The sequence below is a fragment of the Rothia sp. 27098_8_29 genome (genome assembly GCF_041432785.1).
Taxonomy (GTDB): domain Bacteria; phylum Actinomycetota; class Actinomycetes; order Actinomycetales; family Micrococcaceae; genus Rothia; species Rothia mucilaginosa.
This window is the reverse complement of record NZ_JAPWAI010000002.1, coordinates 1-115,343: the sequence shown is the minus strand read 5'-3', so window position 1 is coordinate 115,343 and position 115,343 is coordinate 1. Positions and strand designations below refer to the sequence as shown.

The following is a 115,343-nucleotide window of genomic DNA, read 5'->3' as shown; positions in this document are numbered from 1 at the left end:
AATCGCCAGCAGGAACAGCACACCGGTCACAATGTTCGCAAAGCCGGTGCGTGCACCCGCACCAATACCGGTAGCGGACTCCACGAAAATCTGGTTCGCCGAACCGGACGCGCCACCACCAACAACGGAACCGAAAGCGTCCACGAGCAGGACCTTGTCAATGTCCTCAACCTTGCCGTCCTTCATGGTGCCAGCCTCGGCGGCAAGACCCACCGAAACGCCCATCGCGTCGAAGAACACGGACAGCAGAATGGTGAACACCAGCAGCGAAGCAGCCAGCGGACCGATGTGGGTGAATGCGCCGAACAGGTCAGCGGAACCGATGAGGGAGAAGTTCGGGGTGGTGAACTTCATGTCCGCCAGGGAAGGCACGTTCAGGGACCAGCCGGTTGCCGCCTCCTTCACGGAACCGGAGGGGACAACCGCCTCCAGAATCAGGGACAGTGCGGTGGAGGCGAGCACGCCCCACAGGATCGCGCCCTTCACGTTACGGATGAACAGGGCGATGGTGAAGAACAGGCCAAAGAGGAAGACGAGGGTGGGCCAACCGAGCAGGTGACCGCCCGCGCCAAGGCTCACCGGAACGGTGGTGCCAGCTGCGTCAGGCATGCGGCGGATAATGCCGGAGTCGACCAGACCGATAAAGGAAATGAAGAAGCCGATACCGACCACAATCGCGGTCTTGAGCGACTCAGGGACCGCCTCAAACACCGCGGTACGGAAGCCGGTGAGCACCAGAACGGTCATGATCAGACCGGCAAGAACGACCAGACCCATGATGTCTGCCCAGGTCAGGTTCGGGGTGGTGGCAATGGTGGAGGCGAGCAGCGCATTCACGCCCAGGCCAGCCGCCATGGCGAAGGGCTGCTTGGCGATAACACCCATGAGGATGGTCATCACGCCGGCAACCAGCGCGGTCACAGCCGCGACGGGTGCGATACCGAGGGTGCGTTCGGATGCGTCAGCACCGGTACCGATGACGAGGGGGTTCAGCACCACGATGTAGCTCATGGCGAAGAATGCGGCGAGGCCGCCGCGGAATTCTGCGGCGATGGAGGAGCCGCGTTCGGAAATCTTGAAGTAGCGGTCGAGTGCGCTGGTGGGCGCTGCCGCCTTCTGGGGTTCAGACATGTGAGGATCCGTTGATGTTGTTCGGTGTGTACTGTTGCGTCGCCGGTTTCGCGGGTAAAGCTCGCGGGTAAATCCCGGGTTGGGCGCCACGATGGTTCAACCATTGTAGGCGCCGCCTCCTAACTTGTGCCGTTGAAACGCGTTGTGTGCGGCGGTTCAGTCGGTGATGTGGTGTTTCCCCGGCCCCTGCAACCAGAATTGGGTAGTTGGGGTAGAGGGAAGAATAGCGCAGGGCGGGGTACCGGCACCCCAAAGGTGCCGATACCCCGCCCTAATGGCGCCCGCACCTCCACATGTGGAGGGTGAGGCACCCGATGTATTTAGTGCATCCAGCCGGTAATCAGGCCGTTAGCGAAGAAGATGAGGAACACTGCGGAAACCACGTACATGAGCCAGTGAACTTCCTTGCCGCGACCCTGCACCAGGCGGATGAAGACGTAGGACAGGAAGCCTGCGCCGATACCGTCCGCGATGGAGTATGCCAGCGGCATGAAGATGATGGTCATGAACGCGGGGATACCCAGACCCCAGTCGTTCCAGTCGATGTTCACTGCCTGGCGGATCATCAGGAAGCCAACGAACACCATTGCGGGTGCAACAGCTTCGAAGGGCACGATGGTGACCAGCGGGGACAGGAAGATCGCGACGAGGAACAGTGCGCCGGTGACGACGTTCGCGAAGCCGGTGCGTGCGCCCGCGCCGATACCGGTTGCGGACTCCACGAAGATCTGGCTTGCGGAGGAGGAGGTGCCACCGCCGGCTACGGAGCCGAGGGCGTCCACGAGCAGGACCTTGTCGACGTTCTCGATCTGGCCGTCCTTGATGGTGCCTGCTTCGGTTGCGAGACCGACGGAGGTGCCCATTGCGTCGAAGAACGCGGAGATGAGGATGGTGAAGATCAGCAGAACAGCTGCCATGCCGCCGAGGGTGCCGAAGGCACCGAACAGGTCAGCGGAGCCGAACAGGGAGAAGTTGGGCAGCTTGCTGGTGTTGGAGTCCCAGACGGGGACGTTCAGGGACCAGCCGGTGGGGGACTTAACCGAGCTGCCGGAGGGCACGACCTTCTCCAGGATGATGGAGAGGGCGGTGGAGGCGAGCACGCCGTAGAGGATTGCACCCTTCACGTTGCGGATGAACAGCGCAATGGTGAGGAACAGGCCGAAGAGGAAGACGAGGGTGGGCCAGCCGAGCAGGTGACCGCTGACGCCGAAGGAGACGGGCACGGTGGTGCCTGCTGCGTCGGGCATGCGGCGGATGATACCTGCGTTGACGAGGCCGATGAAGGCGATGAAGAAGCCGATACCGACGACGATTGCGACCTTAAGCGATTCGGGGACCGCGTTGAACACTGCGGTGCGGAAGCCGGTCAGCACGAGGATGGTCATCAGCACACCAGCCCATACGACGAGGCCCATGATGGCGGGCCAGGTCAGTCCGGGGGTGGAGGCGATGGTGGTTGCCAGCAGTGCGTTCACGCCGAGGCCTGCCGCCATGGCGAAGGGCTGCTTGGCGACGACGCCCATGAGGATGGTCATGACGCCTGCGACCAGTGCGGTCATTGCTGCGACCTGCGGTACGCCGAGGGCGTTGCCGGATGCGTCCTTGCCGAGGCCGATGATGAGGGGGTTCAGCACGACGATGTAGCTCATCGCGAAGAAGGTGGCGAGGCCGCCGCGGAATTCTGCGGCGATGGTGGAGCCTCGCTCAGTGATCTTGAAGTAACGGTCCAGTGCGCCCTTGGCTTCTGCCTTGGGGCTCTGGGGAGCCGCGGTGTTCTCAGAAGACATTCGTGAAAATCCGTAGATACTCATAGTCGGGGCGTGACTCGGGGTTCCGAGCCCGCATAAAAAAGTGCCACTTCCCGGTGTGTTGGGGAGGTGACACTGTTGTACCGAAATATTCTACGGTTAAAGTTTCTCTAAGCGTTAATCCAGGAAATTCCCAGCTTTCGTTCAGAGATCTTTTGTGGGAGGCGTAATAGCGGTAACTATCTCTCGCCTCTGCGCGAACAACGATAGTTTGTTAGGTTAGTAGACCCTAAGTTTCTGCTATATTCGAGGTGAAACATGCGTCGCCGGATGTCGGGTTCTGTGTGGTGAGCCTTTTTCGGCATAGATGAGAATTCGGCATAGATGAGAAGGAGTCCACCGTGACTGAAACTCCCCAAGAAAACACCGCTGAGAATTACCCCGCCGCGGAATCCCTGCCGGTACGCCAGCGCGCCATCGTAGCAACCGACCGCCCCGCCCGATACATCAAGCAGCTCGGCTCGCACATGGGCCGCAAGCTCGGCACCGCAGAACTGCCCGACGGCCTGCGCCTCACCTTCAACCGCGACGGTATTTTCCGCGGCTACGGTGACCTGCGCGAAACCGACGGTGCACTCATCATGGAGGTGCGCGCCGAAAGCGACGAGTTGGCTGCTGGTCTGGCGGATGTGTTGGACCGCCACCTGGTTCGCTTCGGTGAACGCGAGGAACTGGTCGTCACCTTTGAGGCGGTACCCGCCTCCTAGTCCCTGCTTTCTAGTCTTCGTTACCCTGCCCCGCCCTCCTGCACCTCGGAGGACGGGGCAGTTTTTATGCCCGCTGCGTGCGGAGGCTCCCGGTGCTGGATGCGCCGCGCTGCCCGGATTAGGCGACCCCTCCTGAATTAGGTGACCCCGCCCGGATTAGGTGACAGAAAATTATCCTATTTAGTGGGCGAAGACATATAAGCCCCCGAACACCCGTCAATCCCCGGTAAAATAGGCAAGAAGTGAACACTAAGCTCACCGCCTGTTCGCGCCGCACCGGGCGCCTGACGGTGAACTTCGAAAGGAAGATTTTCGTGTCTGAAGCAGCACGCCCCCTGCGCGTCGCCGTTATTGGTGCAGGTCCCGCCGGTATTTACACCGCCGACATCCTCACCAAGTCTGAAGAGGTCCGTACCGGCGCCGTCGAGGTCGCCATCGACATCTTCGACCGCTACCCCGCCCCCTTCGGCCTGATCCGCTACGGTGTGGCACCGGATCACCCCCGCATCAAGGGCATCATCACCGCACTGCACAAGGTCCTGGACCGCGGCGACATCCGTTTCTTCGGCAACGTTGAATACGGCAAGGACCTGACCCTCGCCGACCTGCGCGAACACTACGACGCCATCATCTTCGCAACCGGCGCGATTTTTGATGCACCCCTGAACATTAAGGGCATCGACCTGGACGGCTCCTACGGCGCAGCAGACTTCGTCTCCTGGTACGACGGCCACCCCGACTACCCCCGCACCTGGCCGCTCGAAGCTGAGCAGGTTGCAGTGCTCGGTAACGGCAACGTCGCCCTGGACGTCTCCCGCATCCTCTCCAAGCACGCTGACGATCTGCTCGTCACCGAAATCCCCGACAACGTCTACGAGGGCCTGAAGGCTTCCCCCGTGACCGACGTGCACGTCTTCGGTCGCCGCGGCCCCGCACAGATGAAGTTCACCCCGCTCGAGCTGCGCGAACTCGCACACTCCCGCGACGTGGACATCGTCCTGTACGAAGAGGACTTCCAGTTCGACGCTGCTTCCGAAGAAGCAATGGAGAAGAACGCGCAGACCAAGGTCATGATGAAGACCCTGCGCGGCTGGCTGGAAGACCAGAAGACCAACGAGCAGACCGCATCCCGCCGCCTGCACCTGCACTTCCTGCAGTCCCCGCACGAGATTCTCGGCGAAGACGGCAAGGTCGTGGGCCTGCGCATGGAACGCAACAAGCTCGATGGCAACGGCGGCATCATCGGCACCGGCGAGTACGTGGACTACCCCGTACAGGCTGTCTATCGCGCAATCGGCTACTTCGGTTCCGAACTGCCCGAAATCGGTTACGACGACAAGCGCGGCGTCATCACCAACGTTGAGGGTCGCGTCGTGGACGAGAACGGCGAGGTCGTTCCCGGCCTGTACGCATCCGGTTGGATTAAGCGCGGCCCTGTCGGCCTGATCGGCTCCACCAAGTCTGACGCGCTCGAAACCATCACCCACCTGCTCGAGGACCGCGAGAACCTCTACACCGCACCCGAGCCGGAGGCAGAGGCATTCAGCGCCTACCTGGACTCCAAGGGCATCAAGTACACCACCTGGGAAGGCTGGCACCGCCTGGACGACCACGAGAAGGCACTGGGCGCCGCATCCAAGGATGCAGCCGGTGAGCCTCGCGCCCGCGTGAAGGTTGTGGACCGCGACGAGATGGTCAACATCTCCCGCGGCGAGTAATCCTTACCTCTAGCACGTAGAGCATAGAAATCGACCCCGTACCGTGAACCGGTGCGGGGTCGATTTTTGTCTATATATAATCTATATATAAGGAAGCGGGGGAGTAGGGGGCTCTCGGAAAGTGCTCGCCCGGAAGAGCTATCGAAAGAGCGGTTAAAGAAACCCACCCCGCACCATGAGGTCATGCGGGGTGGGTTGGGTAGGTGCCGAAGACACTCGAGGACATACCCTCCGGCTACCCGGACGCGCAACGAGCCCATGCAGTGACTCCACGTGCGGCGCATCCCTTAACGGGGTCTAGAAAGCTAAAGAAACACCAAGATTAGCTCTCTAAACAAGCGCATAGCCGTACGGTGTGTAGACTATGCACACTTTTTGAGGACGTCTTCAATGCCCAAAATGGCCTTGAGTACGGTTTCAGTTTCAGTACCCAGCTTCTTGCGGGCTTCACCAGAAATAACGGCCTTCACGATGTTCTTGAAGGTCTTCCACTGCTTGAAGGCGTTAACGAGTGCCTTAATAAGCTTGTAAATGGCGATGCCCAGCTGAATGACAAACTTTGCAATACTGACAACGCAGGCAATAACACCAACGGGGGAGAGCGCTGCGTGGGCGCGTCCATCAGACTTACGAACAGCGGCCTTAGCGCTTGCAATCTGACGGCCTGCGTCAGTGCCCTGGACGGTGGTCAGGTTGCCCAGTGCGCTCTCAATGCCGCTATTAACGCGGTTGGAGGATCCAGGCTTCGCATACTTCAAACGGGCAGGTACCTGCTCTAGGCGGCGCAGAATCAGCTTGAGCTGCTGGTCGGCAGTCATTGCCTTCTGCGGGTGCGCCATCTGCTGTGCCTGCGCTGCAGGTGCAGCTACACAACCGAGAGCGATGGTTGCGGTGCCTACGCCGAGTGCACGGAATGCCGTGCGGCGATTCATCGTTGCGGACACTGGATCCCCCTTTGGATCTCTATGCGGTTTATCGGTGCTGTAATGTGCGGTGACTTTACGTCTGGGGCTCCGGAAGTGGCCCCGTGCAAGGTCCGGAAGTGACCTCACGCCCTCTATAGTACGGTGCTCAAAGAGGGGGCTTCAAGCTATTTCAGGGGGTATTTTCAGCTGGCTTTCATCTCTCCTTGTCAATCGCTAGAGGTTTATCAAATCTTTATATTTCTGCGTCGTCATAATTGCGTAGATATCTGCACTGAGAGAAAAATAAGCGTCTGACAAGCCGGTTTATTGTATTCCCAAGAGTGAATATTTGCATCTACGTGCATTCTGGCCTGTAGTTGCTTTGCGCGGCACATTTTTGAGGGCTCCGGGGAGGCTGGGGTGAACCCCCTAAAGAGGTGTTGCCGTGCACTCTCTTGCAGATATTTGCACCCAGGGTAGCGTCTTGCCTACATGTCCTATATAAGCGTGTAGAAAGTTGTCGAAAAATTTTTGGAGATATTGTGGAGTTTTTTGGCCGCTGCGATGCGCATAAGAGGGGTGTATAAGAGATGTGAAGGTGGGTTTTTGGAATTCTTGCGGGACTGATGCCGGCATCTTCGGAACAAAATTTCGGAGGAGTTTCGGAGGAGTTTGTAGAAAATCTGTAGAAATGGAGGTGGCGAAAAAGTCTTTCTCTGGGCTCCTGTAGGTACCCAAACGTGTCTAAAAACCTTCCAAAAGCCTCTGATATGGGGTGTTGTGAAGAAATTTTAAAATTTTTTGAAGTTTTTCTGAATCATCATTGACAAGCTTAAACACATATGTGCCAGGCTATAAATGGTCGAAAATGGGGGTCAAAATCGGGCAAAATCGAACAAAACGGTTTGCACGCCTCCGCAAACCTGTCATAGACTAGTGGAGGTTCGAACGACGGGATGAAGAAAACGGAACCTGTTCGATCGACTAGGCCCCCATCGTCTAGCGGCCTAGGACGCCGCCCTTTCACGGCGGTAGCACGGGTTCAAATCCCGTTGGGGGTACTTGCAAATCTCACGATTTGCAAAGCCAAGTTAGATGATATAGAGTTTACTTCTGTTGATTCCAACAAGGCCCCGTAGCGCAGTTGGTTAGCGCGCCGCCCTGTCACGGCGGAGGTCGCGGGTTCAAGTCCCGTCGGGGTCGCTCTGGCCGCGTAAGTTCAGATGATTATTCATCCGAAGACGCGGTCATTGCGTATCTAAAAGTAAATACGCAAGGCTCTGTAGCTCAGTTGGTAGAGCGTACGACTGAAAATCGTAAGGTCACCGGATCGACGCCGGTCGGAGCCACGAAATCCGCCTCCAGGCTTCTACAGTGGGGCGGGTTTTGTTTTTAAAAAACTTTGCGGTTGCAGATACTGCAAAGCCGTCGAAAAGGCGGCATCTTGGGAATAAAACCCTCAGATGCCGCCTTTTTGTATATAGATTGTATACAGAGGCACCTGCCCTATAGCCACTGCAGAAAGCACCAACGCACCCATGACTGCCCAAAATTCAGCCGCCCAAAATTCAACCCACCAACGCCTAGAGGACTCACCTCAAATTCCGTGGGCAAAAAATGCTGCTGTCGATAGTGCGCAGGCGGGCGGAATCCGCTTCGAGAACATCACCAAAAGCTACCCGAGCCGAACCGGTGAACCCACCACAGTGCTGCAGAACCTGAACCTGCATATTCCCGCCGGGCAGATTACCGTGTTCGTCGGACCCTCCGGCTGCGGTAAAACCACTAGTCTACGCATGATTAACCGCATGGTGGAGCCCAATAGCGGCACCATCACCATTGACGGCGTGAACGTGCACGAGAAGAACCCATACGAGCTGCGCCGCGGCATTGGCTACGTGATGCAGCAGGGTGGGCTCATGCCGCACCGCACCGTCGCGCAGAATATTGCCACCGTGCCGCGCCTGCTCGGTGCCTCCCGCAAGGAGGCGCAGGCGCGCGCCCTCGAACTGCTCGACGTGGTCGGTCTGGATTCTTCGTACGCCAAGCGCTACCCCTCCCAGCTTTCGGGCGGTCAGGTGCAGCGCGTTGGTGTGGCGCGTGCTCTCGCCGCTGATGCGCCCGTCCTGCTGATGGACGAGCCGTTCTCCGCGGTGGATCCGGTGGTGCGTACCGACCTGCAGAAAGAGCTGCTGCGCCTACAGGGGCAACTCGCCAAGACGATCGTGTTCGTCACCCACGACATTGACGAGGCGCTTCTGCTCGGCGATACAATCGCCGTCTTCGCGGAGGGTGGCCGCCTCGCACAGTTCGGTACTCCAGAAGAGATTCTCTACAGCCCCGCCGATGATTTTGTGCGTTCCTTCGTGAGCCGCTCCGTTGCCGGTCTGCTGGATGAGCAGACGGTACGCCAAGCGCGCGCACGCCGACTTGCCGCCTCCCGAGAAGCGCAGAATAGTGCGGCAGAAGGCGAGAAAAACGAATGAGTATTCTAGAAAATAGTGTGCTCGCGGCACCACCTCTCGCTGCAAGCGACATGCATTGGGAGTGGGTCGCCACCAACAGCCAGCGCATCCTCGAGCTGACCCTCAGCCACCTCTACCAGGGCGTCGTGCCCGTCGCGATTGGTGTTCTCGTCGCGATGCCGGTCGCCTACTACGCGAGCCGTCGCCGTGACCGCGGTTCCGAACGCCGCATCGGTGCGCGAACCCTCATGCACCTCTCCTCACTGCTGTACACCATCCCCTCGATCGCACTGTTCGTGCTGATGCCGCTCATCCTGGGAACCTCCATTATTTCCCCGCTGAACGTGCTCGTCGCCCTGAGTATCTATTCCTTCTCGCTCATGGTGCGCTCCGGTGTGGATGCCTTCGACTCCGTTCCCGATAGTGTGCACGAATCTGCACGGGCCCTCGGATACACGCCCCGACAGGCGCTGATGGAACTCTACCTGCCCCTCGCGGCGCCCGTCATTATGGCGGGAATCCGCGTAGCAACCGTCGCCAATATTGCGATGGTGTCCGTAGGCGCCCTCATCGGTGTGCCCTCGCTCGGCACGCTCTTCACCGACGGCCTCGCACGCAATATCCCTTCGGAGATCCTGGCTGGCGTAATCCTCAGCCTGCTGCTGGCACTGGTTCTTGATCTGCTCCTTATCCTTCTGACGAGGGCACTTACGCCCTGGCAGGTGGCTACGGTTGCGAACCGCCGCAGCCCCGAAAGGAAGGCATAACCCGTGAACGTCATAGAACGAACCCTCGCCTACCTCATGGACGGCGCCAACTGGCAGGGAAACGGCGGAATCCTCGTGCGCCTGCTCGAACACCTGAGCGTCACCGCCCTCGCCACCGCCTGCGCGGCACTCATCGTCGTGCCTCTTGGTCTCTGGGCTGGGCACCACCGACCCTCCGACGGCACTAACCGCCGCCGCAGCAACCTGCTCATGAGCGCCGTAGCCGCCACCCGCGCGCTACCCGCGCTCGGTCTGCTCACCATCCTGGCGCTCTGGCTGGGCGTCTCAACCCTGCCCGCCCTCATCGTGCTCATTATTATTGCGGCGGCACCTCTGCTCGCCGGAGTTCTTGAAGGCCTCGCCGCCGTACCCGAAGACCTCGTGGACGCAGCCCGCGCCCAAGGCCTGACCGAATGGCAGATTCTGACCGGCCTCGAAATCCCGCTCGCCGCCAACATGATGCTCGGCGGGCTCCGCTCCGCACTCGTGCAGGTCATCGCAACCGCGACCATCGTCGCCTACCTCAGCGGCGGAACCCTCGGCAGGTACCTCTTTGATGGGCTCGCCGTGCGCGATTACCCGCGTATGCTCGTCGCAACCCTGCTCGTGGCGCTTCTCGCCTTCGCCGTGGACGCGCTCATGGGCCTCGTGCAGCGTGCGCTCACCCCCGCGGGGCTCACCATCAACCGGAAGAAGGCATGAACCGATGAATCAGACGCATCAAACCTCCATGCGCCGTACCGTATCTCGTCGCGTTGCACTCACCGCCGCTGGAGCGCTCGGCATGGCGGGTATTCTCAGCGCCTGCGGGCTCAGCGGCGACAAAGTCTTCAGTGGTGAACACGAAGGAATCATCGTCGGCTCAGCCGCCTTCGCCGAATCCCAAATCCTTGCCGAAATCTACGCTGGAGCCCTCGCCCGGGCGGGATTCAACGCCCGCACCCAGCTAAGCATCGGCGCCCGCGAGGCGTATCTGGGGGCGCTTGCCTCCGGTGCGGTGGACGTTATCCCGGACTACTCCGGCAACCTGCTGCTTTACCTCGACCCGAAGGCTACAGCTAACACTGCGCAGGAGATTCTGCAGGCGCTACCCGCCGCCCTCGGCACCCTCACCACGGGTGGCTCCGGGGCTGAAATCCGCGCCCTGAACGCCTCCGAGGCGGAGGATAAGGACTCGCTTGTCGTTACCGCGCAGACCGCCCAGAAGTACGGTCTGCGAAGCCTTGAAGACCTCGCCTCCCGCTGTACGAATCTGAAGCTTGGCGCCGCCCCGGAGTTTGCCGAGCGCGCCTACGGTATCCCGGGTCTGAAAGAGAAGTACGGATGCGTCCCCGCCGAGTTTGTGCCCCTCTCGGATGGCGGCGGCGCGCTGACCGTCAAGGCCCTGCTGGATGACACCGTGCAGGTGGTTGACCTCTACTCGACCACCCCCGCAATTGAGCAGAATCAGCTGGTGGTGCTGGAGGATCCGAAGAACATGATTCTGGCTCAGCAAGTGCTGCCCATTATCAATACGTCGCGAGTTCCCGACTCCGCGGCGGAGGTTCTGAACCGCGTCTCGGCGAAGCTCACTACCGCCGATTTGCGCACTTTGAATGACCGTGTTTCGGGTACCTCTAAGCAGGAGCCCGCGCAGGCGGCGGCTACCTGGCTGAACGAGCACGGCTTCTAAGATTCTGCCTGATATTCCATATAAATTCCTTTACAGAAATGTCTATAAACAAAACCGACCTGGGAATATTCTAGAAATAGAATATTGCCAGGTCGGTTTATATTGCCCATCTCCCACACGTCTCCCACAGGTTAGGGGAGGGGCATGTAGTAGCTTTTAGCCCTCAATCAGCAGCGCCAGAGCCTCGTAGGGGCGCAGGCTCAGCGTCACCGTCTCAGCCGAATCAGATACAGCAGAATCCGCCGCAGCAGAATCGACCGCAGAATTCTTGTAATTACACACCAGCACGCGACCGGAACGAACGAACTCGGCCGGAACCTCAATCTCGGTCGGCTCACCGTAGAAGTTCGTCAGCACCAGCATGCGCTGTGCCGGGCTACCGTTCTCAGCACTAGTCTCAGCGGGCAGCTCACGCAGGTACGCAAACACCCGCTCGTGATCCAACGCGTAGGGCGCGTACGAACCCGCAGAGATGACCGGGTACTGCTTACGCAGGGCAATCAGGTTGCGGTAGTACGGCAGAATCACGCCGTCGCGTTCCTCATCCTCCACCGAAATACCGGCACCGGTCGCCGCATCACGCACCGGGGCGGGAGCCAGCCACGGCGACGTGAAACCAAAACCAGCAGTCGCCGAATCTGCGGTCCACTGCATCGGCACACGCGAATTATCGCGAGCCTTCGACGCCACAATCTCCAGGGCCTGTTGCTCGCTCAGGCTGCGCTCACGCAGCATCGCGTAGGCGTTGTGCGCCTCCACATCCACGTACTGCTCAATCGAGGAGTAGACCGGGTCAATCATGCCGATTTCCTCGCCCTGGTACACGTACGGGGTGCCGCGCAGCAGGTGAATCACAGTCGCCAGCATGGTCGCTGACTCGGCACGGTAACGCTCAACGTCACCAAAACGGTTCAGCGCACGCGGCTGATCGTGGTTATTCCAGAACAGCGCATTCCAGCCGCCGCCGGCCTGCATACCCAGCGCCCAATCGTTCAGAATCTGCTTCAACTCGGCAAAACGGAACGGCACCTTCGACCACTTCTCGCCGTTCTCATAGTCCACCTTCAGGTGGTGGAAGCTGAACACCATATCTAGCTCGTGGTTTGCCGGGTTGGAGTAGCCCACGCAGTTTTCGATGCTGGTCGAGGACATTTCGCCCACGGTCACGGTGTCATCATACTGACCGAAGGAGGCGCGGTTAAGCTGCTGAATGCGAGTGTGCACAATCGGGGTGTCGGTGTATTGTGCCTTGTCCACGGTGCCTTCGGGGGCGTCGAGTAGCTCTTCACCCTTGCCGATGACGTTAATGACGTCAAAACGGAAACCGCGCACACCCTTCTCGTACCAGAAATTCACGACCTTAAACAGTTCGTCGCGCACAGTCGGGTTGTACCAGTTCACGTCCGCCTGGGTGCGGTCGTACAGGTGCATATAGAACAGGGGAGTGCCGTGCTCATCCGTGTACTCGCCAAAGCGGGACCAGCAGGAGCCGCCGAACTTCGACTCCCAGTTGGTCGGTTCGCGCAGCTGACCGTCCTCGGTGTATTTGCCGGGGCGAATGTAGAAGTAATCCCAGTACTCGCGCTCACCGGCGAGCGCACGCTGGAACCACTCGTGCTCGGTCGAAACATGATTGAGCACCATGTCGAACATGACGCCCACACCGTGCTTGGCAAGGGCGGCAATCATCTCTTCGACGTCCTTCATGGTGCCCAGGTCGGGGTTGATGGCGTAGTAGTCGGAGATGTCGTAGCCGTTGTCGTTCTGCGGGGAGGCGAAGAACGGGTTGAACCACACCATGTCCACGCCCAGGGAAGCAATGTAGGGCACCTTCTCGATGACGCCGCGCAGGTCGCCGTAGGCGCCACCCGCCGAGGAGTAGAAGGACTTGGGGTACACCTGGTAGATGACGGAGGACGCGAAATCCTTGCCGCCTGCCGGGGTGGTTGCCGGGCTGGTTGCCGGCGTGAGGGTGAGCGATGCGGTGGGTGCCTGTGTCATGGAAACCTTCTGAAACGTAAGCAGGGTTCAGCGTGTATAAAAGCGTGTATAAATCAGTGCGTTAGAAACGAACTGCGCCGGTGCTACGGATGTTGCTACGTATGCGCAGCGAGGCCCGTACGCGGCAGGCACAGTAGCCCGCCGCCTCCCGGTGCGTTCGCCGACTGAATATCGCCGCCCGCAACCTGGGCTCATTCCAGATTAGGGGGCATAATGGGGTGATGTCCCCCATCTACCCCAAAGGGGGCAATTCTGCCGCAGATCCGGCACAACCCCCGTGGCCTCAACCCTCCCACCGATAGGCGGTTGCAGGCTCGTGCGCGTTTCGATGCATGAAACCAAAGTGACCCTGAGCTGAAGAGCGTTGGACGCCGCGCGTAAAATCAGTACTTGCATCACTACGGAAGGTAAAACAATGCCAGAACTGCGTTCACGTACTTCAACTCACGGCCGTAACATGGCTGGTGCCCGCGCCCTGTGGCGTGCCACCGGCATGGGCGATGACGACTTCGGCAAGCCCATTATTGCTATCGCGAACTCCTTCACCCAGTTCGTGCCCGGCCACGTGCATCTGAAGGACATGGGTGAGCTGGTCGCCGGCGCGATTCGTGAGGCTGGCGGCGTCGCCAAGGAATTTAACACTATCGCTGTTGATGACGGTATTGCGATGGGCCACGACGGTATGCTCTACTCGCTGCCTTCCCGCGATCTGATCGCTGACTCGGTCGAGTACATGGTCAACGCGCACCGTGCCGACGCGCTGGTCTGCATCTCTAACTGTGACAAGATTACCCCCGGTATGCTTCTGGCGGCTATGCGCCTGAACATCCCCACCATCTTTGTCTCTGGCGGCCCTATGGAGTCCGGCGAGGGTATTGAGGGTATTGTTGAGCACCGCCTCGACCTCATTGATGCCATGGTGATGGCTGTTGACGATAGCGTCAGTGACGCTGCGCTCGCTCAGGTTGAGAAGAATGCATGCCCGACCTGCGGTTCGTGTGCGGGTATGTTCACCGCGAACTCCATGAACTGCCTGAATGAGGCGATTGGTCTGGCGCTGCCCGGTAACGGCACCACCCTGGCTACTCAGGTTGCTCGTAAGGAGCTGTTCCTGGATGCTGGTCGCCGCATCGTTGAGCTGGCTAAGCGCTACTACGAGCAGGATGACGAGTCGGTTCTGCCCCGCTCCATTGCGACCAAGGAGGCGTTCGAGAACGCTATGGCGCTGGATGTGGCGATGGGAGGTTCGACTAACACCGTGCTGCACACCCTGGCGATTGCGCACGAGGCGGGTGCTGACTTCACCCTGAAGGATATTGACCGCATTTCGCGTCAGGTTCCCTGCCTGGCGAAGGTTGCCCCGAACTCCACCAAGTACCACATTGAGCACGTGCACCGTGCCGGTGGTATTCCCGCACTGCTGGGTGAGCTGAACCGTGCCGGCCTGCTACACAAGAACGTTCATTCTGTTCACGCTGATTCGCTGGACGAGTGGCTGGACGAGTGGGATATCCGCGGCGGCAAGGCGAGCGAGAAGGCGAAGGATCTGTTCCTCGCAGCTCCCGGCGGCGTGCGCACCACCCACGCGTTCTCCACCGCGAACAAGTACGAGTCCCACGAGACTGACGCTGAGAACGGCTGCATCCGCGCCGTGGAGCACGCGTACACCAAGGACGGCGGCCTGGCGGTCCTGTACGGCAACATCGCTCAGGACGGCGCAATCATCAAGTCCGCTGGTATTGATGAGGAGCTGTTCCACTTCAAGGGTCGCGCCTTCGTGGTCGAGTCTCAGGACGAGGCTGTGTACGAGATCCTGTCGAAGAACGTGAAGGAAGGCGACGTTGTCGTCATCCAGTACGAGGGCCCGAAGGGCGGCCCCGGCATGCAGGAAATGCTGTACCCGACCTCCTACCTGAAGGGTCTGGGCCTGGGCAAGAAGTGTGCACTGATCACTGACGGTCGTTTCTCCGGTGGTACCTCGGGTATTTCGATTGGTCACGTCTCCCCGGAGGCGGCTGCTGGCGGCGCAATCGGCCTGGTGCAGACCGGCGACGAGATTGAGATCGACGTGAACAACCGCATCCTGCGTGTAAACGTTTCGGATGAGGAGCTGGCTGCTCGCCGCGAGGCGAAGGGTGCCGCACCGTGGCGTCCGACCAAGCCGCGTGAGCGTCACGTATCGAACGCCCTGAAGGTGTACGGCATGTTGGCTGCTTCGGCTGATAAGGGTGGCGTGCGCATCCTGCCTGAGGACGCATAAACCCCTCACGTATCGTGTGAGAATTTAATATTCTTGCCCCTAAGGGTCGGTGCTCTGTTCTGCAGTTTTTCTGCGGGGCGGGGTGCCGACCTTTTTAACGTTTTTGAGAGTCCGGTGCGGCGTATTGCCTTGTCAAGGCTATTGCAGTAGGGTGTAGGAGGGTACTTAGGTACCCGATTCACCGACTCAGCACAACCACTCAAACACAACGCAATTCGCAACCCTCACGAGGACGTATTCATGGTTACCCTGCCCGCACGCGCACAGCGTGCCTTTACTTGCCGTACCCTGGCGGCTCTTGCCTGCATCGGTGCGCTCGCTTTGAGCTCTTGCTCTGCCCAGCCGCAGGCTGATGAGTCTGAAACCGCCCCGATGAAGGTGGCGACTTCTTCCGCGCCCGTGGACGCTAAGACCCTGTTCACCGCGGCGGATGGCTCCTGGAAACCGAATACCGTGCAGATTGCTGCCGGCTTGGATTCCCCTGTAACCTACGATTCGGTGGCGACCCCCACGAATGAGCCGAGCACCAACGCCGAGTACGAGGCGGCATACGCCACGGCGAGCGGCTCCGTGAGCACTATCGATCCTGGTACTCGCTGTGGCGTGACGAGTCTGCTGGGTGGTTCCGCCGGTATTTACGTGTATGACGGTTCGGATTGCGCGAAGGCTCAGGAGGCGGTGCGCCTCTTCAACAGCCGCAAGAACCAGGACGGCGCGGCGAGTGTTGAGTGGTACCAGTGCGCTACGAAGGTGCAGGGCCGCGACTACATTACGGGTGCCTGCTTCACTCAGAGCGGTAGCGCCGATAAGCCGCGCCTGGCGCTGATTCCGGCACAGACCCGCATGCTGTCGGGTACGCTGACTTTCGCTGAAGCGTACGGTGGCGGCACGTTCGGTCAGGGTGATTCTGCGAAGACTGTTGAGGCGCTGCGTTTCACCAGCCCGGACTCTAAGGTCGCGTGTTCGGTGACCCCGTCAGGTGTGGACTGCCAGGCGCTGGTGGGCGTGACCCTGGAGGGCTGGGATGCCGCATCCGGTAAGGCGCAGCAGCGCGTGCACATGGTGCAGGGCCAGGCGCCCGAGGTGAGCCTGGTCGGTCAGACCGCCACCCCGGAGCCGGTGAATACTGAGGGCATTGTTGCCCTGTCTACCGGTCAGGTGGTGACTGCGTACGGTTACACCTGCAAGTCGGTGAATACCGGTAAGGTGCATTGCGTGAGCGCGACGAATGGTTTCACACTTGATTCGATGGAGGTTGGCGTAGAACGCCGTTAAACCGAGAGCGCTGCTAAACCGAGAATGAAGGCGAGGCGTGCTACGAGTTGCCGCGCTCGCCTCCATAACTGACATGCGAAGGTGCCCGGCACCCCTCACTTAGGGGGTGCCGGGCACCTCGGTCTTTAACGTCGTTTAGCGGAAGTTGACGATGCGAACGTCCAGCTCGGAGGAGAGCAGCGGCTCCCATGCGGCGACAGCCTTCTGGAAGTGTTCGGTGCCCATGTGCTTTTCGAGCAGTTCCTGGGATTCCCAACGCTCGATGAATGCGAAGTCGGTGTCGGAGACGGCACCGAAGTCGTAGCTGACGTTGCCTTCGTCCTGGCGGCTTGCGGTCACGAGCGGTTCGATGGTCTTGAGGAATTCTTCGACGTGCTCGGGCTTGACGGATACTCCGGCGTAAACACCAATCATGGGGCTCTCCTTATCGGGTGGTGCGGCGGTTGCCGCGTCGTATATGACTCTTTTACCGTACACCTTTCCCCACGCCTCGGTGAGGTATGCGCGGGGGTTTCTCGCGCTGTGTTCTGTGCTGGGTTTTGTGTTGTGCCGGTGCGTGAGAGGAGTTGCGGTTATTCCATTCGCTAACTGTAAAAAAGGTGTTTTATATTTGCGTGCCCCTTTCTTTTCGACCTATAAAAGAATGAGGACGATATACCGTATGAATGGAAGGAGACGCGGTATGGCACACATGGGGGGTGACACTCATGGGATTTTCACCGGCGCACATCAAACGATGCACCCTGACCTGGGAGGCGCCCGACTATAGCGCCTCGTACCCTGCCGGGTACACGGATCAGGGCGTTGCTGTGATTGCGGTGGCTCAGGAGCATCGTACGGCGCAGGGTTTTTGTTATTCGGCCTTGTCGACGGTGGTTTTTATTTCTAAGCAGGACGGCACCCGCACGGTGGTGAATGAGGAGCCGATGCTTTTCACTCACGTTCATTCCCTGATGGAGTGCTGCGATGAGGTGCATCCTTGCCTGCTGGGTCGTGCCGTGCTTTCGGCGTGGGATGTGGTTCCTGAGCAGTACCGTCAGAACCTGGTGACGATTGCTGCTGACCGTAAGAATCTGAAGCATCTTTTCCGTGATTGCGACCAGTTGAAGGGGATCATGGAGTACCGCGCCTTTGAGAAGGTGCTGGACCCGTACGATAACCATTCTTTGGGTGAAGTGCATGTGAAGCTTGCTGGCACGCCCGCGTATGAGCGGATGCAGGCTGAGGTGTGCGCGGCACGTACCGTCGTGGATGAGATGGTGGAGGAGGCGCTGACCCCTCGACCGCTGGATCAGCTGCAGGACTATAGCGTTTTCACGGATTGTTCGTTCCGTTCGACTCACAATAAGAAGTATCAGCGTGGCGGCCGTATGGGTATCGCCGGCGTGAGTGAGGACGGCTTCTATTTTCATGCCCACTATGATGGCGTGAATATTATGACCGGTGAGCTGTCTGCGATGTTGGCGGCTTATACGGTGTTCCATAGCGGTTCGCGCCGCCTGATTATTCATACGGATTCTTTGGGTGCGTTGACGTTTGTGTTGCGTTTGGCGCATAGCCGTTGGGCTTTTGAGGCGTGGGTTTCTGAGGGTATTCAGGATGAGCGCGTGGTGGCTCAGATGCGTGCTTTGACGGAGGCTATCCGCGAGAAGCGTGTGCTGGTGAAGCATGTTCCGGGTCATACGGGCCACGGTTTGCAGGAGAGTAGCGACTCTGTGTCGAAGATGCATCGCCATTTTCCGGGGCAGATTGTGGATAAGCGTCATCAGAGCGAGTTTAATCAGCGTTGCGAGTCGATTATTACTGCTTTGTCGGGTTGTGCGAAGGCTGTTCGTTTGCTTGCGCCGGAGTGGTTGCAGATTAAACCTTCTTCAATCCACACGGGAAACCGTTTATGGCGCTAAACTAGTCCAGGGTAGAAATGAACGCGCGATGCATTCGCCGCATACGAAGGTATGCGATGTCGGAGGTGTCGCGTGTTTCTTTTTGCCCTTTTCTGTGCGTGTGCTTGTGTGCGGTGGGTCTGCAGCGATAGATGCACAGTGGCGGGGATAAAATTGTGTGAAGAATTTTTCGATTCTCCCGATTTTTAGCGGGTGCACACTATTTTTTGGGACCCAATTTATGCAGTTTCTCCCTCCTCCTGATTCTCCTCTATATATTCCGCTGGTGGTGCTGTATGCGCTGACGGCGCTTTCGCTGGTGCTCTTTATCTGCCTCTACCTGTGGGAACGCCGTAGTGTGTTTGTCGGCTGGTTGCTGATTGCGACCGTGGGGTTGCTGGGTACGAGCCTGGGCGTAACGGCGATTGTGGCAGAAAACCAGATTTTGCTGGTGTTGGCGTTCTTCATTGTTATCGTTCCGGCGATCCTTTCGATTTTTACGCCTTTGGGTTTGACCGGTCTTTTCCTTTATAGCGGTGTGCGTCTTATTGTTCGTGAGGGTTTTTCGCTCACTAATTCTTTGGCATTAGCTGCCGGTATTGCCCTTATTGTGGGTCCGTTCTTTGTTCCCGGTCCGGCGGAGAACACTCCGTTGGGCGGCGTGTGGGGCACTATTTATTTCTATTTTTCGCTGGTGCTGACCTATTTCACCATCTACGCGGTGGGCTTTACTGTGTCGGCAGTGTTGAACCTGGTGAATTTCCGTCAGCAGGCTGACTATGTGGTGGTGCTCGGTTCGGGCCTCATTGGTGACCAGGTGACTCCGCTGCTGGCGGGTCGTATCGATCGAGGCATTGAAATTTACCGTAAGAACCCCGGCTCGAAGCTGATTATGTCTGGCGGTCAGGGCGCGGATGAAGAGGTGCCCGAGGGTGTGGCGATGACTCGCTACGCTATATCCCGTGGTATTCCCGAGGCGGACATTATTGTGGAGGACCGCGCGGTGAACACCCGCGAGAATCTGCTCTTCTCTTACGCCCTGATGCCGGAGGTTGCCGAGGGCAAAACCCCGAAAGTTGCTGTGGCAACAACCAGCTACCACCTGTTCCGTGCGTTGCTGCTGGCGCGTTCGCTGGGCCTGAAATGCTGGGGCGCGGGGGCTCGTACGAAGGTGTATTTTGCGGTGAATGCTTTTATCCGTGAGTTTATTGGGTATTTGAGCATGACTCGCCGCCGCCACATCATTACTTTGAGCCTGTGCACGGTCCTCTACATTGCGGTGGCGCTCTTCGTGTGGTGGATGCATTCTGCCGGTTTGGTGGGCCCGGGCGAACCGATGTAGCCCCTGGTCTGCTCTAATACGTATCCGTGCTCTAGCTTGTAGCCCGGTGCATCCTGCGATAGCGCCTCATGCAATAAAATTGCCCACCCGGGGTTATCCGGGTGGGCAGTTTTATTTAGAGGAGCGATGACCACAGTCGGCAGAGGTTCTCCGCCATCTTGATGCGGCGCGGGCGCTCCGCCCACTGGGTGTACAGCAGCTCGGTGCAGACCTGCTCGTATTCGGCGCATACTTCATCCAGCATCGCGACCATGCCGCGGTCAATGACGAACGTTGACACTTCCATGTTCAGTGAGAAGGAACGCGGGTCCATATTGGACGAGCCAATGAACGTAATTTCGTCGTCGACCATCATGAACTTGGAGTGCAACACGGTCGGGCTGGGGTACTGCAGAATACGCACACCCGCCTGCAGCAGCTGCTCGTAGTAGGAACGCTGCGCCATGTTCGGCAGGAACTGGTCGCCCTTCTCGCACACAATCACGGTGGTTTCAATACCGGAGTAGGCGGCGTTCGTGAGTGCCTGCAGTAGGGTCTCTTCGGGCACGAAGTAGGGCGAGCAGATGGTAATACGCCGCTCGGCGTTGTAGATCAGGTAGTTAATGAGGCGCAGGTTGTTTTCGGTTTCAAAACCGGGGCCGGAGGGCACAACCTGGGCGCGCATCCCATCCTTGTAGTAGGGGATATTGGTGTTAATTTCTGCCAGGATCAGCTGGTTCGTTTCGGAGTACCAGTCGGAGACGAAAACGGCGTTGAGCTCTTCAACGATGGGGCCGGTGCAGGAGAAGGTCAGGTCCTTCCACTCCAAGCCCTTCTTAATGTTTTCGGGCATGTCGTAGGAGCGGTGAATAGCGTTCTGCGAACCGGAGAACGCGACGCGTCCGTCCACGACGAGGACCTTGCGGTGGTTACGCAGGTCGGGTCGCTGCCACTTGAGTTTCCACGGTTTGAGCGGCAGCATGAGGCGCCACTGCATACCCGAGTCGTTGAGCATTTTCACGAGTTTCTTATAGGACGGGTATTTGCGGGAGCCGATGTGGTCGAGGAGTACGCGCACCTGTACACCGCGTTCGTGGGCTGCGAAGAGGGCGTCCCAGAGGACTGCGCTCGCCTCGTCGTAGGCGGTGATGTAGAACTCGAAGTGCACGTATTTGGTGGCGCGGTCGACTTCTTCCGCCATGGCGACCATTGCCTCGTGGTTGTCGGTGTGGAGGGTGAATTGGTTGCCGCCGACCAGGGGGAGTGAGCCCAGGGTGTAGTTGAGCTGGCTGGCTGCCTTTGCGGGGTCGGAGAGGTCGTCGGTGCGGGTGAGGAAGGGCTTGTTCTCGCTGACTTCGCGGATCAAGTCGTTCATGGCGTGTTGGCGTGCGCGGCGGTAGGCGGGCAGGCGCGAGGAGCCGAAGACGAGGAATGCGATGAACCCTACGAAGGGGATGAAGAAGATGGCCATGAGCCAGCCCAGGGCAACCACGGGTTTGCGGTTGTAGGGGAGCCAACAGAGGGCTGCGAGTCGGATGAGGATATCGGCGATGCCGAGTGCGAGGCGTAGCCAGTCGGGCAGGAAGTCGAGGTAGGCGGGGGCAAACAAGTTCATCCCTCTATTATGCCGATGTTTTGTGTGGGGCTTGGGGGAGTGGGTTTGCCGCTTCGTATGTGATGTGTCGGTATTGTGTGCGGGTGTTGTGTGCCAGTGGCGGGGCCGGAGTTTAGCCGGCTATGCTGTGAGCCTTAACGCTAAAAATGCACTTGAGCGTTGTGTGCAGTGGTGAAATAATTGCAGTTATGCAGAAAAAGGAACAGAGCCTTCGCGAACGCCGCCGCGAACAAACCTGGACGGCAATCCACGAAGCAGCCCTCAAACGCGTCCGCGACCATGGGATGCGCGGAACCACCGTTGAAGAAATCGCCCAGGAGGCGGGCGTCTCCCCGCGTACCTTCTTCAACTACTTCCCCTCCAAAGAGGACGCCGTTCTGGGTCTGCGTGAACCGGTGGTCAGCGAGGAAATCCTCGAAACAGACCGCGCCCACGAGGATGACAACACCATCATTCGTGTAACCCACCTTCTCTGGGAGGTCATTTTCCAGAGCTTCCACTACGCCAATGGCAAGGACCCCCGAGCTCCCTTTCAGGAGTTCCCCGAGTCCGCGAAACGAATGAAAATGCACTACATGAAGTGCGAACAGGTGCTCACCGATTACCTGAACACTATTGACTGGGTGGCTTTTGACGCGGCCGGTCGCCGCGGCCCCTTCCCGCGCCGAACCCCCGCTGACCCGCTGACCGATCACTTCCGGGAGCGATCACGCGCAAAGGTCCAGCTTGCCTCCGCGGTGCTTCGTCAGCTGGAGTTTGCCCGCGACCTGGAAGACAAAGAGGATATCGCCCGCCATATCCGCCAGACGGTGAAGACCTTCCAGTTCCTGCTTTTTGAGCAGAACCGACCGGCAATCTAGCGGCGGTTCACTGCTACAAATGACAAAAGCCCGCCGGAAACCGAATCGGAGGCCCCGAATCGAGGTAACCGAATCCAGAGCCCGGCGGATACTCACAACAGACATATATAGAACGTAACTAAGGATTAAACGATGAGTACAGAGGAAAAGAATCTACCTCAGCCGCCAGCCGGTGAGGCTAAGCAGGAAAGTAAAAACCGCATCCGCGCCATGTTCCTGGGCCTGGTCATTGTGATGCTCATGTCCTCGCTGAACCAGACGATTCTGGCGCCGTCGCTGCCCACGATCGTTGGTGAGCTTCACGGCGTGGAGCACATGAGCTGGGTGATTACCATTTTCATCCTGCTTTCGACGATTACGATGCCGGTCTACGGCAAGCTTTCTGACCAGTTCGGACGCAAGCCCTTCCTGATTTTTGCGATTGTTGCTTTCATGGCGGGTTCGATTGTTGGTGCGCTCGCTCAGGACATGAACTGGCTGATTTTTGCTCGTGCCCTGCAGGGTCTGGGCGGTGGCGGTCTGATGATTCTTTCTCAGGCTGTGATTGCTGACGTGATCCCTCCCCGCGACCGCGGCCGCTACATGGGTATTATCGGTGGCGTTTTTGCTTTCTCGTCGGTGGCTGGTCCGCTGATTGGTGGCTGGATTACTGAGGGTCCGGGTTGGCGTTGGGCGTTCTGGCTTAATCTGCCGTTGGCTATTCTGTCGATTCTTGCGGTGATTTTCTTGCTACCGCACCGCCCGTTCCGTGACCGTGAGAAGCACAGTATCGACTACCTTGGTTCGCTGATTCTGATGGCGGGTACGAGTGCGCTGGTGCTTGCCACGATTTGGGGTGGCAACCAGTACGAGTGGACCTCGCCCGAGATTATTGGTCTGCTGGTCTTCTCTGTGGTTGCTGCGCTGGTGTTTATCCCGGTGGAGAACCGTGCGGCTGAGCCGGTCATGCCCATGTACCTGTTCAAGAATCGTAACTTCCTGCTGACTCTGGGCGCTTCGCTGGCGCTGGGCGTGGCAATGTTCGGTGCGGTGGAGTACATCCCGACTTATCTGCAGATGGCGCTGGGTGTGAGCGCTACGGTGGCCGGTCTGCTGATGATCCCGATGATGGGCGTCATGCTGGTGGTGTCCATTGTGACGGGCCGCGTGGTGTCGAAGAGCGGTCGCTACAAGCGTTACGTGACGAGCGGTACCGCGATTGTGGCGCTGGGCCTGTTCCTGCTGTCGACCGTGACTATTGAGACTCCGACCTGGCTGTTCTGTGTGTACCTTGCGGTGATGGGTGCCGGTCTGGGTATGTCTATGCAGTTCTTGACTCTGATTGTTCAGAATGCGTTCCCGGTGAGCGTGGTTGGTACCGCGACGGCATCGAATAACTTCTTCCGTCAGGTGGGTGCTACTGTGGGTGCCTCGCTGGTGGGTGGTCTGTTTACCTCGCGTCTGACCTCGCTGATTTCTGAGCGTATGCCGCAGCAGGCGCTGCAGTCTTCGGGTAGCCATGCGTCTTCGTCTCTGACTCCTGAGCTGGTGGCGTCTTTGCCGGAGCCGGTGCACGGCATCATTGTGAATGCGTATAACGATGCGCTGATTCCGCTGTTCCTGTACCTGGTGCCGTTGGGTCTGGTGTCTACGCTGCTTCTGTTCTTCATTCGTGAGGATGCGTTGGCGACGACCCTGGAGACTGAGCCGGCTGTTGATATTGCTCGTGCGGCGACCGGTGCGATGCCGGTGATTACTCCGGAGATGGCTGCTAAGGATGCGCAGGCTTTGAAGAGCATTCACGGCTCTGCTCGTGCTCGTATTGATGAGTCGTTGAGCTCGGAGGCTTCGCCTGATTCGGAGCCTAACGCTAAGAGCTAGGGTCTTAGCACTAGATGCGGAGGCGTTGCCTTCCTATATAAGTGGCGCCCCGGTGCGAGTCGTGTGCTCGTGCCGGGGCGCCGTTTTTGGCTGCGTTGCCTTAAATAGCGCGCTTAAGAGGTGTGCCTTAGTGCTTGGTTTAGGGGTTGGAAGTGTTGGTTTAGTCCCCTAAACGGTGGGTTTACGTGGTGTTTTACCCTGTTAAAGTGCTTATCGAAAAGGTTATTACGTCCCTATGTCGAGAGAATTGTTTCGGATGTAAAATTTTCGTAAAAATTGTTAATCCGCCCCTTTTCCCCGGTATTCCGGGGCATTTTTTTACCCAGCTCCCTTTTAGCTTGCATACAGGCTGTTCTAAGGGGTGAAAGTGCCCAATGTGGGTTTGGTGGAAGTGTTACAGGCTATATAAGATAAAGTAAATATGCTCCTAGTGACAGTCATCACGAAGCAGTGCACTGGGACAGCATGACACACATGCCTTAACACCGACATCTACACAAGGAGGGGAACCGTCCCATGTTTAGGTACATCCTCCAGCGATCGCTGACGTACCTCGTCATGGTCTTTATTACGACCACGATGGGTTACTTTGCCGCGGTTACTGCTCTGAAGCCTGCTCTGCTGGAGCAGGAAAAGGTTCCGAAGCCGAGCCCCGAGCAGGTGAACCGTAACTTCGCGTCCCTGGGTCTCGATCCCGAAATGAACCCCTGGGACCGCTACGTTCAGTGGCTGACCAATGTGGTCACCAAGTTCGATTGGGGCCGTAGCCCCAACGGCGCGTACATTAACCAGGAATTTGGCCAGCGCGTGTGGGTTTCTACCCGCCTGCTGCTGGTGGCTACCATTCTCTCGATTGTGATTGGTATTGCCCTGGGTGTGTACTCGGCAGCTCGCCAGTACAAGTTCTCTGACCGTGTTATCACCGGTTACTCCTACCTGGTCTACATCATCCCCGCTCCCGTTGCTTACTTCGTGGTGCAGCAGGGCGCGACCACTATCAACAACATTGCCGTTGCTAATGGTGGAGAGAAGATTTTCTATGTGACCGGTATTTCGACTCCGGGTCTGACCGGATTCTGGGAAATCACCATCGATATGGCGGCGCACTACATCGTGCCGACTTTCTGTATGACCATCTTCGGTTGGGCTGGTTACCAGATTGCACAGCGTCAGTACCTGCTCGATAACGTGAACGCTGACTTCGTGCGTACCGCTCGTGCTAAGGGTCTGACCCGCAACCAGGCGATTACTCGCCACGCACTGCGTGTCTCCTTCATCCCCGTGGCACAGTCCATCGCGTACCAGATTCCGCTGATTTTTGCGGGTGCATTCTTCGCCGAGACCGTCTTTGCATGGCCCGGTATCGGTAAGTGGTCGATTGACTCCATTTCCTCGCAGGACGTGAACGCTGCGACCGTGACCCTCGCGTACGGTTCTGCACTGTTCGCTGTCGGTGCGATCATCGCTGATATCGCTACCACCATCGTCGACCCCCGAGTGAGGATCTCATGAGCCAGGTAACTGCAACTTCCTCCGTACCGGTGGTACAGGAGAACGGTGACTTCAAGGTCATCAACAAGAGCGTTATTATTCTGCGCCGCTTCCTGCGTAACAAGGCTGCAGTCTTCGGCCTGTCCGTGTTCATCGGCATGGGTCTGTTCGGCCTGTTCGGTAAGTACTTGACCAAGTACAAGCCCAACGACATTGACTACATGGCGCTGGGTGAAGGTCCCTCGGCTGACCACTGGTTCGGTACCACCATCGCGGGTAACGATGTGTTCGCCATGATGGTCGAGGCCGTCTGGACCTCTCTCGAAATTGGTGTGATCGTTGGTTTCGTCACCGTGCTCATCTCCGCAGTCTACGGCTGTGTGATGGCGTACTTCGGTGGCTGGATCGACAAGATTATGCTGTTCATCCTCGAGACCCTGATCATGGTTCCCTCGCTGCTGATTCTGGCTATTCTGATCAACGGTCAGGTCGGTAAGCAGATTCAGAAGAGCGTCCCCACCTGGATTCTGCTCTCCGCTGTGCTGATTACCTTCGGCTGGATGGGTAGCGCCCGTGTTATTCGTGCAATGGCACAGTCCCTCATCAACCGCGACTTCGTGAAGGCTGCGCGCTACATGGGTGTGCACCCCTTCAAGATTGTGATGCGCCACCTGGTTCCGAACATCGGCTCCCTGCTGGTTCTGAACTTCACCAGCGGCATCATGAACGCTGTGCTTTCTGAGGTTGCGTACTCCTTCATCGGCATCGGTATTAAGTACCCCAACTACTCGCTGGGTTCGCTGATTTCGGATGCTTCGCAGCAGATTAACACCCTGCCGCACATGTTCTGGTTCCCGGTTCTGTTCTTCTTCCTGCTGGTTGGTCCGCTGGCCCTCATGAACGACGGTCTGCGTGACGCATTCGACCCGACTTCGATGTCGGTCGGTAAGATCAAGAAGTCCAAGAAGAACGAGAAGGCAGAGGCACCTGCTGCCGCTGCAAAGGAGGCGAAGAACTAATGAGTACCTCTCCCGTTCTGAGCGTTAAGGACCTCAACGTCCGCTTCAATACTGAGAATGGCGTCGTGCACGCTGTTCGCGGTGTGAACTTTGACCTGTACCCCGGTAAGACCCTGGGTATCGTGGGTGAGTCCGGTTCCGGTAAGTCCGTTGCCTCCATGGCGATTATGGGCCTGCACCCGACCACCGCTGACATCACCGGCTCGATTAAGTACAACGGTACCGAGCTGCTGGGTCTGAGCGATAAGGAAATGTGCGCATACCGCGGCAAGGAGATCTCCATGGTCTTCCAGGATCCGCTGTCCTCCCTGACCCCCGTGTACACCATTGGTGATCAGATTGCCGAGGTGCTCAAGGTCCACAACAAGGGCATGAGCAAGCAGGCTATCAAGGACCGCTCCATCGAGCTGATGCGTATGGTGGGTATTCCTTCGCCGGCTGACCGCCTGCGTTCCTTCCCGCACGAGTTCTCCGGTGGTATGCGTCAGCGCATCATGATCGCTATGGCGATTGCGAATGACCCCCGCGTGCTCATCGCCGATGAGCCCACCACCGCACTGGATGTGACCATTCAGGCGCAGGTGCTGGAGGTTATGCAGAAGGCTCAGGAAGAGACCGGCGCAGCGACCATCATGATTACCCACGACCTGGGTGTTGTGGCTGGCATGGCTGACGACATTCTGGTGATGTACGCCGGTAAGCCGGTGGAGATTGCGAAGGCAGAAGACCTGTACAAGCATCCCTCCCACCCGTACACCATCGGTCTGCTGGGTGCGGTCCCGCGTGTGGACCGTTCCGAGAAGGTTTCCCTGGTTCCGATTGAGGGTACCCCTCCGAACCTGATTAACCCGGTGACCGCGTGCTCCTTCCGCCCGCGTTGCCCCATCGCTAAGAGCGGTGGCCAGTGCTGCCAGGACTCCAACGGCGAGCCCGATTTGCAGCTGCTGGAAGGCGTTGGCGAGGGCCACTACTCCTCCTGCACCATCTCTCAGGAGCTGGTCGGTAAGACCGCTGACGAGCTGTACCCGGTTCCGGAACCCCCGGTATCGAAGTACGACGGTATTCCGCGTGAGGAGCGTGCCCCCGTCCTGGAGGTCCGCAACGTCAAGAAGCACTTCCCGCTCATGAAGGGTGCACTGATTAAGCGCCGCGTGGGCACTGTGAAGGCTGTGAACGGCCTGTCCTTCGATATTCGTGAGGGCGAGTGCTTCTCCATTGTGGGTGAGTCCGGTTGTGGTAAGACCACCACCCTGCTGGAAATCATGGAGTTCAATAAGAACACCGACGGTGAGATTCTGATTAACGGAACCTCCACCAAGGACGGCAAGTCCGCAGGTGAGATTCTTGAGCTGCGTAAGAACCAGCAGATGGTGTTCCAGGACCCCACCGGTGCTCTGGATCCGCGCTTTACCGTTTACGAGGTGCTGGCTGAGCCCCTGGAAAACCAGGGCATGAACAAGGCAGACATCAAGAAGCGCGTCATCGAGCTGATGCACATTGTGGGTCTGCAGCCTGACCACGTGAACCGCTTCCCGAACCAGTTCTCTGGTGGTCAGCGTCAGCGTATCGGTATTGCTCGTGCGCTTGCTGTGAACCCCAAGCTCGTGGTTCTGGATGAGCCGGTGTCCGCACTGGACGTGTCCGTCCAGGCTGGTGTGATCAACCTTCTGGAGGAGCTGCGTGCAAACCTGGGTCTGAGCTACCTGATGGTTGCTCACGACCTCGCGGTGATTCGCCACGCATCCGACCGCGTTGCAGTGATGTACCTGGGTCGTATTGTTGAGATCGGTGACGTCGACCAGGTGTTCGACAACCCGATTCACCCGTACACCCGTGCACTGCTCTCGGCGATTCCGGTTCCGGACCCCGAGGTTGAGGCAAAGCGCCACCGCATTATGCTTGAGGGCGACCTGCCCACTCCGGTGAACGCGCCTAAGGGCTGTGGCTTCTCGAGCCGTTGCCCGGTCTTCAAGCTTCTGCCTGAGGACAAGAAGCGTCGTTGCTTGGAGGAGATGCCGGAACTGACCCCCGTTGAGGGCCAGGATCACGGTTATGCTTGCTACTACCCTGAGGCTGAGGCCGCTACGGTGTAGCTCTAGAGTCGGCTGAATAAGTCGCATGTGTGCCGAGGGGCGAATATTCGTTGAATATTCGCCCCTCGGGTTTTTTATGCCCGGTATTGGTGAGGTGCGTACAGCTTGAAGTTGCCACCTGGTGAGACGGCGCGAACCTCAGAATGTGGCGCTAGGCACTGAAATCCTCCAGGAAACAGGTAAAACTGCACTGACTAGGTATAACCTTTCTCACCATTCAAGATATGAATATTTATGGAAGGGCTTTCCTGCTGGCAGTAAGCCATAATTAAGCCATGGGTGCGCCACTAGGGGCGTACCCGAAGGAACACATTCATAGACCGGCACTAATTCATCGCTCACCGCACCCTTTGGGCGGCGCATGAGCAGGGAATCCTTGACGCTTTCCTGCGGGATTATTGAGGGTCAAACGTATAAGAGGACACTCTCATGGAGAAGAATTTCATCCTGAACCGTCGTACCGTTCTCGGTGGCGCTGCAGCACTGGGTACCGCGGGTGTACTGGCTGCGTGCGGCTCGTCCAAGGACTCCAAGGCAACCACCCAGGGAGCAACCGCGGGTACCGATGCCAAGGAACTTTACGACATTGCTGAGACCGCTGTTTCGGACCTGAAGCAGGGCGGTACCCTGCGCCTGTCTGTGACTGCACTGGGTCCGGACTTCAACCTCTTCGGCACCGGTGTTACCTCCTACACCCAGGCTGCTCTGAGCCCCATGTACTACAGCGGTCTCTGGCAGGCTAACCCCATGGGTAAGCGCACCCTGTCTACCGACTTTGCAAAGAGCTTCGAAATCGCTGAGGAAAACGGTCTGCCCGTTGTCTCCATTGAGCTGAACCCCCAGGCTAAGTTCAACGACGGTACCCCCATCGACTACAAGGCGCTGCAGGCTACCTGGAATATCCTCAAGAGCGTCGATGGCGACTACAAGATTGAGACCAGCGGTATCTACAGCAGCGTTGGCTCCGTTGAGCGCGACGGTGATGACTTCAAGGTCAAGGTCACTTTCGCAAAGCCCTACTACCCCCTGAACATCCTCTTCGGTGAAATTCTGCACCCGGCTCTGCTGGATAAGAACCTCTTCAACGAAGGCTTCGTGGACAACCCGCACCCCGAATACGCTGCTGGTCCCTTCACCGTAGCTGAGGGCGGCTGGAACTCCTCCGAGAAGACTCTGACCCTGACCCGCAATGACAAGTGGTGGGGCGAGAAGCCTGTTCTGGAGCGCATTGTCTTCCGTCAGATGGATGCTGCTGCTGAGCGCGCAGCATTCAAGAACGATGAAATCGACGCTGCTCCCGCTACCGCTGCTGCAAGCTACAAGGAGCTGAAGGAAATTGCGAACACCGAGATGCGTCGCGGTGTTCGCCTCTTCTCCGGCGGCATGGTCATGAACCCCGCCCGCATGCAGGACGTTGCTCTGCGCCGCGCTGTGGTCGCTGGCATGAACCGTGAGGCAATTGCCAAGGTTCGTTTCCAGGGTCTGGATTACGAAGAGAAGCAGCCCGGTTCGATGATTCACATGCCCTTCTCCGAGTACTACCAGGATGTCTACCCGACCCCGAACAACGATGCAGCTGCTGCATCGAAGATTCTGGAAGAGGCAGGCTACACCAAGAACGGCGAGTTCTACGAGAAGGACGGCAAGCAGGCTGCCTTCAAGTACTCGGTCTTCGGCGAGGACCCCACCTCCAAGGCTGTTGCTCAGACCGTTGTTCAGCAGCTCAAGGCTGTCGGCATTAATGTTGAGCTCGAATCCCGCGCTGCAAGCGAATTCGGTAAGGCAATGCAGGCTAAGGACTACGACGCAACTGCATCGGGCTACGCTCTGAGCGACCCGGATGCTACCCAGGCTACCCAGCAGTTCTACCTGCGTGAGAAGCCCGAGGACGCTGGCACCGACGAAATCAATGAGATGATCGAGAAGATGAAGCTCATTGCTGACGACAAGGAACGCAACCTGGCATGTAACGAGATTGAGAAGAAGCACCTCTCTGAGATTGCTGTGCTGGTTCCGCTCTTCAATGGTCCCGAGTACAAGTTCGTCAAGAAGGGTCTGCGCAACTACGGCGTTTCCCTCTACCAGGGCAATGGTATTCACTGGGAGAAGGTCGGTTGGGCTAAGTAAGTCCTCTTCCCTTCACCTACTAGGTGAATAGCCTGGAGCTATTGAAAGTGTCCACCCGGATCATCCGGGTGGACACTTTTTGCATATCTGGAGGAAGTGCTTTGGGTGTTTTTGTGTACCGATGCAGGGGAACGGTGGTATATCTATCCGATAAAATCCGAAAAATTCGCGCAAAAACAAGGTATTCATAGTATGAATATTCAAAAAACACGATAAATATTAAGAAATATTGTGAAAATGCTTGGTTTTCACTCTCGGACTGCGCTACAGTGGAGTTATACAAAGTTATGCAGTGCTCTGTATAAATAATCATCACTTCGGGAATACGGGATATACCCGCCCCCACAAGACAGAAGGAAGCCACTCCCATGACCGCCAACACCGCATATACCGCGAGTAGCCACGAAGCGACCAAGAACAGCTTCAGCCGCCGCGCGCTCATTGGCGGCACCGCGGCTCTGGGAGCTGTAGGTCTGCTCAGCGCCTGCGGCAACGGCAGCGCAAGCTCTGAAAAGACTAAGGCCGCCGGCGCCGGTGCCAATATCGAAGACCTCTACAACATCAACGCTCAGGACGTGAACAGCCTGAAGAAGGGCGGCACCCTGCGCCTGCCCGCCGGATCCATCGGTCCGAACTTTAACTTCTACACCCAGAGCGGTAACACCAGCGATAACGTCAACGTTATGAGCACCATCAGCCAGGCCGGCATGTGGAACCTCGACTTTGACGGCACCTACAAGCTGAACACCGACTTCGCTGTCTCCTTCGAGCACAGCAAGAAGGACGATAAGATTCAGGTTGCCGTCAAGCTCAACCCCAAGGCTGTCTTCAACGATGGCACCCCCATCACCTACAAGGCGCTCCAGTCCACCTGGAACATCTTCAAGAGCCTGGATAACGGCTACAACATCGTCACCAGCGGCATCTACGAATTCGTTGAATCCGTAGAAAAGGGCGAAGACGACTACAGCGCAACCGTCACCTTCTCCAAGCCCTTCTACCCGCTGCAGAGCCTCTTCTCTGAGATTCTGCACCCCGCACTGGAAGACGTCGAGCTCTTCAACAACGGCTTCGTGGATGAGCCCCACCCCGAGTACTGGGCTGGCCCCTTCACCCTGGCGGATAAGGGCTGGGACTCCACCGCGAAGACCTTCAGTGTTGTGCCCAATGACAAGTGGTGGGGCACCAAGCCCCTGCTGGACAAGATTGTCTTTACCCAGATGGAGTCCAGCGCTGCACGTGCCGCGTTCAAGAACGATGAAATTGACGCTATCGGTGCGAGCACCTCCTCCACCTATGCCGAGGTGAAGAACATTGCGGGTACCGAACTGCGTAAGGGCACCCGCCTCTACGCCGGTGGCCTGGATATCAATCCCCGCCGCGTCAAGGATGCTGCCCTGCGTAAGGCAATCTTTGCCGGCACCAACCGTGAAGCACTCGCAAAGATTCAGTTCCAGGGTCTGCCCTACGAGGAAGCTATCCCCGGTTCGATGATTCACATGCCCTTCTCGCCCTACTACCAGGATTCTTACCCGACCCCGAATAACAGTGTTTCGGAGGCGCAGAAGATTCTGGAGGCCGCCGGCTACACCAAGAACGGCGACTACTACGAGAAGGACGGCACGAAGGCTGGCTGCGCAGTGGTGGTCTTCGGTGACGATCCGACCAACAAGGGTAAGGCTCAGACCTTCACTCAGCAGATGAAGGATGTCGGTATCGAGATCCGGATTGATCAGCACGCCGATAGCGAGTTCGCCACCATTCTGGGCAACTGGGACTACGATATTTCCTTCAGCGGCTACTCGGTCTCTGCTGACGCGACCGAGAGTACCAAGCAGTTCTACTACTCCGAGAACAACGAAGGTATCGGCAGCAAGGAAATCGATGCCCTCATCGACGCCATGACCCTCATTGAGGATGACAAGGAACGTAACCTCGCCTGCAACGAGATTGAGAAGAAGCACATGGCGGAGTTCGCCTTCCTGGGCACCATTACGAACGGTCCTGACTTTGTGATGGTCAAGAAGACTCTGGCTAACTACGGTCCGCGCCTGTACAAGTCGATGGACTGGGCTGCTGTGGGCTGGATGAACTCCTAAAAGGTGCCTGTCTTGCGAGCGGGTCGAATGCGTATATGCGCGTTCGGCCCGCTTTGCTGTGCCCGTTGGCTATTTCTGGAGGTGGGGGAGGGATGTTGCGCGAAGGGTGGTGGGGTTGTGCCGATGTGGATTTAGACCCGTTGCATTAGGGCTGGGCGTAATAATTGAGAAATATTTATCGTGTTGCGCGCCTGTAGTGATTTATGTGGTGTACACTACTAAAAATATTAAATGTGGCTTAGAACATAGCTTTAGGTCACATTATTTTGCATGGCTTGACCTGCCCGCCCATCACCGCAGATAGCAGGCGCTCCTACAGGCGGAAACCCCGCCTCCAGAGCACGCGAGCCACCCACTCTACACTGCAAACACTGCATCAGCGCAGTCCACACCCACAAGGAGCCCATCATGAGCCCCCACCCCATCCCCTCCCTCTCCGGATTCAACCCGATCATGAGCCGCCGCGTACTGTTCGGCGGCGCAACCGCCGTCGCTGCTGCCGGCGTACTGAGCGCTTGTGGCTCCTCGTCCTCCAAGACCGAGCACAAGGCAAGCGAAACCCCGTTCTATGAAATCAACGAGCAGGATGCCTCGAAGCTCAAGCAGGGCGGTACCCTGAACCTGAGCACTTACTCCCTTGGTCCGGACTTCAACCGTTTCTCCCAGAACGGCTCCAGCACCTCCGTCTCCGAAACCATGGGCGTTATCGCCGGTGCCGGCATCTGGCGTAGCACCTTCAAGGGTGAAGACGAGCTCGACCCCAACTACTGCCTCGGCTTCGAAGCTAAGGAAGTAGACGGCAAGATTACCGCAGAGGTTCGCCTGAACCCCAAGGCAGTCTTCAACGACGGCACCCCCATCGACATCGACGCCCTCAAGGCAACCTGGCAGATCCAGCGTGACCCCGACGGTGAATACAAGATTGCCGCGGCAGGTATCTACGAGTACATCGAAAGCGTTGAAGCTATCGATGGCGACCGCTACCACGCACGCGTTGTTTTCAAGACTGCGCACAACCCCGTCAAGGGTCTGCTCTTTGGTGGAATCCTGCACCCGGCGATGCTCGACGTAAACCTCTTCAACGAAGGCTTCGTGGACAACCCCCACCCCGAGCTCGGTTGCGGCCCCTTCACCCTGGCACCCAACGGCTGGAACTCCTCCGAGAAGACCTTCACTGCTGTGCCCAACGACAAGTGGTGGGGCGAGAAGCCCAAGCTGGACCGCATCGTCGTGCGTGAAATGGCAGACGCCGCAGCACGCGCCGCGTACAAGAACGGCGAACTGGACGTCGTCGAGTCACGTACCCTCAGCGCCTACAACGAGATGAAGGACGTTGCGAACTCTGAAATCCGCCGCGGTCGCCGCCTCTTCGCCGGCGGCATGAACCTGAACGCAGAGCACATCACTGATGTTGCTGTCCGTAAGGCAATCTTCCTGGGTATCGACCGTGGTGCTCTGGCAAAGATTCGCTTCCAGGGTCTGCCCTACGAAGAAGAAGTTCCCGGCTCGATGCTTCTGTTGGGTTCCTCCCAGTACTACCGCGACAACTACCCGGCACGTAACCCGGAGGAAGCACGCAAGGTCCTGGAGAAGGCAGGCTACACCAAGTCCGGCGACTTCTACGCGAAGGACGGCAAGACCATCACCCTGAAGCTGACCACCTTCGGTGATGACGCCACCACCAAGGGCCAGGCACAGACCTTCATCCAGAGCATGAAGGAAATCGGCATTAACTTCGAGCTCGATTCGCGTGCACAGTCTGAATTCTCGAAGGTTGTTGGTAACCGCGAGTACGACGTAAGCATTTCGGGCTTCGGCGTGACCTCCGAGCCGACCAGTGCAGCCGAGTACTTCTACCACTCCAAGAACTGGAACGGCGTCGGCACCCCCGAAATCGACGCTATGGTCGACGAGATAGTCACCATCCTCGACGACGCTAAGCGCGCCGAGAAGTGCAACGAAATTGAGAAGAAGCACATGAGCGAGGTTTGCCTCTTCATCCCGTTCCTCAATGGTCCGGACTTCAAGGCATGCCGCCCGAAGCTCGCTAACTACGGTGCGTTCCTCTTCAAGACCACCGACTGGTCTACCGTCGGCTGGATGGCATAAGCCGCAGTTTTAAGCTCCCTGCCCCCTATACGTTTTCGCAGTGTCGTATAGGGGTGGGGAGTTTTTTCTTGTGGAGGGTTCAGCGCGCTTTAGCTGCCCCGACGCTGTGCTTGTAACTTGTAACAACTCTCAAAGCACCGGGTGTGACGCGCTCGCGCGCCAATGCGACATAATATTTCATTTTTTAGTTTTCGCACGCGGCTTCCGCGTGATGATGCGGGTTCAGGTGCTGAACCCGTGATTTTTAGACGGTGTATAGTTCTTCCAGAGTCTGGACTGTGGTCTGCGTCGCTTCTTTTGGGGGTATACTGTGTTTCAACCACAAACAATGTGGGGGCTCTCACAAAGGTGACGGGCGGGAGCTTCGGCGCTCCCGCAAAATCGGCGCACAACACGGTGCGCTTATCAAATAGCACCTAAGCCCTCCGGCATGAGGAGAATACATGACTCATCTACGTATTAATCGCCGTACCCTGCTGACCGGCACCGTTGCCCTGGGTACCGTCGGCCTGCTCGCTGCATGCGGCGGCGGCTCTGACAAGAAGATCAGCGGTAAGGCTGCATCAAGCACCGAGGAAATCGTCAAGAACCTCGAAATTAACAAGCAGGACCGCTCCTCCCTCAAGCAGGGTGGCGAGTTCCGCGGTAGCGTCTCCGCAGTCGGCCCGAACTTCAACATTCTGACTCAGAGCGGCTACACCACCGAGAACCTCACCGCATTCGGTGGCGCCTGCAACATCCCCTCCGCTATCGGCTTCACCTCCCTAAGCCCTGCCGGCGACTACAGCCTCAACGACGACTACGTCAGCGACTACAAGGCTGAGACTGTTGACGGCGTGCAGACCATCACCTTCAAGCTCAACTCTAAGGCTGTCTTCAACGACGGCACCCCCGTTGACATTGAGGCAATCCGCGCCGCGTGGACCGTCTATCGCAACCCCGATGACGGCTACAACGTCATCGCCGCTCCCTTCTGGCAGCAGGTAGCGTCCATCGACCCCGTGGATGGCGACAAGACCCGCGTCAAGATTGTTATGTCCAAGCCCCTGTATCCTGCCGAAACCCTCGGCCTGCTCGGTCTGCACCCCGCACTGACCGACAAGGAGCTCTTCAACAACGGCTTCGTGAACAAGCCCATGGATCAGTACTGGTCCGGCCCCTTCAAGATTGGCGAGTGGAACTCTTCGGCTAAGACCCTCACCCTCGTGCCCAACGACAAGTGGTGGGGTGAGAAGCCGCTGCTGGACCGCATTATCTGGCGTGAAATGGGCGACGAAGCAGAGCGCGCAGCGTTCAAGAACGGCGAGCTGGACAGCATCGGCTTTGCTGGCCTGGCAACCTACAACGCCGTCAAGGGTCAGCCCGGTGTTCAGATTCGCTCCGGCCAGAGCGTTGGCGTGATTAACCTGCAGTTCAACCCGACCCGCGTGACCGACACCGCCCTGCGCCGTGCAGTCTTCGCCGCGGTTGACCGCTCCCAGCTGGCTAAGGTCAAGTTCGGCCAGATCAACTGGGAAGAGCCTCTGACCGGCTCCCTGATTGCTATGCCCTTCCAGAAGGGCTACCAGGACGCTATGCCCACCAACCCCGGCCCCGAGGCTGCGGCAAAGATCCTGGAAGCAGCAGGCTACTCCAAGAATGGCGACTACTACGCCAAGGACGGTAAGACTGCAGGCTTCTCCATCACCTACTTCGGTTCGGATGCAACCTCCCTGGCTCAGTTCCAGAACCTCGAGCAGCAGCTCAAGGCAGCAGGTATTAAGCTCGAGCAGGACAACCAGCCGCAGTCCCAGTTCAACTCCGTGATGGGCTCTAAGCAGTACGACTGCGCCTTCTCCGGTTGGGGTATTGGTGCTGACCCCGCAGACAGTGTTCAGTACTTCTACACCAGCGAAATCAACGAGGGCGTGGGCGATCCCGAGCTGGATAAGTACATCGCGTCCATTTACGAGAAGGAATCCCACGAGGAGCAGTTGAAGATGGCTGCTGAGGCTGAGAAGCAGCACATGGAGAAGGTCGCTATTTACTTCCCCTACGCTAACGGCCCCAGCTACGCAGCTGTGAAGGAGAAGCTGGCTAACTACGGTCCTTCCCTCTTCGCAACCAGTTACACCGACCCCAAGCGCTGGACCAATGTGGGTTGGCAGAACTAAAGCCACACGTTAATTTTCTGGATTCCTATTCGGTAGTTTCTGAATTTTTGGAGGCGCCGGCATAAGACTCCGGAAGGGTAAAGTCCCGCGGTATTCCGCCTCAGAGGCGGGATGCTGCGGGACTTTTCTGCGTTTTTGATGGGTGGTTATTGTGGTGGGGTAGTTTCGGGGATTGGCTGAAATATTTTCCCTGAAACGGTGAACTAGGTCATAGTGCATGGGAAATGTGTGTATACTATTGCCAATGCAAAATGTGCGTGCTGTCACAAAGGTGTGCGGGTTGTGTTCCCCCGCGTACAAAAATTCAGCATCCCACCTAACTGAGGAAAACTAATGACCACTTTCACCCTCAACCGTCGTACCCTGCTCACCGGCACCGTTGCCCTGGGTACCGTCGGCCTGCTCGCAGCCTGCGGCGGCAACTCCTCCAAGAACGAAACCAGCGCTCTCTCCGCCGGCGACGACCTCTCCAAGGCAGTCTCCTACAACGAGAAGGACCGCTCCGCCCTCAAGGACAGCGGCGAGCTGCGACTGAGCGCAGACGGCATTGGCCCGAACTTCAACATCCTCAACACCAACGGCTACACCGCCGGTAACCTGAACATTCAGGCGGCAATCAACTCCGCCTTCACCGGCGGCTTCTATGCTGACTTCCGCGGCGAGTCGCACATGAACGAGGACTACGTCACCGAATACAAGGCGCAGACCGTTGACGGCGTGCAGACTGTCACCTTCAAGATCAACCCGAAGGCAGCCTTCAACGACGGTACCCCCATCGACGTGAACGCCGTCAAGAGCTACCAGACCATCTACACCGCCGCGGCATCCGGTTCGGACTACCAGATCACCCCCTCGCCCATCTGGGAACAGGTCGCAAGCGTCGAGGCTGTGGACGGCGATACCCGCCACGTGAAGGTCACCATGTCCAAGCCCTGGTACCCCATCGAAGGCAGCTTCACCTCGTTCCTGCACCCGGCATTCGCCGATCCCAAGTTCTTCAACGACGGCCTGAACGACAAGCCCCTCGACCAGTACTGGGCAGGCCCCTTCAAGGTCGGCGAGTGGAACTCCTCCTCCAAGGTGCTCACCGTCGTCCGCAACGAGAAGTGGTGGGGCACCAAGCCCGCTCTTGAGCGCATCACCTGGCGTGAAATGAGCTCCCAGGCAGAGCAGGCAGCTTACAAGAATGGCGAAATCGACTACGTGGACGCCAGCACCCTCAGCTCCTATAACGAGCTCTCCGGCGTGGCAAACACTGACATCCGCAAGGGTAGCGCTCTCAGCGTGGGCAACTACGAAATCAACCCGGAAAAGGTGCCCCTGCCCGTCCGCCGCGCATTCGTTGCAGCCCTCAACCGTGAGCAGCTGCAGAAGCTGCGCTACGAGAAGCTCGGCTGGAAGGAAACCCTGCCCGGCTCCATGTGCATGCTGCCCATGCAGGAAGGCTACCAGGACAACTACCCGACCAAGCTTGGCAAGGATGTCGCCACCAAGATCCTCGAGGACGCAGGCTACACCAAGTCCGGTGACTACTACACCAAGGACGGCGCTAAGGTCTCCTACCCGGTCATCACCTTCGGTAGCGACCCGGTTGTCAGCTCCACCGCCCAGTTCCTGGTGCAGCAGATGAAGGAAATCGGCGTTGAACTGACCATCGAGAACCACGGTGCCTCCGAAATGTCGAGCATCATCTCCTCGAAGAACTTCGCGATTAAGACCGGTGGCTACGGCATCACCACCTCCCCGGTGGATGCAGCGAACTACTTCTACATCTCCGAGACCAACAACGGTCACGGTAAGGATCTGGACTCGCTGGCAGCAACCATGATGTCCACCGAGGACCCGAAGGAACAGCTCAAGATCATGAACGAGCTGGAGAAGCGCCACCTGGACGAGGTCGCCATCTACGTGCCCACCCACAACGGCCCGAACTTCAAGGCGTGCCGTAAGGGCCTGGCGAACTACGGCCCCATGCTCTTCGGTCTGCCCTACTACAACCCGAACGTATGGATCAACGTCGGTTGGGAGAAGTAAAAATCTAAGCGTTGAGCACCGCTCACACACTCCATAAGGGGTAAAAGCGCTACAGCGGCGTGTTACAGAAGGATTAAAACCTTCTGGAGCACGCCGCTTTCCCGTTCCTCAGAGATTTGCACGGATATACTTAAAACAAATGCGGGCATTCTGCCCGCGACCCCGGCAGAGACTGTCCTCCCGCCGGGTTGGAGTGTTAGTTGCGCACCGTTCGCGCGCCGCCTCCACAACACTGCGAATACTCTAGGAGAAATTCCATGAAGAGCATGTCTGTCTCTCGCCGTACCCTCCTGACCGGCACCGTTGCCCTCGGCACCGTTGGTCTACTGGCTGCCTGCGGCAGCTCGAAGGAAAAGGTTGGCGGTAGCGCCGCTAACAACGCTGAAGATATTCTGAAGAACCTTCAGGTCAACAAGCAGGACCGTTCCTCTCTCAAGCAGGGCGGCACCCTGACTCTCGCGGCTACCGCCCTGGGCCCGAACTTCAACCTGCAGACCCAGAGCGGCTACACCTCCAGCAACCTGGACGCACTGGCACCCTGCAACATTCCCGCCGTGATGGGCTTCTACACCATGAGCCCCGAAGGCGAAGGCACCCTCAACCCCGAGTTCTGCACCGAGCACAAGACCGAGACCGTCAATGGCGTGCAGACCGCGACCTTCAAGATCAACCCCAAGGCTGCTTTCAACGACGGCACCCCCATGGACGTGAACGCTGTTCGCGCCATGTGGAAGGTCTACCGCGCAACCACCGACAACCCCTACCACATCACCGACAACACCATGTGGCAGCAGGTTGAGAGCATCGAGGCTGTGGACGGTGATAACTTCCACGTCAAGGTCACCATGAAGGCTCCGTACTACCCCTCCGAGGGTCTGTGTGCCTTCGCAATCCACCCCGCACTGGAAGACGTCAACCTCTTCAACGAAGGCTTCGTTGACAAGCCCCTCGACCAGTACTGGGCTGGCCCCTTCAAGGTTGGCGAGTGGAACTCCTCCCAGAAGGTGCTCACCCTGGTCAAGAACGACAAGTGGTGGGGCGAGAAGCCGATCCTGGACCGCATCATCTGGCGTCAGATGGACTCCGAAGCAATCCGTGCAAGCTTCAAGAACGGCGAACTGGACGCCTTCACCTTCGTGGGTGCAACCAGCTACAACGCTGTGAAGGGCCAGGCTGGCACCGAGATTCGCCAGAGCCAGAACACCAACGTCAACATCATTCAGCTGAACCCCAAGCGCATCGAGGATCTGGCACTGCGCCGCGCAATCCTTGCTTCTGTGGACCGCGAGCAGATCGCTAAGGCATACTTCTCGCAGCTCGGCTGGACCGAGCCGCTGCCCGGCTCCATCATCGCAATGCCGTTCCAGAAGGGTTACCAGAACAACTACGCTGGTGACACCGGTGCACAGGCAGCTGGCAAGATTCTGGAGGCCGCAGGCTACTCCAAGTCCGGCGACTACTACGCTAAGAACGGCAAGGTTGCTGGCTTCGCTCTGACCTCTTTCGGTTCCGAGGCGGTCTACCAGGCGGTCTACCAGATTCTGGAGCAGCAGCTGAAGTCCGCAGGTATCCGCCTGAGCGCTGACAACCAGCCGCAGTCGAACTCCAACTCCGTGCTCGGCCAGAAGAGCTACGAAGCAATCTTCACCGGTTGGGGCGTTCTGCCCGACCTGGCTTCCTCGGCACCCTACTTCTTCACCACCGAGGTGTTCGGAGTCGGCGACCCCGAAGTTGATAAGCTCATCGAGAAGCTGCAGAACACCGAGAAGGAAGACGAGCGCATCAAGATCGCTAACGAGGCGGAGAAGCTCTACTACGAGAAGGTCGCAGTGTACCTGCCCTACGCAAACGGCCCGATGTACGCCGCTGTCAAGGCTAAGGTCGCGAACTACGGTCCGTCCCTGTTCAAGCAGAGCTACACCAGCGCTGACTACTGGGTCAACGTTGGCTGGCAGGAGTAGTACCGCTTACGGTAACGCTCTAGCCGTCCTGTAGGACTCGAAATCCCGGGTACTCTCACGAGAGAGTGCCCGGGATTTTTCTGTCCCGCTTGTTCTGTGTCTTTTAGCTGGATACATTAGCGGGATATGTAATTACAAAAAACGAGGGGGAGTGGAACGCCGCCCTAACCGGTTGCTACCACTCGCCCAGGTACAGGGCACGCTCCTGCAGGTATCTCAACATCTTCGGGTTCTGCCGCAGATAGAAGATGCGGTAAATGCCGCCTCCAGCAACGATGAAAGCCAGCGGGAAACCCAAAATCACGAGCACACGGCTCATATTGGCGGACAGGTCAAAAGGATCACCGCTGGTTGCCACCAGCACAATCCAGAGAGAATAGCCCACGCAGGCGAGCAGAGTGCCCCACATGCCGCGCACGAGCCAACTCACCAGCGTCACCGCAATGACCCACGCCAGCGCCAACGTGAACTGGTGCCGCTCCGCCTGAGCCCAAGGGAGCGCCCCCACGTAAATAATTGCGGGGATGCCCAGGTACCCGGGGATATTCAGCGAGGCAAGAATATTCACGCAGAAATAGCCCAAGAAAATAGCGCTCAACGATGAGGACAGGAACAGGTGCAGGGGAATCATGCCGTCGCCGCTATAGACGGCGGTCGGGCCCGCGTACACGGTTTCAAACATGAGGGTCAGCGGAGTCATCATGTACTCGATCCAGACGACCAGCGCAAAAGCCCCGAAAATGCCCAGAGCCTGCATCAGCGCAATCAACCGTGAACGCGCATCGTGAGGAATGGTGAAGCTCTGGCCCTTCGCCTTGACGCCGCAGAGATGAACGACAGCCACCATTGCCGCGATGCACAGTACCCAGCGCACGAGGACCCCCGGCAGCTCAGGAAGACCTCCATAAGCCCCCGTAGTGGGGTCGCCCCAGGCTCCGGGGAGCAGAGTAATGGCGTGGGTACCCTCGGGGAGGTGGGTGGAGGAAGCAAGCCGGTGCGGCTCGTAGATAACCCACCACAGAAGGCAGGCTGGAATCAGCGCGGAGAGCTTACGCAACAGAACCGGGAACGGCGCGGACTCATAGATGAGCGCCTCAAGATTGAGCCGACGCATCAGCCGCCGAACAGGAGAAAGAGCGCGTAGCTTTTTTTGCTGCTCTTCCCACACTCCGGTATCCCATGTCCTAGTATCAGAAGACATCATCGTATTCCCTATCACTTGAGAACTTCCTTGTTGAGCGTATTCTTACATTAGCAGAAATACCCCAGGGTAGTGCCTAAACCCCAGCAAACCCTGCCCAGCAAACCCGGCTCAAAGAATCAGCACATCAGGAAACAGGGCATAAGGGAAAGGGAACATAAGGAAAGGGACCCCACCACAATGGTGGGGCCCCTTAGAGCCTAGAAAGCGAACTACTTAGTGGTCACCTTCAGGACAGTGCTCAGGTTCTGGTGAGCAACGCCCGGCAGACCCTTGACCTCAGCGAACTTGCGGGTGTTGGTCACGATAACCGGGGTAATCAGCGGGTAACCCGCCTCCTTGATAACCTCAGGATCGAACTCAATCAGAGCGTCGCCAGCAGCAACAACATCGCCCTTAGCAACCTTCACGCTGAAGCCCTTACCGTCCAGGTTCACGGTATCCAGACCAACGTGAATCAGCAGCTCAATACCGTTCTCCAGCTTCAGACCCACAGCGTGGCCCGAGGGGTAGGTTGCAGCAACCTTACCGGCTGCGGGAGCAACAACAGTGGTACCGGTCGGCTCAATAGCCACACCCTCGCCCAGCTTGCCAGCAGCGAAAATCGGGTCCGGAACATCAGATAGAGCAACAGCAGTACCCTCAATGGGAGCGTGCAGCTCAATGACCTCACCGGCGGAAGCAGCGGGTGCAGCAGCGGCGGTCGCAGTAGCGGCAGCAGCCGGAGCAGCCTTAGCAGCAACAGCCTCAGCCTTGGGAGCGGCCTCAGCATCCTCAGCCTTACGCTCCGCAGCGTGCCTTACAGCGTCAGCCTTCGACTCGTAACCGAACAGCAGAACACCGGTCATAGCGCCGAAGAACGCAATAGCCAGACCAATCACGTACAGGTACGAAGGCTGCATAGCCGGAATCGACAGCAGCGAAGTGAACGCGAACGCGTAGGACTTAACACCCAGGAAGGAAATGGTAGCGCCACCAATCACAGCGGGAACCAAAATAATCGGAATCACGCGCTTGTAACGCAGCACCACACCGTACAGGGACGGCTCAGAAATACCACCGAGCAGACCGGACATCGACGCACCAACAGCGGTCTGACGCAGCTCACGGTCGTGCTTAGCCTTGATAGCCACACCGGTCACCAGACCGAACACAGCGAAGTTGTACGCACCCATCGGGGACTGAATGAAGTCAGTACCCATGGTCTGCAAGTTGTTAATCATGACGGCGTTCAGCGGCCAGTGCAGACCCAGCGGAACCATGAACAGGTACAGACCAGCAATCAGAGCACCAACCAGAGCCGGAGCCTGGTCGTTAACCATCTTCAGGAAGTCAGAGATGCCCATAGCCACACCAATACCGATGGGGCCAACCAGGAACGCAGTCACCGGAACCAGAATGATGACCGAAATCATCGGCACGAACACCATCTGCAGCATCGAAGGAATAACCTTCTTCAGGAAGCGCTCAAGCGGAGCCAGCAGAGCAACAGCCAGCAGCGGGGGGAAGACCTGGCCGGTGTAGCTGAACGCGTACAGCGGCAGATCCAGACCGAAGAACGGAACGTTCAGAATCTTAGTGGTCTTATCAGCCAGAGCAGTCAGATCGGTGAAGGTACCGGTCATCAGCGCAGCGGGGATAGCCGCACCAACCCACATGTTCGCGCCCAGACGCTTAGCAGCGGTAGCACCCAGCATGATAGGCATGAAGTTCAGAACAGACAGCGACGCAGCCTTCAGGATGTACCAGAAAGCAAACTGCTGCATCCACTGGTTGTTCAGAGCCTTAGCAGCCTCCGGGTCAGCCACACGAGCACCGTTAATGATGTCGATGTTCACGCTCTGACCGGTCAAGTCAGTGTACTGGCCGAAGAAGCCCAGCTGCTGCATGAACACAATCAGGGTCAGAATCATCGAGGTACCCAGAAGTGCCCACAGCAGCGGACGGAAGGAGTCAGACAGAACGTCGAAGACGTTGGTAAGCCAACCGGACTTCTTGCCCTCAGCCTCAACCGTGGTGTCACCCTCAGCGTGGCCGGACATAGAAGGCAGAGCGTTGATCTCGTTGTACACAGCCTCAACGCGCTCGCCCAGCACCACCTGAGTCTGGCCGGACTGTTCAATCACAGAGAGAACGCCGGGCAGGCCCTCAATCTTCTTGTTCTGCACTGCATCATTCGACACAGGAGTAACACGAAGGCGGGTCGCACAGTGAGTAATGTGCGCGATGTTCTCGGGGCCACCCAGGCCGTCAAGAATCTTCTCGCCAAGTTCGCGGTTATTCACGATACTTCCTTAGATATGCGGTCAATGTCTATGCGGTTGTTGCCGGAGGCTGTGCCTACCTGACGCTGCGGTAGCCGAAAAGCCCCGGAAAACACGTCCAGAAAACACAAAAGACCCGAGTCTCTCGACCACCGGAAGCACTACACTCGTGCCCACTATGGAGCTTCGGTACAGCAAATAGAGGGGATTCTCGGCAGATATATGCTGCCGTCCCATACGGTGTTGAGTAACTCAGGTCTTGCCTGCCAAACCAGTAACAACCCTGAAGAAGGTTTCCCTTCTCAAATAGTTCCCTGTAACTCTAAGGGTTTTCCCAGGTTAAGAGCAAGGTGAGAGGCAAAAGCTATCAGAAGCTGTTAAATGTTTCATCCAAGTGATAGCTGAGAATAGCTGAGACACGCTCTCGGCGCTGCCTGCGGGGAGCCTCCCGGCTGGACTCCAGCAGGGCTCAGGCAAAGCCTAGGCAGGGTCCCAGAGCCCTCCGGTACGCCCAGATACGCCCCGGACTGGGCGCTCATGAAGACGGCGCTCATGAAGACGTGGAAGGGCCCCGCATCCACAGGATACGGGGCCCACACGCTACCGAAGCAGCTACCTTCCGACTAACTACTTAGCCGGGAAGAAATTCAGCGGAGCAACCTCCAGCTCAGGGTAATTACGCTTCTGCCAACGGCGATTACGATGCGCATTCACCTCAATCAGCGCGGCACCCAGAGCACCGGCGCCCAGCGAGGTCCACAGCAGATGCGGAAGCACAGTAACGAACTGGTGGTACTCCACCAGAATCGGCACGAACAACGCCGCGAAGAACACCGCAAGCAACGCACCAAACAGCAGAACACGAGCACGGTTGAACGGGCGAGCCACCGCAGCCAAGTTCCACAGACCCATCATCACCAGGGTGATGAACGAAGCCGTCTGAATCTGACGGATATCATCAACACCCATGCCGCGAGCCGTGAACGTCACCGCCAACAGCATCGCAACCACAATAATCGAGTTCGGAACCGTGTAATTCAGCACGCGGCGCAAGAAGCCCGGCACGTAACGGCGCGAATTCGGCAACAGAGTCAACGCGAAGGACGACGCACCCACAATCAAGAAGTCCGCAGTCGAGTACTGACGCGGCAAGAACGGGAAGGTCAAACCGAAGAGGCTGAACAGAACGCCCAGAAGAATCGCGAAACCAGTCTTCGTCAAGAACAGGTTCGCCACCATCTCAATGTTCGTAATGACCTGACGGCCCTGCTCCAGCGCAGCCGGCAGAGACGAGAACTTACCGTCCAGAAGAACCAGACGAGAAACAGCCTTCGTCGCCGGAGCAGCGTTACCCATCGCAATACCCAAGCTTGCATGCTTGAGCGCCAGAGCGTCGTTAATGCCGTCACCGGTCATCGCCACCACATGGCCGCGCTCCTTCAGGGCAATCACCATGTTCTTCTTCTGCTCGGGCGACACACGACCGAAAATATTGTGAGTAGCCGCAGCCTCAGCAAGCTCCGGACCGTCCTCAGGCAGAGTCGACGCATCAACCGCGCCCGCAGAAGTATCCATGCCCGCAGTCTTCGCAGCCGCAGCCACAGTGAACGGGTTATCACCCGAGAAGACCTTCAGAGTCACACCCTGACGGTGGAAATACTCCACAATTTCAGGCGCATCCGCTCGCACATTCTCACGGAAAATCACGAACAGAACCGGGGCAGCATCCGACGGAATCTTCTGGATCGGCTCATCCTTCTCATTGCGAACCACCGCAGAAGCATGCGCCAAAACCATCGTGCGCAGACCCAACGCCGCCAACTCGGCGGCACGCTCACGCTCAGCGGTGCCCTTGGCGAGAAGCGCCTCCGGAGCACCCAGAAGCCAGGCGCCCGAATCCTTAAACTCAATCGCGCTAAAACGCAGAGCCGAAGAGAACGGCACAATACCGCTCACCGACGCCGAGGAAGCATCCGGGAAACCGCCGGTCAGAGCCGCCGCAGTCGGGTTCGCGTTCTCGTCATGACCGAACCACGCCAGCGCCTCATTCCAGCCAGCGGGCAGAGAAGCACGCCAGGAAGTGTGCTCGGCAGAGTCAGCGTCGGGACCCCCAGCCTCAGCAACGGTGTCCAGCGGGCGCACCGAATCAAAAATCACGCCACCCTCGGTGAGAGTACCGGTCTTATCGAAGCAGACCACGTCCACACGAGCCAGAACCTCAACCGCAGGCTGCTCCTGCACCAGGATATTGTGCTTACGGCCCAGCGCCACAGCTGCCGCCGCAAACGCCAGAGTAGTCATCAGCGCCAGACCCTGCGGAATCATCGAAGCAACCGAGGACACCACAGCAATAGAAACCTGCTCCCACAGGCGGTTTTGCTGCACGGTCTCTAGGCCACCAGCCGCCTGAATCTGACCCCACGACACCACAGGAATAATGACCGCAAGGCCCACCGTAATCCAGCGGACCACACGGTTCAACGCATCACGCAGCTCAGACTGAATACGCGAGAACTGACGCGCCTCATCAGAAATCTTGCTTGCACGAGAATTCGCACCCACGTGAGAGAGCAGGACGCGGCCGGTACCACCCAATACACTTGATGCCGACAGCACCATATCGCCGGGGCGCTTAGCAATCGGGTCGTTCTCACCGGTCAGCAGGGACTCGTCCAGCTCCAAAGAATCGGAGGTGAGCACAACAGCATCCGCGGGAACCTGATCGCCGCGCTTGAGGATGACAACGTCACCCTCAACCAGCTGCTCCATCGGAACCTCAACGCTCTTGCCGTCACGCACGGCAGTAGCGGGGGAGCGGTCCAGCAGGGAGATGCGGTCCAGCTCAAGCTTCGCCTTGTACTCCTGCACAAAACCAATCACCACGTTAGCGATAACAGCCGCCAGGAAGAGCAGATCAGCCCAACGCTGGTACATGATCACTACGGCACCACAGGCACCCAACACAAAGTTGAAGACCGTGAACAGGTGCGCACGCATAATGCTCCACAGCGTGCGAGAAGACTTATTGTTCTGGGTATTGACCCTACCTTCAGCAGTCAGGCGAGCAACATCATCGCTGCTCAAACCGTGCTGGGCAATATCGAAAGATCCGCTATGCGGTGTTTCAGAATATTCGGGAATGTAGCCGGCAACGGCAGGCGCTGCCGTTTTCTGCTGAGGATCCATGCGGGGGTCTCTTTCTCGAATGGATGGAATGCTGAACTGAATAGAGTTCAGTATTGCGGACACTACCTTTCAGTGTATCCGTGCAGAAGGGGATAAAGATAATCTCCGCCCTGTAATGAGCTGATAGTTACAGTCATTCCAGAACGGAGATTTAATATATACGAATACTGGCATATTTTGATGTGGAAAGTGTTTGCGGAATGGGTCGCTAACGCCCCATAAAATCAGCGCGTCAGCAAACTCAACGCTCCGGCAGAATCAGCGTTCCGGCAGAATCAACAAACGATTCGTCACCGGATGCCTCAACACCTCAATCGGATGCTGATACACCTCAGACAACAACTCCGCCGAACACACCTGCTCAGGGGCACCCGAAGCAACCACCTCACCACCACGCAACAACACCATACGGTCAGAATACGCAGCCGCCACATCCAAGTCATGAAGCACCGTCAACACCGCAGCACCCTCAGCAGCCAACTCACGGCTCACCCGCAACGTCTGCTCCTGATGCGTAATATCCAACGCCGCAGTCGGCTCATCCAAAAGAATTAGCGGAGTCTGCTGAGCAAACACACGCGCCAAATGCGCACGGCCACTCTCACCACCGGACAGAGTCGTAATATCGCGATCCGACAAATGAGTCACCGACGTACGCTCCATCATCGAAGCAACCACGGCGTCATCCTCTTCAGCGCGCTCCGTGCCCTTCCACGGGGTACGGCCCATCTGAACCACCTCATGCACCGTGTACGAAAACGCCACATTCAACTTCTGCAACAGCATCGCACGCTGACGAGCCATCTGACGGGCAGGAATCGAACCCAGAGGGGTGCCATCCAACAGAATCTCACCGCCACTGGGCGCAATATCACCAGCAATCACACCCAACAGAGTCGACTTACCGGCACCATTAGGACCAATCAGCGACACAACCTCGCCCGCAGCAACCGACAGAGACACGTCATTCAAAATCTGACGCCCACCAGCGTTAAAACACACACCGGACAGGCTCAACAACTCACTCACGAAGCACCTCCGCCCTGACCCAGGGAACGACGCAACAACACGAAGAACGTCGGGCCGCCCACCAAAGCCGTAAAAATACCAATCGGCAAATCAGCAAAAGGCACCAGCGTACGCGCACCCAAATCAGACAGCGCAATCAACAGCGCGCCACCCAACGCCGAAGCCGGCAACAACACACGATTCGACGGACCCAAAATCATGCGCAACAGGTGAGGAATAATCAGACCAATAAACGCAATAATGCCCGCATACGCCACCGCAGCACCCGTCAACAAAGCCGTCGCCGCAATAGACACCGCACGTAGGCGCTCCACGTTCACGCCCGAATGCTGCGCCGCACGCTCACCCAACGCCAGAACATCCAGCGAAGAAGCCATCACAAAACACGCTACCAAGCCGATCAGAATAACCGGCCATACGCTCGCCACAGCCTTCCACGTGGAACCGTTCAGCGAACCCATCTGCCAGAACACAATCTGATCGCGGCTCGTCGTATCAGCAATAAACATGAGGAACGCAATAATCGCATTCGCCACCGCAGTCACCGCAATACCCGTCAAAATCATCGACAGGACCTTCGCACGACCCGAAGAACGCGACAGGAAATACACCAGCGCAGTAGCCGCCAACGCACCCACAAACGCGAATGCAGGAGTCGTGAAAATACCGAAGAACTGCAGGTTCAACACAATCGACAAACACGCGCCAACCGCCGCACCCGAGGAAACACCAATCACGCCCGGCTCAGCCAACGGGTTACCAAACACCGACTGCATCACCGCACCGGAAGTACCCAAAGCGGCACCCACCAGCACGCCCAACAGCACACGCGGGAAACGGATATTCCACAGAGTGCTATCCGCCAGCTGCATCGCCGGGTTCTCCGGCGCAAGACCCAGGCGGCGGCCCACAGAAGCAACCACCTGATCAGTCGGGATATTGTACTGACCCAAACCCGCAGACAGCACCATCACAACGCACAGTGCCACCGCCAAAAACGTAAACGTCAGACCGGCACGACGCCGACGTGAAGCACGATAATCCCGCGCACCCGCCGCACTCTTCACGGCAGCCACTACTGGCCTCCCGCAGGAGTGGAGTACGCAGCCTTAGCGAGCGAGAGCAACACCGCCGGAGTATTCGGGCCATAGGACAGAATCTGGCCGTCACCCATATCGATAATGCGCTTATTCTTACCGGCAGTCGTCTCACCCACACCCGGGCGAGCCAAGAAACCATCCAAACCGCCGGTGGACTTAATGCCGCCGCTCATGGTCAGAATGACGTCCGGGTTCAGCTTCACCAGCGCTTCACTGGTCGCCGGAATAATATTCGTCGCGTTCTGCTCAGACGCCACATCTTTGCCGCCAATAGCCTGAATCAAATCGTCAGCGCCCGAACCCTTGCCGAGCACGAAGAACACGCCAGCGGTACCGCGCACGTACAGGAATGCGAACGACACCTGCTGTGCACCCTTCGGGGCGACGTCCTTGAGCACCTGCAGGACATAATCCAGGTCCTTCTGCACGCGGGCAGCAACCTGCTCGCCCGCCTCCGGGACACCCAGCGCCTGCGCAACAGCCTTGAGCTGCGGAATGATCTTATCCATACGACGCTCATGATCGAAGACCACCACGGTCACACCCGCAGCGCGCAGCTGATCCACAATCTCAATCGGGCCGTTGCTCTTATCCCACAGCACCAGGTCCGGGGAGGTCGCCAGAATCGCCTCAGCGTTCAGGTCATGACCGTTCTGGGTCACCAGCGGCAGATGAGCCAGCGACTGCTCAGTCGAGGAGGTGACACGACCGACCAGGCGACCGCCCAGACCCAGCGCAATCATCTGCTGAGCCAGAGTGCCGTACAGGTCCAGCGCCAGCACACGGTCAGCGGACTTAACGGTCACCTCGGTGCCGTTGAAGTCCTTGAACGTCACGGGGAAAGCCGGAGTGGGGGTATCGACCATCGGCTGAATTTCGGGGGTATCTGCGGCGCTATTGGGGCCACGCAGAGCCTTCTGATCAGGGGCAATAGAAGAACGCAGCTGATCGGCAAGGTTCTCCAAAACGGTGCGGGTGCTCTGCTCATCCACCACAGCCTGCGAAGTGCTTGAAGAAGCGGCCGGGTTCTGAGTACCCACACCGCAAGAGCTCAGCAGAAAAGCGGAAGTGATGGAGAACGCTGCATACTTCACTGCATCGCGGCGGTTCAGGACAGAAGAAGAAAGGGAAGAAAACATCGTCGTCTCGCAGAAAAAAAGGAAGCTAGAAAAACTGGGGTAGGCGCCGGGGTAAAACCTGGCACCTGAAGCGGGGGTGCAGTGAAAATCTGCACCCCCGCACGGACCGTGTCGGCTCACCGGTGAACCTCATGGTTGAGTCTCACGGGCGAGCCGACAGCGTGGGCATCCTCGTGAGGTGCCGTTATGCCTTCTTGCGGCGGCGAGTGTACACGACGGTACCCGCACCGGCTGCAACAGCGATGAAGCCTGCAACCAGGGTGCCCTCAACACCGGAGGCGCCGGTGGAAGCCAGAGGCTTGCCGGTGACCGGGTCGCAACCCTCACCCTCGTAGACGGTCTCGGACACGGTCTTGGTGGTGGTCTTCGCGCCGTTAATCGCCGCGGAGAAGCTCAGCGGAGCCATGTCCTTACCGGCGTCGTAGAAGCCAGCGAACGCCTTCGCACCCTCAGCGGTCAGGGTGGTTGCTGCACCGTTGACGCTCACAGCGTCAGCGGAGCTCTGCAGACCCGAAAGATCCACCTTCAGCAGTGCCACCTCACCGTAGTTAGTTGCCTTGCCGGAGGGGTCATTGCTGTTCATGGTCGCGTAGAGAGTGCCGGAATTGCCGTTAATCTCAAGGCGCGGGTTCGCAATGGTGGTGTCCAGAATGCCGTGGTGACCGGTGAAACGAACCGAACCACTGAAGGAGATGGAACCCTTACCGCCCTTGAAGGTGCCGGTGCCGTTAGACCAGTTGAACGCATCCGAAGAGTAGGAGGTGCCGTTCAGCTCCCAGCTACCGTTCGCGATGCCACCGCGCACGTAGTTGCGGAAGGAGTCACGCACGCCCCAGCCAAGGTTTGCGCTCTTAATGGTGCCGTCGGATGCGCCCTGCTCCTGCACCTCGCGGGTGCGGGTGACGGGTACGCAGACCGGCTGTGCCGGGTTGTTGCTGACAGAACCGTTCGAGGAGGAACCGCCGTTAGAGACGCTACCGGAGGTGCCTGCCGAACCATTAGAACCGGAGCCGTTAGCGCCGGAGTTATCGGAGGAGTTCGAGGAGCCGTTATCGGAAGAGCCGTTCTCAGAACCCTTGTTATCGGAGGACTTGTTTTCAGAGATGCGGGGAACCTCAACGGTGTTCTCCGCGGTCTGCTCGCTGAGCTTTACGGAGAAGCTCAGCGGTGCCATGGCGTTGTCGGCACCGCGGTACTGGCCGGCGAAGAGCACGTCAGAACCTTCAGCGGTGAGCGCGACTGCTGCGTTCTGCGCCGAGAAAACGCCGTCCTTCACGCTCGCGCCGGAGAGGTCCACCTCGGCGATAGCCAGGCCGGTCTTGGAAACGGACTTGCCGTCGCGGGTCAGCGCGTCAACGTCAGCGACCAGGGTGCCCTTGCCGTTGACGACGACCAGGCGCATGTTCTTGATGGTGCTCTTGAGCTGACCATTGTGGCCGGTGAACTCTGCGGTGCCCGCGAAGTTGATCTGACCGGTCTTGGTCTCGGGGTTGTACACGCCGGATGCCTGAGTGTACTTGAAGCCGCCAGCTGCGGTCTTCTCCATGCCCTCAACGTTCACGGAGCCGTGCGCGAAGCCGGTCAGGTACTTCAGGAAGGACTCGCGGATATCCCAGCTGAGGGTGCCTGACTCGACGACGTTGCCGGTGACTTTTTCTTCACGCTTGGGCTCGGTGGTTGCGGCGGGGGAGGAGGGGGCCGCGGAGGTGGGGGCTACGCTCGGCGCTGCAGAAGTGGGCTCGGCGGGCTTGGGTGCCTCGCTGGTCGGTGCGGAGGAAGGCTCGCTGCTCGGCGCAGCAGTCGGCTCTGCGGTCGGCGCAGCAGTCGGCTCGGCGCTGGGTTTAGTGCTGGGCTCAGGGCTCGGCGCGGGTGCTTCCTTGGTCACGATGGTTGCGGAGAAGCCGAGTGCATCCAGCTCCTGACCCGCCTTGTAGAAGCCCGCGAAGGCGCCGGTTGCCTCTTCGGAAAGCTTGACGCGGGTGCCGTTTTCCTCGTCAACGCTGGGCAGGGTGATGGTGTTACCCTCAACCTTCAGGCCGGAGGCGTTGAAAGTGCCGAGGGTCATGTTCTTGGTTTCGACTAGGTCGTTCGGGGTGGTGTTGCCGTTGTAGGGGCGCGACTGAACGTTGGCGCGCACGGTGCCCACGCCGTCCTTAATGGTGACGGAGAGGTCGGAGATGATGACTTCCAGCAGACCGTGGTGTGCGGTGTAGTGAATCGAGGAGCCGGTGAAGGTGACCGAGTATTCGCCGTTGGCTACGGTGCCTTCGGCGGAGGTGAAGTGGTAGGAGCCGTCTTCGTTGGTGGTGACGCCGGTCAGTTCCTGGGAGCCCTGGGAGAAGGCACCGTTGATGTAGGAGCGGAAGGACTTCTTCAGGCCCCAGTTGACGGTGACGTCCTGCAGGCTCTGCTCTGAGGCTGCGGTTACCTCACCGGCGCTGATGTGGGAGTTGGTTTCAGCTGCGAAGGCTGCGGGTACGCCGGCGACGCCGCTGAGGCCGATGGTTGCTGAAGCCAAGAACGCCCAAGTGCGCTTGGTGAGAGAGGGGGTAGACATTCGGTGTCTCCTTGAATTTTGTGATTGTGGTGTTCGTATCAAGTCTAGCCCTATTAGCCTATGTTTGTGTAACTTAATGCCTAGGGTGACTTGTTCATAAGGTTTACCTTAGCAAATTTTTTATGAGAACTATTGCCAAAACCGGTTTTTGGTGACAATATGTCATTAACAGGTTTTGGTGACATGGTGTCACTAAAACATTTATTGTTCACCCACAAGCCACTTTAGGAACTCACCATGACTATTACCGCCCCCGCAACCACCCAGGAACGCTTCTCCGCACGCCTGAAGGAAAGCACCAAGCACGTCCACGACAACGCCGAACACTCCACCTTCATGGAAGACCTCATGGGCGGCTCCCTCAACACCGAGGCATACCTGCGCCTCATCAACCAGTACGTGCACATCTACGAAGCACTCGAGGCAGTCTCCGAACACTACCGCGCAGAAACCAGCCCCATCACCGAACCCTTCACCCACCCCGGCCTCGACCGCGCAGAATACATCCGTGCAGACATCCGCGCACTCGGCCAGGAAGGCGACATCGACGCGCCCCTGCCCGCAACCGCAGAATACGTAGAGCGTATCCGCGCCACCATCAACTCCCCCGAACGCTACCTCGCACACCACTACCTGCGCTACCTCGGTGACCTCTCCGGCGGCCAGGCAGTCGCAGCGCTCGTCAACCGCCACTACGGCATCCCCGCCGAAGCGCTGAGCATGTACCGCTTCACCGAACTGCCCAAGCCCAAGGTCTTCAAGGACGGCTACCGCGAACTGCTCGACAACGCACCCCTGACCGACGAACAGCGCGAAGCCCTCATCGAAGAATGCATCGAAGGCTTCCGCATCAACGCCTCCCTGTTCGCACAGCTGGGCCGCAAGGTCGCCGAGGTATAAACCCAGAACGCGCATAAACAGAACGCCTCAACGCACAACCTCTCACCGCTCAACGCACAAGCCAGCGGGCATAACAAAAGGGGCGGATGCTTTCACAAGCATCCGCCCCTTTCGGCGTTAGTCTCAAACTAGTCGAAGACTAGCCCTTCGCAACCTCACCGAAGTAAGAAGCGAGAGTACCCTCGTGAGCTGCACGCAGCTCATCCAGGTCAATGGAAACCTCATCCTGGAAGTCCAGAGCGTTCGACGCAGCATCCACCACACCAATACGTGCGAAGGGGAACTGGCGAGCGGTGCACATATCCTTGAAGCGCACCTCCTCAGAACGCGGAACCGAAACCACAACGCGGCCCAGGGACTCCGAGAACAGTAGGGTGAACAGGTCCACGCCGTCACGCTCAGCAACCTCACCCAGACCAATGCGGGCACCGGTGTTGAAACGCAGGCAAGCCTCCGACAGGGCCGCAGCCAGACCACCAGCAGACACGTCGTGTGCGGCATCAATCATGCCGTCACGAGACATGTTCATCAGCATGTCACCCAGCTGACGCTCCAGAGCCAGATCAACCTTCGGCGGCTGACCGCCCAGGTGGCCCTTGAAACGAGCCCACTCGGAGCCGTCCAGCTCATCGCGAGTGGTACCCAGCAGATAGATAGCCTGACCGTCATGCTCAGGAGCCCAACCCGAAGGGGTGCGGCGGGTGACGTCATCCATCACGCCCATCATCGCCACCACGGGGGTCGGGTTAATGGCCTTGCCACCGGTCTGGTTGTACAGGGACACGTTACCGCCGGTCACCGGAACACCCAGCTCCATGCAGCCATCAGCCAGGCCGCGAACAGCCTCAGCGAACTGCCACATGACGTCCGGATCCTCGGGAGAACCGAAGTTCAGGCAGTCAGACACAGCCACAGGGCGTGCACCAACGGTCGCAACGTTACGGTACGCCTCAGCCAAGGACGCGCGAGCACCCTCGTACGGATCCAGGTAGGTGAAACGCGGGGAGGCGTCGGTCGCCAGAGCAACACCGAGGTTGGTGTTCTCGTCCACGCGCACCACGCCGCCGTCGTCCGGCATGGACAGGGCGGTGTTGCCCTGAACGTAGCGGTCGTACTGGTTGGTGATCCAGGACTTGGAGCACATGTTCGGGGACGCCATGAACGCCTTGATTGCCTCGCCCAGCTCCTTACCGCGCGGGCGGGAATCGTCGGCAGCCGAACCGGTGAAGTGGTTAGCCTGAACGTCATCCTGCCACTCGGGGCGTGCGTAAGGACGCTCGTAGGTCGGGCCGTCGTGCGCGACGGTGCGGGGGTCAACATCCACGATGACCTCGCCGTCCCACTCGATGACCAGGCGGCCAGAGTTGGTGACCTCACCGAGGAAGGAGTACTCCACGCCCCACTTGTTCATGATCGCTTCGAAGCGCTCCACGTTCTCGGGGGAGACAACAGCCATCATGCGTTCCTGAGACTCAGACATCAGAATCTCGCCCGGGGTCAGGGTGGGGTCACGCAGCAGAACCTTGGTCAGGTCGACGTGCATGCCGCCCTCACCGTTAGAAGCCAGCTCGCTGGTTGCGCAGGAAATACCCGCAGCACCCAGGTCCTGAATACCCTCAACCACGGAGCCCTTGAACAGCTCCAGGCAGCACTCAATCAGAACCTTCTCAGCGAAGGGGTCGCCCACCTGAACGGCAGGACGCTTCGAGGGCTTGGTGTCATCGAAAGACTCGGACGCCAGCACCGACGCACCGCCGATGCCGTCGCCACCGGTGCGTGCACCGAACAGAACAACCTTGTTGCCCACGCCCGATGCGTTCGCCAGGCGGATGTCCTCGTGACGCATAATACCCACAGCCAGTGCGTTGACCAGCGGGTTTGCCTGGTAGCAGGAATCGAACTCAACCTCGCCGCCGATGTTCGGCAGACCCAGGGAGTTACCGTAACCACCAATACCGGCAACCACGCCGCCAATAACGCGGGCGGTGTCCGGGTGATCAATCGCGCCGAAACGCAGCGGATCCATCACAGCAATCGGGCGTGCACCCATGGAAATAATGTCACGCACAATACCGCCCACACCGGTCGCAGCACCCTGGTAGGGTTCCACGTACGAGGGGTGGTTGTGGGACTCAATCTTGAAGGTAACAGCCCAGCCGTCACCAATATCGGTCACACCGGCGTTCTCACCGATACCGACCATCAGGTCCTTCTTCATCTCATCGGTGACCTTCGCACCGAACTGCTTCAGATGAACCTTAGAAGACTTGTAGGAGCAGTGCTCGGACCACATGACCGAGTACATTGCCAGCTCAGCCGCGGTAGGACGGCGACCAAGAATCTCCTTAATGTCCTCGAACTCGTTCTCCTTCAGACCCAGTTCAGCCCAGGGGAGTTCGGTGTCCGGGGTTGCCGCCGCGTGCTCGACGGTGTCGAGGTTAAACTGCTTTTCGCTCATAACTTCTTAGAATCCTTGTCGTGCGTTAGCGGGCGTTAATCAGGTTGGCAAGAACGGAGGTGAACACGCCGAGACCATCGGCGCCACCGCGCAGAGAAACCTCACCAAAACCGGAAGAGGAAGGACCGAAGCCGGGCTCCACAGCGTGCTCCGGGTGCGGCATCAGACCGACCACGTTACCGCGCTCATTGCTGATACCAGCAATGTCATTACGGGAACCGTTCGGGTTGAAACCAACGTAGCGGAACACCACGCGACCCTCAGCCTCCAGCGCCTCCAGAGTCTTCGGGTCAGCAACGTACTGACCGTCCTGGTTCTTCAGAGGGACAACAATCTCCTGGCCTGCAGCGTAATCGCTCGTCCAGGAGGTGGAGTTATTCTCAATGCGCAGAACCTGGTCACGGCAAATGAACTTGCGGTGATCGTTCTTAATCATCGAACCGGGCAGCAGGTGAGACTCAGTCAGAATCTGGAAACCATTGCAAATACCCAGAACAGGCAGGGGAGCGGAACCGGAGGTACCAGCAGCGTTAGCGGCATCAATCACCGAACGCATCACGGGAGCCTTCGCAGCAATAGCGCCAGCACGCAGGTAGTCACCGTAGGAGAAACCGCCAGGAATAATGACGGCATCAACGTTCTTCAAATCAGCGTCGTCGTGCCACAGCTCAACGACGGTACCGCCAGCCAGACGGACAGCACGCGCAGCGTCACGGTCATCCAGGGTGCCGGGGAAAGTCACCACGCCAACGCGTGCGTCAGCGAAAGCGGGGTTCGGGGAGTAGCTAGAGAAGTCGCCAACCAGGGGGACTTCAGTGGGTGCGAGGGACTCTGCCATAGGTATTAGTCCTCCAGAACCGAAACGTTCACAACGTCTTCGATGACGGGGTTCGAGAGCAACTCTTCAGCAGCCTTGCGGGCAGCCGCGAGGTGCTCCTCGGTTGCCTCACCCTCGACGGTCAGCTCGAAGCGCTTACCCTGGCGAACATCAACGAAGGAATCAACGCCGATACGGGGCAGCTCGTGAGAAATAGCCTTACCCTGCGGGTCAAGAATTTCGGGCTTGAGCATAACATCAACAACAATACGGGCCATGTGTGGGCACTCCTTGGGTGCGTGGGTTCTGTATGAGCCGTATCTCATTCTACCCCAGTACAGCGGAAAGTGAGATGACGAGACCACCAATTACCAAATAGAGAGCCCCAAGTCACCCTTTTCTCACGCGCTGGGCACCAAACCCACAGGCCACAGCGCCAAAAACGCAACTGGCCCCCGCCACCAACCAGCTACTCACCGCACGGTCTACTCGCCGCTCAGCCTACTCACTACTCAGCGGCGGCAGGTAGCGCTCGCACACCTGCAACAGGCGCTCACGCAGCTCAATCGAACGCTCCGACAGCTCACGCTGAATCCGCACGTACTCGGCCTTACCTTCGGTGGTCTCCACCGGAATCGGCTCGTATCCCCAGCTGCGAATATCGTAGGGGGCGGCGCGCATATCCAGTTCGCGCGCATCCCACGCCAGGTCGAAACAATCCATGACCAGGGTCGAATCAACCAGCGGCAGCAACTTATACGCCCACTTGTACACGTCCATATTCGCGTGCAGGCACGCGGGCTGCTCCAGGACGCGCTGCAACTCGCGGGTCGGCTGCAGTTCGTTCATCGGTGCCGCCTGCGGCATGAAGAAACGGAACGCATCAAAGTGCGAGCAGCGGATGCGGTGCTCCTCCACCACGCGGTCCGTACCCTCCGCGCCCAGGCGCAGTTCCAGGTAGCCGTGGCGGATGTTGTTCTCCACTGACTTGTACGCCATCGCCCACTCATGCATGCCGAAGCAACCAAACTGCCCCTTCTTCGCGGCGGTGTTGCGCAGGATCTCGTGGGTGAAGGCGAGGGCGGTAGCGCGGCGCTCCACAAAATCGGTGACGTCCACCGTGACGGCGGAGGCGGCATCCGCCTGGGCACGCGCCACCTGCGGGGCGCAGCCAGCGTCAAGGAGTTCCTGCTCGGTTGCGGGCCGGTAGAAACGCCATGAGGCGCGCTCGGGTGCATCCAGCAGAATGACGCCGGCGCCGGGGTGCCAGCGCTTGAACTGGCCGGGCTTGAGCGTGTAGTAGGTGAAGAGGAAGTCTTCCACGGGGTGCACTTCGTGGCGGGCGCGACGCTGCGCAAACGGGTCGGCGTATCGGCCGGCACGCGCCTCATGCGCCGCCTCTGCGGCACTCCATTGACGGGCATCCATCACCTGGGAAAACACAACACTACTCATGCTTCTAGGGTAGAGCACCCGCACGCCCACAAATGCATCGATAAAAGGGAGGGGCGGCGCCGGATCAAACCAGCACCGCCCCTTACCGAAGCGTACAGCTCACAAACGAGCTAAACCCTAGCGGCCAGTACCACCGTAAACAGTAGCCTCGCCCTCAGCGTCCAGACCGAACGCAGTGTGCACCGCGCGAACAGCCTCATCCAGCTTGCTCAGCTCAGTAATCACCGAAATACGGATCTCAGAAGTCGAAATCATGTCAATGTTCACGCCAGCGTTAGACAGCGCCTCAAAGAAAGTGAACGAAACACCCGTGTTAGTCTTCATGCCCGCGCCAACCAGCGACAGCTTACCAACCGACTCGTTGTAAATAACCTCCTGGAAACCCAACTCAGCCTGCGCAGCCTTCAGCGCCTTCAGCGCAGCATCGCCCTGAGCCTGATCCAGAGTGAAGGAAATATCGGTCACGCCGGGGCGGTCGGTGGGAACGTTCTGAACGATCATGTCCAGGTTCACCTTCGCCTCGTTAATCAGGCCGAACACCTTAGCGGCCGAACCGGGAACGTCCGGAACGCCAACAACGGTAATCTTTGCGCGGGTGCGATCGTGCGCGACACCGGAAATCAGGGGCTGCTCCAAGGGAATCTCCTTCAGATGAATGGGGGTCAGTTCCGCGGACTCCTCCGGAACCACGATAGTGCCTTCAAGGTCCGAGAACGAAGAACGCACGTGAAGCTTCAAGTTAAAACGACGAGCATACTCGACGCTACGCAGGTGCAGAATCTTTGCACCGTTCGCCGCCATCTCCAGCATTTCCTCGCTGGTGATGGTATCCAGCTTGTGCGCGGTCGGCACGATGCGCGGGTCGGCGGTGAACACGCCGTCCACGTCCGAGTAAATCTCGCACACATCGGCGTTCAGCGCGGCGGCCAGCGCAACGGCGGTCGTATCGGAACCGCCGCGGCCCAGGGTCGTAATGTCGCCACTCTGACGGTTCATGCCCTGGAAACCAGCAACAATCGCGATATTTCCGGCCTCGACGGACTCACGGATGCGATCGGGGCGAACCTCCACGAGGCGCGCCGAACCGTGCACGCCGTCGGTAATCATGCCAGCCTGCGAACCGGTGAAGGACTGCGCCTTAGCGCCCAGGTCGTTAATGGCCATCGACAGGACGGCGGTCGAAATGCGTTCACCGGCGGTCAGCAGCATGTCCAGCTCACGCGAGGGAACGACATTGCTGGTGACCTCTGCGGCAAGGTCGAGCAACTCATCGGTGGTGTCGCCCATAGCGGACACCACGACGACCACATCGTTACCTGCCTTCTGAGTGTCCACGACGCGGCGGGCAACGCGCTTTACGCCCTCCGCATCAGCTACGGAGGAACCGCCGAACTTTTGGACGATCAGGCTCATAGAATTCTCCAGGTCAGTTACTTGTGTGCCACCGGCAGACGCCGGCTCCTCATTTATAGTAGACGGCGTTCAGTACAAGCGGCGAACTGTGCACCCGTATGTATTGCCCCGTGAAATATTACGTAGTGTTACACGGTGGCGATGCAGGGTATGGAGGCGAAGGCGCGGAGGCGGGCACAGCAAGCCTGAGAGGGCTGGTTTCTAGGTCCACGGGTTCACATAAGTGACACCCGGCAGTGGCGGAACATCCGGCTTCGGGGTGCGCAACGGGGCGTTCTGAATCGAGCGGATCTTCTCCTCATAGTCGGGGGTGCGGAACACTTCCGGAGCATCCTCCGCCTGCTCGGTTGCGGGTGCCTCAGTGGGTTCGGAAGCGGGTTCGGAGGCGGCGCTCGCCGGAGCCGTCTCGCCGGAGTCTTCGCCCAGGTCAGGGGCGGATTCTGCTTCTGTGGCTTCAGACGTAGAGACCGCACCAGAATTGGCAGGGGAGCCCTCAGGGCGGGATTCCTTGTCGCCTGATTCCTCAGCCTCCTGGAGGACCTGCTCAATCAGTTGCTCATCTACCGTGCCCTGCACACCCTCAGTGGCGGGCGTCGCCGGGGCGGAAACGGCAGAATCCTCAGAATCCAGGTCATCAAACATGCTCGAATTCCAGCGGCGACGACTCTGCTTTGCCTCCTGAGCCTGAACCTGAGCCGCCTGCTCACGGTCCTGCTCCTCCTCGCGGTTCACGCGCTCAAAATCCTCGGCGGCAGTATGAGCCACCGCCGTGCCCTCGCTAATGACGCGGCGGCCCTCCAACGCACGGCCCAGGGTAATCTCGTCCGCGTACTCCAGGTCGCCACCGACCGGAAGACCCGACGCCAGGCGCGACAGACGCACACCCAGCGGCACGAGCATACGCGAGAGGTAGGTTGCGGTTGCCTCGCCCTCAAGGTTCGGGTCCATCGCCAGAATAATCTCCTGGATACGCTCATCCGCCAGGCGGGACACCAGCTCACGAATACGCAGCTGCTCCGGGCCCACACCCGCCAGCGGGTTAATGGCACCGCCAAGCACATGGTAGCGGCCGGTAAAGGAACGGGTGCGCTCAATCGCCACCACGTCCTTCGACTCCTCGACCACACACAGCACGGACGGGTCGCGGCGCTCATCACGACAGATTGTGCACAGCTTCGTCTCGGAGACGTTACCGCACTCCTCACAGAAGCTCACGCTGGTCTTCACCGTGGAAATGGCGTTGGCTAGGCGCGCCATATCGGCAGCATCCGCATTCAGAATGTGAAAAGCGATGCGCTGAGCCGACTTGGGGCCCACACCCGGCAGGCGGCCGAGCTCGTCAATGAGGTTTTGAACTGCTCCCTCGTACATGGCTTCTCCTTCAGATGCGGTGCGTTGTGCTGGTGCGTTGGTGCGCTTGTTCTTGGGCGACGTTATGAGTATGCACCCAACCCCTGACAGTTTAGGGGGCGTTTCGCGTAGCGAGTATGCGGCTGGAATGAGTGCGCCCGCCATCGGTGCGATGGCGGGCGCGGCACCTACAACCCCGGATTAGGGCTGGTGCAGGGGGCGTTCGTCAATGACGGTGCCACCAATAATTTTTTCGATAGCGCGCAGACCGATGAAGGTGCTGTTTTCGACCTTCTCATCATCCTCAGAGACGTAGTCCTCATCGGATGCGGCGCGTGCCGGGCGAGCCGGTGCCGCCGGTGCGTTAGGAGTCGGCGCGTTAGGAGTCGGTGTGGCAGGTGCGTTAGAAGTCTGCGCTGCGGGCTTCTCATCGCTTGCCGGAGCAGTATCAGCCGCAGCCGCCTGCGGTGCCTCTGCCAACGGACCAGCCGGCGCGAGGGGTTCCGCCGGAGCAACCGGAGCAGCGAGGGGACCAGCAGGCTCAACCGGAGTAGCAAGCGGACCAGCCGGTGCTACAGGCTCAGCAGGCATTGCGGGTGCTGCGGGCATTGCGGGTGCAGTGGGTGCCTCAACTGGTTCAGCATAGGTAGGCTCATCCTCAAAAGGGGGCTCCTCCTCATACGGAGGTTCCTCCGCGTGAGGGGGCTCCTGCGAGAACGGGGGTTCCTGTGCATGCTGGAGTTCAGAGGCATGCTGGGGTTCCGGGGCGCTCTCCTGCTGCGGAACTCCACTACCGGAGGCAGCAAAGGAATCACGCTCACCAAAACCACCCGTCGGAGCAGTCGGAACCTGCTGAGCTACCGGGGGCTCAGTCGCAAGCGGACCAGCCGGAGCCTGCGGCGCAGCCGGTACAGCCGGGGCAACCTGCTGAGGTGCTTCCTCGGGGGCGCTCTGCGGAATCGGGGCAACTTCCCACGCGCCCAGAGGCGCATCCACGCTCGTGGACTCGGGGGTGTTTGCGCCGGTCAGCGGCTGACCGTGGCGACGCCACGCATCCTCACCGCCGCGCGGTCCATCTGCCAGAGGCGCCGGCTGAGCGGGCTGCGGGGGAGTCTGCTGAACGGGCCGCTGAGACGCCTGCGGGGCAACAGCCGCCGGAACTGCAGGCTGCGCTGCGGGAGCACTGGGCGCTGCGGACTGAGCAGCAGGCTGAGCTACGGGCTTGACTTGCTCACCGGGCTTCGCCACCTGAGCGTGAATGGTCACCTGACGGCGCAAGAACTCACTCACGCGGGCGGTCAGCTCGGGCACAAAGCCCTTGACCGCGCGCAGAGTCGCAATGTCGGCGCTCACGTACAGGGTTGCGCCGTCCATGCGGGCGGGGCGAACCTTCATCAGCTGCTCCGCCGCACCGGGAACGCTCATTCGGTTAAGAATGGCACGCCAATTACCCTGAACCGCCGCCAGCGGATCGTTCGGGTCAAGCTTCAGAGGCGCGGAGGGGGCACCCGCCGCAGCTGCTGCAGGAGAGGCCGGGACATTCGGCGCCTCCGGAGCATGAGGTGCCGTCGGGGTGTTACCCGCTAGGGGAGCACCAGCCGCAGGCACCTGCGCGGCCGGTGCCAGAGGTGCAGCACTAAGGGGCGCACCTGCCAGCGGGGGAGCACCCGCGCTGGCATGCTGAGAACTGCCCGGCTGAGAGCCGCTCTGCTGAGGGGCAGACTGCGGGGCAGTCGCCTCCTGAACAGAGGCGCTAGGAGTCTGCGCATTAGGTGCCTGAGTCTTAGGAGCCAGGCCAGCCGCCGCCATACCCGCCGCACGAGCAGCAGACATGCCACCCTGCGCCGGACCAGAACCAGCAGCACCAGAAGCCACGCGGCGCTCCAAAACTTGCAAGCGAGAAGCCAACGCCGCAACCTCCGCACCACCAGCAGAACCCTCCGCCGCAGGCAGAAGCAGACGAGCACACAGCAACTCCAGCTGAAGCTGCGGATTCGCCGCACCCGTCATACCATTCAGAGTCTCATTCGCCGTACCCGCAGCAACCGTCAGCTCACGCTCACCCAAAGCCTGAGCCTGCTGGCCCAGGCGCTCCAACTGATCCTGCGGAACACCCTGCAAAATCTGGCCGGCAGCCTGCGGAACAGCCTTCACCACGATCAAATCACGCAGACGCTCCAGCAGATCCTCCACAAAACGGCGAGGATCCTGACCGGTAGCCACCACACGAGATACCGCACCAAAGAGAGTCGGTGCATCCTTCGCACCCAACGCCTCAATGACCTCATCCAGAAGCTGCGCGTGGGTATAACCCAGCAGCGCCACCGCACGGTCATACTCAATACCGTTCTGCGAAGACGCACCAGCCATCAGCTGATCAAGAATCGACAGCGAATCACGCACCGAACCGCCACCAGCACGAATCACCAGCTGTAACACACCAGGCTCAACCGGCACCTGTTCCTGATCGCACAGGCCCTGCAGGAACGGCAGAAGAACCTCCGGCGGAACCAAACGGAACGGGTAATGGTGAGTACGCGAACGAATCGTACCCAGCACCTTATTCGGCTCAGTCGTCGCGAAGATAAACTTCACGTGCTCCGGCGGTTCCTCCACAATCTTCAGCAGCGCATTGAAACCCTCACGGGTCACCATATGTGCCTCATCAATAATGAAGATCTTGTAACGGTCACGCACCGGTGCCAAAGTAGCGCGCTCACGCAAATCACGGGCATGATCCACGCCGCCGTGGCTCGCCGCATCCATCTCAATCACGTCAAGAGAACCGCCACCATCACGTGACAGCTCACGGCACGAATCGCACACACCACACGGAGTAGGAGTCGGACCCTGCGCACAGTTCAAGCAACGCGCCAAAATACGCGCCGACGTGGTCTTACCGCAACCACGCGGACCCGAAAACAGGTACGCGTGATTCACACGGTTCTTCTCCAGGGCGACCATAAGAGGTTCGGTCACGTGCTCCTGCCCAATAACCTCAGCAAAGGTCTCGGGGCGATAACGACGATAAAGGGCAGTGCTCACGGCAACCTCTTCAACTCGGGGTGCGGATAGGACAATCCCTACCATTTTAGACGCTTTACCCCCAGCCCGAGTGGTCGGCAGTCACCGGCGAACACGCTGCTACAGCACCCCAGCACAACACCGCCACCGTGACACCTACTATGGGCGCTCACCCGGACGCTTACCCGAGTGGCATGTACGCCCACAGAAATACTGCAGACGCGCCGAATTCCCAAGAACTCAAAAATCCGGTACACTGGTTCTTGCCTCTTACGTGGCGTTATCTTGGAAAACTCCCCCAGGACCGGAAGGTAGCAAGGGTATTCGAGCTATGACGGGTGCGTAGGAGGTTTTTTCATGCCCAAAATCAGGTAGATGGGCAGTTCGCACCCGTCATATGCACTGCGTGCCCGCTCCGCTGGCGCTCCGCGGCTTCGGATCCGGATTCCGCCTCTCTAGAGCTCGGCGGCTTCGACGCAGGATTTATTACCTCGCGCGCTCGGAATCCTGCGCCTCAGTTCGCTCGCTCAGAATCCTGGGTTTCAGCGGTTGCGTAGGAGGTTTTTTTCATGCTCAAAAACGGGTACCTGGGTAGCTTGCACCCGTCATATGCACCGCGTGCCCGCTCCTCTGGCGCTCCGCCCAAAAACAGGGGCACAAGCATCCACAAATGTGCTTTCTGTTACTTTTTCCATCCAGGGCTTGCGTGCTTCGCAAAAGCGTAGTAAAGTTTTATTCGTTGCCTACGCAATGCGTAGAAAACATAGCTGGAGGATTCGCCTAGCGGCCTATGGCGCACGCCTGGAACGCGTGTTGGGTTAACAGCCCTCGGGGGTTCAAATCCCCCATCCTCCGCCACCGATCCCCGGTCTTAGATTCTAAGACCGGGGATTTTTTATGCCCCTTGGTACTATTTCTTCAGAACCCCACGGTTACACGTGCCGCCGAGGCGCCCCATACCTGCAGAAAGCACCACCATGATCTTCAAAAAAGTAGGCGACAGCCGCCCCTACCCCCAGCACGGCATGACCCACGCCGACTGGGGAGGAATCCCGCCGCAGCAGGTACGCCTCGACACCCTCATCACCACCCAAAAAACCCTCAACCTTGAGACCCTACTCGCCGAAGACTCCACCTTCTACGGCGACCTCTTCCCGCACGTGGTCAAATGGGGCGGCGAACTCTACCTCGAAGACGGCGTGCACCGCGCGCTACGTAACGCCCTGCACCGCCGCGCCGTCATGTACGCGCGTGTACTGGACCTGGACTCCATCTCACCGGCGCTACTGCCCGGCGCGTAAAAACCCACCCGAATACAGAAAAAGCCGCGGACCGATGCAAAGAAGCATCAGGTCCGCGGCATTTTTGTGACGTATAACTGAGCTACGTTCCGCGGTTCAGGTTCCACGGTTCAGAGGTGCCACGCTTAGGATGCGACCTTCAGGCCCGCCTCCTGCACCGGGGATTGCTCCGGCAGGGACTCCTCGGAATCCAGGCGAACCGGGTTGCCCTCGGCGTCAAAACGCGCGCCCAGGCCCATCTGAATAAAACGGATAGTATTCAGAATCTGACGCTCGCGGGTCTCCTCATCCGGTGCATCCTCGGCACGACCGGCGCTTGAGGAGAGGGAACCGTGCACGAGCATCGCCAGTTCGCGAATGTCGTTCTTCGGAATGTAGTTCTCGGCAATGGCGGCAGAAAGAATATGCGCGAGCACCATCTGTAGCTCGTGAACGTGCTTGCCGAGCTTCGCGTAGGACTCGGGGGAGAGCATGGAGCGCATCGCAGGGCCCGGAGGCAGGTGGCGGCGCGCCAGGTCGTTGATCTGCAAGCGAATGTAGACCGCGAGCTGGTCAATCGGGTTTTCGATGCCCTCCAGGCCGACGCGCAGCTCGTTGAGGAAGCGTTCGGTCTCGTCCAGGGCGTAGGCGACCAACAGTTCGCCCATGTCGGCGAAGTAGTTGTAGACCGCGGTGCGGCCGATACCGGCGTTCTTGGCGACGTCGGTCATGGTCAGGCCGGAGAGGCCGCGGTTGTAGAGAATCTCGCCGAAGGAGTTGAGGATGGCGCGCTTGGTGTTTTCGCGCTGGGCGGCGTTGGTTGCTGCAGAAATACGAGGCATAGTGACACTCTACCCTAATACGTCATCAAATGACGAATGTATTGAATGTGTCACCAAGAAATTTGCCCAATCCATGCGAATTTTCACAAATATGACAGAACGACCGGCACTACAAGAAGCCCAAACGCGTAGCAGCCGCCAAATCAGCACCCACCAACGACGCAATCGGATACCCCGTATGGCCACGCCCCGGAGTCACCTGCAACAAAGTCCGCGCCCCCAAACCCTCGTAGAACGCACTACCCTCCTGCACCGCAATCCGCGCCGACCAACTCCCCTCAGAACTCGTCGCCATACGCCGACGAGCCGACGGCGAACGACCATCCAGCACACCCACATGCCAGCTCATCAACAGATGCTCATGCGAGGAAGGATTCAACGCAGCCTGTTCACGCACCCGCACGGGCACGCCGTCAGCGCCACCGCCACCGATAAAGGTGGCGCCACCTCCACGAATCCAGTCAATATCGTGCGACAGCAGCTCGTAGCTGAGAAACTCCGCACCACCCGAATAGCCCGCAAGCCAGACGCGGCTCATATCCACCTTGTACGCCAGGGCAATCTCCTCAATGAGGGCGCGAACCATCCTGCCGTTCGAGCGGGCACGAACCCACCAGTTATAGGTCAGCGGAGGCGCACAAGAATCACCATCGGCCAGGCGCTGCTCCCGCAGGCTACCCGGCGACAGCACCGGCACGGACAGCATGTTGAACTCAGCCGCCACCTGCGCCAGCTCGGCACGCAACGGGGAGGTGCGGCGCAACAGGCGGCTACCCACACGGGAGAGGTGGTCACCATCAAAATAGAACAGCACACCGGGCGCAGGCTCAGACTCGAACAGAAGGTTCAGGTTATCGACCCGATAGTAGATATTGCGCCCGCGATGCGTAAACGATCGGTAACCGAGCAGCTCAGACGAAGCCAGAAGCACTGGCTCTAGCAGGGAAGCTCCGGTGCGCACAGCCTGCGCCGCATAGGTGAACAGCGGATGCAGACGCGGAATATGCGCGCTCAGCCGCCGCTGGTTACGGTGCCGCCGCCTCCGCACCTGCTGTGAAGACCCCCGTACCGACCGCCGAAGCGAGGCGCGTAGCGCACGCCCCGCCCCCAGCAGGGATACCACCTGCTCAGTGCGGTGAATTCCGTGGCCCAGATTCTTCATACATTTATTGTAAATGTGCGGTCAGGAAGGCTGGCGGGGTGGTCATGAGCGTCCACACTCTTGAACGAAGCCCGTAAACCTGCCGCCGCCACGGCATATAGGTACTATTAGATAGGCTCGGGTGGCAGACGAGCCGGTGAGTAGCGCCCTGCATAGTGCACTCACCCACCACACGTGAGGGCTCGTACCTTGCGTGAAGAAACACATCGCATGAAGAAAGACTTGGGGAAAGTAATGGCTAAACCCGTTAGCGAATCTAAGGCTCAGACGAGCACCGTCAAGGTGCCCTGGGCTGGTCGCCGCGGCTACTTTGATCTGCTGCTGGGCGCATCCTGCGTCATCCTGATCATTTCGAATATTGGTGCAACTAAGGGCGTGGAGTTCGGTCCCCTGCCCTTCGAACTGCCCCTCATTGGTAACACCATCGTCACCGACGGTGGTTTCTTCCTTTTCCCTCTCGCCTACGTTATTGGCGACCTTCTTTCTGAGGTGTACGGCTTCAAGCGTGCCCGCCGCGCGATTGTGGCCTCCTTCGCCTCAGCCGCTTTTGCTGCCCTGTGTTTCCTGCTGATCGTGCACCTGCCCGCTGCGAGCTTCTACACCGGCCAGGAGGCGTTCGCGCAGGTTCTCGGCCCGGTCTGGCAGATTTTTGTGGGCTCCCTGCTCGGTTACCTCTTCGGTCAGACCCTGAACGCCTGGGTCATGGTGGCAATGAAGAAGGCAAGCAAGGGCCGTTTCCTGTGGCTGCGTATGATTGTCTCCACCCTGGTTGGTGAGCTGCTTGATACCGTCATCTTCTGCTCCATTGCGGCACCGGTGCTCGGCATCGACACCATGGAAGCATTCATCAACTACGTACTAATCGGTTATATCTACAAGTGCCTGGTCGAGGTGATCCTCATGCCGATCAGCTACCCGATTATTGGTTGGTTCAAGCGTCACGAACTCGAGTACGTGGCATAAGCTAACCTCCTGACAGCTGATGTGCAGAGCCGCCCGGCCTAACGACCGGGCGGCATTGCCATTTCAGCTTTATTCAATACACAGCATGTCTAAGAAAGAGATACGTTATGTCTAAACTGCAGGGGAACACCCCCGAGCAGTCGGAGAAGAACGACTCGTTGAATCGTTCCCTCTCCCACGGCCAGTTGACCATGATTGCGATGGGCTTGGCGCTGGGTACGGGCCTGTTCCTGGGCTCCTCCTCCGCCATTAAAATTGCGGGCCCCGGCGCAATCCTCTCTTACGCTATTGGTTCGATGATTGCGGCAACCATTGCTGCGTGCGCGGGCGAAATGTCCGTGCGTCACCCCGTCCAGGGCGGTTTCGGCACCATTGCCAGCCGATACCTGAACCCCTTTAGCGGCTACCTGACTCGCTGGGCGTATTGGGCGTGCACCGTGCCGCTGGCCGGTGCTGAGCTGGTGGCGGTTGGCCACTACATGGCGTACTGGTTCCCGGACGTTCCCCTGGCTGTGTTCGTCGCCCTCTTCGGTGCGATTATTCTGGTGCTGAACCTGGTGAGCGTGAAGTCCTTCGGCGCCCTGGAGTTCATGCTCTCTTCGATTAAGGTTTCTGCCGTCATCGTGTTCATGGTGATTGGTGTACTGCTGGTGTTCGTGGGTCTGCCCGGTCACGCTGCGGCGGGTACCGCAAACCTCGTGAACGACGGCGGCTTCCTGCCCAACGGCCCGGCATCCATCTGGATTTCGATGGCTGTTGTCATGTTCTCCTTCGGCGGTGTGGAAATGATTTCCCTCTCCGCAGCGGAGGCGAAGGACCCGGCACGCTCGGTGGCAACCAGCGTGAAGGCAATGATTTGGCGCCTGTCCACCTTCTACGTGGTGTCCATGGCAATTATTCTGTGCCTGGTGCCCTGGCAGACCGCCGCACAGAACTCGGAGCTGACTGAGTCGCCGTTCGTGCTCGTCTTCTCTGAACTGGGTATCCCCTTCGCGGCGGACATCATGAACTTCGTGGTGCTCGTTGCTGCGCTCTCTGGCGCTAACGCCTCCCTGTACGCGGCAACCCGCCTGCTGCACGCCCTGGGCTCTGACCGCATGGCTCCCCCAGTGGCTGCCCGCACCTCCTCGCGCGGCGTGCCGGTCGTGGCTCTGCTCATCTCCTTCACCGGCGTTGTCGTGGCGACCGTGATGGCTGTTGCCAAGATTGGCGACATCTTTGCCCTGCTCATGGCGCTGGTGACCCTGTGCATCCTGATCGTGTGGATCATGATTCTGCTGACCTACCAGGCGTACAAGAAGGACCAGAAGGACGCCTCCTCCTTCACCGTGCTGGGTGGCCGCGTCACCGCAGGTCTGGCTCTGGCGGGTGTCCTGGCGACCCTGGCGGCAATGTTCATGCTGCCCGGCTCGGGTGTTCAGGAATCCATCATGGTCGGCATCGTCTTCTTCGTGCTGATTTCTATTGGCTACGCCATCTCGTCGAAGGTTAAGGGCGGTTATGAGCGCCCCGATTTGGACGCTATGCACGCCGATGAGAACACCAACGCGGCACAGCACTAAATAGCGTGAAAGCCTCGCGAGGCTAAAACATAAGAAGGCACCGGATGGGGGAGCACCCCCGTTCGGTGCCTTTTCGCTTCTGCGCTCTAGACGGCGCCGTTCTGAGCGATGTGAGTGTGCCCGTAGAATAGTTAACTATTCGTACCCGTCAACGAGGCTAGAAGCCGCAGAAGCCGGGTGCGAGCACACATTGCACATCACGCCCCTAAGGCGTACTGACGGAAGGCACCTTCGTGTCCCACAACGACGATACCCGCAGCCACGCTGCAGCGGGGACCGCCGGATCGCGCACCCTGAAGCGTTCTCTGTCCCACGGACAGATGACCATGATCGTGATGGGTTCCGCGCTCGGTACGGGCCTCTTCTTGGGTTCGGGCACCGCCATTGCGATGGCTGGTCCCGCAGTCATTCTCACCTACGCTATTGGTTCTGCGCTCGCTTCGGTGATTGGCGCGGCAACCGGTGAAATGGCGGTTCGCTACCCTGTCCGCGGCGGTTTTGGCACTATCGCTACCCGCTATCTGGGCCCTTTCGCGGGCTTTTTGACTCGCATCGCATACTGGACGGCTACTGTTCTGATTGCTGGCGTTGAGCTGGTGTCGGTGGCGACTTACCTGAATTATTGGTGGCCGCAGCTTCCGCTGTGGGCGGGTATTGCCGCGTTTGGTGTGGCGCTGATTGTGCTGAACCTGACCAGCGTGAAGTCTTTTGGCATGCTGGAGTTCTTCCTGTCTTCGATTAAGGTCATTTCGATTATTGCCTTCCTGCTGGTGGGCCTGTGCCTGATTTTCTTCGGCCTGCCCGGTCACGCCGCGGTGGGTACCGCAAACCTCTTCAACGACGGCGGCTTCATGCCGAACGGCCTCCAGTCGGTGTGGCTGTCGCTGGCTGTTGTGATGTTCTCCTTCGGCGGTATTGAGATGATCTCGATCTCTGCTGCGGAGGCGAAGGACCCCTCCCGTTCGGTGCGTTCCTCGGCGAAGGCGATGATGGTTCGTTTGGCGACCTTCTACGTGCTGGCGGTCCTGATTGTTGTGGCTGTTATTCCATGGCGTTCGGCATCGGGTCTGGGCGACGCTGTGGATGCTTCCCCGTTCGTTCTGGTCTTTGAACAGCTCGGTGTTCACGGTGTGGCACACTTCGTGAACTTTGTGGTGCTGATTGCGGCGCTGTCGAGCGCGAACGCGAACCTGTACGCGGGTGCGCGTCTGCTACACTCGTTGGCGGCTGACGGTATGGCGCCTCGCCAGCTGGCTCAGGTGAACCGTGCCGGCGTTCCGGCTCGTGCGGTGTGGCTGTCGACCAGCGGCATGGTCATTGCTATTCTGCTGGCGCTGTACAGCCCGAAGGAAGCGTTCCTCTCCATGATTTTTGTGATTATGGTGTGCGCGCTGACCGTGTGGGTTCTGATTCTGTTTGCTTACATCGTGTACAAGCGTGTTGAGCCTGCAACCAATGGTTTCCGCCTGTGGGGTGGCCAGTTCACCGCGGCGGTTGGCGTTCTGCTGCTCTTCGCGGTGTGGGTTGCGCTCTTCATGGTGCGCGGTTCCATGGTTCCGGCAATTGTGGGTGTGGGCTACTTTGTGGTGCTGAGCCTGCTGTACTTTGCTCGTATCCGCCACACTCACGTGATTGATGAGCAGACCTTCGTGGAGGCTCAGCAGGCAACTGCCGAGTATGACGCCATGAAGTACGACGCTGATCATGCCCTGGAGACTGCGGCTAAGCTGGGCCGTTAAGGTTCTGCAGCTGCCGGGAGGGTCGGTGTTGGGGCCTGCAGAGACTCCAACACAGTAATAAACGAAAAATACGGAAAATTTCTGGAATTCCTCGTAATAAAACCGTAAAAATGCAGTTGGCCCTCAGGACGGGTCTATCATGGACAGTGAACCGTATGATCTTGTATGCGTTCAAATGTCTGTGTGTTGGATGAGGCTCGAAAGCATCGTAGCTTTCGAGCCTCATCGCTTTAACTATCAAATATATTTCTAGCCCCCGAATCATTATCAGCTGATTCATTTGTTGTACCTTGCGGATTTGTACGAATAGCCGCCTCACAGCGGTGGGGGAGTAGAGTTAAAACCATGCAAAGCCACGAAAAGAACCGCGAAAACACCCCCGCCTCTGAGGTCGGTACCACCGACGAACTGCTGGTGCACGTACCCGCACGCTGGGGCGATATGGACGCCTACGGGCACGTCAACAACGTTGCCATCCTCTCGGTCATGGAAGAAGCCCGCGTGGCGCTCTTCGGCCCACCGCCCTCCTCCGGGCAGAAGCCCACCGTGGCACCGCAGCCTCCGATTCCGCTTTTCGACCTGGTTGCCGAGGGCGTGCAGGCGCTTATTGCCGAGCACGGCATCCGCTACCTGGCTCAGCTGCCCTACACCGGTGAGCCCGTACCCGTGCGCCTGAGCGTGGAGAAGGTCAGCGCCGCATCCGTGCGTATTGGCTACTCGATTCTCTCCCCGGTGGACGGCCGCGAATGCGTGCGTGCCTTTACCATGCTGGCGTTCTGGGATTCGGTTGCGGGGCGTTTGACCCGTCTGAGCCCCGAGCAGCGTGAGCTGTTGAGCTCCTACCTGCCGCAGAAGTAGGGGTAGATACCGGCGCTCCGCTGTAATAAACCGAATCTTGAACGGGGTTAAGCGTATGCTTTAAATACCTTCTGCAAAGGGTGCAAAAGGTTCATTCCCGGGAGAGATAACGATGTCGTTCCACCACACTCAGGCAGACCCCACCGGTTGGGGTCGCCGCACGATGCGCGCCACCGGATGCGCCGCCGCCCTGCTCCTCGCTCTGACCGGCTGCTTCGGCGGTTCTCAGAGCGAAAACTCCTCGTCGACCCCCAGCCCCTCCAGCACGGCTAACCACTCGAAGTACCCGCTTCCTTCCTCCACCGCGTCCCCGACGCCGACGAAGAAGACCGAGCCGACCGTCACCGAGACTCAGGCACCCGCCCCCAGCGAGAGCGCCGAGGCGAAGGCGTCCGAATCCTCCGCACCCGCTGATGCAAATGCAACCCCCGTCGCGGCAGCAACCCCCACCGGTGACACTCCCCGCGCGCCCGAAAAGGTGGAGGCTGAGCGCGCCTCCGCCGGCGAGCGCTGTGGACACATCGGACGCAAGGGCTACCTGAAGACCGGCGCGGAAATCATGGTGCTGCGCGGTACCGTGGACTGCGCCCACGCCCTGGACGTGCTGACCGAATACGTCACCACTCCGCGTGCCGACGACAACCTGACCCAGCACCAGGTGGCGAAGGTTCAGGATGCCACCTGCTACTGGAACCCGCAGTACGAGATGGCTGAGAACCGTCGCGAGGATCGCGGCGCCCCCGAATGCACCATTGGCGAGGATGTCGCTTTCGTGGCGCGCCTGCAGAATCCGGATGCACCCCAGATTCCGTTCCTCATGGAGCCCTCCTACTATGATTCTGGCGCTGGCTATTACCGTTTCAAGAGCGATGACGAGCGCACCCTCTGCGAGCTGAATCCCGCGGACGGAACCCTGGTGTGCGAGCGCCGCACTGGTGAGCAGACCGGTAACGGCGCGGTCGGTCGTACTTTTGCCGGCCCGGTGGAGGTGACTCGCATGAACTTCCTGACCGGCGCCAGCGAGGTGAATACCGTGAATGAGTCCTCGGCTCTGCATGCGGAAACCACCACCGCAAACACGAAGATGATGCACGCCTTGGATGTGGTGACTGTGCCCGCTGCTGAGGGTAAGCAGCTGACCTGCTTCGGTGAGAGTGAGACTGGCTCGATGACCTGCCATGACGGAAACGGCCACACTATTACGGTGGGCGGCAGGCACGAAGGCTAAACACCCGCGCTAGAGGCAATGAGTTGTCAGTGAGCTGTCAATGAGTTGTGAAGAGTTAAGGAGGGGCTTCCCGCAATGCCGGGGAGCCCCTCTTATTGCGCTGTGCCTCTACCCGCTGTGTCCTAGCGGGGGCACCCTGTGGGTTCCTAAGATGCCGTATAGCTAGCTCACAGGTAGCGTCTTTAGAATACTGGTTAGGAACCCGAACCGATGACGCAGAAAGGTCACCATGCATCCGGCACAGAAGCACTCTACCCAGGCTCGTTCTACTACGCTCCGCACCGCTAAGCGCTACAGCCCCGTAGCACTCGGTGCCACGCTGCTGCTGGCGCTGTCGGCATGCTCCGGAGGCGCTACCACCGCCTCTCCGAACGCTACCGTAGTCCCTAGCCCCAGCGCTACGAGCGCGAAGGCAACCGCCAGCCCCACCCGCACCGCAACGGTCACTGAAAGCACCCCGACTGCCGGTACCGTGCACACCCCCACCGCGGCGGCTACCGTGAGCCCCGGAACCATCACCACCGCAAGCCCCACGGCGACCGCACAGGCGAGCGCGGCGTCGAGCCCTTCCGCATCGGCTAAGGCGAATACTTCGGCGAGTGCAGTGGCGAAGGCGTCGAGTACCGCAAGCCTGTCCAGCTCGGATGTTCAGTCTGCGGGCGGTAGCTGCGGCAGCATGGACGCTACCGGCTACCTGAAGCACAATGCTACGGTTCAGGTGGCCTCGGGTGCGGTGGATTGCCTGTTTGCGCGTGAGTTGATCCGCCAGTTTGTGGTGCAGAACCCCGCCGAGGTGACCGATAAGGCGAATGGTGAGCGTACCGTCATGTCGGCGCGCTGCTACTGGAAGCCGGGCGACGGTGCGGATCGTGCGACCCCTGAGTGCGTATCCCTGGATGGTGGCAGCACCGTCATTACCGTGAAGCTGACCAACTAGCCTGCGGCTCAACCTCGGCAAAGTTTTAGGCAGTAAACACAAGCGCCGCGTTGACGAATGATTCGTCAACGCGGCGCTTTCGTGTCTCGAAGCTATCTCAGGCAGCTGGCGCGGCGGGTTTTAGAGCTCTCCGCGTGCGCGGGCGGCGAGCACGTCATCCAGGCGGGCGAAGGTCGAACGCCAGGTGGTGCGCACCTCCTCGTGGACCGAGGCGGGCATGGGACCAATCTCAATGACGATGCGGGTACCGGAACCCACGCCGTCGGCGGTAATCACGGTTTCGGGGAAGAAACGGTGACGCTGGTACACCAGCACGCTACCGGGGTTGCCCAGGTGGTCGGGCAGCTGCTCGGCGTATTCGAGCTCCTTGAACGGTTCAATGCTCAAAAAGCGGCTCTGCAGAATACAGGACACCGAGGGGTCAACCTCGTTGATCATGGACAGGCGCTGCATGCCGCCGACGACGGGCTCCACGACAACGTCGGTGGGGCGCACGTGCCAGCCGGCGGGGCCGTACCAGCGGACCAGCAGTTCGGGGTCCAGGTAGGCGCCGAAGACGTCCTCGACCGGGGCTGCGATCTCGTGGTCGAAGACGAGAAGCTCCTCATCGGGAACATGAGTGATGCTCATAGGGTTCTCCTTAAATAGGTTGAAGAGCGGGTTTAGGGCTTCTTGCCGGAGTAGTAGTTGCCGAGGAACTCGTCACGGTACTCGAAGTAGGTGCCGTCCTTGATGGCTTCGCGGGCGTCGTCCACCATGCGCACGATGAAACGCTCATTGTGGATGGAGGCGAGGGTCGCCGCCAGACGCTCGTCCGCCTTGAAGAGGTGACGCAGGTAGGCGCGGGTGTAGTGGGTGCAGGTGTAGCAATCGCAGCCCTCGTAGATGGGCGAGAAGTCCGCCTTGAAGCGCGCGTTGGTGATGTTGTAGCGGCCGGTGGGGGAGTAGACGGCGGCGTTGCGTGCCACGCGGGTGGGGGAGACGCAGTCGAAGGTGTCTACACCGTTCTCGATGCCGACGAAGATGTCGTCGGGTTCGGAGATGCCGAGCAGGTGGCGGGGCTTGGATTCGGGCAGCTCTTCGGCGCACCAGCGCACGATGGTACCGAGGTTTTCCTTCTCGAGTGCACCACCGATGCCGAAGCCGTCGAAGGGCATGGAGCCGAGATCCTGGCATGCCTTGCGGCGCAGGTCTTCGTACTGGGCGCCCTGAATCACGCCGAACAGTGCCTGGTAGGGCTTGCCCACGCGCTCTGCGGTGAGACGCTGGTGCTCAGCGATGCAGCGCAGCGCCCACAGACGGGTGCGTTCGAGCGCCTCCTCCTGGTAGCCGCGGGAGTTGTAGAGGGTGGTCAGCTCGTCGAAGGCGAACATGACGTCGGCACCAATCTGGTGCTGAACCTGCATGGACACCTCGGGAGTGAAGCGGTGAATCGAGCCGTCAATATGCGACTTGAAGTTCACGCCGTCGTCGTCAATGTGGGCGAGGCGTTCCTTGCCCTTCGCCACGTCGTCGTCGCCGAGGGGGCGGCCGTCGGCGCCCTTAGCGTCCGCGACGGTACCCATATCGATAACCTTCTTGAAGCCGGAGCCCAGGCTCATGACCTGGAATCCGCCGGAGTCGGTGAAGGTGGGTCCGTCCCAGTTCATGAATGCGCCCAGGCCGCCTGCCGCGTCGAGGATTTCGGGGCCGGGCTGCAGGTACAGGTGGTAGGCGTTGGAGAGCAGAGCCTGAGCGCCGAGCTCCTTCATGGATTCGGGCAGGACCGCCTTGACGGTTGCCTTGGTGCCCACGGGGGTGAAGGCGGGGGTCTGGATCTGTCCGTGCGGGGTGGTGATGACACCGGTGCGTCCGCGGAACTGTCCGCCGTTGGCTTCTACACGTTCAGCGCTGGGGGAGGCGGTGTCCGCCAGGCGGCTGGTGATGGTGAAGCCAAAGTCCTCGGTAGGGAAAGAATTATCTAGAACGCTCATTCTTCTCTCGATTGTTTGCTTTCCGTCTGAATGTCTACACCCTAGCCTACCGGAAAACCCCGCCTCTCTTGCCGGAGGCGGGGTTCACGAGAATTTAGCTGAGGGTAGCTGGGTTTAGCTCGCCTTAGCCGGCGAAGTCGCCGAGCATATCCACAGTCGGCACGAAGAAGAGGGTGCCGGTCACCGCAGTGCTGAAATCCAGCAGACGGTCGTAGTTGGCGCCATCCACGCCGGTGAACATGTTCATGAGCATCTTCCGGACGGTCGAGAAGGTGCTGGCGTAGCAGATGAAGTAGGTGCCCAGCTCGTTGTTACCCACGGTGCCGAAGGGCATGTTGTCGCGAATAACCTTGAAATCGTCACCGATATTGGCAATAGCGGAGTGCGAGTTGGCGGGCTTCTCGTCCTCGCTCATCTCGATGTCGTCGTGCTTGGAGCGGCCAATGACCTTCTCCTGCTCGGAGACGGGCAGGGCGTTCCACGCGGTCATGTCGTGGATGTACTTCTGCACGAACTGGTAGCTGCCGCCCCTGTACATGGGGTCGCTGTCACCGATGACGCCAAAGTATTCGCGTGCCGCGGGGGTCTGCGGGTTCTCGGTGCCGTCCACAAAACCGATGATGGAGCGGCCGTCCCAGTAGCGGAAGCCGTGTACCTCATCCAGTACCTCAGCAATATCGCGCAGTGCCGCGGTAATAGCGGACGCCATATCGTAGGCGACGGACGGCTGAGTCGCGCGGATGTGGAAGTGCAGATCGCCGGGAGTGGACACCGCGGTGTGCTTATGGCCCCTAATCTCCTCGAACTCCACGAGCTCCTGCGGCAGCGGCTTGGGCAGATCCAGGGTCAGCCACGCGCTGTGGCTGATACCCAGCACAATGCTGGCGTTCTCGGGCGAGTAGCGGTTTGCGGCGGTGTGGTTGAGGTTAATGACGAGCCCGCAGAGGTTCTGGAACCCCTCAATGAGCGCATCCTGGCTGATGTCTTCCTTGAACTTCCACACCATGAAAATGGTGTTAGCGTTCGGGCTGGCAGTGACCTGTTGTGATTCTGAAGCAAGCATAAAATTCACCGTACGCCCGTGTGTACGCCCCCGCAATGAATCTAGCCCTAACCTTCTGCACAGGCCCTAACCTTCTGCGCTACTGGGAGAATGCGCCGATGCGAGAACGCACCGCAGGGAGAAGATTAGGGCTGGGGATAAAGAACAGCAGGGTTTTAGAAACTGTGCCTTAGAAGCCGTGGGAGGCGAGGTGACGCGCATGTGCCAGACGCGCCGCCGTCTCAAAAATAGTCCACGCCTGCACCTGAGCGGACAGCTCCACCGGCGCGCCGGGCTTCACAACCTTGCTCATCGGCTCGGTGAACCGCGGGGAGAACTGCACGAGCGCCTTACCGCGAATCTCATTCGGGTCAATGCCGTACTCGTTCATCGGCAGGTTGGGGTCGAACTCGCGGCGACCCTCCCACAAGGCCCGTGCGGTCGAGTACACCAGGGTCGAGGCGAGCGCTCGCGCCTCATCACTGAGCAGCGGCGAGGATGCCGCCATGCCCAGGTAGCGCACGAGAATGCCGGTGAACAGGCCGCCGTCGCCGTCACCGTGAGAGATGAGGATGCGGCGGCGAGCACCGGAGAGGAACTCCACCTCTTCGGTCATGTGCTTGACGATGCCGACGATGAGGCGCTCGGCGCGTTCTGCGGGGTCCACCTCGCAGGGCACACCGGATGCGGCGAGGCTCAGCAGGGCGCCCAGGGCGGTTCCCTGGTTGTAGGTGAATTCGCCGCGCTCGTACTCGTACTTGTCGCCGCGCACGTTCACGCCGTCAATATAGAGCGAACGTTCTGCATCCCAGAGGGTTTCGTTCATCCAATCCATGAGCGCGGCGGCAGTCTTCGGGTCGCCCGCCCGCACATACGCCAGAGCAGTCGGCGCGGTCGCCGCAGCATTCACAAAATCACGCTTGGACTTGCGCCAACTCATGCCACCCACCGGGGAGAAACCCTTCGCCAACTGCTCAAAGAGGGCCGCGCCAGCATCCTGGGCGGCAACATCATTCGCGCCGGTCAGCTCAATGCAGAAGGAGTTCATGCGGCCCACCGCGAGGGTCAGCCACGCCATATCGTCAAAGTAGTCGTTCGCGAAGCGGCCGTAATTACGCACGTTAATGCCGCGCAACAGCGCGCGGGCACGGTGTAGCTCCTCCTGGGCGGCAGTAATATCGCCCTCGCGCAGGTGACGCTGACCGGCATCAATCACACAATCCAGCAGGTGCGCCTGCCACCAGTAGTGCCAAGCGTTCAGGCGCTGGCTCAGCGGTCGCGGGTCGGGCACCTGCACCGAACCGATGAGGGCGCCGGGAACGCCAAGAATACGGTGCACGAAGGTGTCGGTGACGCTGGCGGCTGCGGCAGCGGCATGCGAGGAGGTGCGCTCGGCGTACTCGCTAATCGACTCCAGAGACTGCGCGTTGTGGGAAGACGGCTGGGAATTCATGGACCCTCTGTAGTTGCGGTGAAGTATTACGTCTGAAATTATCCCACTTTTTGCCCTCTGAGCGCCCGGATGCTGTGGGCGGGCTCTCGGGTGTGATTCCTTTTCGAGAGCCCGCCGAGAAGATGCACCGCAGGGAACGGGGTGAACGCCATTCAAAAACCGGTTAGGAGACGGCAGTGAGTGAGCGGCCACTGTACAAATCCACTCGCTCGCCGGTGATGGGATGCTCAAAATGCAGACTGTACGCCAGCAACTGCAGCGGGTACTCCGGGCGGTCTGGCGCGTCGGGTAGCACCTGCGGGTAGAGCACATCGCCCAGAATGGGGGCGCTGAGCATATTCAGGTGCGCCCGCAGCTGGTGCGTCTTGCCGGTGTGAGGCGCCAAATCATAGAGCGCCCATTCTCTATTCGGTTCCGCGCGCCAACCAGCAACCGCCTGCGCGCTCGGAGTGAAAGTCCGCAGAATCTTCGCGGTCGTCAGCGTATTCGGCTCCACACCATGCGCCGCGCACTCTTGCTCAGAAAGCTGCTGAACCTGCAGCTGATCACGAATCTTCTGAAGATGCGAACGCACCTGCAACCCTTGCGCACTCAACGCCTGCTCGGCGGCGGCAGCATCGGCGGGAACCGGCGCCACGGCACGGTAAGTCTTCGACACCTGACGGTGCTGAAACATCATCTGGAAGGGGCGGCGCGCCTCCACGGTCTTAGCAAAAAGCAGCACGCCCGCGGTCGGGCGGTCCAGGCGGTGAATCGGAATCAGTAGCGGGTTCTGCTCGCGCACCCGCAGCTTGGTCAGCGCGGTCTGCGCAATATAGGCGCCGCGCGGGGTGGTCGGCAGAAAATGCGGCTTATCAATCGCCAGCACGTGCTCATCCTCGTAGAGCACCGGCATGTCGGAGGGTAGCTGCGGCTCATCCGCAAGCTCGCGGAAATACCAGATGCGCTCACCCGGCATATAGGGGCTATCGCCGGTCAGAATCGTGCCATCGTCTAGACGCACTTCGCCGGTATTAAAGCGGGCGTGAATAATCTGCGGGTCGTTCGGGTAGAAGCGCGCAATCAGGTAATCCGCAATGGTTGCCGGAGCCGTATTGTTCGGGGTGGTGTTGCTCGGGGTGAGCTCGGCGGGGAGCTCCTCCACGCGCGGCAGGATCAGCTGAATTGGGTCGATACCGTTCTTCTGAGCCAGCGGAGGGGCCAGCAGGCGGCGATGTGTGCGGCGTGCAGGCTTTGCCTGATAGGCGGGCTGTATTCCCTGCTGTGTATCGGGGCGTGCGATAGGCTGCGTGCGTGCGGTGTTCTGTGCGGGCATGGCTCTACTCTACCGCCTGGGCGGGGTAGGTTCGGAGGCAAGCTGGAGGCGTACTGAGTGAGTTGGGCTGAGCTACGTGCGGGTGGAAATATTACCGTGGGCTTGGGTGTGGGGTTGCGGAAGACAGTTTTGTCTGACACTCATGAATGTTTGTGTGAATATGTGGAACAGAAAACGAAAACTTCACAAATTTTTGAAATTATTGGACATTTAATTTAAAAAAACTACATTAATTTTACAAAAAATAGCGTTTAAGTGCGGTATTTTCGAAAATGCTGTCAAATCATAAATCAATAACCCTCAATTTAGCCCCTTTGGTTTTTCTAAGTATAAAAGATGTAAAGCAATTAAAGACATGCTAACCTGGGCACCCTACGTCATAAACGCCTTAATAAAGGCTGAAAGTAGCCTTAAAGCGGTACGATTAAGACACAGAAGTTCGATATTTCGAACGAAGGGGTCGAAATGGGACAGAAACAGCGCAAGGATGCAGAGGTTAAAGGAACACCCCCAAATACAGCGGTGCAATCGGACAATTCCAAAGCACCGGAAAATGCGATAGGAGAGGTTATGGAACATTCACAAAAGAATGCGGAGCCTCGCACCGGTGCCCTGCGTATGGAGCCGCACGAACGCGAAGAGCAAATTCTGAAAATCGCTGCAGAACATTTCGCTCGCCGCGGCGTGCTCGGTGCCTCCATGAGCGCTATCGCCCGCGATGCAGGCATTACCCGCGCCCTGCTCTACCACTACTTCCCCGGCAAGGACTCCCTGGCGGCCGCTGTCACCCGACGCGAAGCCAACGCAGTCCTTGAGGCCCTGGGCGAGCATCACGAAAACCCCGAAGAGGCGTTGCGCAATGCGCTACGCACGTACTTCCTCGTTGTAGCCGGCGTTCCCACCCCCGGTGGGGAGGACTTCCCGAACAACCCTACCGACTACCTCGAATGGATGCTTGAACGCACCGGCATGCCGATTAATGACCGCACTCGCGTCATCCTCGGAGGCTGGTTGCAGCTCGTCGACTACTTCGCCATGCACGTCGTGCAGCTCAACCCCCGCGATCAGCGCACCGTTCGCTCCCGCGGGCTCGGGCTCGAAGAAGCTATCGACCTGTGCCTGGGTGCCGTTGACACCCTCACCGGCGGCTACTAGCCACCTGTCACCCTAAGAGGTAACAGGTCAGCGTAGGACTTCCCGCTCCGATGTTTGGTTATGTGCTCCACGGCAAAGGCGACGTGGACATCCGGGCGGTTATTCCTCCACCACGCCGCTTGCGACGTGGCGGAATCCGGGAACACCACCCGGTTCGTGAGTAGGGAAACATAATGCCCCGCACCCCCTTCCGTGAGGGTGCGGGGCATTATAATGCTCAGGTTGAGGTTGAAGAAAATAGTTTTACTCTGAGGCTAAGCTTGAGGCTCGGTTCGGCTAAATGGAACGGCGTAGTGATAGGCCACGAACCGTCGCGTAGAACCCCTGCGCCTGCAGTGCCGCACGCAGCGCCTCCACCGGATGCTCCATAACCTCGCCGCCGGAGACACTCAAGGTATGCGTGCCCAAAAGCTCCACATCGTTAACCTTCTCCACCGAAATCTTCTCCGCACCACCGGCGGACACCAGGCGCGCCAGGGCGGGGGCCGCCGCCTCCAGAAGTATCGGGTCGGTTGTGAACGCCAGCAGGGTCTTCGCGCCGCGCTCCACGTACAGCACCGGGGCGCCATCCACCAGTACCACGCAGGCGCCCGCCTTGCGTGCCGGACGGTGCTTCACGGTGCCCTCGCCTTCGTGTGCAAAGGAGGGAATCGCGGGCCAGCTCAGCGCCGCACCGTACGGGTTCGCCGGGTCGGTCGCCGCCAGCAGGGTCACCGTGAATGTGCCGTACACTTGCTCGGTATCAGTACGCTGCGGGGTGTAGGCGCTCGCACCAAAACCCTGTGTCGCACCAAAACCCTGTGTCGCATCAAAACCCTGCGGACCTGCGGGAATACTGAGGCTATCGGCGGTAGAACGCAGTAGATCCACCGTCGTCGGGGCGGCGAACTGCGCCGCACCCAAACCCTCAATAAAGTAGCCGCGACGCACCAGCGCACGATCCTCAGCCGCCGAATAGATTCGGTACAGCTGCGAGAACCCGCCGGCAGAATCCTCCACCTGCAGGCACCCGCGAGTCAGTACACCGTAGCGGTCCAGCAGCAGGTCGGCGCGTGCGAGTGCCGTAACCGTCGCCTCCACAGGCTCCTGTAGTAGTGTGTCTACGCGCGAGAAGCGGCCGCTATCCTGCGGGGCAACGGTGGGAGCAGCGGCATGGAACCCGCCGCGGAGGGAATGACTGTGGAGGGAACGCAGACCGCGCCCGGCGGCAGGCACAGAGTAGCCGCTGGAACTGTAGCTATCAGCGCCGTAACCGCCCGTCAAGCCGTTACCCATGGAGGCGCGCGCCGCCGCAATACGCCCCGCACCACGGCGGCCCACCCGCGTCAGACGCGCAGGAGCCGCCGGAGTCGGATGCGCACTGCGGACACCCGCCAGCATCGCCCGAACCGGCGCGAAACTATCGTTCGTCACCGCACCAGCCCACACCAGACGCCACAGAGCCGCCGAAATCTCCGCCGTATCCGGGAAAGTCACCATCTGACCGGCAGGTGCCGCGGCGCTCATCAGCTGCGCCACCCGCTCACGTAGCGCCGGCACGAACAGGCCGCCGTGAGCCAGCGCCTCATAGATGGCGTGCTCGAGCGTGCCCGGAGCCTGCAGTGCCTCCCAGAGCTCAGGGTTCTCCGCGCGCAACAGCTGCTCCGGGTAGTCCTCACCCAGGGTCAGCGAGGAACTCTCGCTCAAGTGCAGGCGAATCCAGCCGTCAGACTTCTGCGCGCTACCGCCGCCGAGCTGCCCGGCGCCGGTGAAGAACACCCTGCCGCTTGCCATAAGCTCGTCCAGCATGTGCGGCTGGTAGCCGGGCACGCGTGCCGGAAGAATCAGCGTCTCCAGCGCGGAAGCCGGTACGCGCACACCCGCCAGCTGGTCGATGGCGGTGAGCAGATCCTCCGTGGCGGAGGCGGAATCTTGTCCCGTATGTTCTGCGCCGTGCTCTGCTATCGGGGTGAGTGCCATCGGGTTGGGTGCTGCCGAGCCGAGGGGTGCCACCCTCTCGCCCACCACCGTGGCGGCGCGGCGGGAGGGCATGAACGCACCGTAGGCGCTCGCCTCCGGCAGGGTCTGCGCAACCCGCACGGATAAAGAACGAACGTTCTGCCACGAGGGTAGAAATACACCATAGACCTGCGCCGATACCGGCTCAATCTCCTCACGTAACGCCGCCAGAGAACGGGCACGAATCGTGCGCAAAACCTGCGCATCCACCCACTCAACACCGGCAGACCCGGGAGTGCGCAGTACCTCGGGCAGGAACTCGCCGGAGCTCAGACGGCGCTGCTGCTGAAGACGCTGCAACACCGGAGTCAGCACGCCCACGCCCACCGGGGTCAGGCGCGAAAAATGCCCCGCCGCCTGCTGCGCCGTAAAGGGAATATGGGTGCGCGCATAGCGAGAGACCAGATCCTCCAAAGGCTCCTCGACCGGCTCCAAAAGGGAAGTAGGAAGCGCCGCGGCGGGCATAATGCCCAGCCCATCGCGCAGACGCGCGGCATCCTCAACCACCGCATAGTACAGCTGCGGCTCGGCGGAACCGTCGGCAGCTCCCATGAACGAGAACGCACGGCGCGAGCGCACCAGCTCCTCCGCCAGGGCATGCGCCTCAGTCGTGCTGGCGTGCGCGCCGTACTCCTCGCCGGACTCTTCGCTGTAGTTTTCAGAGTCCTCGGACTCGCCGAAATCTTGAGAACCGTGCGCCGCAGATTCAGCCCGCGGGTTGTCAGCCCGCAAGCGCAGACTCAACTCCCGCGCGCTCAACGGACCCAGCTGGCGCAAAAGATCCGCCACGCCCTCCACACCGCAGGCGCGGTAACGCTCACCCGTGCGCTGCAGACGCTGCTGAGTCTGCACCAGAACCGCCGGATCCAGCAGGTCGCGCAGACCGCTCGAACCCAGCAACTCAGCCAGCAGAGCCGGGTCCAGCGACAGCGCGGCGGCGCGACGTTCGGCGGCGGGCGCATCGCCGTCGTAGAGGTGCTCGGCAACGTACTCAAAGAGCAGGGTGCGCGCAAAAGGCGAAGGGTCGTTCGTCTCAACCTCCAGCATGGACACCGCCCGAGACTGCAACGAACGGTGCACCTGAACCAGCGCCGGAACATCGTACACATCCTGCAGACACTCGCGCGCCGTCTCCAAAAGCACCGGAAAATCAGGGTACTTACGCGCCACATCCAGCAGCTGCGCCGCACGCTGACGCTGCTGCCACAGCGGGGTGCGCTTACCCGGATCACGGCGCGGCAACAGCAGGGCACGCGCCGCATTCTCACGGAACCGAGATGCAAAAAGCGCAGAATCGCCCACACGTTCGGTGACAATCGCCTCCAGCTCGTCTGGGTCGAAAAGGAACAGATCAGCGCCGGGCGGCACATCCTCCATGGCGGGCAGGCGCAGAATCAAGCCGTCATCACTCGCCATGACGGAGGAGTCCACCCCGTACCGCTCCTCAATGCGGGCGCGTACCGCCAGCGCCCAGGGTGCGTGCACCCCGTAGCCGAGCGGCGAGTGCAGGACCACGCGCCAATCGCCCAGTTCGTCGCGGTGCCGCTCCACAATCATGCGGGTGTCGGAGGGGACCGCCCCGGTGGATTCGCGCTGCTCACGCAGGTAGGCGAGCAGGTTGTCGACCGCCCAGGTGTCCAGTCCGAGCTGTTCGAGTTGCTGGCGGGCGGCGGCGCTATCGGTGGCGTCCAGGCTGGAGAGGGCGCGCGTGAACGCACCCGTCTGCACGCCCAGGGCGTAGGGGCGGCTCATGCGGTCGCCGTGCCAGAAGGGCAGGCGCGCGGGCTGACCGGGTGCGGGGGAGACCCGCACCGAGTCGTGCGTAATTTCTTCAATGCGCCAACTGCTCGCGCCGAGGGTGATGACCTCGCCGGCACGGGATTCGTACACCATTTCCTCATCGAGCTCACCCACACGCTTGGGGCCGCGCTCCTCATCGCCGCTGACCAGGTAGACGGGGAAGAGCCCGCGGTCGGGAATCGTGCCGCCGCTGGTGACGGCGAGGCGCTGCGCACCCGGGCGGCCCTCAATACTGCCGGAGGGGGCTTCCTCGGTGGGGGTGCGGTCCCAGATGATGCGCGGGCGCAGTTCGGCGAATTCGTCGGAGGGGTAGCGTCCGGCGAGCATTTCGAGTACGGAGTCGAAGAGGGCGCGCGGCAGTTCGGCGTAGGGCGCGCTGCGGCGTAGCGCCTCGTACCAGGAGTCCACGCTGATGGGGCCCAACGCACAGGCGGCGACGGTCTGCTGCGCGAGTACGTCCAGGGGGTTGGTGGGGATGGCAAGCGGCTCGAGGGTTCCACTGCGCATTCCGGCGAGGGTGACGGTTGCACCGAGCAGGTCGCCGCGGTGCTTGGGGTAGAAGAATCCGCGCGAAATTTCGCCCACGCGGTGTCCGGCGCGGCCCACGCGCTGCAGTGCGGAGGCAACCGATGGAGGCGCCGCCACCTGAACCACGAGGTCCACGTGGCCCATGTCGATGCCCAGCTCCAGGGAGCTGGTGGCGACCACGCAGCGTAGGGTTCCGCCCTTGAGCGCTTCCTCGATGAGGGTGCGCTGTTCCTTGGATACGGAGCCGTGGTGCGCGCGGGCGAGCGGTGGCACCTCGGCGATGTCGCAGATGCCTGCCGCGTAGTCTTCGGGGCTGATGCCCTGCTTTGCGAGCACGCGGTGTAGGTGAATATCGTTGAGTGCCGCGGTGAGCTTTTCCGCTAGTCCACGCGAGTTAACGAAAACAATCGTAGAACGGTTGTTCTCAATATGGTCGACGATGCGCTCCTGCACACGCGGCCAGATGGAGGTCTCGGGGCGCTCGCTATCGGGGGCGTCTCGCAGCGCCTTTTCGTGCAGTGCCCCTTCTAGCAATGCCTCTTCTGGGATGGTGAGCGTATTTTTGGGCGCGGCGGTATCGCCCTGTCGCTCCGGGTTTGCCTGCCCGGTTTCTTGCGCGGCTTCCTGTCCGGGGAACACGCCAATGGCATCTTCGAGCGTGTAGGGAGCGCTCGCCGGGGTGCTTGCTGCACTAGAGATAGGTTGCGCCGCACTTACCGGCGAGCTCGTAGAAGCTGAGCCTCCGCCTCCCTGCATCTCTGAGGGCGCGTAGAGTCCTTGCCCGTAGTCGTTGGCGCCTCCGAGTGCCGCCATATCGGGTACGGGCACGCTCAGGCGCAGGTCCCATTCTTTGGCGACCGGATGGCTCATAATGGTCACCGGCTGAATGCCGCCGAGGAAGCGGGCGACCGCCTCCGGATTTTCGACGGTTGCGGAGAGCCCAATGCGCTGTGCGGGCTTTTCGAGGAGTGCGTCGAGGCGTTCGAGGGAGACCGCCAGGTGTGCGCCGCGTTTGGTGGCGGCGAGGTTGTGAATCTCGTCCACGATCACCGTGGTGACGCCCGCAAGGGTGTTGCGGGCGGCGCTGGTGAGCATGAGGTAGAGGGATTCGGGGGTGGTAATGAGAATGTCGGGCGGGTTGCTGATGAGTTGGCGGCGTTCGCGTGCGGGGGTGTCGCCGCTGCGCACACCCACGCTGATGTTCGGTTCGCCCGTGTTGTTTCCGCTTAGGCGTGTGATTCCAGTCAGTGGTGCGCGTAGGTTGCGTTCGACGTCGGCGCCGAGTGCTTTGAGAGGTGAGATGTAGAGGATGCGCGTGCCGCCTGCGGTTCCGGCTTCGTGTTCGCGGTGTAGGGCGTCGAGTGCCCAGAGGAAGGCGGCGAGGGTTTTGCCAGAGCCGGTGGGGGCGATGATGAGGGTGTTGTTGCCGTTGCGGATGCTCTCCCAGGCGCCTTCTTGGGCGGCGGTGGGTGCGCTGAAGGTAGCGCGGAACCAGTCGCGTACGGGGGCGGAGAAGTGGGAGAGTGCGTCGGTCATGTATCTATTATGGCGGGGTTTATGGTGTGCGCCTCTTGAATTGTTGGGGGTTGGGGGAGGAAGATGTGCTTGACAGTGTCTCTGCAGAGTATGTAATGTTTTACCTGTAAAGTAATCGACTGAGAAACAACCCAAAGGAGCCTCACCATGACCCGCCTGAACGAAGAACAGCTCATCAGCCTCTTCCACGAGCCGCGCACCGTCTCCTCCTTCACTGAGGAACCCGTCACCGACGAGCAGCTGCGCCGCATCCAGGAACTGACCTTCTATGGCCCCACCGCCTTCAACAACCAGCCCCTGCGCATCACCTGGGTCAAGAGCCCCGAGGCACGCGAGCGCCTCGTCGCACACCTGGTAGACGGCAACAAGGCTAAGACCCAGGCGGCACCGGTGACCGCAATCCTCTCCGCAGACGCGAACTGGGTAGAGCACGCTGACACCTTCAACCCCAACGCTGCCGGCTTCATCAAGGGCTTCTACACCACCGAGGAGCTCGCCACCCCCGCCGCTGAGCTGAGCGCTCACCTGCAGGCAGGCTACTTCATCACCGCAATCCGCGCCCTCGGCCTGGACGCTGGCCCCATGACCGGCGCAGACTTCGCCGGCATCAAGAAGGAATTCTTCGCGGACAACGCAGAGATCCCCTTCCTGATCGTCAACATCGGCCACGGTGAGGCTCCCGCATACCCGCGCGGTGCACGCTTCAGCCACGATGAGGTTGCTCGCTCCCTCTAAGAGCGCGCAGCTATGGTATGACTAAAGCTAAACCCTAGATTTAGACTTATAGACAGCTCAAGGGCGGTTCCCCATCACGGGGAACCGCCCTTGAACTATATGTGCGTTATACGCGCCGGTTTCTTAACCCTGAAACGCCGCGTTAGCGGGCACCAAACTGACCCACCGACAGCTGCGGAACAGACGAGGAACACGCGGTCGTATCCAGCGGAACAATCACGCCACCGGAACCGGAGGGAAGACCCACCAGGAAGCCCTGAACCGGGCGGCTACCACATGCGTCACCGAAGCGTGCCGGGTACACCGAACGCAGTACCGCGGTGGTGCTATCGCCGGGGTTGAGGGTCACGCCCGCAGAGTTCATGTACTCATCAGAGGTGGAAGCCTCACGACCGACCCAGGTGCCCGAAGGACCCGCATGCACCACGCGCGGGTAGCCGCGCAGGGTGCAGGAAGAATCCGAAGAATTCTGGAAGTACAGGGTGTAGTTTCGGGCGCCGGGGGAACCATCTCCAATGGACACCGAAATGTTCAGGTCGTCCAGATCGCACTGGCCGGGGCCTTCAGCAGTGTTGTTGGAGGAGTTCGAAGAACGAGCCGAGGAATTCGACGAGTTTGACGAATTCGATGAGCTCGACGAACGTGAAGACTCCGAAGAATGGGAGGATCCGTTCGACGAATGAGAATCCGACTGTGAAGACGAGTTTGAGCTCTTCTGGGAATCCTGCTGAGAATCTGCAGAGTCGTCTGACTTGTTCTGCTCGGAACCCTCGTGGGAGGACCCAGAAGAGTGAGAGTCCGAGTTCTGCTTCGACTCGTGAGTCTCAGTATGGGAAGAAGACTCGGAGTGCTCAGAGGAAGAGCCGTGGTTCTCCGCATCGGGAGAGTTCACCACGGTAATAGAGCCCGGGGTCACCGAAGAGGTAGCCCCGTCGGAGGCTACTCGAATCGTGCCGGGCTTGACCGAAGCCGAAGCACTCGGCTGCGCCGAGGTGCCTTCAGCTTCCTGACCGGCCTGGGACGCGCCGCATCCGCTGAGCGCTAGCACGCCGCAGAGGAGGGTGGTTGATGCGAGTACCTGAGCCGATTTAAACATGATTACATCGCCGCCTGCATTTGGATTTCTGCTCCGTCCATACCGGGGGCGTACTCGACCTGGCAGCACAGGCGGGAGTACTCGTTGGCGACGTCATCGACCATGTCGAGCAGGTCCTGCTCAGCTTCGGTGCGCTCACCGGAAGCTTCGAAGTGCTCGGGGTCGATGAAGCCGTGGCAGGTAGCGCAGGATGCGTTACCACCGCAGGTTGCGAGGACCGGCACACCGTTAGCCTGGAGGGTTTCCAGGAGGGTGTGGTGGTCTTCCCACTGAATGTCGTAGTTTACGCCTGCTTCGTCAGTGACCTTAATCGTTACGCCCATGCGTTCTCCTTCTTCTGTAGTGATGCGTTTCTATTGTAGAGGTAGGGGCTGTTAATCACCGTACTTTGTGGCGCATCCCCAACCCTACCGTCACGCATATCACGGGAACGCATATTAATTTTTATGCTGAATAGCATGTATGTATTGCCCCCAGTCTACCCCGTATTGCCCTGACAATGCGGGATATTGGTGCTAATGAATACTGCCCCCAGATGCAAAGACATGCTGGGGGCAGTATAAAGAACCGGCACGCAGAGGCGCCTCAACGGTGACGAAGACCTACTTTGATTCCTTCTCCACAGTCTTCTCGGCGTCCTGCTTTTCTGCGCTTTGGTTATCGGCATTCTGGATGCTTCGCCCGGGGCCGCGCACAATACCGCGTACGCTATCGCGCGGGTCGGCGTAGCGCAGGTCGATACCGAAGGTATTGCGGATCTGGCGTGCCGAGTTCAGGTGCCAACGCTGCGAATCCGACGGAGTCACCGAGGTGACCGCCTTCTGACCCGGAGCCAGCTTCTCGTGGCGAATATCGTAGTGCTTACCGCCCATGGTGATGGTGAAGCCGTGCTCTTGCAACAGCTGCACGAACGCATCCACATCGTGCGGGATCTTGCGGCCGCGCTGCCTCTTTGTGCCGCTCATCCTCGGCTGCGACTCGAAGGGGTTACGGCTGGGCGCGGCGCCGCGGCTAATACGGATTACCTGCTGGTCGGAGTGCGAGAACTCCACCTGGTAGCCGTTGAGCGAGTACACGGTGCGGCTACTGCCGGGAATTGGGCGGCGGTCCTCAGCCTCATCCAGGATGCGGGCAATGTACTCGCCGGTCAGACCGAGCGCCTTCAGCTGTGCCTGAGCATCGGGGGAGAGCTGGTAGCCTCCCGCCAGAGCCTGCAGCGGGCGTAGCGCGAGCACTTCGGCAGTCAGGGGGTTGAGCACCACCTGGTAGCCTTCCTCTTCATGCGTGTAGAGGGTGACTTCGCGGCCGTAACGGTTCTCCTGCGCGCTCTCTTGAACCACGGTGCTTGCGGGCGATTCGATGATGTCCAGCAGTAGCTCGTAGGTGAGACCGTGGCGCATCATATAGTCCATCACGCCCGGGAGCACGCCGTAGATACGGCGGCGCGGCGGCACCTCGCCGTAGAATTCCTTCTCGATGCGCGCGGCAATACGCTGGTTCTCCAGCGGCACCTCGGTCAGCGGGATGAGGCGCTGGTTGGAGGGGCGAATCTTGGCGCGTGCGGCGGCGGGCTTGGGTGCCTGACGGTATGCGTCCACGAGTGCCTGCTGCTGCTCTACGAATTCCTGGGCAATGAGCGGTAGGAGGGTGAAGTAGAGCTCTGCCGCTTCGGGCTTGAGCGCGCCGTTCTCATCGAGTAGGGACGCGCCGTCCTTGGAGAGCAAATCCCACGGCTTATCGCTTGCACTGTTCTCTTCGGAACCCTGATTGTCCCGGTAGCTATAGGCGGCGAGGGAGGCAAGCTCCTGCAGGCGAACGTACACCTCAAGAGGAACGGTGATCTGCTTAGCGGACATTATTTCTCCTCCTCGGTGGTGTTTTCTGCCTGGGCTGCCTTATCTTCCGCCTGCTTTGCCAGGGTGTTGCTGAGCTCCTCGAGCTGCACCTTGCGCAGGTTCTCCGCGTGCAGAACATGGAAATCCGGGGTCTTCGCCAGGGCAAGAACGGTCCGCTCATCGGGCGAAACCGCAATCTCCAGGCCCTGCGCCGCGTAGATACGCGTCCAGCCTTCAGCCATGCGCACGCTCTCGGGGCTGCTCAGCGCCTGAAGCATCAGATCGAAAACGAACGGCGGGTTCTTCTTCAGGAAGGTGCGGGCGCGCTCGCTGAATTCGAGTTCCAGGGCGTTGAGCGAGGTGTATTCGCCCTGAGCCAGGGATGCCTGTGCCGCCTCGTTGTAGTCGGCGTCGTATTCGTCAATGACGGTAATAATTTCTGCGGAGGCGGTGTTCACATCAACGCGGTAGTCGTCGTGCGTGAAGCGGATGGTCCAGTCGTTGATGCGTTCCGCTTCGCCTTCACGCAGGATGGTGCGTACGAGCTCTTCGCTGATGTTTTCGCGTTCGAGGCGGGCACGCAGGCTCGGACGCAGGCGGTAGGGGCGTTCGCGGTCCTCAGTGGTAATGGCGCGAGGTGCTACGGGTGCCGGCTCTGCTGCCGGAGTGCTCGGGGTGGGTGCGGCAGGCATCGGTGCACCCGGTTCCGGTGCAACGGGTTTCAGCGCAGCGGGCTTCGGCGCGCTCGGCTTGGGAGTTGCGGGTGCGCCCGGTAGGGACTGGCTGAGTACGGGCGACTCTTCAACAGGTGCCTGCTCGCTAGATACTGCCGTATGGGTAGCTTCTGCGGCTTCGGCAGCTTGTTGGCGGGCACGCAGACCCTCCAGGTACTCTTCGATGCGCGGCGGTCGGTAGGTTAGCGTGGACTTGCGGAACATACCGGGGGAGGGAGCACCGGGAGTCGGGGCCGCAGGCTTCGGCACAGCGGGCTTGGGTGCTGCAGGTTTCGGCACAGCGGGCTTGGGCGCTACGGGAGCAACCGTGGTGGGCGTCGGAACCGTCTCTTCTGTAGTCGCCTCTGCGGGTGCCTCCACGGGCGCTTCTTCCGGCACGCTGGGAGCCGATGCGGGAGCCGGGGCGGGAGCCGGGGCGGGTGCCTGTGCCGCGCGGGCGGCAAAGAGCGCGGGGGAAGGCGCGGGCTTCGGGGCTGCAGGCTTGGGCGCAACAGAAGCACTCACTTCCGTGCCCTCAACTACTGCAGGTTTGGCGGGGCTAGTTTCAACATCAGCCGTAGGCTCTACAGTATTTTCAGCTGACTGCTCTTGCAACTCGCCCTGTTCCTCATCAACAGGCTCTTCCTCACCGCGGCGTAGGGCGGCAACGAGTTCCTGACGGGAAGTATAAGGAATGATTTCCTCGGGAGAGTCGATATATCGGGGGAAATTCTCGTAGAGAATCTTCGCCGCGGCCTCAAAGAGCTTCTCCGCGGTGGTGTTGGTGGCGGGTGCGCAGGGGCAGAGGATCTCCTGGCGCTGCGCGTCGTAGAGGGACCAGTGGGCGCATCGTTCGGTGGGCGGGAAGTAGTCGAGTGTTCCCAGGTCGGCTATATCGATGAGCGCACCTATCAGGGACTGCGGAATGGATAGCTGTGCCATAGTGCTCCTTCGCGTTGTATGCTCTCCAGCCTATGTGTGGAGGGTCTTCTTTCCATCCTAGGCGTTTTTTTGGCGGGTGTGCCCCGGAGCACGTCATCTGGGAGCGTAAATCTGTGGATTCACAGGTTGAGGCGCACTTTTGGGCGCGGCGTTAGTCGGTGGAGCGTCCTTGCTCCACCTTTATACAGGTATCACTGCGTGCTGTAGCTTCTATACGTCGTAGTTTCTAGATAACGTCTGCCGTGTGCGTGGTCGCCTGTGCTGGGTCCGGCGCTTTCGGCAGGGCATTTTCTGATTTATGGGGATACAAAAAATCCCCGGTTCCGAAGAACCGGGGATTGTTGGTGCGCCCGAAGGGATTCGAACCCCCAACCTTCTGATCCGTAGTCAGATGCTCTATCCGTTGAGCTACAGGCGCATGTTCCTCGCTTCGGATTTCTTCAACCCGTCGCGGCAACAGGTACTACTATACGGATGTCCTTGGATGTGTGCAAGCCGAAAAACTCGAAATTTACCCAAAATCCCCTCCGCAGGGATCGAAAGCACCCCGTTTTACCGCATGATTCCGGGGTTTTTGTGCTCGCAAAATTTTTTCAAAATATTTTTGTTCCGACCCAAAACTGGCGCTGCAGGTCCCTGAAATCCCCGAAGGATTCCGCCGTGCGCCCTAAAAATCCTTTACAGAAATCCTCTCGTACTCTAAGAATGTGATGCGCAGAACGTAAGAAATGGCGTCATAGAAAGCTCTGCAGACCATTAATGCGTTATTCTGTAAGCATCACGAGGAAGTGGAGACTGTCCAAGCGTGCATATTTACCATTATTTGCACGCTTGTAGTGTTTAACTGCTTCTTTGTTACCGCAGACCTATCCGGATCAACGTAGTATCCGGGCCACCAATCGAAGGGGAAAACGTCAATGGCTGACACCTCAACTCGTACTCTCTCTGCTGAGCTCGAAAAGGAGCTGCAGAGCGCACCCACTACCCACCAGGGCCTTCTGGACTGGGTTCGCGAAGTTGCGGCCCTGACCCAGCCCGCACACATCTACTGGGTCGATGGCACCCAGGAAGAATACGACCGCCTCGCTCAGGAACTGGTCGACGCTGGCACCTTTGTTCGCCTGAGCGATCACGAATTCCCGAACTCTTACGCAGCTTTCTCCGATCCTGACGACGTTGCACGTGTCGAGGAGCGCACCTTCATCTGCTCCGAGACTGAAGAAGGCGCAGGCCCGACCAACAACTGGCGCGACCCCGTCGAAATGAAGCAGACCCTGACCGGTCTGTTCGAGGGCTCCATGCGCGGTCGTACCATGTACGTCATTCCCTTCGTCATGGGCTCCCTGAAGGCTAAGAACCCCAAGATTGCTGTTGAGCTCAGCGACTCCGCATACGTTGTCTGCTCCATGCGCATCATGGCAACCATCGGTAAGGACGTTCTTGCCAAGCTGAACGAGACCAACGGCTTCTTCGTCAAGGCTCTGCACAGTGTTGGTGCACCCCTGGAGCCCGGTCAGGAAGATGTTCCCTGGCCTTGCAACCCCGAGAAGTACATCGTCCAGTTCCCCGAGACCCGCGAAATCTGGTCCTTCGGCTCCGGCTACGGCGGTAACGCACTGCTCGGTAAGAAGTGCTACGCACTGCGTATCGCATCCGTTATCGGTCGCGACGAGGGCTGGATGGCAGAGCACATGCTCATCCTGAAGGTCACCAACCCCGAGGGCAAGGTTCGCTACATCTCCGCAGCGTTCCCCTCTGCATGTGGCAAGACCAACTTCGCAATGATGGAGCCCACCATTGACGGCTGGAAGGCTGAGATGGTCGGCGACGACATCGCATGGATCGAGTTCGACGAGAGCCACCAGGCACGCGTGGTCAACCCCGAGGCTGGCCTGTTCGGTGTGGCACCGGGTACCGGTTACTCCACCAACCCGAATGCTATGAAGGCTATTGCTAAGGGCAACACCATCTTCACCAACGTTGCACTGACTGACGACGGCTCCGTCTGGTGGGAGGGCAAGACCGACGAGGCTCCCGCTCACCTGATTGACTGGACCGGTAAGGACTGGACCCCCGAGTCTGGCCGCCCGGCAGCTCACCCGAACTCCCGCTTCTGCACCCCCGCATCCCAGGTCGACATGCTCGCTCCCGAGTACTACGACCCCGAGGGTGTGCCGCTGAGCGCTATCGTTCTGGGCGGTCGCCGCAAGACCACCATCCCGCTGGTTTCTGAGTCTGAGAGCTGGGAGCAGGGCGTGTTCCGCGCTGTCACTCTGTCCTCTGAGACCACTGCGGCTGCTAAGGGCGCCGTCGGCGTGATTCGCCGCGACCCGATGGCTATGCTGCCGTTCATCGGTTACAACGCTGGTGACTACTTCAAGCACTGGATTGACCTGGGCAAGAAGCACGGCGCTGAGAACATGCCGAAGGTCTACTACGTCAACTGGTTCCGCCGCACCCCCGATGGTGGCTTCGCATGGCCCGGCTTCGGCGAGAACTCTCGCGTTGTGAAGTGGATCTTCGACCGCCTGGACGGCAAGGCTGGCGGCGAGGAGACCTTCCTGGGCACCGTTCCCACCAAGGAAGACCTGGACCTGACCGGTCTGGAGATCTCCGAGGAGGAGCTGAAGGCTGCTCTGGCTGTCTCGAAGGACGAGTGGGCTGCTGAGTTGCCCGGCATCGACGAGTGGCTGGCTAAGTTCGGCGACAAGCTTCCCGCCGAGGTTCGCGAGCAGCGCGATGCTCTGGCAAAGGCCCTGGAGGGCTAATCCTTCGAAGGAACTAAAACTCTTCGCTGAGCCGTATGGTTGAGCGTTTGGAAGGGGTGGAATCTCACTGTGAGGTTCCGCTCCTTCCTTCCTTTTATGGGAAGGTTTTGAATCCCCGTCAGATGGGAACCGCCGAGTTTCTCTTGGAGCTATGAGTGTAAGGCTATGCAGTCTACTTGTTCTTGAAAAATACTCTAAAGACATTGGGAGGGTGGCGAGAATGCGATAGTGGGTAATCCTGATTTCTTGCACTCTCACTGCACCGATACAATGCCAATGTAAGATTTTGAGCGCTCTGTGCCTTGGCTGGTTCGGAGCATTTGTTGCCGTCGATGTAGAAGCGGCGGTATCACGAGAAAGATAGAAGGAGTATCCATGCGTTTGACAGCATTTTCGGATGTCTCGCTCCGCGTTCTGATGCTCCTGTCTGCCCTGGAGCCCGGCCAGAAGCTTTCTACCCAGAAGATTGCTGAGGGAGTGGATACCCCCTACAACCATGTGGCGAAGGCTGTGGCCTTCCTCGTGAACATGGGTTATTTGGATTCGACCCGCGGTCGTTCCGGCGGCGTTATGCTCTCGGATGCGGGCCGCTCTGCGACCGTCGGCACTGTTCTTCGTGCTACTGAGGGTGATATTCCCATGATTGAGTGCGAGGATGAGAATGGCCACTGTCCGTTGGATAAGTTCTGCCGCCTGCGCAATGTTTTGGCGAAGGCTCGTGAGGCGTTCTACGCATCGGTTGATTCGGTCGTCATTAGCGAGCTGACCGCTGGTGCGCGCCCTGTTGGTCCGGTATTTGTGGAGCTAGACTTCGCGCCTCCGGAGAATGCGCTGACTGTGCGCTAAGCCTGCACGCTAAAGGAATACGTGGTACCTGTGGAGCTTTCCGGTGGGAGGCTCCATAGAGTTTTTAACATGAAGTTTAGGGTGTTTCTGCGGTTGATGCGGGGGCTGCTGGGCAGTTCACGCGGGGGTCGCGCGGCTTTCTTGCAGGGGTTTCTTGCAGGGTTTTCGAGGGGATCGGGGAGTATTTTGCCGCTGCTTGCGTGACTGCTGGAACCTGCGTGAGTCCTAAATTTATGCAGTAAATGCAGAATATTGCAAATTTGCTTTTCAAATGCAGAAAATGTGACCATATTCATTTTTGCACCACATTGCATACTTTCCTGGGTAAATATATTTTCACTCCGGTATTTTTATACATGTTTCCAGGCTGGTCACCCGCCGATTGTAGAAGTGTGGCTGAAAATATATAGTGTGACGCGCAACTCTATCTTTGAGTCAGGGTGAACCATAAGTCGCATCCACAGTGCCAAATAACCCTCAGAGCATGACCTGCACTCAGCGCAAACACCCCGCAAAATGCTACGGTAAGGGTGCTTTATAAACACTCCGTCACCAACTGAGCTGTCCGAGTGAACGCCCCAGCATCACACATATCAAGGGCATCATCACAACGACCAGGTGACCACACAGGAAGAAGGCAAGACATGCTCTCCGAGAAGTCCCGCCCCATTATTGAGGCAACGCTGCCCATCATTGCTGAGCGCATCAACGACATCACCCCCGACTTCTACCGTCGAATGTTCGCCGCTCGCCCCGACCTGATGGACGGCATGTTCTCCCGCTCCTCCCAGCTCGAAGGCACCCAGCCCCGCGCACTTGCAGGCTCCATCGCTGTGTTCGCTTCCTACATCGTTGAGCACCCGGACTCCTACCCCGACGAAGTCCTCTCCCGCGTTGCTCACAAGCACGCCTCCCTGGGTCTGAAGGAAGAAGAGTACCCCACCGTCTACAAGTACCTCTTCGAGGCAATCGCCGCTAACCTGGGCGACCTGGCTACCCCCGAAATCGTTGAGGCATGGACCGAGGTCTACTGGCTCATGGGCAACGCCCTCATCAAGCTGGAGAAGGGCCTGTACGCATCCCAGGCAAACGATGTCATGTTCGCACCCTTCAAGGTCGTTGACCGTAAGGAGATCGGCGAGAACGTCGTCGTGCTGACCTTCGAGCCCGCCGATGAGACCCCCATGACCGAGTCCAAGGGCGGCCAGTACATCTCCATCGTCGTTCCCGCACGTGACGGTCTGCGCCAGGCACGCCAGTACACCCTGCTGCCCAGCGAAAAGAACCAGCGCCGCATCGGTGTGAAGCTCGACCCCAACGGCGAGATGACCTCCATCCTGCACGAACTGAAGATCGGCGACGTCGTCGAGATCTCTAACCCCTACGGTGACCTGACTCTGGAAGGCTTCGGCAACCCCGAGGCACCCCTGTACCTCTTCTCCGCAGGTATCGGCACCACCCCCATGCTCAGCTTCCTCTCCGAGCTGATTGAGAAGGGCTCCCAGCGCCCCGTAACCGTAGTTCACGCGGACCGTAGCCTGGACACTTGGCCCCTGCGCGAAGAGCTCACCGAGCTCGTCAACAAGCTGCCCAACGCACGCCTCATCTCGTTCATCGAGGGTGAGGGCGGCGACTTCGCCGGCCGTGTCGACGTGTCCAAGCTGGACGTGCCCTCCGACGCTAACGTTTACCTCTGCGGCCCGCTGCCCTTCATGCAGGGCGTACGCTCCGCACTGGTGGAGGCAGGCGTCCCCGGCAAGAACATCAACTACGAGATCTTCGGCCCCGACCAGTGGATGCTCCACGACCAGGCTCGCGAAGCGTAAAAACCCCGTAAGCCGGCTCGTCCGCTAGGTTCCTTAAACCCGGCTAGGTTCTCCTCTTAGACAGAAGAACCTAGCCGGGTTTTTAGAACTCAAAATAAAAAGTCCCGCCCCGCAGACGAATCTGCGGGGCGGGACTTTTTAGTAGCTAGCTAGTGCTTAGCCCTGGCGAACCAGAGCCAGAACCTCGTCGCGGACGCGCTCCATAGTCGCAACATCCGGTGCCTCAAGGTTCAGGCGCAGGAAAGGCTCGGTGTTCGAAGGACGCAGGTTAACCCACCAACCCTCTTCGGTGTTGGTGAAGGTGGTGCCGTCGGAGTCCTCAACAACCACGGGAGCGTTAGCGTAGTGTGCACGCACGCGGTCCACAGCGGCAGCCTTGTCTTCCAGCTCGGAGTTAATCTCACCGGAAGCAACGTACGGGGAGTACTTCGCGCTGATCTCGGAGAGGGGCTTGTCGCCGCCACCCAGAGCAGCCAGCACGTGCATTGCAGCGAGCATGCCGGTGTCTGCGTTGAAGAAGTCCTTGAAGTAGTAGTGAGCGGAGTGCTCGCCACCGAAAACGCCGTTCTCCTCAGCCATAACAGCCTTGATGAAGGAGTGGCCCACGCGGGTCTTCACTGCGCGGCCGCCCAGCTTCTCAACCAGCTCAGGAACAGCCTTCGAAGTAATCAGGTTGTAAATGATAACGGGCTCTTCGTTGCCCTCAGCCTTCGCACGAGCAATCTCGCGCTCAGCAACCAGAGCGGTCACAGCCGAAGGAGTAACGGGCTCGCCCTTCTCGTCGATGACGAAGCAGCGGTCAGCGTCGCCGTCGAATGCCAGACCAATGTCGGCACCGTGCTCAACAACAGCCTTCTGCAGGTCAACCAGGTTAGCCGGCTCCAGCGGGTTAGCCGGGTGGTTCGGGAAGGTACCGTCCAGCTCGAAGTACAGGGGAACGATTTCCAGGGGCAGGCCCGGCAGGATGGTGTCGCCCAGAACAGCGGGAGTGGTCATACCACCCATACCGTTACCAGCGTCAACAACAACCTTCAGGGGGCGGATGGAAGACAGATCAACCAGCTTGCGCAGGTACTCTGCGTAAGGCTTGAGGATGTCCTTCTCAGAAACGGTGCCGACCTTCTCCACCGAAGGAATCTCGCCCGCATCCAGGTACTTCTGAGCCAGATCGCGAATATCGAACAGACCGGACTCGGAAGACAGGGGAACAGCGCCAGCCTTAGCCATCTTCATGCCGTTGTACTCTGCGGGGTTGTGGCTAGCGGTGAAGGTAACACCGGCAGCGTTCTCAACGCCACATGCGAAGTACAGAACGTCAGTGGAGATCAGGCCGATCTTCTCAACATTTGCACCGCGAGCGGTTGCACCCTGGGCGAATGCATCCATGAATTCGGGGGAGGAGGGGCGCATGTCGCCACCGACCAGGATGGTCTGGCCCTCCAGGCCCAGAATGTCTACGAAAGCCGCGCCAGTGGCACGAACAGTCTCTGCGGTAATGGTCTCGCCGACGATGCCACGCACGTCGTACGCTTTGAATGAGTCATGTAGATTAATAGTAGTCACGCCTTTTATTTTAGCGGTAAAGAAGTGTAATTAGCCTCTATAATGGGCAGGTAAAACCTTATAAATTCTGCTGAATGTATGGGTTTTTTATCACGTCACTTGCTTCAAACAACTCACGTCGAGAGGTATTTTCCCCCATGGGTGAGATTTTTTCCCTAAAAAACCAGATTCAGAATTATGCGTGGGGCTCCCGCGAAATTCTCGGACGCATGCGTGGCGTGCCTGTCCCCACCGAACAGCCTGAGGCTGAGGTGTGGGTTGGCGCGCATCCGGCTGCGCCTTCCCGTGCCACCGTTGATGGCGCTGAATCCCCGCTTAACGAGCTGATCCAGGCTGAGCCGTCCCGTTTCTTGCGCCCGGACCGTACCTCTGACTGGTTCCCCTTCCTCTTTAAGATCCTTGCGATTGATGCACCCCTGTCGATTCAGGTGCACCCCACCCCCGAGCAGGCTATTGCCGGCTTCGAGGATGAGCAGGCACGCGGCATCGCGATTGATGCGCCGCACCGCAACTACAAGGACCGCTACTCCAAGCCTGAAACCGTCATCGCCCTGACCCAGATGCGCGTGCTCACCGGTGTGCGCACCTCCGAGCAGCTGGCAGAACTGGCGAAGGCATTCAAGGCTGACTGGCTGGCAGAGCGCGTGGAGCTTACCCCCAAGCAGCTGTTGACCGAGATTATTCGCATGCCCGAAGACGCTGCCGCAACCGCTGTTGAACAGCTCGTCGAGGTGGCAGCACAGCTGACCGGCTCCGACAACGCACGCATCGCTGACGCAGCTGAGCTCGTGCAGATCGTTGCCGGCAAGTACCCCGGTGACCGCGGTCTGCTCGTCGCCTTCGTCATGAACCTGGTTCACCTGGCACCGGGCGAATCCGCCTTCACCCCCGACGGTCAGGTGCACGCCTACGTCTCCGGTACCGCTATTGAGCTGATGAACCCCTCCGATAACGTGATGCGCGCGGGCCTGACCGCAAAGCACATCGACACCGAGGAGCTCATCAAGGTTCTCGGCGAAAGCCAGGACGTCCCCGTGATTCAGCGACCCACCCCCGATAACGCACCCGTGGGCACCTATGCCATGTGGGATGCGCGCATGAGCGTAACCCGCATCCGCGTTGAAGAGGGCAAGCCGCAGGAATACACCTTCGAGGGTATTAGTGCCGCACTGAGCGTATCCGGTGAAATCACCATTCACGCAGCAGACGGCAACGGCTCCGAAGAGTTTGTGCTGGGCGCCACCGAGTCGGTACTGCACGTGGGTGAGCCCTCCGAGGCAACCCTGAGCGGTAATGGCGAGCTGTACATTGCTTCTTATGTTTAGGAAATAATCCTCGATAACTAAAACTTCTAGATAGTTATAACTAGCCAGATATAAGGAGTGTCGAAAGATACTTCAAGACTGGCACATAATAAAGAATCCACGTTCTTCCCTGTATTTATTCAGACCGGGAAGGCGTGGATTTTTTATGCCCCGAATATGGGAGGCAGGGGATATTTTTGTGCCTACCCTGCACAGTGTGTTCTGGGTAACCTATAATTGCTCTTATAAATATGCGTGTACCTGTGCCTTTATGCACCTCTTCATTGGGTACGCATCCCCAAACCACTAGGAGAACACCGTGAAGATCATCCTCACCGTCACAGGCATCGACCACGAAGGCATCATCGCCGCTGTGACCGCAACCCTCGCCGAGCGCAAGGTCAACGTCCTCGACGTCTCCCAGACCATCATGGGCGAATACTTCACCATGATCATGCACTGCTCCTTCGACGAAACCCAGCAGAACCTCATCGACCTGCAGGAAGCCATGACCGGTGTCGAACACGAACAGAAGGTCCAGATTCGCATCCAGGCAGAATCCATCTTCAAGGCAATGCACACCATCTAGGCAGCCACCATGATGAATGACAATATTCTTGAAACCATCCGAATGATCGAGGAGCAGAAGCTCGACATTCGCACCGTCACCATGGGCATCTCCCTGCTCGACTGCGCCGACTCCGACGGCGAAGTAGCCCGCCGCAAGATTTACGACAAGATCACCAGCCGCGCGGCAAACCTCGTCAGCGTTTGCGAAGGTATCGAAGCCGAACTCGGCATCCCGATTGTCAACAAGCGCATCGCCGTCACCCCCATCGCACTGGTGGCAGGCGCCTCCAACGATGAGGACTACGTGGAGTTCGCCCGCACCCCCGACGCAGCTGCTAAGGCAGTCGGCGTGAACTTCGTCGGTGGCTTCAGCGCCCTCGTCGACAAGGGCATGACCCCCGCCGATGAAAAGCTGATTCGCTCCATCCCGCGAGCGCTCGCAGAAACCGACGTGGTCTGCTCCTCCGTGGATATCGGATCCTCCCGCGCTGGCATCAACATGAGCGCCGTCAAACTCATGGGCGAAACCATCCGCACCACCGCAGACCTGACTGCGGACACGCACGGCTTCGGCTGCGCCAAGCTCGTCGTCTTCGCGAACGCCGTCAGCGACAACCCCTTCATGGCGGGCGCATTCCACGGCGTGCAGGAGGCAGACACCACCATCTCCGTAGGTGTCTCCGGCCCCGGCGTCGTACACCGCGCCCTGCAGAAGGTCCGCGGCGAATCCTTCGACACTTGCGCCGAAGAAATCAAAAAAGCAGCCTTCAAGATTACCCGCGTCGGCCAGCTGGTCGGTACCCTCGCCTCCGAGCGTCTGGGCGTACCCTTCAACATTATTGACCTCTCCCTGGCACCCACCGCAGAGATTGGCGACTCGGTCGCACACATCCTCGAAGAGATGGGTCTGGAAACCGTCGGTACCCACGGCACTGTTGCGGCCCTCGCGTTGCTCAACGACGCGGTGAAGAAGGGCGGCCTCATGGCGTGCTCGAACGTCGGTGGCCTCTCCGGGTCCTTCATCCCGATCTCTGAGGACATCGGCATGATTGAATCCGCAGCCGCCGGACACATCAGCCTCGACAAGCTTGAAGCGATGACCGCCATCTGCTCGGTGGGTCTGGACATGGTCGCGGTTCCCGGCGAGACCCCCGCCGCCACCCTCGCAGCAATGATTGCCGACGAAGCAGCAATCGGCGTGATGAACCACAAGACCACCGCGGTCCGCGTCATCCCGGCGGTTGGTCTGAGCGTAGGCGACATGGTTGAGTTCGGCGGCCTGCTCGGTCGAGCACCCGTCATGCCCACCCACACCCCCAGCGCGGAGGCGTTCATCGCCCGCTGCGGTCGTATTCCGTCGCCGGTTCACGGTTTCCGCAACTAAGTTTGATTCCGTAACTAAGCTCGAATCCGCAACTAATCTCGCTTCCGTAACTAAGCCCTAAGTGCGCTGAGAACCAACAGAAAAAAGGGGGAGGCACCGAAGATTATCTCTTCGGGGCCTCCCCTTCGTTGTATGAGCTACTAAGAAACTACTGATACACGAAGCGGCTCATTAACGCCTCAAGCGCCAAACGCGCATTCGCGTTCGTCCGCAGACGACGCAGAGTCAGCTCGACCGCCTGCACATCCTCCAGCAGCTGCTGGGCGGAACGGCGGGTGCAGAACGCCTCCAGAGGCTCACGCAAATGCTCATTGACCAGCGGAGCCTTCGCCGACAGAGCCACTGTCAACGCATCACGCAGAACCGTCTGAACCTGCGCCACGGAACGCAACAGCGTATCGGAGGAAACGCGCTTAGCGCGGCGCTTCTGTTGCTCCTCCAGACGGCGAACCTGCGCTCGCAAGGACGGCGAAACGCGCTCGCCCTCGCGGATACCCAGCAGCGCTAGAAGCTCCTGGCGTTCCTGCTCATCCTTGAGAGCGGAGACAGCCTGTGCATCCTGGTCGGCAAGGTCGGTGAGCTTCTCAGTTGCGTTGAAAGCCGAAGAAATAGAACGAACATTCAGAATTAGGGAAGTAATCAACTCCCGACGAGCCATCGCCTGCTCATCGGTCGCCAAACGGTACCCTTCCTGCGCATCACCCAGAGCCAGACGCGCCGCACGCTGCGCCAAAGGATCCACCACACCGTGCGCCAGCAAATACTCGTGCACCTGCGCATCGGTAGGAACCGGCAACTGCACCGGACGGCACCGCGAACGAATCGTCACCAGCACATCGGTGGGGGAGGGCGCCGTCAACAGCCAAATCGTATGCGGCGGCGGCTCCTCTATCGCTTTGAGCAACACGTTGGAGGTACGCTCCGGCATGCGCTCGGTGTCCTCAACCAGAATCACGCGCCAACGGCCCACGGTCGGGCGGTCCTGAGCCTTCATGACCAGCTCGCGCGCCTCATCAATGCTGATGTGCGTCGCCTCGGTACTAAAGTGCGTAAAATCTGCGTGCGAACCGTTCATGACGGTCACGCAGCCCTTGCACTGGCCGCATCCGCGGTTCTGCGGGTCGGGCTGCTCGCACAGTAGCGCGGCAGCGAAAATTTTTGCAGCCTCACGGTGAGGCGCACCGGTCGCGCCCGTGAAAAGCCAAGCGTGCGTGGGGCGGGCGGCGGCGGCATCCGTGTGTAGTTGCTGGAGCTTATCGGCGGGAATCAGCAGGGTATCCCAGAGGCTCATGAGTCCTCCTTACCGGTGCGGACCAGCTCGCGGGCGGCAAGCAGAGGCTCAATCACCTCGAGCACGCGCGCGTGCACCTGCTCAATCGTGCCCACACCATCAATGATGCGGTGCGAGCCGTTAGCGTCCTCGCGGGCGATTTGCTCGAACGCACCGTGAATGCGGGCCTTGAACGCGGCGCCTTCAGCCTCAATACGGTCGACGGTGCCGCGCTGATCCATGCGCTCCTGCTCGGCGCTCAACGGCACACTCAGCAGTAGGGTCGCGTCGGGCACCAGATTGGCGGTAGCCCAGCGGCTCAAATCGACGATGGTTTCAACACCCAGGTCACGGCCTACGCCCTGGTACGCGGCAGAAGAATCAATATAGCGGTCGCTCAGCACGATGGCGCCCTCAGCGAGCGCCGGACGAATCAACTGGGAGGCGTGAGCCGCGCGGGATGCCGCGAAAATCAGCGCCTCGGTGCGGTCGTCAATGGTATCCTGACCCGCTTCAAGGACGAGGGCACGCAGCTTTTCGCCAATCTCGGTGCCGCCGGGTTCGCGGGTGGTGATGACACGGTATCCGCGGTCGCGTAGTGCTTCATCCAGCAGAGCGAGCTGGGTGGTTTTGCCGGCGCCGTCGCCTCCTTCGACCACGATAAAAAGCCCGCGGCGACCGGTCGGGTCGGCGGGAAGATTCTGCGCATCGGGGGTGTAGCTGAGAGTATCCATCACTTCTTAAGGGTACCGGGTCTGCCCAAATCCTCGGTGTGGCTTTGGTGACGGTTCTGAACAACGCTGAGTGTGCCTGTAGGTAAAAAACATGTAAATCCTGTCCTCTGTTACCGGCGTGGGCGTGCGTTCTGGGCGTGGGTGTGCCAGGCTTAAAAGCATGACTGCAGATAACCACGACATGAATTACTCCGCTGAGACCTTCGTCGTCTCCGGCGGCCGCCCGGCACACGAGCATGACGCGCCGGTGAACCCCCCGATTGTTCTTTCTTCCACCTACCGCGGCGTGGACGCCGTGAACATTGAGCAGGACCGCGTGTACGCCCGCTTCTCGAACCCCACTTGGGAGGGCATGGAAGAGGTTGTTGCCAAGCTGGAGAACGCTACCCAGCCGGGTCTGCTGTTCCCCTCTGGTATGGCTGCTGTCGCTGCTGTCATCGACCTGGTGCCGGTTGGTTCCATTGTTCTGATTCCGAAGCACGCATACATGGCGTCGGTGACCCTGTGCAAGGATTTGGAGCGCCGCGGCATCATTGAGCTTGTTCGCGTGGACATTGAAGACACCGAGAGCGTTATCGCCGCTATGGAGGATGCCGCATCCCGCACCGGCGTGACCCCGGAGAACGTGAACTACTCGGCACCGAAGGTCCTGGCGTGGCTGGAAAGCCCCACGAACCCGATGCTTGAGGTCGCTGACCTGCCTGCCCTGCTTTCTGCTGCTCGCCGCCTGGGCATTGTGACCGCGGTGGATAATACCTTCGCAACCCCAATTCTGCAGCGTCCCCTGGATTTGGGTGCTGACGTGGTGGTTCACTCCGCTACGAAGTTCCTGGCGGGCCACTCCGATGTGCTGCTGGGTATGGCTCTGACCTCGAACGAGGATCTGTACAAGGCGATGCGTCACCACCGCATCACCAACGGCGCAATCCCCGGTCCGGTGGAGGCGTGGCTTGGTTTGCGCGGTCTGCGCACTCTGGCACTGCGTGTGGAGCGTGCTGTAGAGAACGCGCAGGTTCTCGCAGAGCGTTTGAGCGAGCACCCCTTCGTGACTGAGGTGCGTTACCCGGGTCTGGAGAGCGACCGCGGTCATGAGGTTGCGAAGAAGCAGATGGATGGTTTCGGTGCGATTTTGTGCGTCACCCTGGATACCGACGCATCGGGTGCCCGTAACGTCGTGGAGGCGTTGAAGCTGTGGACCCCGGCAACCTCTCTGGGCGGCGTGGAGTCTCTCGTGGAGCGTCGCCGTCGCCACGGTAACGAGCCGGATTCGATTCCCGAATCCCTGCTTCGCCTGTCGGTAGGTATTGAGAACGTCGATGACCTTTACAATGACTTGGTTGAGGCCTTTAAGGCTGTCCGCTAGGCACTTTGCTAGGGTTGTCTAGAGAAGCTGCTGATTCTAAGGAATACTATGTCTCCTATTCTGTTGGTCATCTATGTGACCACTCTTATCGATGTGCTACTGGCTGTTGCCGGCGCTGTGGTTGGTGTGCTGGCTTTTGTGCGTGCGTGGATGTCTCCGGCGAACGCGTACGATTTTGCCGGTAAGCGCCCGAAGAACACATGGCTGGCTTTGACCGGTGGTTCTGCTGCGGTGTCGCTGTTTAGCGTTTTTGCTGCGGTGACTGGCGGCGGTAATACTGTGCTGATTCTTCAGCTGGTTGCTGCTGTGATTAGCTGCGTGTTCCTGGCTGGTGTGTGGCCTTCGGTGGGTCGCCGCCGTTTCTAGCGTTAGCTTTTGCGCTCGCTTTGTGCGATAGATGGTGAAGCCTCGCGCGCTGTCTGATGGGTTTGTCCCGGTCGGATGGTGTGCGGGGCTTTTCCCTTTTCTGGCGGGGTTTTTGAGCCTTTCGTTCTGGTAGAAAAGACCCTTATAAATTTTTGGGAGAATGCATATTTTCTAGGCTCTAAGGCATGACAAACCGGCGGGTAAATGAAAAAATAGAGGTATGACTTACAAACTAGTACTCCTGCGCCACGGCCAGTCCGAGTGGAACGAGAAGAACCTGTTCACCGGCTGGGTGGACGTTAACCTGACCGATAAGGGCCGCGCTGAGGCTAAGCGCGGCGGCGAGCTGCTGGCAGAGCGCAACATCCTCCCCGATGTTGTTCACACCTCCCTGCAGCGTCGCGCAATCAACACCGCTAACCTTGCACTGGATGCAGCAGACCGTCTGTGGATTCCCGTCAAGCGCACCTGGCGCCTGAACGAGCGTCACTACGGTGCTCTGCAGGGTAAGAATAAGTCCGAGATCCGCGAGGAATACGGCGACGAGAAGTTCATGACTTGGCGTCGTTCCTACGACGTTCCGCCGCCCCCGCTGGACGACAACGACCCCTACTCGCAGGCACACGACCCCCGCTACGCGAATGTCGAGAACGCTCCCCGCACCGAGTGCCTGAAGGACGTTCTGGGCCGTATGCTTCCCTACTGGGAGTCGGACATCAAGCCCGACCTCGCAGCAGGCAAGACCGTTCTGGTTGCTGCACACGGTAACTCCCTGCGTTCGCTGGTCAAGCACCTCGAGGGTATTTCCGATGAGGACATCGCTGGCCTGAACATCCCCACCGGTATTCCGCTGTACTACGAGCTGGATGAGAACTTCCAGCCCGTCAAGCCCGGCGAGTACCTGGACCCCGAGGCTGCTAAGGACGCTATTGCTGCCGTAGCAAACCAGGGTAAGTAATACCTCCGGCAGGGTTTCACCCCTGTCATTGTGATGAGCCGTCCACCGTTGAGGTGGGCGGCTCATTGCGTTCTCGGCAGGGTTTCTGTACGGGGAGCCTGCCTGAGAAGACGGGCGTTCGCTCAAGTGCTGGGTATCCGCCACATTTATACTTATGGGGTACCCGAATGGAAGGGAAGTACATGGATGCCGGTCTGATCGCCTTTATTGCGGGCATGATAGGTCTGCTGGTGGGCGTCCTGAGCATGAATGCGGTGGCGCGTAGTGAGCGGGAGCAGGAGCGTAGTTTGGTGTCGGCGCCGGCGCTGCGTGATGGTGCCGCTCAGGTGCTTGCTGTGATTGGTCGCGCCTACCTGGTGATTGATGAGGTGGGCGGCGTGGTTCAGGCTTCTCCGGGTGCGTATGCGATGGGTTTGGTGCGTGGTCATACGGTGGCCTCTGATGAGTTGGCGGATATGATTCGCACGGTGCGTCATCGCGGTATTTTTGCGGAGCGTACTTTTGAGATTGACCGCGGTGAGGGTGAGGCGCTGGTCTTGGATGTGCGTGTTGCTTCGCTAGGTGACGAGTACATTCTGGTGCTCGCGGATGACCGCACTGAGATTTCTCGTGTGCAGCGTATGCGTAATGATTTTGTGGCGAATGTGTCGCATGAGTTGAAGACTCCGGTGGGTGCGGTGAGTCTGCTTGCGGAGGCTATTGAGCAGGCGAGTGATGACCCGGAGGCGATTGAGTATTTTGTGGGTCGTCTACATAAGGAGACGCGCCGCCTCTCTGCGCTGGTGCGTGACATTATTGAGCTTTCGCGTTTGCAGTCGACCGACGTGATTGCGCGTGGTGGTCCGGTGTCGGTGCCTTCTTTGGTGGCTGATGCGGTGGACCGTTCGCATATTGTGGCGGAGGAGAAGGACATTCAGATTTCTACCCGCATCGAGGAGGTCCCCGAGGTGTACGGTGACGCCGAGCTGCTCGGTATTGCTGTGCAGAACCTGGTGGAGAACGCGGTGCGTTATTCGCCGGAGCATACGAAGGTGGATATTTGGGTGCACCGTGTGGCTGATCAGCTGCTGGTTGAGGTTGCTGATCAGGGCGTGGGTATTCCGGAGGACGAGCAGAAGCGTATTTTTGAGCGTTTTTACCGGGTTGATCCGGCTCGTTCGCGTCAGACGGGCGGCACTGGTTTGGGCTTGAGCATTGTGAAGCATGTGATGACTCAGCACGGTGGTAGCGTGACGGTTCGGTCGATGCCGCAGGAGGGATCGACGTTTACGTTGGCGTTGCCGCTGAATGAGCCTCCGGCCGCAGTGTAGTGTTAGCGGTATAGGTTTTATGGAATCGAAGGAAGTTATTGATGTCTAAAATTCTGATTGTTGAGGACGAAGAGGCCCTCTCGGATCCCCTTGCGTTTTTGCTGGGTCGTGAGGGCTTCCAGACGATTGTTGTGGACAACGGTCTGGATGCTCTGCCGGTGTTTGACCGCGAGGGCGCAGATTTGGTGCTGCTGGATGTGATGCTTCCGGGCATGTCCGGTATGGAGGTGTGCCGCAAGCTGCGTGAGGTGTCTTCGGTCCCGATTATCATGCTGACCGCTAAGGACTCTGAGCTGGATAAGGTGCTCGGTCTGGAACTGGGCGCTGATGACTATGTGACGAAGCCGTATTCTGCGCGTGAGCTGATTGCTCGTATCCGCGCGGTGTTGCGTCGTCGTTCGGCGGAGACTGATTCTGCTACTGAGTCGGTGCTGCAGGGCGGCCCGGTGCGTATGGACATTGACCGCCACGTGGTGACGGTTAATGGTGAAGAGATTTCTATGCCGTTGAAGGAGTTTGAGCTCCTTGAGATTCTGCTGCGCAATGTGGGTCGTGTGATGACTCGTGGCCAGCTGATTGAGCGCGTGTGGGGGGCCGACTATGTGGGTGATACGAAGACCCTGGATGTGCATATTAAGCGTCTGCGTTCGAAGATTGAGCCGGATTCTTCTGCCCCGCAGTATGTGGTGACGGTTCGCGGCTTGGGCTATAAGTTCGAGGCGTAGGCGGGCTTGAGACTGATGAGTTCTGCTTCTGCGGCGAATACTGCTGTGATTGTTTTGGCGGCTGGTTCGGGTACTCGCCTGGGTGAGCCGATTCCGAAGGCTGCTGTGCGTGTGCATGGTCGTACCCTACTGGATTATGCGTTGGAGGGTGCGCTCGCTTCGGGTGTTGCTGAGCATGTGGTGGTGACTGTTCCTGCTGATTGTTCGGTGAGTTGCCCGGAGCTTTTGGAGGATGCCTGCCGTGCCGGTGCGTTGATTACTGCCGGCGGTGATACGCGTACGGCTTCGGTGGTTGCGGCGTTGGATGCTTTGAAGGATGCGCAGGTTCCGGTGGATTATGTGCTGATTCATGATTGCGCTCGTGCTTTTACTCCGCCGCAGGTGTATCACCGTGTGCTTGAGGGCTTGGGCGCTGAGAGCCCGCAGGGTGTTGTGCGTGCGGTGATTCCTGTGTTGCCGGTGGTGGATACGGTGAAGACCGTGGATTCTGCTGGTTTGGTGACGGGTACTCCTTCGCGTGCGCAGATGCGTGCGGTGCAGACTCCTCAGGGTTTTGAGGTGGCTGCCCTGTTGGCGGCGCATGAGCGTAGCCGTTCCCTGCCTGCTGAGGAGGCTGAGCTGTTGACTGATGATGCGATGGCGATGGAGGCGGCGGGCGAGCCGGTGTTGACGGTTGCCGGTGATGCGGATGCGTTTAAGGTGACGACTCCGATGGATTTGCGGGTTGCTCGCGCGCTGTTTGGTGATTCTGCTGCCTAACCCTGCCGCCTAACGCCTCTTGTACCTGCCTCTGTAGTGGGGCGGGCACTGCTGCTGAGAAGATTTTCGATCGATTGAAGGGTCCTGTGATGACTGTTATTCCTCGTGTTGGTACCGGTGTTGATGTCCACGCTTTTGGTGAGGAGGACACTCCTCTGTATATTGCTGGTCTGCATTGGCCGGGTGAGCGTGGTTTGAGCGGCCATTCTGATGGTGATGTGGTGGCTCATGCTGCCGCGGACGCTCTTTTTGCCGCCTCCGGCACGGGGGATTTGGGGTCTAATTTCGGCGTGGATCGCCCGGATATGAAGGGCGCTTCTGGTGTTCGTATTCTTTCTGAGGCTGCGGCGATTGTGCGTGCTGCTGGTTTTGAGATTGGTAATGTGAGCGTTCAGCTGGTGGGTAACCGCCCGAAGTTCTCTCCGCGCCGTGATGAGGCGAACCGTGTGCTGAGCGAGGCGGCGGGTGCTCCGGTGACGGTGATTGCGACGACTACTGACGGTTTGGGGTTGACGGGCCGCGGTGAGGGTGTGGCTGCTATTGCGACGGCGCTGGTGTATCCGCGTTTGTAGGTGCTTAGTTGCTTTGAGCCATTCTGTAACCTATCGCTGATTTACCGACCCGGCGTCTGAACCGACCCCGTAGAAACCCCGTAGAATGAGAGTGTGACTATGCGTTTTTATGATTCAGCTTCCGCGACTATTCGCGAGTTTGAGCCCGTCGTGCCCGGTGAGGCGCGTATCTATTATTGTGGTGCTACGGTGCAGGGTGAACCGCATCTGGGCCATATCCGTTCGGCGTTGGTTTTTGACCAGTTGAGCCGTTGGATGCGTTACCGCGGTTTGAAGGTGACGACGGTCCGCAATGTCACTGATATTGACGACAAGATTTTGGCGAAGTCTGCTGATTCTATGGAGCCCGGTTTTGAGGGTGAGTTCCCGAATGAGCAGTGGTGGGCGCTCGCGTACCGTTTTGAGAAGGTTTTTGCTCAGGCGTATGCGGCGTTGGGTATTGATCCGCCGACGTATGAGCCGCGTGCGACCGGTCATATTCCGGAGATGTTTGCTCTGATTCAGCGTCTGATTGATCGTGGCCACGCGTATCCTGCGCTGGATGATTCTGGTGATGTGTATTTTGATGTGCGTTCGTGGGATAAGTATGGTGCGCTGACGAATCAGAGCGTTGAGGATATGCAGGATTCTGCGGATGCTGATCCGCGCGGTAAGCGTGACCCTCGCGATTTTGCCCTGTGGAAGGGCTATAAGGAGGGTGAGCCGCTGACTGCTTCGTGGGAGTCTCCGTGGGGTCGCGGCCGTCCGGGCTGGCATCTGGAGTGCTCGGCGATGGCTGGTAAGTATTTGGGCTCGCGTTTCGATATTCACGGTGGCGGTTTGGATTTGCGTTTCCCTCACCATGAGAATGAGTTGGCGCAGTCGACTGCTGCTGGCGATGATTTCGCGAACTTCTGGATGCATAACGGCATGGTCACCTATGAGGGCGAGAAGATGTCGAAGTCTATCGGTAATACGATTTCGCCGGCGCAGATGCTGCAGATGGCCCGTCCGCTGGTGGTTCGTTATTACCTGGGTAGTGCGCATTACCGTTCGATTCTTGATTACCGTCCGTCGTCTCTGCAGGAGGCGGCAACCGCTATTGAGCGTGTTGAGGCGTTCCTTGCTGCAACTCAGGATGTGCTGAAGCCTGGTCGTGAGGTTCCGGAGGCTTTTGCCGAGGCTATGGATGATGACGTGAATATTCCACGTGCTTTGGCGGTTCTGCATGAGCAGACTCGTGCGGGTAATGCTGCGCTTGCTGCTGGTGAGGATGCTTCGGAGGCGGCGAATGCTGTGATGGCTATGGCTGAGGTTCTGGGTTTGGCGCAGCTGATGAGTTTTAATGCTGAGGGTACTTCGGGTGCTGAGCATGAGGCTCTGGATGCGCTGATTCAGGCTGTGTTGGCGGAGCGTGCTGATGCTCGTGCTCAGAAGGATTGGGCGAAGGCTGATGCGATGCGTGATCTGTTGGCGTCTGCTGGTGTGCAGGTGAAGGATGGCGCGAATGGTTCGAGCTGGAGCGTTGGCTAGAGGGTGATGTGCCCCGCGTTTGTGCGTAAGGCTTAGGTCGCGCGGGTTTCTCTCGCGTAGACTCGTATTCATTACTTTGACGAAGGAAGAGAAGAATGGCTAAGGCAGGTTCGCGCCCGGGCGCTACCACCAAGAAGAAGGGTGCTACTAAGGGCACTGGCGGTCACGGTCGTAAGGCGCTTGAGGGTAAGGGCCCTACTCCGAAGGCTGAGGACCGCGTTTATCACAAGGCGCATAAGATGAAGCGTGCGGCTGAGCGTCGTGCTGCTACCGGTACGAACCGTAAGTTCCAGACTCGTCTGGGCGGTAAGCGTGCTAGCGATGAGCTGGTGACTGGTCGTAATGCGGTGCTTGAGGCTCTGCGTACTGAGATTCCCTCGAAGCACTTGTACATCATGAGCCGTGTTGAGGTTGATGACCGCGTTCGCGAGATTATGACTATTGCGAATAAGCGCAATATTCCGATGCTGGAGATTCCGCGTAGCGAGCTGGATCGTTTGACTGATGGTTCTGTGCATCAGGGTGTTGCGATGCAGATTCCGCCGTACAAGTACCCGGATGCTACTGACCTCGTGCTGGATACTATGGAGCGTTGGCACTCGGGTAAGCTGTCGACTCCGCCGCTGTTTGTTGCTTTGGACGGTATTACTGATCCGCGTAACCTGGGTGCGATTATTCGTAGCGTGTCCGCGTTTAGCGGTGATGGCGTGATTATTCCTGAGCGTCGTTCGGCTGCTGTGACTGCTGGTGCGTGGAAGACTAGTGCTGGTGCGGCTGCTCGTATTCCTGTTGCGATGGCGACTAATCTGACTCGCGTGATTCAGCAGGCTAAGGAGCAGGGTATTTTCGTGATTGGTCTGGATGGCGGTGGCGATATTGAGCTGCCGGCTCTGGAGCTTGCGAATGAGTCGCTGTGCGTGGTGGTTGGTTCTGAGGGTAAGGGCCTGTCCCGCCTGGTGACTGAGAACTGCGATCAGATTGTGTCGATTCCGATTGATTCTGCGATGGAGTCTTTGAACGCAGCGATGGCTGTGGGCATTACTCTGTACGATGTTTCTCGTCGTCGCGCTTCCGCGAACTAGAGTTTTGAAGCTTGCGAGCTACGGGCTGTAGCTCTGTAGCTTGAACCCTATAGCTTGAATAAGGAGGGCGCCCCCGTGAGGGGGTGCCCTCCTTTTCTGTGCTCTTCTGCACTCTTCCCATATGTAGGTGCTCATATATAGGGAGGCTGCAGAGGGAGGGGGAGGTACAGAACCGGGAAGTGCAGCGGTACAGCGGTACAGAAGTGCAGGTGATATAGAGATTCCAGAGATGGGGGAGGGGCGGAGCCCCTCTTCCCATCTTTTCTTCCCGTCTTCTCTTCCTATCTTCTTGATGCTGAGGGGCTCTTCTGCCCTTCTATATGGGCTCTTTAGGGAGCTTCTGCAGGTTTTTGGGGGTCTTTTGAAGGTTTTTATACTTTTTTCAAAGAACTTTTGGGAGGCTTATCCTGCGTTGACTAGGCGTTTTAGTACTCTGTTCAAGTCAGAATGAACCTAAAGCCCCCTGTTTGTGTCCTAGTTCACTCTATTTCGGGTTGCAGACCCATTTCGGC

The 115,343-nt window shown here is 59.3% G+C and carries 81 protein-coding genes, 5 tRNA genes and 1 other RNA gene (1 of these 87 running past the window's edge); 51 read left to right on the top strand and 36 right to left on the bottom strand.

The annotated features are described in order from the left end of the window. Positions 1 to 1,131: the 5' portion of an NCS2 family permease gene (locus O3649_RS05495; RefSeq protein WP_005507245.1), read on the bottom strand. The gene continues 318 nt to the left of window position 1, outside the view; 1,131 of the gene's 1,449 nt are visible here — the first part of the coding sequence; its start codon is at positions 1,129 to 1,131; its stop codon lies beyond the left edge, outside the window. 320 nt (positions 1,132 to 1,451) lie between these two features. Next, positions 1,452 to 2,918 carry an NCS2 family permease gene (locus O3649_RS05490; RefSeq protein WP_314893341.1) on the bottom strand — a complete coding sequence of 489 codons (1,467 nt, stop codon included), beginning with the start codon at positions 2,916 to 2,918 and terminating at the stop codon, positions 1,452 to 1,454. Between the two features lie 362 nt (positions 2,919 to 3,280). Between O3649_RS05490 and O3649_RS05485 the strand changes: the two genes are divergently transcribed. Beyond that, entirely contained in the window at positions 3,281 to 3,646 is a 366-nt protein-coding gene (locus O3649_RS05485) for a DUF2218 domain-containing protein (RefSeq protein ID WP_371573162.1), read from the top strand. 314 nt (positions 3,647 to 3,960) lie between these two features. Beyond that, the gene (locus O3649_RS05480; RefSeq protein WP_044150832.1) at positions 3,961 to 5,364 is read left to right on the top strand and encodes an FAD-dependent oxidoreductase; all 1,404 of its coding nucleotides are present in this window, start codon (positions 3,961 to 3,963) and stop codon (positions 5,362 to 5,364) included. A gap of 362 nt (positions 5,365 to 5,726) precedes the next feature. Here the strand turns inward: O3649_RS05480 and O3649_RS05475 are convergent, their stop codons facing one another. Further along, positions 5,727 to 6,308: a hypothetical protein gene (locus tag O3649_RS05475; RefSeq protein WP_005509222.1), complete on the bottom strand. Its 582-nt coding sequence runs from the start codon at positions 6,306 to 6,308 to the stop codon at positions 5,727 to 5,729. A gap of 949 nt (positions 6,309 to 7,257) precedes the next feature. On the opposite strand from O3649_RS05475, the gene O3649_RS05470 reads away from it, so the two are divergent. The 7 genes from O3649_RS05470 to O3649_RS05440 all read left to right on the top strand — a co-directional run bounded on the left by O3649_RS05470 (position 7,258) and on the right by O3649_RS05440 (position 11,173). Further along, positions 7,258 to 7,330 (top strand) — tRNA-Glu (locus tag O3649_RS05470). Between the two features lie 68 nt (positions 7,331 to 7,398). Next, a tRNA-Asp gene (locus O3649_RS05465) sits at positions 7,399 to 7,472 on the top strand. A gap of 73 nt (positions 7,473 to 7,545) precedes the next feature. Then, positions 7,546 to 7,618: transfer RNA gene (locus tag O3649_RS05460), tRNA-Phe, on the top strand. Between the two features lie 189 nt (positions 7,619 to 7,807). After that, the gene (locus tag O3649_RS05455; RefSeq protein WP_371573160.1) at positions 7,808 to 8,755 is read left to right on the top strand and encodes an ABC transporter ATP-binding protein; all 948 of its coding nucleotides are present in this window, start codon (positions 7,808 to 7,810) and stop codon (positions 8,753 to 8,755) included. Beyond that, positions 8,752 to 9,501: an ABC transporter permease gene (locus O3649_RS05450; protein WP_371573158.1), complete on the top strand. Its 750-nt coding sequence runs from the start codon at positions 8,752 to 8,754 to the stop codon at positions 9,499 to 9,501. The genes O3649_RS05455 and O3649_RS05450 overlap by 4 nt, the downstream gene beginning before the upstream one ends. Positions 9,502 to 9,504: 3 nt before the next feature. Beyond that, positions 9,505 to 10,203 carry an ABC transporter permease gene (locus tag O3649_RS05445; RefSeq protein WP_371573155.1) on the top strand — a complete coding sequence of 233 codons (699 nt, stop codon included), beginning with the start codon at positions 9,505 to 9,507 and terminating at the stop codon, positions 10,201 to 10,203. 4 nt (positions 10,204 to 10,207) lie between these two features. Beyond that, the gene (locus tag O3649_RS05440; protein ID WP_294616600.1) at positions 10,208 to 11,173 is read left to right on the top strand and encodes an ABC transporter substrate-binding protein; all 966 of its coding nucleotides are present in this window, start codon (positions 10,208 to 10,210) and stop codon (positions 11,171 to 11,173) included. Between the two features lie 156 nt (positions 11,174 to 11,329). Here O3649_RS05440 and O3649_RS05435 read toward each other — a convergent pair whose 3' ends face one another. Continuing rightward, complete coding sequence (locus O3649_RS05435; RefSeq protein ID WP_371573153.1) at positions 11,330 to 13,174, bottom strand: alpha,alpha-phosphotrehalase; 1,845 nt, start codon at positions 13,172 to 13,174, stop codon at positions 11,330 to 11,332. 415 nt (positions 13,175 to 13,589) lie between these two features. On the opposite strand from O3649_RS05435, the gene ilvD reads away from it, so the two are divergent. Both ilvD and O3649_RS05425 read left to right on the top strand, forming a co-directional pair. After that, positions 13,590 to 15,434, top strand: a complete 1,845-nt coding sequence (ilvD, locus tag O3649_RS05430; RefSeq protein ID WP_049340243.1) for a dihydroxy-acid dehydratase — start codon at positions 13,590 to 13,592, stop codon at positions 15,432 to 15,434. Positions 15,435 to 15,674: 240 nt separating this feature from the next. Beyond that, a complete protein-coding gene (locus O3649_RS05425) occupies positions 15,675 to 16,709 on the top strand; it encodes a 2-oxoglutarate dehydrogenase (RefSeq protein ID WP_371573151.1) in 1,035 nt (344 codons plus the stop codon). 135 nt (positions 16,710 to 16,844) lie between these two features. On the opposite strand, the gene O3649_RS05420 is transcribed toward O3649_RS05425, so the two are convergent. Then, complete coding sequence (locus O3649_RS05420; protein ID WP_044150828.1) at positions 16,845 to 17,123, bottom strand: putative quinol monooxygenase; 279 nt, start codon at positions 17,121 to 17,123, stop codon at positions 16,845 to 16,847. 293 nt (positions 17,124 to 17,416) lie between these two features. Between O3649_RS05420 and O3649_RS05415 the strand changes: the two genes are divergently transcribed. Further along, positions 17,417 to 18,613 (top strand): RNase H family protein, encoded by a 1,197-nt coding sequence (locus O3649_RS05415; RefSeq protein ID WP_105361100.1) that lies wholly within the window; start codon positions 17,417 to 17,419, stop codon positions 18,611 to 18,613. 220 nt (positions 18,614 to 18,833) lie between these two features. Next, complete coding sequence (locus tag O3649_RS05410; protein WP_371573148.1) at positions 18,834 to 19,934, top strand: YdcF family protein; 1,101 nt, start codon at positions 18,834 to 18,836, stop codon at positions 19,932 to 19,934. Positions 19,935 to 20,049: 115 nt separating this feature from the next. Here O3649_RS05410 and cls read toward each other — a convergent pair whose 3' ends face one another. Then, complete coding sequence (gene cls, locus O3649_RS05405; RefSeq protein ID WP_049354455.1) at positions 20,050 to 21,528, bottom strand: cardiolipin synthase; 1,479 nt, start codon at positions 21,526 to 21,528, stop codon at positions 20,050 to 20,052. Positions 21,529 to 21,716: 188 nt separating this feature from the next. Between cls and O3649_RS05400 the strand changes: the two genes are divergently transcribed. The 11 genes from O3649_RS05400 to O3649_RS05350 all read left to right on the top strand — a co-directional run bounded on the left by O3649_RS05400 (position 21,717) and on the right by O3649_RS05350 (position 41,334). Further along, positions 21,717 to 22,388, top strand: a complete 672-nt coding sequence (locus O3649_RS05400; protein WP_239662189.1) for a TetR/AcrR family transcriptional regulator — start codon at positions 21,717 to 21,719, stop codon at positions 22,386 to 22,388. A gap of 132 nt (positions 22,389 to 22,520) precedes the next feature. After that, the gene (locus tag O3649_RS05395) at positions 22,521 to 24,248 is read left to right on the top strand and encodes an MDR family MFS transporter (RefSeq protein WP_371573145.1); all 1,728 of its coding nucleotides are present in this window, start codon (positions 22,521 to 22,523) and stop codon (positions 24,246 to 24,248) included. Positions 24,249 to 24,764: 516 nt separating this feature from the next. Then, the gene (locus O3649_RS05390) at positions 24,765 to 25,760 is read left to right on the top strand and encodes an ABC transporter permease (protein ID WP_005509238.1); all 996 of its coding nucleotides are present in this window, start codon (positions 24,765 to 24,767) and stop codon (positions 25,758 to 25,760) included. Further along, on the top strand, positions 25,757 to 26,758 hold the full coding sequence (locus tag O3649_RS05385) for an ABC transporter permease (protein WP_070818968.1): 1,002 nt from the start codon (positions 25,757 to 25,759) through the stop codon (positions 26,756 to 26,758). The genes O3649_RS05390 and O3649_RS05385 overlap by 4 nt, the downstream gene beginning before the upstream one ends. After that, positions 26,758 to 28,851 carry an ABC transporter ATP-binding protein gene (locus tag O3649_RS05380; protein WP_070685241.1) on the top strand — a complete coding sequence of 698 codons (2,094 nt, stop codon included), beginning with the start codon at positions 26,758 to 26,760 and terminating at the stop codon, positions 28,849 to 28,851. The genes O3649_RS05385 and O3649_RS05380 overlap by 1 nt, the downstream gene beginning before the upstream one ends. Before the next feature lie 429 nt (positions 28,852 to 29,280). After that, entirely contained in the window at positions 29,281 to 30,978 is a 1,698-nt protein-coding gene (locus O3649_RS05375) for an ABC transporter family substrate-binding protein (RefSeq protein WP_371573143.1), read from the top strand. Positions 30,979 to 31,346: 368 nt separating this feature from the next. After that, the gene (locus tag O3649_RS05370; protein ID WP_371573141.1) at positions 31,347 to 33,077 is read left to right on the top strand and encodes an ABC transporter family substrate-binding protein; all 1,731 of its coding nucleotides are present in this window, start codon (positions 31,347 to 31,349) and stop codon (positions 33,075 to 33,077) included. A 408-nt stretch (positions 33,078 to 33,485) separates the two neighbouring features. Further along, complete coding sequence (locus tag O3649_RS05365; protein WP_371573139.1) at positions 33,486 to 35,186, top strand: ABC transporter family substrate-binding protein; 1,701 nt, start codon at positions 33,486 to 33,488, stop codon at positions 35,184 to 35,186. Positions 35,187 to 35,629: 443 nt separating this feature from the next. Beyond that, positions 35,630 to 37,339, top strand: coding sequence for an ABC transporter family substrate-binding protein (locus tag O3649_RS05360; RefSeq protein ID WP_371573137.1), 1,710 nt, complete (start codon positions 35,630 to 35,632; stop codon positions 37,337 to 37,339). Positions 37,340 to 37,672: 333 nt separating this feature from the next. Next, a complete protein-coding gene (locus tag O3649_RS05355) occupies positions 37,673 to 39,373 on the top strand; it encodes an ABC transporter family substrate-binding protein (protein WP_371573135.1) in 1,701 nt (566 codons plus the stop codon). Positions 39,374 to 39,630: 257 nt separating this feature from the next. Then, entirely contained in the window at positions 39,631 to 41,334 is a 1,704-nt protein-coding gene (locus O3649_RS05350) for an ABC transporter family substrate-binding protein (RefSeq protein WP_070615568.1), read from the top strand. Between the two features lie 175 nt (positions 41,335 to 41,509). On the opposite strand, the gene O3649_RS05345 is transcribed toward O3649_RS05350, so the two are convergent. From O3649_RS05345 to O3649_RS05315, 7 genes are all read right to left on the bottom strand, one after another. Next, positions 41,510 to 42,538, bottom strand: coding sequence for a dihydrodipicolinate synthase (locus O3649_RS05345; protein WP_371573133.1), 1,029 nt, complete (start codon positions 42,536 to 42,538; stop codon positions 41,510 to 41,512). Positions 42,539 to 42,747: 209 nt separating this feature from the next. Continuing rightward, the gene (locus O3649_RS05340; RefSeq protein WP_371573131.1) at positions 42,748 to 44,820 is read right to left on the bottom strand and encodes a glucose PTS transporter subunit IIA; all 2,073 of its coding nucleotides are present in this window, start codon (positions 44,818 to 44,820) and stop codon (positions 42,748 to 42,750) included. A gap of 606 nt (positions 44,821 to 45,426) precedes the next feature. Further along, a complete protein-coding gene (locus O3649_RS05335) occupies positions 45,427 to 47,985 on the bottom strand; it encodes an HAD-IC family P-type ATPase (RefSeq protein ID WP_070629214.1) in 2,559 nt (852 codons plus the stop codon). Positions 47,986 to 48,243: 258 nt separating this feature from the next. Next, positions 48,244 to 49,014 carry a heme ABC transporter ATP-binding protein gene (locus O3649_RS05330; protein ID WP_012904204.1) on the bottom strand — a complete coding sequence of 257 codons (771 nt, stop codon included), beginning with the start codon at positions 49,012 to 49,014 and terminating at the stop codon, positions 48,244 to 48,246. Beyond that, positions 49,011 to 50,090, bottom strand: coding sequence for an iron ABC transporter permease (locus O3649_RS05325; protein ID WP_005507200.1), 1,080 nt, complete (start codon positions 50,088 to 50,090; stop codon positions 49,011 to 49,013). Before O3649_RS05325 ends, O3649_RS05330 begins: the two co-directional genes overlap by 4 nt. Further along, the gene (locus tag O3649_RS05320; protein WP_070688263.1) at positions 50,090 to 51,253 is read right to left on the bottom strand and encodes a hemin ABC transporter substrate-binding protein; all 1,164 of its coding nucleotides are present in this window, start codon (positions 51,251 to 51,253) and stop codon (positions 50,090 to 50,092) included. The genes O3649_RS05325 and O3649_RS05320 overlap by 1 nt, the downstream gene beginning before the upstream one ends. A gap of 184 nt (positions 51,254 to 51,437) precedes the next feature. Next, positions 51,438 to 53,810: an HtaA domain-containing protein gene (locus O3649_RS05315; RefSeq protein ID WP_070688261.1), complete on the bottom strand. Its 2,373-nt coding sequence runs from the start codon at positions 53,808 to 53,810 to the stop codon at positions 51,438 to 51,440. A gap of 237 nt (positions 53,811 to 54,047) precedes the next feature. On the opposite strand from O3649_RS05315, the gene O3649_RS05310 reads away from it, so the two are divergent. Next, a complete protein-coding gene (locus tag O3649_RS05310) occupies positions 54,048 to 54,710 on the top strand; it encodes a heme oxygenase (biliverdin-producing) (protein WP_371573126.1) in 663 nt (220 codons plus the stop codon). 139 nt (positions 54,711 to 54,849) lie between these two features. Here O3649_RS05310 and purL read toward each other — a convergent pair whose 3' ends face one another. The 7 genes from purL to O3649_RS05275 form a co-directional block, all read right to left on the bottom strand. After that, positions 54,850 to 57,168, bottom strand: coding sequence for a phosphoribosylformylglycinamidine synthase subunit PurL (purL, locus tag O3649_RS05305; RefSeq protein ID WP_371573124.1), 2,319 nt, complete (start codon positions 57,166 to 57,168; stop codon positions 54,850 to 54,852). A gap of 25 nt (positions 57,169 to 57,193) precedes the next feature. After that, a complete protein-coding gene (purQ, locus tag O3649_RS05300; protein ID WP_005507195.1) occupies positions 57,194 to 58,006 on the bottom strand; it encodes a phosphoribosylformylglycinamidine synthase subunit PurQ in 813 nt (270 codons plus the stop codon). A gap of 5 nt (positions 58,007 to 58,011) precedes the next feature. Continuing rightward, positions 58,012 to 58,263: a phosphoribosylformylglycinamidine synthase subunit PurS gene (purS, locus tag O3649_RS05295; RefSeq protein WP_005507194.1), complete on the bottom strand. Its 252-nt coding sequence runs from the start codon at positions 58,261 to 58,263 to the stop codon at positions 58,012 to 58,014. A 223-nt stretch (positions 58,264 to 58,486) separates the two neighbouring features. After that, a complete protein-coding gene (locus tag O3649_RS05290; protein WP_371573121.1) occupies positions 58,487 to 59,440 on the bottom strand; it encodes a 3-methyladenine DNA glycosylase in 954 nt (317 codons plus the stop codon). Positions 59,441 to 59,557: 117 nt separating this feature from the next. After that, on the bottom strand, positions 59,558 to 60,853 hold the full coding sequence (locus tag O3649_RS05285) for an aspartate kinase (RefSeq protein WP_005509257.1): 1,296 nt from the start codon (positions 60,851 to 60,853) through the stop codon (positions 59,558 to 59,560). Positions 60,854 to 61,054: 201 nt separating this feature from the next. Next, entirely contained in the window at positions 61,055 to 62,224 is a 1,170-nt protein-coding gene (recR, locus tag O3649_RS05280) for a recombination mediator RecR (protein ID WP_371573119.1), read from the bottom strand. 180 nt (positions 62,225 to 62,404) lie between these two features. Further along, positions 62,405 to 65,248 (bottom strand): DNA polymerase III subunit gamma and tau, encoded by a 2,844-nt coding sequence (locus tag O3649_RS05275; RefSeq protein WP_371573116.1) that lies wholly within the window; start codon positions 65,246 to 65,248, stop codon positions 62,405 to 62,407. Positions 65,249 to 65,488: 240 nt separating this feature from the next. Between O3649_RS05275 and ffs the strand changes: the two genes are divergently transcribed. The 3 genes from ffs (at position 65,489) to O3649_RS05260 (ending at position 66,528) form a co-directional block, all read left to right on the top strand. Further along, positions 65,489 to 65,585, top strand: an RNA gene (ffs, locus tag O3649_RS05270) — signal recognition particle sRNA small type. A 411-nt stretch (positions 65,586 to 65,996) separates the two neighbouring features. Beyond that, a tRNA-Ser gene (locus tag O3649_RS05265) sits at positions 65,997 to 66,085 on the top strand. Between the two features lie 119 nt (positions 66,086 to 66,204). Continuing rightward, positions 66,205 to 66,528 (top strand): type II toxin-antitoxin system VapB family antitoxin, encoded by a 324-nt coding sequence (locus O3649_RS05260; protein WP_005507186.1) that lies wholly within the window; start codon positions 66,205 to 66,207, stop codon positions 66,526 to 66,528. A 125-nt stretch (positions 66,529 to 66,653) separates the two neighbouring features. Here O3649_RS05260 and O3649_RS05255 read toward each other — a convergent pair whose 3' ends face one another. Continuing rightward, the gene (locus O3649_RS05255; RefSeq protein WP_005509262.1) at positions 66,654 to 67,349 is read right to left on the bottom strand and encodes a TetR/AcrR family transcriptional regulator; all 696 of its coding nucleotides are present in this window, start codon (positions 67,347 to 67,349) and stop codon (positions 66,654 to 66,656) included. A 109-nt stretch (positions 67,350 to 67,458) separates the two neighbouring features. Next, entirely contained in the window at positions 67,459 to 68,511 is a 1,053-nt protein-coding gene (locus tag O3649_RS05250) for a hypothetical protein (RefSeq protein ID WP_371573115.1), read from the bottom strand. A 234-nt stretch (positions 68,512 to 68,745) separates the two neighbouring features. Here O3649_RS05250 and O3649_RS05245 point away from each other — a divergent pair, with 234 nt between their 5' ends. The 6 genes from O3649_RS05245 (at position 68,746) to O3649_RS05220 (ending at position 75,798) form a co-directional block, all read left to right on the top strand. After that, positions 68,746 to 69,474 (top strand): queuosine precursor transporter, encoded by a 729-nt coding sequence (locus O3649_RS05245; RefSeq protein ID WP_049327351.1) that lies wholly within the window; start codon positions 68,746 to 68,748, stop codon positions 69,472 to 69,474. A 107-nt stretch (positions 69,475 to 69,581) separates the two neighbouring features. Next, positions 69,582 to 71,036 (top strand): amino acid permease, encoded by a 1,455-nt coding sequence (locus O3649_RS05240; RefSeq protein WP_371573113.1) that lies wholly within the window; start codon positions 69,582 to 69,584, stop codon positions 71,034 to 71,036. Between the two features lie 233 nt (positions 71,037 to 71,269). After that, positions 71,270 to 72,775 (top strand): amino acid permease, encoded by a 1,506-nt coding sequence (locus O3649_RS05235; RefSeq protein ID WP_371573111.1) that lies wholly within the window; start codon positions 71,270 to 71,272, stop codon positions 72,773 to 72,775. A gap of 345 nt (positions 72,776 to 73,120) precedes the next feature. Further along, positions 73,121 to 73,633, top strand: coding sequence for an acyl-CoA thioesterase (locus O3649_RS05230; protein WP_371573109.1), 513 nt, complete (start codon positions 73,121 to 73,123; stop codon positions 73,631 to 73,633). 112 nt (positions 73,634 to 73,745) lie between these two features. Continuing rightward, positions 73,746 to 74,861, top strand: coding sequence for a phosphoglycerol transferase (locus tag O3649_RS05225; protein ID WP_371573107.1), 1,116 nt, complete (start codon positions 73,746 to 73,748; stop codon positions 74,859 to 74,861). 229 nt (positions 74,862 to 75,090) lie between these two features. Further along, positions 75,091 to 75,798, top strand: coding sequence for a hypothetical protein (locus O3649_RS05220; protein WP_070615623.1), 708 nt, complete (start codon positions 75,091 to 75,093; stop codon positions 75,796 to 75,798). 120 nt (positions 75,799 to 75,918) lie between these two features. Here the strand turns inward: O3649_RS05220 and O3649_RS05215 are convergent, their stop codons facing one another. The 5 genes from O3649_RS05215 to O3649_RS05195 form a co-directional block, all read right to left on the bottom strand. Further along, a complete protein-coding gene (locus tag O3649_RS05215; RefSeq protein WP_005507177.1) occupies positions 75,919 to 76,428 on the bottom strand; it encodes an SRPBCC domain-containing protein in 510 nt (169 codons plus the stop codon). A 32-nt stretch (positions 76,429 to 76,460) separates the two neighbouring features. Beyond that, a complete protein-coding gene (gene tgt, locus O3649_RS05210) occupies positions 76,461 to 77,771 on the bottom strand; it encodes a tRNA guanosine(34) transglycosylase Tgt (protein WP_044150805.1) in 1,311 nt (436 codons plus the stop codon). A gap of 124 nt (positions 77,772 to 77,895) precedes the next feature. Then, positions 77,896 to 78,834 carry a Dyp-type peroxidase gene (locus O3649_RS05205; RefSeq protein WP_371573104.1) on the bottom strand — a complete coding sequence of 313 codons (939 nt, stop codon included), beginning with the start codon at positions 78,832 to 78,834 and terminating at the stop codon, positions 77,896 to 77,898. Positions 78,835 to 79,003: 169 nt separating this feature from the next. Beyond that, a complete protein-coding gene (locus O3649_RS05200; protein WP_371573102.1) occupies positions 79,004 to 80,266 on the bottom strand; it encodes a glycoside hydrolase family 76 protein in 1,263 nt (420 codons plus the stop codon). 163 nt (positions 80,267 to 80,429) lie between these two features. After that, positions 80,430 to 81,581 (bottom strand): pseudouridine synthase, encoded by a 1,152-nt coding sequence (locus O3649_RS05195; protein ID WP_371573100.1) that lies wholly within the window; start codon positions 81,579 to 81,581, stop codon positions 80,430 to 80,432. A 570-nt stretch (positions 81,582 to 82,151) separates the two neighbouring features. On the opposite strand from O3649_RS05195, the gene O3649_RS05190 reads away from it, so the two are divergent. Then, positions 82,152 to 82,736 carry a TetR/AcrR family transcriptional regulator gene (locus O3649_RS05190; protein WP_005507171.1) on the top strand — a complete coding sequence of 195 codons (585 nt, stop codon included), beginning with the start codon at positions 82,152 to 82,154 and terminating at the stop codon, positions 82,734 to 82,736. 276 nt (positions 82,737 to 83,012) lie between these two features. Here the strand turns inward: O3649_RS05190 and O3649_RS05185 are convergent, their stop codons facing one another. Beyond that, positions 83,013 to 88,598 carry a DEAD/DEAH box helicase gene (locus O3649_RS05185; RefSeq protein WP_371573098.1) on the bottom strand — a complete coding sequence of 1,862 codons (5,586 nt, stop codon included), beginning with the start codon at positions 88,596 to 88,598 and terminating at the stop codon, positions 83,013 to 83,015. A 147-nt stretch (positions 88,599 to 88,745) separates the two neighbouring features. Between O3649_RS05185 and O3649_RS05180 the strand changes: the two genes are divergently transcribed. Then, positions 88,746 to 89,333 (top strand): malonic semialdehyde reductase, encoded by a 588-nt coding sequence (locus O3649_RS05180; RefSeq protein WP_371573096.1) that lies wholly within the window; start codon positions 88,746 to 88,748, stop codon positions 89,331 to 89,333. 142 nt (positions 89,334 to 89,475) lie between these two features. Here O3649_RS05180 and O3649_RS05175 read toward each other — a convergent pair whose 3' ends face one another. From O3649_RS05175 to O3649_RS05155, 5 genes are all read right to left on the bottom strand, one after another. Then, positions 89,476 to 90,429: a DUF4232 domain-containing protein gene (locus tag O3649_RS05175; protein ID WP_371573094.1), complete on the bottom strand. Its 954-nt coding sequence runs from the start codon at positions 90,427 to 90,429 to the stop codon at positions 89,476 to 89,478. Positions 90,430 to 90,431: 2 nt separating this feature from the next. Next, on the bottom strand, positions 90,432 to 90,752 hold the full coding sequence (locus O3649_RS05170) for a 2Fe-2S iron-sulfur cluster-binding protein (protein WP_005509285.1): 321 nt from the start codon (positions 90,750 to 90,752) through the stop codon (positions 90,432 to 90,434). A gap of 279 nt (positions 90,753 to 91,031) precedes the next feature. Next, entirely contained in the window at positions 91,032 to 92,285 is a 1,254-nt protein-coding gene (locus O3649_RS05165; RefSeq protein ID WP_371573092.1) for a cell wall biosynthesis glycosyltransferase, read from the bottom strand. After that, complete coding sequence (locus O3649_RS05160; RefSeq protein ID WP_371573090.1) at positions 92,285 to 93,919, bottom strand: DNA repair protein; 1,635 nt, start codon at positions 93,917 to 93,919, stop codon at positions 92,285 to 92,287. The genes O3649_RS05165 and O3649_RS05160 overlap by 1 nt, the downstream gene beginning before the upstream one ends. Before the next feature lie 342 nt (positions 93,920 to 94,261). Beyond that, a tRNA-Arg gene (locus O3649_RS05155) sits at positions 94,262 to 94,337 on the bottom strand. Between the two features lie 499 nt (positions 94,338 to 94,836). Between O3649_RS05155 and O3649_RS05150 the strand changes: the two genes are divergently transcribed. The 3 genes from O3649_RS05150 (at position 94,837) to O3649_RS05140 (ending at position 99,359) form a co-directional block, all read left to right on the top strand. Further along, complete coding sequence (locus tag O3649_RS05150) at positions 94,837 to 96,687, top strand: phosphoenolpyruvate carboxykinase (GTP) (RefSeq protein WP_371573088.1); 1,851 nt, start codon at positions 94,837 to 94,839, stop codon at positions 96,685 to 96,687. A gap of 375 nt (positions 96,688 to 97,062) precedes the next feature. Further along, entirely contained in the window at positions 97,063 to 97,533 is a 471-nt protein-coding gene (locus O3649_RS05145) for an Rrf2 family transcriptional regulator (protein ID WP_371573086.1), read from the top strand. 644 nt (positions 97,534 to 98,177) lie between these two features. Next, positions 98,178 to 99,359 carry an FAD-binding oxidoreductase gene (locus tag O3649_RS05140; RefSeq protein WP_371573084.1) on the top strand — a complete coding sequence of 394 codons (1,182 nt, stop codon included), beginning with the start codon at positions 98,178 to 98,180 and terminating at the stop codon, positions 99,357 to 99,359. A 156-nt stretch (positions 99,360 to 99,515) separates the two neighbouring features. Here O3649_RS05140 and O3649_RS05135 read toward each other — a convergent pair whose 3' ends face one another. Beyond that, complete coding sequence (locus O3649_RS05135; protein WP_070505923.1) at positions 99,516 to 100,922, bottom strand: phosphomannomutase/phosphoglucomutase; 1,407 nt, start codon at positions 100,920 to 100,922, stop codon at positions 99,516 to 99,518. A 137-nt stretch (positions 100,923 to 101,059) separates the two neighbouring features. Between O3649_RS05135 and manA the strand changes: the two genes are divergently transcribed. The 3 genes from manA to O3649_RS05120 all read left to right on the top strand — a co-directional run bounded on the left by manA (position 101,060) and on the right by O3649_RS05120 (position 104,180). Then, entirely contained in the window at positions 101,060 to 102,247 is a 1,188-nt protein-coding gene (gene manA / locus O3649_RS05130) for a mannose-6-phosphate isomerase, class I (RefSeq protein WP_371573081.1), read from the top strand. Between the two features lie 298 nt (positions 102,248 to 102,545). Continuing rightward, the gene (locus tag O3649_RS05125) at positions 102,546 to 102,815 is read left to right on the top strand and encodes an ACT domain-containing protein (protein ID WP_049357750.1); all 270 of its coding nucleotides are present in this window, start codon (positions 102,546 to 102,548) and stop codon (positions 102,813 to 102,815) included. Between the two features lie 9 nt (positions 102,816 to 102,824). Then, complete coding sequence (locus O3649_RS05120) at positions 102,825 to 104,180, top strand: PFL family protein (RefSeq protein ID WP_371573079.1); 1,356 nt, start codon at positions 102,825 to 102,827, stop codon at positions 104,178 to 104,180. Positions 104,181 to 104,328: 148 nt separating this feature from the next. Here the strand turns inward: O3649_RS05120 and O3649_RS05115 are convergent, their stop codons facing one another. Continuing rightward, on the bottom strand, positions 104,329 to 105,471 hold the full coding sequence (locus tag O3649_RS05115; protein ID WP_371573077.1) for a DNA polymerase III subunit delta': 1,143 nt from the start codon (positions 105,469 to 105,471) through the stop codon (positions 104,329 to 104,331). Continuing rightward, complete coding sequence (gene tmk, locus O3649_RS05110; protein WP_371573075.1) at positions 105,468 to 106,184, bottom strand: dTMP kinase; 717 nt, start codon at positions 106,182 to 106,184, stop codon at positions 105,468 to 105,470. The genes O3649_RS05115 and tmk overlap by 4 nt, the downstream gene beginning before the upstream one ends. Before the next feature lie 160 nt (positions 106,185 to 106,344). On the opposite strand from tmk, the gene O3649_RS05105 reads away from it, so the two are divergent. From O3649_RS05105 to rlmB, 9 genes are all read left to right on the top strand, one after another. Further along, the gene (locus O3649_RS05105; RefSeq protein WP_371573073.1) at positions 106,345 to 107,547 is read left to right on the top strand and encodes a PLP-dependent aspartate aminotransferase family protein; all 1,203 of its coding nucleotides are present in this window, start codon (positions 106,345 to 106,347) and stop codon (positions 107,545 to 107,547) included. Between the two features lie 48 nt (positions 107,548 to 107,595). After that, positions 107,596 to 107,913, top strand: coding sequence for a DUF2516 family protein (locus tag O3649_RS05100; RefSeq protein WP_303688541.1), 318 nt, complete (start codon positions 107,596 to 107,598; stop codon positions 107,911 to 107,913). A gap of 220 nt (positions 107,914 to 108,133) precedes the next feature. Next, positions 108,134 to 108,871, top strand: a complete 738-nt coding sequence (locus O3649_RS05095; protein ID WP_298489818.1) for a phosphoglyceromutase — start codon at positions 108,134 to 108,136, stop codon at positions 108,869 to 108,871. A gap of 167 nt (positions 108,872 to 109,038) precedes the next feature. After that, complete coding sequence (locus O3649_RS05090) at positions 109,039 to 110,181, top strand: cell wall metabolism sensor histidine kinase WalK (RefSeq protein WP_012904157.1); 1,143 nt, start codon at positions 109,039 to 109,041, stop codon at positions 110,179 to 110,181. Between the two features lie 41 nt (positions 110,182 to 110,222). After that, entirely contained in the window at positions 110,223 to 110,906 is a 684-nt protein-coding gene (locus O3649_RS05085; RefSeq protein WP_005507150.1) for a response regulator transcription factor, read from the top strand. A 15-nt stretch (positions 110,907 to 110,921) separates the two neighbouring features. Further along, entirely contained in the window at positions 110,922 to 111,665 is a 744-nt protein-coding gene (gene ispD, locus O3649_RS05080; protein WP_314929501.1) for a 2-C-methyl-D-erythritol 4-phosphate cytidylyltransferase, read from the top strand. 89 nt (positions 111,666 to 111,754) lie between these two features. Then, positions 111,755 to 112,237, top strand: coding sequence for a 2-C-methyl-D-erythritol 2,4-cyclodiphosphate synthase (gene ispF / locus O3649_RS05075; RefSeq protein ID WP_049327308.1), 483 nt, complete (start codon positions 111,755 to 111,757; stop codon positions 112,235 to 112,237). Positions 112,238 to 112,330: 93 nt separating this feature from the next. Continuing rightward, entirely contained in the window at positions 112,331 to 113,749 is a 1,419-nt protein-coding gene (cysS, locus tag O3649_RS05070) for a cysteine--tRNA ligase (RefSeq protein ID WP_044146129.1), read from the top strand. Positions 113,750 to 113,844: 95 nt separating this feature from the next. Then, positions 113,845 to 114,831 carry a 23S rRNA (guanosine(2251)-2'-O)-methyltransferase RlmB gene (gene rlmB, locus O3649_RS05065; RefSeq protein ID WP_371573069.1) on the top strand — a complete coding sequence of 329 codons (987 nt, stop codon included), beginning with the start codon at positions 113,845 to 113,847 and terminating at the stop codon, positions 114,829 to 114,831. The last annotated feature ends 512 nt before the right edge of the window (positions 114,832 to 115,343 follow it).

Excerpts from the sequence above, each read along its gene's own strand:
- O3649_RS05490 (WP_314893341.1), bottom strand. The coding sequence starts at position 2,918 with ATGTCTTCTGAGAACACCGCGGCTCCCCAGAGCCCCAAGGCAGAAGCC.
- O3649_RS05455 (WP_371573160.1), top strand. The coding sequence starts at position 7,808 with ATGACTGCCCAAAATTCAGCCGCCCAAAATTCAACCCACCAACGCCTA.
- O3649_RS05450 (WP_371573158.1), top strand. The coding sequence starts at position 8,752 with ATGAGTATTCTAGAAAATAGTGTGCTCGCGGCACCACCTCTCGCTGCA.
- O3649_RS05440 (WP_294616600.1), top strand. The coding sequence starts at position 10,208 with ATGAATCAGACGCATCAAACCTCCATGCGCCGTACCGTATCTCGTCGC.
- O3649_RS05435 (WP_371573153.1), bottom strand. The coding sequence starts at position 13,174 with ATGACACAGGCACCCACCGCATCGCTCACCCTCACGCCGGCAACCAGC.
- ilvD (WP_049340243.1), top strand. The coding sequence starts at position 13,590 with ATGCCAGAACTGCGTTCACGTACTTCAACTCACGGCCGTAACATGGCT.
- O3649_RS05425 (WP_371573151.1), top strand. The coding sequence starts at position 15,675 with ATGGTTACCCTGCCCGCACGCGCACAGCGTGCCTTTACTTGCCGTACC.
- O3649_RS05420 (WP_044150828.1), bottom strand. The coding sequence starts at position 17,123 with ATGATTGGTGTTTACGCCGGAGTATCCGTCAAGCCCGAGCACGTCGAA.
- O3649_RS05415 (WP_105361100.1), top strand. The coding sequence starts at position 17,417 with ATGGGATTTTCACCGGCGCACATCAAACGATGCACCCTGACCTGGGAG.
- O3649_RS05410 (WP_371573148.1), top strand. The coding sequence starts at position 18,834 with ATGCAGTTTCTCCCTCCTCCTGATTCTCCTCTATATATTCCGCTGGTG.
- cls (WP_049354455.1), bottom strand. The coding sequence starts at position 21,528 with ATGAACTTGTTTGCCCCCGCCTACCTCGACTTCCTGCCCGACTGGCTA.
- O3649_RS05400 (WP_239662189.1), top strand. The coding sequence starts at position 21,717 with ATGCAGAAAAAGGAACAGAGCCTTCGCGAACGCCGCCGCGAACAAACC.
- O3649_RS05395 (WP_371573145.1), top strand. The coding sequence starts at position 22,521 with ATGAGTACAGAGGAAAAGAATCTACCTCAGCCGCCAGCCGGTGAGGCT.
- O3649_RS05390 (WP_005509238.1), top strand. The coding sequence starts at position 24,765 with ATGTTTAGGTACATCCTCCAGCGATCGCTGACGTACCTCGTCATGGTC.
- O3649_RS05385 (WP_070818968.1), top strand. The coding sequence starts at position 25,757 with ATGAGCCAGGTAACTGCAACTTCCTCCGTACCGGTGGTACAGGAGAAC.
- O3649_RS05380 (WP_070685241.1), top strand. The coding sequence starts at position 26,758 with ATGAGTACCTCTCCCGTTCTGAGCGTTAAGGACCTCAACGTCCGCTTC.
- O3649_RS05375 (WP_371573143.1), top strand. The coding sequence starts at position 29,281 with ATGGAGAAGAATTTCATCCTGAACCGTCGTACCGTTCTCGGTGGCGCT.
- O3649_RS05370 (WP_371573141.1), top strand. The coding sequence starts at position 31,347 with ATGACCGCCAACACCGCATATACCGCGAGTAGCCACGAAGCGACCAAG.
- O3649_RS05365 (WP_371573139.1), top strand. The coding sequence starts at position 33,486 with ATGAGCCCCCACCCCATCCCCTCCCTCTCCGGATTCAACCCGATCATG.
- O3649_RS05360 (WP_371573137.1), top strand. The coding sequence starts at position 35,630 with ATGACTCATCTACGTATTAATCGCCGTACCCTGCTGACCGGCACCGTT.
- O3649_RS05355 (WP_371573135.1), top strand. The coding sequence starts at position 37,673 with ATGACCACTTTCACCCTCAACCGTCGTACCCTGCTCACCGGCACCGTT.
- O3649_RS05350 (WP_070615568.1), top strand. The coding sequence starts at position 39,631 with ATGAAGAGCATGTCTGTCTCTCGCCGTACCCTCCTGACCGGCACCGTT.
- O3649_RS05345 (WP_371573133.1), bottom strand. The coding sequence starts at position 42,538 with ATGATGTCTTCTGATACTAGGACATGGGATACCGGAGTGTGGGAAGAG.
- O3649_RS05335 (WP_070629214.1), bottom strand. The coding sequence starts at position 47,985 with ATGGATCCTCAGCAGAAAACGGCAGCGCCTGCCGTTGCCGGCTACATT.
- O3649_RS05320 (WP_070688263.1), bottom strand. The coding sequence starts at position 51,253 with ATGTTTTCTTCCCTTTCTTCTTCTGTCCTGAACCGCCGCGATGCAGTG.
- O3649_RS05315 (WP_070688261.1), bottom strand. The coding sequence starts at position 53,810 with ATGTCTACCCCCTCTCTCACCAAGCGCACTTGGGCGTTCTTGGCTTCA.
- O3649_RS05310 (WP_371573126.1), top strand. The coding sequence starts at position 54,048 with ATGACTATTACCGCCCCCGCAACCACCCAGGAACGCTTCTCCGCACGC.
- purL (WP_371573124.1), bottom strand. The coding sequence starts at position 57,168 with ATGAGCGAAAAGCAGTTTAACCTCGACACCGTCGAGCACGCGGCGGCA.
- purQ (WP_005507195.1), bottom strand. The coding sequence starts at position 58,006 with ATGGCAGAGTCCCTCGCACCCACTGAAGTCCCCCTGGTTGGCGACTTC.
- purS (WP_005507194.1), bottom strand. The coding sequence starts at position 58,263 with ATGGCCCGTATTGTTGTTGATGTTATGCTCAAGCCCGAAATTCTTGAC.
- O3649_RS05290 (WP_371573121.1), bottom strand. The coding sequence starts at position 59,440 with ATGAGTAGTGTTGTGTTTTCCCAGGTGATGGATGCCCGTCAATGGAGT.
- O3649_RS05285 (WP_005509257.1), bottom strand. The coding sequence starts at position 60,853 with ATGAGCCTGATCGTCCAAAAGTTCGGCGGTTCCTCCGTAGCTGATGCG.
- recR (WP_371573119.1), bottom strand. The coding sequence starts at position 62,224 with ATGTACGAGGGAGCAGTTCAAAACCTCATTGACGAGCTCGGCCGCCTG.
- O3649_RS05260 (WP_005507186.1), top strand. The coding sequence starts at position 66,205 with ATGATCTTCAAAAAAGTAGGCGACAGCCGCCCCTACCCCCAGCACGGC.
- O3649_RS05255 (WP_005509262.1), bottom strand. The coding sequence starts at position 67,349 with ATGCCTCGTATTTCTGCAGCAACCAACGCCGCCCAGCGCGAAAACACC.
- O3649_RS05250 (WP_371573115.1), bottom strand. The coding sequence starts at position 68,511 with ATGAAGAATCTGGGCCACGGAATTCACCGCACTGAGCAGGTGGTATCC.
- O3649_RS05245 (WP_049327351.1), top strand. The coding sequence starts at position 68,746 with ATGGCTAAACCCGTTAGCGAATCTAAGGCTCAGACGAGCACCGTCAAG.
- O3649_RS05240 (WP_371573113.1), top strand. The coding sequence starts at position 69,582 with ATGTCTAAACTGCAGGGGAACACCCCCGAGCAGTCGGAGAAGAACGAC.
- O3649_RS05230 (WP_371573109.1), top strand. The coding sequence starts at position 73,121 with ATGCAAAGCCACGAAAAGAACCGCGAAAACACCCCCGCCTCTGAGGTC.
- O3649_RS05225 (WP_371573107.1), top strand. The coding sequence starts at position 73,746 with ATGTCGTTCCACCACACTCAGGCAGACCCCACCGGTTGGGGTCGCCGC.
- O3649_RS05220 (WP_070615623.1), top strand. The coding sequence starts at position 75,091 with ATGCATCCGGCACAGAAGCACTCTACCCAGGCTCGTTCTACTACGCTC.
- O3649_RS05215 (WP_005507177.1), bottom strand. The coding sequence starts at position 76,428 with ATGAGCATCACTCATGTTCCCGATGAGGAGCTTCTCGTCTTCGACCAC.
- tgt (WP_044150805.1), bottom strand. The coding sequence starts at position 77,771 with ATGAGCGTTCTAGATAATTCTTTCCCTACCGAGGACTTTGGCTTCACC.
- O3649_RS05205 (WP_371573104.1), bottom strand. The coding sequence starts at position 78,834 with ATGCTTGCTTCAGAATCACAACAGGTCACTGCCAGCCCGAACGCTAAC.
- O3649_RS05200 (WP_371573102.1), bottom strand. The coding sequence starts at position 80,266 with ATGAATTCCCAGCCGTCTTCCCACAACGCGCAGTCTCTGGAGTCGATT.
- O3649_RS05195 (WP_371573100.1), bottom strand. The coding sequence starts at position 81,581 with ATGCCCGCACAGAACACCGCACGCACGCAGCCTATCGCACGCCCCGAT.
- O3649_RS05190 (WP_005507171.1), top strand. The coding sequence starts at position 82,152 with ATGGAACATTCACAAAAGAATGCGGAGCCTCGCACCGGTGCCCTGCGT.
- O3649_RS05185 (WP_371573098.1), bottom strand. The coding sequence starts at position 88,598 with ATGACCGACGCACTCTCCCACTTCTCCGCCCCCGTACGCGACTGGTTC.
- O3649_RS05180 (WP_371573096.1), top strand. The coding sequence starts at position 88,746 with ATGACCCGCCTGAACGAAGAACAGCTCATCAGCCTCTTCCACGAGCCG.
- O3649_RS05175 (WP_371573094.1), bottom strand. The coding sequence starts at position 90,429 with ATGTTTAAATCGGCTCAGGTACTCGCATCAACCACCCTCCTCTGCGGC.
- O3649_RS05170 (WP_005509285.1), bottom strand. The coding sequence starts at position 90,752 with ATGGGCGTAACGATTAAGGTCACTGACGAAGCAGGCGTAAACTACGAC.
- O3649_RS05165 (WP_371573092.1), bottom strand. The coding sequence starts at position 92,285 with ATGTCCGCTAAGCAGATCACCGTTCCTCTTGAGGTGTACGTTCGCCTG.
- O3649_RS05160 (WP_371573090.1), bottom strand. The coding sequence starts at position 93,919 with ATGGCACAGCTATCCATTCCGCAGTCCCTGATAGGTGCGCTCATCGAT.
- O3649_RS05150 (WP_371573088.1), top strand. The coding sequence starts at position 94,837 with ATGGCTGACACCTCAACTCGTACTCTCTCTGCTGAGCTCGAAAAGGAG.
- O3649_RS05145 (WP_371573086.1), top strand. The coding sequence starts at position 97,063 with ATGCGTTTGACAGCATTTTCGGATGTCTCGCTCCGCGTTCTGATGCTC.
- O3649_RS05140 (WP_371573084.1), top strand. The coding sequence starts at position 98,178 with ATGCTCTCCGAGAAGTCCCGCCCCATTATTGAGGCAACGCTGCCCATC.
- manA (WP_371573081.1), top strand. The coding sequence starts at position 101,060 with ATGGGTGAGATTTTTTCCCTAAAAAACCAGATTCAGAATTATGCGTGG.
- O3649_RS05120 (WP_371573079.1), top strand. The coding sequence starts at position 102,825 with ATGATGAATGACAATATTCTTGAAACCATCCGAATGATCGAGGAGCAG.
- O3649_RS05115 (WP_371573077.1), bottom strand. The coding sequence starts at position 105,471 with ATGAGCCTCTGGGATACCCTGCTGATTCCCGCCGATAAGCTCCAGCAA.
- tmk (WP_371573075.1), bottom strand. The coding sequence starts at position 106,184 with ATGGATACTCTCAGCTACACCCCCGATGCGCAGAATCTTCCCGCCGAC.
- O3649_RS05105 (WP_371573073.1), top strand. The coding sequence starts at position 106,345 with ATGACTGCAGATAACCACGACATGAATTACTCCGCTGAGACCTTCGTC.
- O3649_RS05100 (WP_303688541.1), top strand. The coding sequence starts at position 107,596 with ATGTCTCCTATTCTGTTGGTCATCTATGTGACCACTCTTATCGATGTG.
- O3649_RS05095 (WP_298489818.1), top strand. The coding sequence starts at position 108,134 with ATGACTTACAAACTAGTACTCCTGCGCCACGGCCAGTCCGAGTGGAAC.
- O3649_RS05090 (WP_012904157.1), top strand. The coding sequence starts at position 109,039 with ATGGAAGGGAAGTACATGGATGCCGGTCTGATCGCCTTTATTGCGGGC.
- O3649_RS05085 (WP_005507150.1), top strand. The coding sequence starts at position 110,223 with ATGTCTAAAATTCTGATTGTTGAGGACGAAGAGGCCCTCTCGGATCCC.
- ispD (WP_314929501.1), top strand. The coding sequence starts at position 110,922 with ATGAGTTCTGCTTCTGCGGCGAATACTGCTGTGATTGTTTTGGCGGCT.
- ispF (WP_049327308.1), top strand. The coding sequence starts at position 111,755 with ATGACTGTTATTCCTCGTGTTGGTACCGGTGTTGATGTCCACGCTTTT.
- rlmB (WP_371573069.1), top strand. The coding sequence starts at position 113,845 with ATGGCTAAGGCAGGTTCGCGCCCGGGCGCTACCACCAAGAAGAAGGGT.